The sequence below is a fragment of the Acidobacteriota bacterium genome, assembly GCA_038040445.1.
GTDB classification, from domain to species: domain Bacteria; phylum Acidobacteriota; class Blastocatellia; order UBA7656; family UBA7656; genus Onstottus_A; species Onstottus_A frigus.
This window is the reverse complement of record JBBPIG010000013.1, coordinates 1-115343: the sequence shown is the minus strand read 5'-3', so window position 1 is coordinate 115343 and position 115343 is coordinate 1. Positions and strand designations below refer to the sequence as shown.

Genomic DNA, 115343 nt, shown 5'->3' with positions numbered 1-115343 from the left:
GAGCTGGGACGGAGTTGCGGACTTACCGCTGAGTGCTTCCGAGACTAGGTTGAGATTCGTTCCGCATCTCGTGCAGAACTTTATCTCCGCCTGGTTGTTTGAGCCGCAGTTTGGGCAGTACATATCAAGCTCCGATGTGAACCTCGAACCCGTGCCGCGTGAAGGAGGAGTATCCGCGCAAATCGGCCGAATCAGTTTCCATCCGTGGTCTATGCGGCGCTGGCAATGCAATTCTTAAGAACTCATAGACCACCGATGACAGGTAGTGTCCTAATCTTGTGTTGGTCGACTAGGACACTATCCGGCGAGCGCGTATTTGGACTGCGGTGGCGTCTTTGCGTTGACACCGCTTTCTGTCGTTTCGTGGGCGATAACCAAAAGCGGCGGCAACGCACAAAGGCCGCCGCAGTCCAAATATTCCGTCGCCCGTCATCGGTCGTACGCCAGGGCACCTACAAATATCAACACAAGATTAGGACACTACCCGATGACACAAGTCACTTGTAATCGCGCTCCTCGAGCAGGTGCGTCGTCTTTTCAGTGACGCTGCCCGGAATCTTGATCGGGTCGGTCGTGAACCGCGGCGTGCTTATGCTCGCCTGCTCGGCCGCGAGTCGCAGTTGCTCCGGCGCTGCCGCCAACCTTTTTCCTTTGGGCGGCGAGATCCCAAGCGCTTTGATCTCGCTGCTCGAGTCGTTCCACTTATGTAATCCCCACATCAGCGAGACTATCCCGTAAAGGAACAGGCAGCCTGCCAGTACCGCCAGCAGCATCAATTTCTCGGGGAAGCCAATCAAGAGGATAATCGTCAACTTGAACAGCGCGATCAACGATGCAACACCCCCGATGATCGTCATCCGCCGGCTGCGGTAGTAGTCCTTGAGCAGCTTCACCACCCGCTCGTCTGTTTCAAGCGCGCCCGTCTGGTTCCCGGCAAGCGCATCAGAGACGACGGCAAGGTTCGTACCGCATCGATTGCAGAACTTCACGTCCTCTTGATTGTTTGAGCCGCAGCTTGGACAGTACACGTTTGCCTCCTTATCTCGGTTCTTGCTCGTGTTCGGGCGGGCGCGTATATCTGCCTGCATCGAGTTGCCGAGTGGTCTGTTCGGTGACGCTGCCGGGACCGACAGGCCCGGTCGAGTAACCGCCAGGCGGCAATTCCGCTCGACCGGCCGGCGCACCTTGCTGCAAAGGCGCGCCTTGGAACTGGCTCTGGAAACCATATCCGAGCGATTTCATCTCAGTGCGAGAGGCGATCCATTTCCCCAACCCGCCCGCGAGCGCCGCCGCTCCCCAGAAGAACATCCAGCAAATGATGAAGAACGCTCCGATGGGCTTCATTCCCGCGAACGCCATGATCGCCATGATCAAAAGCCCGGCCGGAATGAGAACGGCGCCGGTGATTGTGTCGCGCCGGCCACGGTAATAGTCCTTCATCAACTTCGCCATACGTTCATCGGTCCCCAAATTCCCTGCAATCTTGCCGGTGAGCGCTTCGGACACGACTCCGAGGTTGGTCCCGCATCGCGTGCAGTACTTCACTTCAGCTTGATTGTTTGAGCCGCAACTCGGGCAATACATCGGGACTCCTTGACGTTCCAGGCGTGATATTACAGGACAGTAGGACTGCGTGCTAGGAGCGAAAAGAGCAGGAAGCGCAGGGTGAGCACGTCTCTGCGCGCGTGCTGTTCACATCGTCGCTTCCTGCGCGCAACGCTGAACGCCGTCATTCATAGGCGAGTGCCGTGACCGGGTCCAGGTTTGCTGCTCTAAGCGCCGGGTAAAGCGCGCCCAACCCTCCCGCCAGCAATCCTAGCGCGAGCGCATAGAACAACCACAGCGGCTCAAGCTCGACACTGAGCGGCGTCAGATGAGTGATGAAGTATTTGCCGGCGACCGCCACCAGCGAGCCTACCAGCACACCCAACGCGCTTATCAGCAGGGCCTCCTTTTCGATGTCGGCCGCGATCCACGCTTTTGAAGCGCCCAGGCTCTTGAGCACCCCGATTTGTCTCGTCCGCTCGGCTACCGTCGTGTACATCGTCAGCAGAATGACCAGCGAGCTAACCATGATGGACAGCGCGATCACTACCGTTAAGAACGTTTGAAGCGCCGGAATGCCTCGCCCAATCAGTATTGGCAGATCGCGAGTCAGCGTCACGCTGTGCTCCGGAAAGACCTCTTTGATCTGCGCAGCCACCTCTTCCTGCCTCGACGGATCGGCGAGCTTCACCAGCAACATCGAACATAGCTGACGATTCAAGAACTGTTGCATCGTCGTCAGCGGTACCTTTATTCGTGCGAGTGATTCGGGCTCAAATATGCCGACTATGCGAAAAGGGCGATTAAAAACGTCCATCTCGTCGCCCACCTTCAAATTTCGCTGCTCCTGCTGAATGCGATCGATGATAGCTTCGTCCCCGGATTGAAGAGGGCGTCCTTCCACTACCCGCAGTTCGGATACACGCGTGAACGAGTCGTAATCGATTCCGTCAATGACGTGGCCGCTTAGATACTGGCCGACCGGAACAACCGCGCTTACGCCGTCGATAGATCGGATCTCGCCTGCCAGGTTCAGGGGCAGCGACAGCGTTGGATTCAGACTCAGACCGAACGTCGAGCCCGGCGGCCCGAAAATGATTTCAGCCGTGACGGCGGCGTTGCGCCTGCCTTGATCGTGCAAGAAGCCGTGAGCAATCCCGACGGTGAGGACGACGAGGACTACGCCTAACGCCACTCCCGCCATCGTTGTCACCGTTCGGGTCTTACGGTAGAAAATGTTTGATAAGACTAAATTGTCCAAAGTGAAACTCCGATTTGAAAGACATCAATGGCCGCACCTGGAATTATAGCAAGCGCGGCGCCCAGGGCGGCACACAATCTGACGCGGCCGGGGCGCGCAAGGCACGGCTGGTTAAGCCTGTCAGGTGGAGCTTATGATAATCGTGGCCGCCGCTTTGAGGCCGTGACAGAGTAGCCGAACGCTCCTTCGGTCAGACCATGCGCAAGAACCTTCTGAGTCTTCTTGATGACTGCGAGAAGCACGGGTCACAAACAGCGCTCGCGCATCGCCGCGGGCTCAGAGTCTCGCGCTGGTCGTACGCCCGTTTGAGAACGACGGCGTTTCAATTCGCGCGTGAGCTTGAAACTCGGAACATATCAAAAGGCGACCGCGTGTTGTTCTGGGCGGAAAACTGCCCTGAGTGGGTGGCCGCTTTCTTCGGTTGTCTGCTGCGCGGTGTGATCGTTGTGCCGCTCGATTTTGAAGCCTCCGCCGAATTCGCAGATCGAGTCCAGGAGCAAGTAGGAGCAAAGCTGATTCTCTCAAGCGGCGTGCGACTGCGCGATTCGAAGATGAATTTGCCGGCCCTTTGGCTTGAAGAGCTGTCCGACGTTCTTGCACTTCATTCGGCTGAGCCTTATCCGCCGGTCGAAATCGTTGAAAGCGACATCGCCGAAATCATTTTTACTTCAGGGACGACCGCCGAGCCAAAGGGCGTCTGTCTCACCCATGGCAACCTGCTCGCTAATATCAACCCTCTGGAACCGGAAATTAAAAAATATCTGAAGTACGAACGTCTTGTTCATCCGGTGCGATTTCTTAACCTGCTTCCATTGAGTCATGTCTTCGGCCAGTTTATGGGTATCATTGTTCCGCAATTGCTCGCGGGCGAGATTGTTTTTCAAGACTCCCTGAATCCCTCTGAGATTATCGAGACCGTTAAGAAGCATCGCATCTCGGTTATCGTCAGCGTGCCGCGGGTGCTCGACACTCTGCGAAACAAGATCGAGCGGGACTACGAGGCGCGAGGCGAAGGCGAAGCGTTCAAGCGGAAACTCATCGCGGCTGAACACCAGCACTTCCTCAAACGATGGTGGACATTTCGCAGAGTTCATCGTCAGTTCGGTTGGAAGTTCTGGTCGTTGCTATCAGGCGGGGCCGCGTTGTCTCCTGAAACCGAAGCGTTCTGGCGAAGGCTGGGGTTCGCTGTTGTGCAGGGCTACGGGATGACCGAGGCCGCTGCGCTGATCACGGTCAATCATCCTTTCAATCTCAGCCGCAGGTCTATCGGCAAGACGCTTCCCGGACACGAAGTGAAGCTCGATGAGCGCGGCGAGATCCTGGTGCGCGGCCAAAACGTGTCGCCGGGCTACTGGGGCGGCGGGCTGCGGCCAATGACAAACGAAGAAGGTTGGCTGCGAACCGGCGACGTAGGGGAATTGGACGAACAAGGGAACCTCTATTTTAAGGGACGCAAGAAAGACGTGATCGTAACGTCGGCGGGCTTGAACATCTACCCCGACGATCTTGAGGCCGCGTTGAATGCGCAACCCGAGGTTCGAGATAGCGCGGTGGTCGAAAGCTACACTCCCCAGGGCCCCGAACCGTTTGCTGTGCTGCTGCTGAGAGACGAGCAAGCCGATGTAGCTTCGATCTTGAAGCGCGCTAACGAGACGCTCAGTCCTTATCAGCAGATGCGCCGTTGGATCATTTGGCCCGAAGAGGATTTTCCGCGAACCCCGACGCAGAAGATCCGCAAGCTTCTAGTGAAGGAGAAGGTAAATCAGAGGTCAGAGGCCAGAGATCAGAGGTCAGTAGACGGCGATGGGCAAGTCGCGCCGACATCGTTCATATTGAGCGCTGTTGCACGCGTCAGTGGCGAATCTCTGGCTACCGTCGATCAATCGGCGAATCTCGAGTCGGATCTGAAGCTCGATTCGCTCGGGCGAGTCGAGTTACTCGGCGCGCTCGAAGACCATTATCAGGTCGACATTGACGAAGCCGCTTTTACTGCTGCGACCACCATAGGCGATCTCGAGAGGATAATTCGCGAGGGCGCGCGCGAGACGGCGGTTCAGTACGAATACCCGGAGTGGACACAGCGCTTTCCCGCCACGTGGATTCGGTTCGCCGTTTTCCATCTCGTTATCCTGCCGCTCACGCGATTGATGAGTCGCGCGACGGTAATCGGAAAAGAGCGATTGAGAGGCGTTCAAGGCCCGGTGTTGTTTATAGCAAATCACATCACGATGGTGGACGCGGCAGTGATTCTTCTAGCGCTGCCGGCGAGGTTTCAAAGGAAGCTCGCCATTGCGATGGAAGGAGAAGTCCTGCGCGGCTGGCGTCATCCTCAGGCAGGCCCGGGCTGGTTCAGTCGGCTGATCTGGTTCGCGGCGTACGTGCTCGTAGTCTCGTTGTTCAACGTGTTTCCACTTCCGCAAAAGAGCGGTTTTCGCAGGAGCTTCGCATTTGCGGGCGAGACAATGGACCGCGGCTACAGCGTGCTGGTGTTTCCCGAAGGCGCGCGCACTCCGGACGGTCAGATGAAACCATTCATGGAAGGCATTGGCTTGCTTGCCAGGAAGCTGAACGTTCAGATCGTACCGGCGCGGATCGATGGCTTGTATGAGGTTAAGAAACGTGGGGAGCACTTCGCGCGCGGCGGCCGGATCAAAGTTACTATAGGCGAGGCGGTGAGCTTCTCTCCCAACGACGATCCTGCGATCATCGCGACTGAGTTGCAGAAACGCGTTGCCTCTTTGTGAACTTGTAGCCCGAGCAGCGCCTCGATCAGCGCCTCGATCAGCGCAAGGTCTCGCTGGAGGGCTGAGTTGGACGCTCGGGTTTTGTGTCGCGCCTTGAGGACGCGAACCGATTCTCGGCGGCTTGAGCCCGGCTCCTCGCCGGCTACTTCGAGCGGTGTTGCCAGCAGTAACCGCCGCTCTTAACTTTGCGCTGACATGGCTTGCCTGATTTCGTTCGTGCTCCGCAGATCGCATCCGCTCCGCTCGATGAGATGACCAGCCTTTCACGTTGCGTGCGAGCTTCGGTTGCGGCTGGTGAATGAGCTGAGGTGTGGTCTGTGGAAGGAGCAGTACGGCTTGCGCTCGACTCGACCGGAGTGCCGATGTAAAAGAAAGGCTCGCGCGCCGAGGCGTAATGACCGATGGCGAATCCGATTGCGGCACACAAGACGGGAGCCGCAATCAACATCAGGCGAGCGCGCCTGAAACGGGGAGAACAGCGAGAGCAGAACGAACGAAAGGGCAGGGAACTGACGCGCTTCACCCTCAGTTGCTCGCCGCATTCAGAGCAGAACCTTGCTGCCGCCATCGCTTGGACTCCTGCGAACAGCCGTCTTAACGCCGGCCTCTGGATTGTACATTCGGCTTCGGCAAAATCGTGCGCAGTATAGATCAAATCGAGCGGTCAGAGAAGCGAAACGAGCAAGAGTCGGGTGAGAGATGCACCCGGAAGCGGGGCCTTTCCCTTTTTCCCTTTGCCTTTTCTTTGTGATACCATAGGTTCGCTCTTGCATCACTTTGGTGGCTTCGCTAGTTGGACGCAATACCCAGATGTTTGGTCTGCACGGTCTGGAGCACCTCAATCATTTTCTTGAACAAAAGGATAATTAATGACGCAAGACAAGCAGCCGGAGAGCCGCGTCCTTCACGTTTTCAATAACATCATTGCCGACCAGCCCGAAGCTGCAACCCTTCCAAGCGAGGTACCATCACGCCGCTGGATGTACTGGCAGATGACCGTTGCCGTTACGAAAAAAGTCGCGCACGCGCCGTTTTCGATTCACACCTGGGGAGCCCTGCGCCGTACGATTTTGTCAAACCTGCTGCCCGACAACATTCTTTATCGCTATAAGGCGTATCAACGCGGCGAGTGCAATCGCTGCGGTCTCTGCTGCAAGATTCAATTCCAATGCCCGTTCTTTGTCGACGAAGGTCCTTTTAACACCCGATGCGCAATCTACACGACTCCGCACGCGCCTCAAGCCTGTTTGAAGTTCCCGCTCGATCCGATGGATTTGCGATTGCTCCAGCGCGAAGTCGGCAACGCTTGTACGTTTTACTACGAGGGCGCGCCTCAGACGCTGTCGATACTGGAGTTCGTGAAGCTCTACACGCAGGGTGTCCGCCAGCAACTCGCCAAGCGCAAATTGAAGGAAGCCCCTGAAGGCGGCGATTGATCCGCGAAGCTCGCTAATCCGCCGGCCAGCCAACAAATCCTTTTTATTTCTGAATCGACTCGCTGCGCATCTTTTGGCCGATAAGACCAAAGGCCCCGGCAGCCGCGATGAGACTGAGCGTTTACCTCAGATTCATTGCGACTACCGGGGCCCTGCGATGCCCTTGATGTCGTGACGACGTCCGGCGGAGTGATTAGTCGCCGCTTGCGCCCTTCTCCTTGCCGGGCTGCGGAACGATGCGCAGGTAAGGCTTCAGCGTCTTCCACCCTCCGGGGAATTTCTGCTTAGCGTCTTCGTCAGATACGGCCGGCACGATGATCACATCGTCGCCATCTTTCCAGTTCACTGGAGTCGCGACGCTATATTTCGCGGTGAGCTGTAGTGAGTCAATCACTCGCAGGATTTCGTCAAAGTTCCGCCCGGTGCTCGCCGGATATGTGATCATCAGCTTTATCTTCTTATCCGGGCCGATCACAAATACCGAACGCACTGTGAATGTCTCACTGGCGTTCGGGTGAATCATCTCGTACAGGTCGGAGACCTTGCGGTCGGCGTCGGCGATCACGGGGAAGTTCAGCTTCTGACCCTGAGTTTCTTCGATGTCGACCGCCCACTTCGTATGCGAGTGTGCGGGGTCGACGCTCAAGCCGATGATCTTACAGTTTCTTCTTTCGAACTCGGGTTTAAGTCGAGCAGCTTCTCCCAGCTCGGTGGTGCACACCGGGGTGAAGTCTTTCGGGTGAGAAAACAGAACCGCCCACTTGTCACCCATCCAGTCGTGGAACCGGATCGAGCCTTCGGTTGTTTCCGCGGTGAAGTCTGGTGCTTCGTCTCCTAATCTAATTGACATGATTTGTGCTCCTCTCTTTTTTGAATCAAATGCAATACCCTCGGCCCGTGCAAAGAGCAAAACCGATAGGTTATTGAATATATGCCGATGAGCACCAAAATTCAACTGATGGACAAGCCCTGGTGCGCGACGGGGTTTTGTGTGGAAGGCCAGGCGGTGACAATTTGTCAGTGAGCCAGGCTTAGTTGTGGAAGGCAATCCCAACGGGATTGAAGCCCGGAGCCCAAGGTTGCCGCACTCGGCTACCTGGCGACAGATGTACATAGCGGCCAACCCCAATCGGGGTTGCGGCCCAGACCGCTAGTTGTGGTTCTTCAGGAGCCAGCCGCTTGACACGTGACGCTAATATGGCGCTACGCAAAAAGACCTGAGGGAACCGATGAAAGTGCGAGCACAGTGTTTAAGACTGGCTCTGAAACATCGTGAATCTTGCCGGTGCGGGACGCAATCCCGTTGGGGTTGCGACTGGACCACCGCTGCTCCACCCAAGGTAGCCGAGTACAGCAACCTTGGGCTCTGGGCTGCAATCCCGTTGGGATTGCCTCAACGCTATCCGACTAGCGCGCGCAAGAACCCAACGCGCCCCCGGTGGGCAGCCTGAGGCATGAATTCGATTGGTTGCGAAACCAGGCCCCTCAACTGCGGGTTACGATCGAGCCTGCGCTCCTTCAATCCGGCAGCGCATCGGCGAGTGCGTCCACCTCTTCACGAGTGTTATAGAAGTGAGGCGATATCCTCAAACGATTCACCCGAGGAGCAGTGAGGATGTTCTTCGACCGCAGCAACCGGTACAGGTCTAAGGGCGCATGGCGTTCGTGTTTGCAGGTGACTATCGCCGAGGTCTCGCCGGGGCGGCGTGAGCTGACCACCTCGTAGCCCTTCGTCGTCAATTGCTCGGCCAGATAATCGCTCAGTCCTACGAGATATGTCTCGATCTCTTCGGGTCCAACTTCGAGGAACAAATCGAGGGCCGCCCCCAGGCCGTAGACTCCGGCAGTGTTTAGCGTTCCACACTCGAAACGCCCAGCGCCGTCGCGGTAGTCCAGTTCGTAATTCAGGTATTGCTCATGGTTCTTGACCGAAGTCCAACCGACCACCGTCGGCTTGATGCGATCGATCACGCGATCCGAAACGTAGAGCAGTGCGATGCCTTCAGGCCCGAGCAAATACTTGTGTGCGTCGGCGGCGAACGCGTCGACGAAGTCGCGTTCGACATCGAGCCTTAGTCCGCCGAGGCCTTGAATCGCGTCAACTACGAAGACGATGCCGCGTTCACGGCAGAACTTGCCGATGCGCGCGAGGTCCGAACGGAAGCCGCTTGCGAATTGGACCCAACTGATCGCCACGACGCGCGTGCGATCGTCTACTTTCGAGAGCAACTCGCCGGTGTCGACCCGGCCGTTGCGCTCTTCGGCGAATTTCATCGCAATGCCCCGCTCCTCGCACAGCCGCATCCAGGGATATACATTCGCGGGGAACTCGACGGCGCAAGTGACGACGTTATCGCCTTCGCGCCAATCGATGCCGTTGGCTACCGCACACAGCGCCTCCGAGGTGTTTCGCATAAACGCTATCTCGTGCATGCGAGCGTTGACCAAACGCGCAGCGGACTCGCGAGTCCGTTCGTAGGTTTCAAGCCAGTCGCTGTAGTTCGCGGAGCCATTGCGAGTCACGTCCTCGACGAGCGCGTTCATTGCATCGCGCACTCGCGTCGACAGCGGCGCGACCGCTGCGTGGTTCAGGTAGACGTATTCCTGAGTGACCGGAAAAAGAGCGCGAATAGCCTGGTTCATAGTTTAAATACTGCACGCACCTCGCCGACGTTCATGCCACGACGATTCTCAACCACCGGGCGATGATACGCCGCTAAGTTGGCCCCCTCATGTTGATCGAGCACACCCAGTTGTCGCAGCGTCTCCACGACCGTCGGGCCGAGGCCACGATATGAGCCGTCCTCCATCTTGAATGCGATGCCGATGCCGCGTGGGAACTGCTCGCTGGGAAGCACTCCGACGGAATACGCGGCTTCAGCGCCGATTTTGCAAATCAGCTTGCCGTGGGCGGCTCGCAGCAGTTCAGTATCGAAGCGCCCTTTTGTTCCGCCCACCATCTCAGGGTGATTGATCATAGCCGCCACGACGCGATGAGCCGCCTGCGCGACAGCACTATCTTGATCCGAAGGATTGGCCAGACGGGCAAACGCTACGGCAAGCGAGCGGAGCGGAACACCAAACGTCGGAGCGCTGCATCCGTCGATTGCAGTCGGAAAGTCTTCGTCGAGGCCGGCGAAGCGCGCGAAGGTGGAGACTATCTCGCGCTGCACGGGATGATCAGCGGAGACGTAGTCGTCGATCGGGAGCCCCTTGAGCACCGCTGTCATCAGCATCCCTGTATGCTTTCCCGAGCAGTTGTTGTGAAGCTGAGTGAAGGGCTGCCCGGCCGCTTCGAGCCTCTTCGCCGTTTCGGCGTCGTAAGGAGGTTGAGCTCCACATCGCAGCGCCGTTTCGTCGAGTCCCGCGCGCGCGAGCATCCCGGCGATTGTTTCGGTGTGAATCTGCTCGCCTTCGTGCGACGCGCACACGACTGCAAGCTCGCGCTCGTCTACGCTGAAGTGATCAGCCGCGCCGCCGGTGACGAACGGGATTGCTTGAATTGGCTTGATGGTCGAGCGCGTGGAGGTGATGAAAGCCTCGTCGCCCAGACGCGCGATGATGTTGCCGCCGGGCTCGGCTACTACGATTGCGCCACGGTGTCGCGATTCGACCAGGTCGCCTCGCCTGACTTCTACCAGTATGGGAAGCTCGACTTGCATTCGATGAGAGAACATCCGACGAAGATGATTTACTTTAGCGCACGATATTGCAAACGACAATCGGACAGGTCTAATATTGGTGTCGTTAAATCCTCGCTGAGCGCCGTGCAAGGAGGTCCAAGTGAACAGTCTTCTAGGTGTTCTGTTGATTGCCGCCATGCCTTGCGCGTCGGCCGCCGCACAACAAGGAAGTGCCGCTGCACAACAAGGAAATAAGGACGTGGCTGCCGTGTCTACAATTCGAGCCAGGTTGCTTGCTCAAGAAGATCAAGCAGTACACCCCACGCCGGGATTTAAGTTGGCGCCGGAATTCTCGCAAATCAGGATTCCGACGGAAGGTCAACGCCGCGTTGAGCTTCTTCTTGGGGCTGTCGACCTTCTCCTCCCTCAGTGGGTCTGGAAAGAAGGAGCGCTCTATCTCGACGTGGGCTTGCTTGGAAACGAAATGCCAATTCCCGTTCCGGGTGGCGGGGCCAGCGGTTGTTTTGGAGCGAACCTACCAGAACGGATTGAGAAGTTGAGGACGAGCATCGAGGCGTTTCCGCCGCGACCGCTGTCAGCCACACCGCCGCGCCAGTGACGACATAGCGAATCACGGCCCCAACCTACTCAACACAAACCAGGGCAGCGATTGCTCGATACTTCCGCTCGCTGAAGCCTTCGATGATGATTATCTCTTCGGGGCGGCGGAACCGCCCGTGCCGCTCGCGGTAAACGACAATCTTGCGAGCCGTGATGTCGCCAACTCCGGGCAGTCTCGTCAACTCTTCGCTTGTGGCGGTGTTAACATTCACGCACGATTCATGTGGATTAGTCCGGTTGGGGGATGTCTCTTCAATTCCGTTCGCTGCGTGCGCAGCGGAGTTGATGTTTGTTACACCTTCGCTTCGCCTACACGACGCTAACGCAAGCGTGGCAAGCAGGAATGAGACAGCGATGAATCTCATTTGAGCAACCCTTTCATACGAAAGCGAAAAAGAGACTTGGACGTTACGTCAGTAGTCGTAAACAACTGTAGTCTGCCGATAGGCCGACGCTAGTTAATCAGTTCCCCTCTAGTCAAACAAGTCTTCAACCAGAAGTCGACGTCTCGCCGTACTAAGGCCTGCACATGGCGATCACCGAGTTGATAGAAGACCTCGGTGACGCCTTCGAAAGATGTAGCCAGCCGCGTTGCTTCAAGGTAGCTCTGTAGCGCCTGCTCTATCTCATCGCTCTTCTCGTACGCTCTTCCCAAGTCCAAGTATGCGAGTTCAACACCGCGCTGCTGAAATTCCTCAGTGCCGAGATAGCGAATAAATAAAAGTCAAAGCGCGCGGAAAAGTCGAAAGGTCGAAGCGAGCAAAGCGAATCCTGTTGTGCTCGCTTCGACCTTTCGACTTTATTGTGGGAGGCCGACGCGCCTGAGCAGGTCTGTAAATCGCGGGTCTGAGCGCAGCGGGTCGAGCTTCGGATCAACTTTCAGCACGCCGAGATCAAAATCGCGCTCTTCATAAGCTTTCTCAAGCCAGGCGAATGTCTGATCTTTTTCTCCCAGCGCCGTGTAGATCAGGATGAACGCGGAAGGCGATACATAACGCTGTCTGGCGAATTCCTGAAATCTACTCAATATGTTCCGTGCCGCCGCTGGTTTTCCTGACCGCGCGTAGGCCACGCCAAGCCCCCATACGCCTTGCTCCCAGGGTTGCTTCTCTTGTTGGAACCCTGCGATGGCGCGCGTGAAATCGCCTTTCTCCAAATATGCCATGCCTGCCCAGGTAGGATTCCAACTGAAGCTTGGGTCTATCTCTGCCATCTTTTGAAACTGCTCAAGCGCCTGGTCGTAGCGGCGTTGATAGTAGAGGAAGCCGCCGATGTTGATGTTGATAACCGGCGACAGCGGATCACATTCCTGCGCGCGTTTCATCTCGGCCAGCGCTTCATCCAGCCGCCCCATCGCTAAGAAGTACCAGCCGTATCTTTGATGCGCGGTCGCATAGTTGGAGTTCAGCTCCAGCGCGCGCTTTAATTCGCGTTCCGCGCCGGGCCAATCCAAATCGTACCAACCTTGAACGAAAGCCAACGCCGAGTGCGCTTCGGCTAACGTGTCGTCCAGTTCGACGGCCCTGACGGCTGCTGCTTTGGCTTTCGGCATATCCTCTTTCGGCGGGAGCGGGTCGAAATAAGCCGACCCTAAAAAGGAGTAGCAGTCGGCCAGCCCGGCATAGGCGAGCGCGTAAGTCGGGTCAAGATCAATCGCCTGCCGAAAGGTAGCGATGGCTTTCCGCAGGCCCTCCTCATCGCGTTTGTTCCAGAAGTGGCGGCCCTTGATGTAGAGCTGGTAAGCCTCTGTGTTGTCGGTGTAGCGTTTGGCCAGTCGCTGCTTCTCCTCCGCGTCCAGTTTGAGCGCGAGCGCCCCGACCAGACGCCTGGAGATGGCATCCTCGACCGCAGCGAGGTCCCTCATCTTTTCATCGAACTGCTCGGCCCATACGGGCGACCCGTCGCGGACGCTGATCAACTGCACGGTGATGCGAATGCGCTCGCCCAGATTGTGCACGTGGCCTTCCAGCACAGCATCGACTCGCTGCTCGCGGCCCACGGCCACAGGGTCAAACTCGCGGTCTCTGTACCTGAGTATGGCGCTCGTCGGGCGCACGCTGATCTGCTTGAGATTGCCAAGCCGCGTAATCAAGACATCGGCCAGCCCGATTCCCAGGTATCCGTTATCATCTGAATTCAGCACCTTGAACGGCAGCACGGCGATTGATTTTATGCGCGGCGCAGTCTCTCCGGGTTTTACGCGATTCCCTATCAACCCGTAGAACGCCGCTCCCAGCACAACCAGCAGCGCCGCGGCAGCCATCGCAATAGTAAACTTGCGCGCGCGTTTTTTCGATTCGCGGCTGGACGGGTCAGTCGCGGCATTTGCGACATTCCAATTGCCGATGTCGGTCTCTTCTTCGATCTTCAGTCGGGCGCTCGTGCGCCGCTGCACAATCAAGTCCATCTGGCCGTTTGGGCGCTGATTGATTTCAGCCACGAAGCGGTATCCGCGCTTGGGGACGGTCTCGATATATTTCGCTTGCGCGCCATCTTCGCCCAGCACTCTTCTGAGCAGAAATATGTTTTGTGTCAGGCCGCGCTCTTCAACGATCGCGTCCGGCCAGACGCGATTCATCAACTCGTCTTTCTCGACTAGCTGGCCGCCGCTTTCGACAAGGGCAAGCAACGTATCAAAAACTTTAGGCGTGAGCGGGACCGCCTCTCCCGCGCGCAGCAGAGTGTGCTCTTTCGGGTCAAGACGAAAAGGACCGAATTCGTAAAGGGGTTTTGTTTGCGCGTTCATGACTGTCTGAAAGGTGAATGCTTGAACCTAAGCATAAGAATAGACACTTCCGCGTCTCCAATAATAGATGGTGCGTTGCGCGCAAATGTTTCATCACGGAAAACGCCTGCCCAGCCTATAGCCTTCGTAGACCTTCATTCGGCGTAGGATAGGTACCGCCGAGGTCTGGAATGAAGATCTAGAACGCATAGTGGGAACCGATCTCTCTCTGTCCCCATTCACACATGCGCTGTATCTGTGCGAAACCCGCCACGCGCGCATGCAGGGGTTTTTCTCCCTCGTCTCGCCTAGCTGCCGGTTTCGGTCGATCATTGTGATACGAATGTGATGAGAATGTGAAGTCTTTGTGAAGACTTCCAACCCGCTTAAAGGTATCGTCAGCGCCGTTCCGAGCCATTGCCGAGAGCTTTTCGGCAGCCGTATGTGGCGCTCGCATCACCAGGCCCTGATCGGAACAATAAAACAACGGATCGAAGTTCGGTCACCAGGGCCGCAAGCCTGCGCGGTGATCGTTGGAGGCGAAGTGAAGGGAAAGAAGCGAACCGAAATCAGGTTAGACATTGAAGAGACCGTCGTGCTCAGAAGATACGCCAGTCCGGCGCTGGCCTGGTGCGCTGGTTGCGCGGCGATGGCTCGAATGGTCAGCGTCGACGAAGCGGCAGCTGTGGCCGGCACAAGCGCGCGCTCGATCTATCGCGCGACGGAGCGCGGCGAGATTCATTTCAGCGAAACGCCCGCAGGACGCTTGTGTGTCTGCCTTGATTCGCTGTCTTTCCTGCGCCTGATTGGCTGGGCTGCCAACTCATGAGAACGTCTCAGGCCCTTGAGGCGACTCGATCAATTAACCACTCGATAACTGGAAAGAAGGAGCGTGTATCATGATGAGAAGAATCAAAATGTTGGAATCTGCGCGGATTTCTCGGCTGCTAGTCTCGCTGGCCTTCGCCGCGACTTTTCTAATGACCGGCATGTTTTTAACAAAAGCCTCGCCTACGTTTCAAGTCAACATTGATCCCGGCGCTTATACGGGACATTACTTCCTGATTTCTGACAGGTTGACCGAGTATCGAGGATCGCAGACGGTGCAGCTTCCGCCAGGGACATACCATCTCGACACAGGTGCGCGCGCCCAGCATCAGGGCTTTTCTTCTGACCTCACCTTCACGGTTGACGGAAGCGGACAGGTGACTAACATCAGCAATCCTGTTGCTGCACAGGCCAGCGGCAACACTCTCACGTTGAATAACGCGAGCATCATTGTCGACCCAAGAAGCTATGCAGGGCAATACCAACTGTCTTCGCATCTCGATGCGGCATATATACCTCGTTCAGAGGAGTCCAGACTGTAGTCCTTGTGCCTAACATGGTCTACGTCCTTGATAATGGAACTCACGTTCCGATCCCGGGCTTCGCCCCTAATTTCACCTTTGCAGTTGACAGCACCGGGCATGTGATAAATGTCAGTAATCCAGTTGCCGCCCAGGCAGATGGCAACACGCTAACCTTGAATAACGCGAGCCTTGTCATAAACCCAGGAGGTTTTACGGGGCACTACCAATTGTCTTCTCATCTCGATGCGGCATACATCTCGCTCAGAGGCCCCCAGACGATAGTGCTTGTGCCTAATATGGACTATTTTCTTGACTCAGGCTCTCACGTTGCAATCCCGGGCTTCTCCTCCAATTTCCTCTTTGCCGTTGACAGCGGCGGGCACGTGGTGAGCGTCGGCAATACCATCGCCGCGCAGTCCAGCGGCAACACCTTGACGCTCAACAACACTAGTATCACCATCGACCCCGCCAGCTATTCGGGTCAGTACTTGTTGTCCTCTTATCTCGATGCGGCTTACACGCCTTTTAGTGGCGTGCAGACGATCGTGCTTGTGCCTAACCTCGTCTGCCTACTGATTGCGGGTGGCCAAAGCGGCGCCTTCGCTCCTGGTCTCTATCAGGTCAGCCCAGCATCTCTCACTCTGACCATCGCCGGGCAGCCGCAGACGTTTCTATTCAACGTCGTTCCTCAAGCGCCGGCTTGCAGTTCGCCGAGTTTCGCCAACGCGGGCAACTTCTTTACGGGTCGAGGTCCAACCTACGTTACCGTCGCCGACTTCAACAACGACAGCAAGCTTGACCTAGCTACCACCAATCAAGGAACGGATTCGGTGGGCGTCCTGTTGGGAGACGGGGCAGGCGGGTTCACTCGTGTCGGAGAATTCCCAACAGCTCACACACCGAATTCTGTTGAGGCCGGAGACTTCAATAACGACGGAAAGCCTGATCTGGCCGTACCGTGTTTCTTCGGCGGGAGCGTGACGGTCCTGCTCGGAGATGGCGCGGGCGGATTCACGACGGTAGCGAACCTTTCAGCTCCGAGGGGCGCCAGATTCGCGGCGCTTCGCGACTTCAACCGTGATGGCAAGCTCGACATAGCCGTAACCGAGCAGGATGAAAATGTCATACGGCTCTTCTTCGGCAACGGAACGGGCGGCTTCAGCGCGCCTTCGAACTTCACGGCTGGTTTGGGTCCATACGGTCTGACGTCGGCCGATTTCAATGGAGATGGGAAAGACGATCTCGCAGTAACGAACTATAGGGACGGCACTGGCTCTATCTTGCTCGGCGATGGCAACGGAGGCTTTGCGCCGCCGACCAGCTTCCTCGCGGGCTACACTCCGTACCGATTTACCATTGCCGATTTGAATGGTGACGGTAAGCTCGATCTAGTCACAGCGAATGAATTGACTTTCCGTCTTTCCGTTCTTCTTGGCGATGGAGCGGGCGGCTTTGGCCCCAAGACTGATGTTATGGTGGGCGACAACCCATCCATCGTCGCGGTCGCAGATTTCAACGGCGACAATAAGCAGGATTTGGTCGTGCAACAAAGAGAAGCAGGTAGAATCTCGGTCCTGCTTGGCGACGGTACAGGGAATTTCGGCGGGCTGAACAACATTACTGTCGGGCCTAGCCCCATCAGTGTTGTCGCCGCTGATTTCAACCGCGATGGCAAACCAGACTTTGGCGTTGGCAATGCTGGCGCCAGTGACGTGCAGATTTTTCTTAACACTTGTGGCGCGGCTGATACAACTCCGCCGACGATTATCTGTCCTTCGAACGTTGCAGCGCCAAATGCTGCGAACCAGTGTTCCGCTAATGTGAATACCGGGACGGCTACTGCTACAGACAACGTTGATGGCGCGATCACTCCGACCGCCGTGCGCAGTGATGCTCAATCGCTCTCTGCTCCGTATCCGGTCGGCGCGACCACGATCACATGGACGGCCACTGACAGCGCTGGCAACTCGGCAACGTGCCAGCAGACCATCACGATCAACGACACGCAGCCGCCGACTCTCATCTGTCCTGGTAACTTCACCAAGTATGTTGATTCTGGCCTGTCCTCATTGGTAGTGAACTACGTGGCGACGGCCAGTGACAATTGTTCAAGTGTAAGCCTCACCTGCAATCCTCCGTCTGGAGCGATCTTCCCGATTGGCGCAACTACGGTCAATTGCGCTGCGACCGATAGTGCGGGCAATGCCACCTCTCGCGCTTTCACTGTCACGGTCAGTGATACCCGGCCACAGTCTGTATGCACTACACCGAGTTTCGGCCCGCCGGCCGAGATCGCTCCATTACAGGGTCCGGTTTTCATTGCAGCAGCCGACTTCAACAACGATGGCAAGGTTGATATGGTGATCAATCAGGGCGCAGACATTGTGTCCATCTTCCTGGGCAACGGTGCAGGCGGGTTCACTCACGGCGGAGATTTCACAACACCGAGCATCCCCAACTCTGTCGAAGTCGGAGACTTCAACAACGACGGCAAGCTCGATCTTGCGATCCCATGTTATTCCGGTGCTAGCTGCGCAGTCATGCTCGGTGACGGTGCAGGAGGATTCACCACCACGGCGATCCTCCCGGTCCCAGGCAACGCAAGGTATGCGGCGCTTGGAGACTTTGATCGTGACGGCAATCTCGATCTGGCAGTAACAGATCAGGGTAAGATTAACGTGCGCCTCTTCTTCGGAGACGGCGCGGGCGGGTTCAGCCCGGCCACGATATTGACTGCTGGGTCGGGCCCCTTCGGAATAACGACAGCCGATTTCAACGGAGATGGTAAGCTCGACCTCGTCACAACGAATCACAATGGTTGCAGTGTCTCTATCCAGCTAGGCGACGGAGCGGGCGGGTTTGCCCCGCCGACTAGCTTCCCGGCTGGATGCACGCCGGTCACGCTTGCGATTGCCGATTTCAACAGCGACGGCAACCTAGATCTTGTTGTTGCCGATGAATTGAGCAACGGCGTATCCGTTCTCTTAGGCAATGGGTCGGGCAGCTTCGGCGCTCCCACTTTCTATGCGACGGGTGATCACGCAACCATAGTAAGAGTTGCTGATTTCAACGGTGACCACAACGCCGACATCGTCGTGCAAGTGAGGTTTGGAAATCCCTCAGTAGCTGTTTTGCTCGGCGATGGGGCAGGCTCCTTCTCAACTCCAACTTATTTCCCCGTCGGACAGGGGCCGTTCGGACTTGTCGCCGCCGATCTCAATGGTGACGGCAAGCCGGACATCGCTGTGGCCGCCCCCGACAGCCAAAAAGTGTTTATTCTGCTTAACACATGTAACGCGGCTGATACAACTCCGCCGATAGTCACCTGCGCGGCCAATGTGGCGACATCAAATTCGCCCGACCAGTGTTCCGCTAGCGTGAACACCGGAGCGGCGACTGCGACAGACAACATTGATGGGAGCGTGACTCCAGCCGGCACGCGAAGCGATGGGCTGGCGCTTACGGCTCCATATCCGGTCGGCATGACAACGATCACCTGGATTGCGACAGACGCGGCAGGAAACTCTGCAATGTGCCAACAGACAGTCACAGTCAACGACACTCAGCCGCCGGCGATCACCTGCCCGGCCAACATCAACAGGAATACCGATGCCGGCTTGTGCTCGGCTGTCGTCACCTATACAGCGACTGCCAGTGACAACTGTTCAGGGGCGAGCGTCGCGTGCAATCCCCAGTCTGGCTCGGCCTTCCAAAAGGGAACGACTACCGTTAACTGCACCGCGACCGATACCGCAGGCAATACGGCTGCCTGCTCGTTCACGGTGACGGTCGTTGACAATCAAGCTCCTCAGATCATCTGTCCGCCGAACATCACGGTTAGCACCGACGCCGGAGTCTGCTCGGCAGTTGTCACTTACTCGGCTCCGATCGCGAGCGACAACTGTTCACTTGCGGCGCCCGTTTGTTCGCCTCCATCGGGTTCGACATTCCCGGTGGGCACGACGACCGTGTCTTGCACGGCGACTGACTCTGCTAACCTGACTTCTTCGTGCAGCTTCACAATAACGGTGAATGTTCCACAACTCACCGCGCTCGGCCCGGCCAAGGTCTGGATAGGACTGAAGAACAGCGATGACGTTGGAACGAAGTTCGATCTGTTGGCTGAAGTGCTGAGGAACGGTAGCGTGATAGGTTCCGGCCAGCTCAACGATGTACCCGGCGGTAGCAGCGGGTTCAACAACGCCATTCTCGACACAATCAACCTCGCGCTGAGCTCGCAGGCGAATCTCTGTGCGGGCGACACGCTGGGACTGCGCCTGTCGGTGCGCATTGCTGCCAGCAGCGGTCATCGTAGCGGAACGGCGAGGCTGTGGTACGACGATGCCGCAGCCACCAGCCGCTTCAATGCGACGATCTCGGGGACGCCGGGCGATCTCTTCCTCGCGAACGCTTTCTCTCTGGGAACATCCGCGGGGCGAGGACCGAAGAAGACCATAGACGTAACCGTAGATCGGGCGGCGGGAGGCAATCCGTTCAAACCGTTCGGCACCTGGACCAAATCATTCTGAGGTTAGTGTTCGGCACCACTAGAAACTCAAACCGGCCGCGTCCTCGGATGCGGCCGGTTGTTCCACAGCGCTTCTGGAGGAGAGACTCACGAAGGCTCACGAAGGTTAGGCGGCGGCGCTGCCGGGAACGTGACGCCTTCGTAGACCGAAGTCAACTCCAGCACGCAATCGACTGACGAGAGGTGAATGCTCGCGGAAAGATCGTTGATTTCGGAGTAGCTCCACGAGCCGTCCTCGTTCTTCGCATAGTGAGTGATGTGCGGACGGTGCTGAGCTATCAACAGATACTCTCTTAAGCTCGGGATAGATTTGTAGTGCGTGAATTTGTCTCCACGGTCGTACGCTTCCGTTGAGTCAGACAACACTTCGATGATCAGCAGCGGGTTCGTCAACGCGTCGACTCCGCCGATCTTCTCGAAGATTGGTTGACCGCAGAGCGCTGACACATCGCCGTAACGATAAGGCGGCAAACTAGGGACCTTGATGCGCATATTGGCCGTGAAGACACGGCATTCGCGCCCACGCAGTGCGAGACGGAGCGTGAGATAGGTATTGCCTTCGATCTGATCGTGTTCCTCACTCCCGCCGCTCATCGAGAATACCTCGCCGTTCCAATACTCGAACCTCTCATTCGTAGAGAGCTCGAGATCGAAGTATTCCTCGAGAGTGTATTTCCGCTTTGGATGTGCTGCCATGATTTGGACTCCCCTTCAACATCAGCACCGCTGTGCGCGCCCCGCGCGAGAATAGTAAACGACCCTCGCCAATCGAATCAAACGCCGTAGAGCTCCAGGCGAAACTCATCGCCAAGCAGCGAGATTCGAGGCTCGCGGCGGGCGACCGCGTGATGCGCGCGCCTTAGAGCTGGTATGCCGCGCTCGGCTCGCTCGATGCCATACTCCTCGCTGGTGAACACGTGGTGCAGCCGTGGGTTGGTGTGTTCAGTCGCGCCGTACTCGATCGACTTGCGCGTTGCTCCATTCGTGCGGCTTGGATTTATGAACTCGAGCCGGTCGTCGAGTATCAACACTCGCGCGCTTGATCCGGCGATCGAATAGTCGCGATGCACCAGCAGATTTGTCAGACTCTCGATCACCGCGGAGCGGGAATAGTTCGCGCGCGCAGGGATGGGCGGGCGCCTCTCGGCGCTCGAATTCAAGGGTGTGCGCGGCGGGCGAGTATCCCAGAGATCGACGTACCGCTTGAGAAAGAACAGCGCGTTATCGAACAGCCGCGTCACATTCCCGACGAACTCAGCGGTTTCGATAACGGGCGAGGTCGTGTCGGCGCCGGAGAACCGCGTTAGCGTGATCTGGCTCTGTGGAACGATCTGCTGAACCGCTGCGCTGCGGCCGAATAGCAGAAAGCCCGCGAGACTGGGCGCTATGCTGCCGCCGTAATCCGCCGCCAGCCTCAAGTCGCGCATTGCCAGCGCGGTTGGAAATCCGTCGGGCTCGCGAAACGTCTCGCCTTCAAGATCGCGGATGTAGCTCCACACCAGCGCTTCGTCCACATCTTCGACCGCGGCGGTAACCAGCGGCATGTCTTCAAGCGACGCGACTCGTGAGCGGGCAAACAACGCGGCTATCTCGCTACCTTCAGCCTCGCGTTTAGTCGATCCTATCCGGATGAAGTACCGATGGTCAGGCGTTTTATGAGGCGCGCGGCGGTCGTCCACTTGAAGCACGACTATGCGGGTTCCGTTGTCGAATGAAACTTTGTCTATTCGGGGGAAAACGGGCGGCTTGATCTGATTCCGGCAGATGTCGATGAGCTGTTCCTCGACCTGTTCGGGATCGTCCAGCCCTTCGACTCGGCGTTGATCGTTGACGCCGAAGATGATCGCGCCGCCTCCGGCATTCGCCAGGGCCACTATTTCGCCTACGACTTTGTCTGTGTTGACGAGCCGGATCTTGAACTCGAGGTGAGTGTCCTCTCCGCCGCGAATCAAGCCGAGCAGATCAGTTCGATCGAGCGTGCGCGAGTAACGCCCGGTCAGTTTCTGCTCGAACAAGGAGCGCTCACTGTCGGGAATCCGCCGCGTCGTCCTGAACTTTCTGCCGCGTGCCATGATGTATCCCTCGCCTTGGTGTAGTGATCTGTTCTATTCGGTGATGAGGAGAAATCACTTCTGCCACGACCGCACTTCTACAGATTCATTTCCTGAGTTGGGTTGCTCGTCTGAGTCATGCGGGGTTACCTCTGTCAAACGCAAGATCTTGCCTGCCGGTAATCATAGCATGCGGGTGAGCGGATTCCGAAACCGGCGATACGTGAACATACACCGCGACTGTTCGGCGGACGCCTCAGTTCCCCGGGGGTGACGCTATCATGCCTGGTCGAGCCTGCGGCCCCTGCGGCGTCGCTTCGCAAGTTCGGCTCTCGAATGACCTTTGCGAAAGGAACGCTGTCGCGAGAGTTAGAAGGCAGCCGGCAGTAGTGGCGTTGAAATTGCACAGATATACTTGAGATATGAGAAGCAATGTCTTTTTGAAGAAGATGCCGCGGGCAATCAGCATAAGCTTGCTAGCCGCTGTGATCGGAATGACGACAGTCACAAGTTCCGCGGCCGCCGCGCAGCCAGCGATGCAAGCGGCAAAGTCAGCTCCGCGCGCCCAGAGGCCGCCCAGAAAGACCAAAGTCACGAGGGAGATGATCAGCGAGGCCCAGCAGCGCCTGGCCGATCTCGGTTATTGGATCGGAGAAGCCGACGGGAAATGGGGCGAAGCTTCACGGCACGGATTGATAGCGTTTCAAAAAGTCGAGGACCGTCTGCGCACCGGCAAGCTGACAATCGGCGAACTGGAAGCTTTGAGAACCGCTACCCCTCCGTCTCCGCGCGAGCCGGGCTTCGCTCATATCGAAGTCGATTTGAAGCGGCAAGTATTGTTTGTAGTAGCGGCCAGCGGAGAGGTGTCGAAGATTCTTCCGGTCTCGACCGGCAATGGGAAGCCTTTCGAGATAGAAGGCGAAACTGAGCCCGCCATCACGCCTGTTGGGCGTTTCAGGATCTACCGCAAAATCCCGGGTTGGCGAAAAAGCAAGCTCGGTTTGCTCTACTATCCGAACTACATCGTCGGCGGCATCGCCATTCACGGCAATCCGGCTGTGCCCACTCAACCCGCGAGCCACGGTTGCATTCGAATCCCGATGTTCGCATCCGAAGAGTTCAGCGAGATGACGCCGATCGGCACTCAGGTGATCATATACGGTGGCTCAACCCCTGAGCCGTAGAGAGTTGCGCGCTGTAACATCACGCACCCACCTCTGACGAGGTGGGTATGTACACCTTAATCAGGACTTCATGCTGTGATCACGTTAGCCTGCTCGCGCTGCGTAGAAAGCAACTACGCTCTTCGCCGCGGTGATGACTTTCTCGCGCAACGAATCCGGCTCCAGAACCTCCATTTTCGCGCCGAAGCTCAACGCGTACTCGCAAGCCATTTCTTCCACATCAAATCGCATCGCTACTCTAATCCATCCATCCGGGTCTGGCGGGTACGCGTGCTCGATGCGTGCGAACCTTCCCGCGAAACTCATTCGAGGGAAAACATCGGGATGGGCTCGGACCGTAGCCTGATAGCGAGGAAGCTGAGCCTTGAAGGTCACGGTTGACTGTTCCCAATACTCGGCTAAGGCGAATCCGTTGGGACGAACGCAAGGTTCGCCGGTTAACTCTGCGCTTAGGACTCTCGAGACGCGATAGCTTCTAATGTCGCCATCAACAACAGCGACCAGATACCACACACTGCCTTTTGCTACGAGTCCGAGCGGGTCCGCCAAACGCTCGACCGCGTCACAGCCGCCGCTTCGTTCGTAGGTGAACTTGAGTTTGCGCTCTTGCCACACCGCTTGTTGAAGCACCGGCAACAGCCGAACGCGCTCGTCGCTGCGGTTCCAACCTGTAATGTCGATGTGGATGCGCTGACGTGCATGCTCGGCGTTGTCACGATAGGAGGAGGGCAGCGCGGCCGAGAGCTTGAGCATCGCCGCGTCGGAAGCTTTGGCCAGCCCGAGGTCTGCAAGAAGCCGCAACGGCTTGGTGAGAAACAGCGCTTGAATTTCGTCTTTGTTGAGGCCGGTCAGATTGGTCTTATAGCCTTCGACCAACATCCAGCCGCCGCCGCTTCCGCGCTCAGCAAAAACCGGAAAGCCGGCCGCGCTTAAGGCTTCCATGTCGCGATGAATGGTCCGCTCCGAAACTTCTAACCGCTTGGCCAGTTCACGGGCCGTCAGTCGGCGATGAACCTGCAGGAGTAGCAGAACTGAAAGCAGACGGTCGGCGCGCATATGACCTCCTCTCGCTCGGTCCGGAGAGAAACTTTAGCAGAGAAATATGACAGATGGTGTCAAGTTCGATCGATATACTTCGACGTGTAGAGTTCGTAGTTCGGCCTTCAGGCGGAAGTTCGTCGTTCAGAGTTCAAGCTTCAGCTTGCTTCCAGGGCTTAACGCGATCGAATCATGCAAGCTGAAGCTTGAACTCTGAACTCCGACAAACTGAAGTGTGTCGGACACTCGTCAAGAGGAGTTTGTATGAAACAACTGCAAGGGAAAATCGCCGTCGTCGCCGGGGCAACACGCGGCGCTGGGCGCGGCATTGCTTGCGCGCTCGGCGAAGCAGGAGCGACAGTCTACTGCACGGGACGCAGCGTTAGAGGCAAACCCGCGACGCGAAATCGTACCGAAACGATCGAAGAGACTGCGGAAATGGTGACCGCGCGCGGAGGAGTTGGTATCCATGCGCAAGTCGATCACACGGTGGAAGCGCAAGTTGATGCCCTGTTCAAACGGGTGAAGAAAGAACAGGGGCGTCTCGACATTCTAGTAAATGATATCTGGGGCGGGGATGAGTTGACGGAATTCGGCAAGACGTTCTGGCAGGTCTCCCTCGAACAAGGCAGGCTGATGATGGAGCGCGCCGTGTTCTCGCACATCATCACCAGTCACTATGCAGCTCCGCTCGTGATCGAAACTGGTCCGGGATTGATCGTCGAGATCACCGATGGAGACTCGTTTACGTATCGCGGGAACATCTTCTATGACCTGGTGAAGACTTCAGTCATTCGTCTTGCATTCGCGATGGCCAGAGAGCTTCGCAAGCGCAAGATCACATCGGTTGCAGTAACACCGGGCTATTTGCGTTCTGAAGCGATGCTCGATCACTTTGGCGTCACCGAAGAGAACTGGCAGGAAGGGGCGAAGAAGGACCCGAACTTTCTCGCGTCCGAAACGCCGTTCTATGTAGGCCGTGCCGTCGCGGCGCTCGCCTCGGATCCGAATGTGTTCAGCAAGTCAGGCCGAGTGTTCAGCTCGTGGGACCTCGCGCAGGAGTACGGCTTCACAGACATTGATGGGCGGCGCCCGCTTTGGTCGAATTATTTCGAGGAGAAGTACGGCAAGCGAGTCAAGAAATGCGATGAAGCATTCTACGATTACTGGTTCGACGCGCCGGACATGATCGATCTTCTGTTTCCCGGCTGGCCCTGAACCTGTTCAGGCCCGCGATGACCACGCCGCGAAAAAGCGGGGAGCTTGACGAGGCAACTCGCTTGCGAGCAACTCTTCGACTTCCGTAGATGAAGTCAGCTTCATCGCTTCCTTCAACAGCGCGCGCACTCGTTCAAGCTCGACTGAGCGAATCGCGTTCTTGACCAGCGGAATCGATCCCGGCACGAGGCTCAGTGTGCGAATTCCGAGCCCGATCAGCGCGATTGCTTGCAGCGGATCGGCGGCCATTTCGCCGCACAGCTCGAGAGGCACTTGCTCCGCTTCGGCAACTCGAACCAGATCCGCGATCGTCCGCAGTATCGCCGGGTGGAGCGGTTGATAAAGATGCGCGACGTTTTCATTGGCCCGATCCACGGCGAGCATGTATTGGATCAAGTCGTTGGTGCCCACACTCAGGAAGTCTGCCTCGCGAGCGAATACGTCGCCCATCATCGCCGCCGCGGGAACTTCTATCATCACGCCTATGGGAAGTTCGGCGTTGTGTTCGACTCGGGCCTCGGCCATTTCTTGCTTCACGTCGGCGATAATACGTTTGGCCTCTCGCAACTCGGTTATGGTGCTGATCAACGGCAGCACGACTCGCAGATGACCGTGAAGATTGGCTCGCAGAATGGCACGAAGCTGGGTGCGGAAGACGTGTTCCACTTTGAGCGAGAGCCTCATCCCACGAAGGCCAAGCGCAGGATTCTGCTCGGCTTCGAAGCCTCCTAGCGCAAGCTTGTCGCCGCCTAAATCAAACACTCGAATATTTGCGCCGGCATCGCCCGTCGCCAGAGCCAGTTTGCGATAGACCTCGTATTGCTCATCTTCACCTGGCAGCTCGGGGAGCCGATTGAGGAAAAGAAACTCCGAACGGTAGAGGCCGATGCCCTCGGCTCCAAACAGCGCGAGCGACTCGATTTCAGTGGGAAGCTCGACGTTCGCTCGCAAGGTTATCCGCACGCCGTCGGTCGTCTCCGCTGCTTGCGCGGCATCCGCGGCAGGCCGCGTGCGGCCACCCGCTTCGCGTTTTCGCTTACCGAGGTACGCCGTCAGAACGGGTTTCGTCGGACGCAGAATGACACAGCCTTCCGCGCCGTCGATCACGATGACATTGCCCGTTTTGGCCAACCGGGTCACCTCGTGAAGACCGACGACCGCCGGTATGCCCAGCGAGCGCGCAATGATCGCCGAGTGCGAGGTCAACCCGCCTGTGTTGGTAGCGAACCCCAATACGTGCTTGAAGTCCAACTCGGCGACGGTCGAAGGCCAGATGTTGTTCGCTACGATGATCACGTCCTGGTCGAGCTTCGATAGATCGAATTTGTCGTGTCCCGAAAGTATCGTGAGAAGCCGAGTGGCGACGTCTTCCAGGTCCGACGTCCGCTCGCGGAGGTAGAGATCGTTTACTTTGTTGTAAGCACTGATGATGCGATCGGCCACGGAGCGAACCGCCCATTCGGCGTTTACTCGCCGCGTAGTTATCTCGTGGTTGAGCTCTTCAATCAACCGCTTGTCTTCGAGCATCAGCAGATGCGCGTCGAGTATGAAGGAGTGTTCGTAGCCCAACTCCTCGGCAAGCCGGACCTTGATTTCCTGGAGTTGAGCGCGCGCTTCTTGAAGCGCCTCGCGCAAGCGGCGGACTTCCATTCGCGCCTGCGCGGCGGAGACGCCGATGTAGTAGAACTGATGTCGGCCGCGCTCATCCAGCCTGAGAACGCGTCCGGCCGCTACGCCGGGTGAAGCGGGAACACCTTGCAGTTTCACGTCGCGCGAACGAATCACGCTAGAAGACGCCATCTGATAGTTCCTCTCCGAATTTCTGTTCCACCAATTCCACGAGCGCATTCACTGCGCGCTCTTCATCGTCGCCTTCGGTCTTGATTATAAGGCTTGTACCGAGGGATGCGGCAAGCAACAGCACGCTGAGGATTGATTTGCCGTCCGCGGTTTCGCCGGTGTCTTTGCGGAGAAGGGTGACGTTGCTGTTGAATTGCGAGGCACGGCGAACCAGCCGCGCGGCCGCGCGAGCGTGAAGGCCGAGCCGGTTGGAGATTGTTACGGTTCGTTCTTGCATTACTCTCGATGTATAGTGAGTCAAATCCGAGCGAACGCAATGGGCTTGGTTGGGGATAACACGTAGTCCTACTCGGTTGGCGTATACATCTCTTTCACTAATGAGATGCATTCCTGGTACGACTCCTCTATTTCGTCAAGGTTGAACCTTTCTTTGATCGCCCGGACAACTTCCATCATAAGATATAGCGCCATAACAAACACTCCTTTTTCATCAGTCTCTTGTGAGTCGCCATACCTGACGTTAAGCCTGTCATAGATCGCACCCATCTTCGGATGCGTTTCTTTGATACCCATGTAGTAACTGAAGACGAGTACTCTCCCCTTGAAACCTCTGGCTTTTGCCATTTGGACAAGACCTAGCTTGGACCAAGACACATTTATGTGTTGTTCAGGACAGTCCTTTCTGCATTCACATCTAACGAGGTAATTCCCTTTTACCTTATCGCGTCTTGCCTTGATTTCGTCAAACTGCTCTTTAGTAAAAAACTCTCCAGGATGTATTTGCTCAAGTTCAACTGCCATTTTATAAAGATCAATGTAATGGTAGTTCTCAAATGCTTCTGCTTCATCTGGGTACTGATCAATGTGGAAAAGGGTTACGGTCCGCTCGAACATTCCGCGCAGTATTTTCATTGCTCCATTAATGAAGCCGTTATAGCAAAGAGTAACTATTTCGCCTAAGTCCTCAGTGATTATTGAACCAAGCTCTATGATAAGGTGATCGGCGGTAGATTGTGGCTCTGGGGTATTAAGGACAAACTGGGTAAGGTTGTTTAGGGAGTTTAAGAGTTGTGGCAGACCTTCATTCCGATCTGCAAACTTGATCTGAAAATCAAGATTGCCAAGACGAAACTTTGGCTCCTTTTCCATAATGGTAGCCACCTAACTACGCTCTTAGACTGCGCTATGCGACACAGGATAAACAGCGATCAACACAGATTCTTCCCAAAGATTTTTCAACAGAAACGATTGGAGATTGGCCGAGTACTTGAGAGCATCAATCCGGTCCCGGCGCTTTGACCAATTCATAGGAAGGTCGCAGTAGATCAGACTGACGCGATCGTCAATAATCTGATTGAAGTTCGAAAGGTAGTATCCTCCTGCGTTTTCGATGACCGTGCAGCCACCGTGCAGTTCAGTGAATTCTCGAATGACCCAGGCTAGGGTCTCCTGATAAGCGGCTTCGTAACGGACGGGCAAATAAACTTCAACGCGAGTTTTTGGAGCGAAGCTCGGCAAGGCGCTCTTTCCTCCACTCATCTATCCTCTTAAGCCGCCGACGGAACTCCGCATCTGATATCTTCTCCCTCGGAGGCTTCTTTGAATCGACAACGCGAACGATGAGTTGTTCCTTATTCTTCATGTTCTTCAAGGCGCTCTTGATTCGGAATTATCTTCCTCGGGAGCATGAATATCAAGAACATTCTCTCCCACCGTGCCTAAGTTTCTTGAGCTCCAAAGCGCGCCTGTGACTCTTGCAGTCTTCGTGTCAGAACGAATCTGCGCCTTGGTCAGTCTCGCATCCATTTGGCTCGGCACTGCTGAAAGCGTGATCATCCTTTTGCACCAACTCATTCAGGGCGTCTTGGTGTCGCGATGGTCTGGTCCAGGGCGACCAATCGCTCCGTGCTTCTGGGCCAATTCGACTAGCATCTTAAAGGACTCCTCAAGGCTGGCGAGCCGCGACTCGTCAGTAAGCGTCCTTTGCAGCAACTCGTTCATCGTGTGGCTTGGCGTCGCCATGGTCTCGCCCATTGTGTCTTGGCGCTCATCCGCGCGTCGGGCCAATTCGACAAGAGTCGTAAAGGACTCTTCGAGTCTGGCGAGCCGCGACTCGTCTCTCTCGAGCCTGGCGGCATACTCCGCCTGCTGCTGTGCCTGCTGTTGAAGGATGAACTCTATAGCTCTTTGGATTTCTTCGTCTGCCATTCCGAAGCCTCCTGGTTTAGAACTCCACCCAGGATGCGTCCAGTCTAGACGAACCGGCTATGTTAGCCAATCCCCGCTAGCTCAATGTTCTCGGATCAGCCGCGTCTCGCAACCCATCTCCCAAAAAGTTCCACGCCATCACCGCGACAAAAATGAACACGCCCGGAATCAGCACCCACGGAAAGTCTATAAGCTGCCGATTGTTTTGAGCGGCTATCAGCATGTTTCCCCAGCTCGCTTCCGGCTCCTGTATCCCAACGCCGAGAAACGAAAGCGCGACCTCGCTGAGTATAAAGAAGGGCACCGAAAGCGTAGCGGTCACGATAACGAATGAAAGCGTGTTTGGCAGTATGTGGCGAATGATGATCCGGGAGTTGCTGAAGCCCATGGCCCGGGCCGCTATCACGTATTCCTGCTCCTTGATCGACATAACCATTCCGCGAATCACCCGCGCTTCGGTGGCCCACGCGATGAACGCCAGGATGAATGCGATGATGAAGTAGATATGTGTTGAACTCATGCCGGTGCCGAATACCTGGCGCAGGATCAGGATGAAGTACAGACCCGGGAGCGCGAGCAGCACTTCGACCACGCGCATAAGCACGAAGTCGGTCACGCCGCCAAAGTATCCCGCTATGCCTCCCACTATCATCCCTATGATCGTCGAGATCAGGATGCCGATGATTCCGATCGATAGCGAGACTTGAGCCCCGAAAAGAATACGCGAGAAGATATCCTGGCCCACCTTATCCGAGCCAAACAAAAAGATGTGTCCAGGTTCGTCCACCCCAAACAGGTGGATATCCGAGCTGATGAGCCACAGTATGCTATAGCTGTCTCCACGGGCGAAGAGTCTGATCGGATGTTTCTTAGAGGTGTCGTCGCGATAGCTCGCAAGCTGAGGATCGACAGGAATGAGTTCATAGACGAAGGGCCGGCTCAGGCGTCCTTCTTCGTCGAAGATGTGGACGCGCGTGAGCATCGGCGGATAAAACGGCAGATCGTGCCTGGCGTTGTCGTACTTGTAAGGCGCGATAAACCCAGCCAGAATCGCAGCCGCGTACATCACTCCGAGAGTGTAGAGGCCAATCATCGCGGTGCGGTTGCGGCGCAGCTTGAGCCAGAGTATTTGTGAGGGCGAACGCCTGCGAACGGACGAAGCAGAGCCAGCTTCTGCGGCTGTATTGCCGGCCGGCTCGGACGCCGTTGCGTCTTCCTGCAAGGTCATCTCCGTTTTTTCATAGTGTTCGTTCATCAGTTCTCGCTCAGGACGCCACTGAAGTAAATGGGAAAAGCCAAAGCGCCGGCGATGACTCGTCCGACAAAGTTCATAGCAGAGGGCGGCGCACTCCAAATCGCTCTCCGAATATCACTCGAGCCGTATTCGCGGATCGATGATAGCGAGCAGCACGTCTGCGATCAGATTTCCGATCACAAGCATCAGCACCAGCATCACCACTGAAGCCATCACGATGGGCTCGTCCTTGTTTACGAGCGCGTCGAAGATAAGCGTTCCCAAGCCCGGCCACCCGAACACGTACTCGGTCAGCAGCGCGCCCGCGAGCAAAGTTGCGAGCGAGAATCCGAAGATGGTCACGAGCGGATTGATCGCGTTTCCAAGCGCGTGTCTTGTCAGCACTCGCCACCGGCTCAGCCCCTTTGCGCGCGCAGTGCGGATGTAGTCCTGCGACAGGGTCTCTATCATCTCGCTGCGCATCTGGCGGACATACTGAGCCAGTCCGATGGTACCCAGCACGATCATCGGCAGCACCAGGTGCCAGAGAGTGTCGACGAACCTCTCCCAGGAAGTCATCACATCCCACATCACTTGATTGTGAATGCCACCCGCCGGGAACAGGCCGGTCTTGGCGGCGAACAGGATCATCAGCAACGAGAAAAAAATGCTGGGAATAGAGAGCCCGAAAAACGAAATGAATCCGATCAGCTTATCGACCCAGCGATTGCGGTACACAGCAGCCAGCATCCCAAGCGGAATTGCAAACACCCACGAGAACGCCAACGCCGAGCCAGTGAGCAAAAGCGTGTTCAGCAGCCGCTCTCCGATGAGCGACGAGACCGGCGCGTTCTTTGTAAACGAGTATCCGAGGTCGCCCTGGAGCGCTGGCCATACCCAATACCAGTAGCGCTCGAACACGTTGTTGCTGTCGAGGTGATACATTCGCTCCATCTGTTCGACGTAGTCGCGGGTGATGGAAGGGTTGAGCCTCAGATCAGCGAGGAAGTTCCCGGGCGAGGCGACCAGCAGCGCCTTCGTGATGAAGGTGACTACGATTATCAGAGGGATGGCCGCCAGCAATCGCCTTATGAGGAAGGTATTCATTAGTCCGTAGTCCGTAGTCCGTGGTCCGTGGTCAAATCGAACTTCCTTCTCCAATCAGCGACTGACTACGGACTACGGACTACGGACATCTTCTTCACTTCTTCACATAAATCTCTTCGCAGTTCCACGTGGCGCGAGGCGGCAGAGCGGAAGGGCGGAGGTTGCCGAATCTGTTCTTGTAGGCTACGGCCTCGCGCGCAGCCACCAGATTGATCTCAGGCAAGTACTCCGACCAGATTCGTTGGACTTGAGCCCACAGCCTATAGCGCTCCGCGTGATCCAGGGACGACTCCACCTGTTGCACGAGCAGGTCAATGCGGGCTTCCCATTCAGTGGAGGGCTTTCCCTGGCTCGGGAAGCACACGTGGTTTAGGCCCGAAGACAAGATGATGTTCTTGGAGCCGTTCGGCCCAGGCGGCGGGTTCACCTGCCAACCGAGCACCATTGCATCGAAGTCAAAAGTCGCCTGCATCTTGTCGACCATGACGCCCATCGCAACTGGAACCGCGTTGGCCTTGACGCCGATATCTTGCAGGCTCTTGGCGACGAAACTCGCGGTTTCGACGCGCTGGCTGTTGCTGGCATTAGTGACGATGTTGATTTCTACGGTGTGACCTGCTGAGTCCTCGAGGAAGCCGTCTCCGTTGGTGTCCTTGAGCCCGGCTTCGCCAAGCATCTGCCGGGCGCGCTGCGGATCGAACGGATACTTCACCACGTCATCGCTAAACCAGAGCTTGTCTCCGGGGGTAACGAATGAATAGATCGGCACGCCTCGCGCCGAGAATACGGTGTTGGCGAGCGCCTCGCGATTGATGGCGTACGAGACAGCCTGCCGGAATTTCTGGTCGCGAAACAGCCGAAGCTTCCACGGCTCGACAAAGGGCTTGTGAGTCTTCGGATCGCTGCCGGTGTTCTGATTTAACGCGATCCAGTTTGTGTCATACGATACGCCAATGTCTTCAACCTTGATGTCCGCGCCTTCCATTCTCTTGACCAGCGCATAGTCTTGCGGACGAACGCGCGGCATCACGTCGATCTCACCCGCCTGGAACTTGGACTGGACCGTATTGAAGTCCTTGACGATAACGAAGACCATGCGGTCGAGGTAAGGGAGCCGTTGGCCGCGGCTATCGACCTTCCAAAAATATGGGTTGCGCTCCAGCACGACTCGCTGGCCGCTGACGTATTCTTTCAAGCGGAACGGCCCCAATCCGACGATGCTGCTCGGGTCATCGCTCAGCTTCATCGTCTCGGCGAACCTCCCGGTGCGCCAGGGCTGCTCCCACTTGTGCCGGGGTATAAGCCAAAGATTGTAGATCGCGTCGAGGAAGCTCCCGTTAGGCTGATGCAGCTTGAAGCGGACGGTGTAGTCGTCGAGCTTCTCAAGCTCAGGATAGATCGGCGCGCCGTTCTCGTCCTTCCCTTCGATGAATACATCGCGGGCCGCGGTGTCGACGTTCTTGTCAAGGATCACGTTGTAGGTGAATACCAGATCGTCCGCATTGAATGGCTCGCCGTCGGACCATCTCACGCCGCGCCGCAAGTAAAAGGTCCATGTTCTCGCGTCTGGAGACGCTTCCCACTTTGTGCAAAGTCCGGGGTCGAAGTCAGGCGGATCGCCGCCGTTACGATAATCAACCGGGCAGCGGAAGATGTTGAACCACAGCACATCCGCAGTCGCACCATCCGTAGCGCGAATGATGTTAAACGTCTTTGGGTCGTCAGGCTCCGATAGCACGAGCGTGCCGCCATAGACGCCTGTCTCACCCGTGTACTTGTACGCGTCTTGTGGCGGGTCGCCTTGAAAAGGTGGATTGGGAGTGCCGCTCGCAACACTCGGAGCGCCTCCATTGCAGCCGGCGCCAACGATCATCGCGGTCATCACGACGGCGGCGACGAAGTTCCTCATTGTTTGTGCTCCTTGGGGGGACGCGCTGAATCGATGCCTGCTCGCAAGAGAAAATATCGTAGAGCTAAGCGCGTGTCAAACTTAATGAACAACAGGGATGCGCTTCAGTTTTGCGCGCGTACACATCTCGTCATCTCACGCGCTGTGCGTGCACAGCTTTACGACTGTGGCGTGGTCAAGGTAGTTTTCTAAAACTCGCCAATCATTAGGGCAGCTCTTCAGCGATTGGCAACGGGAGGCTATGCCAAGTCACAAGACCTTGATAGAGTGCCTGCGATCCGGCGATCTCGCCGAAGTGAAGGCTTTCCTTCGTTCCAACCCCGAAACCGCGCGGTCTGCGCAGGCGATCGGGGAAGCGGCTCAACTGGGTTGGGCCAAGGCGCTCGAGCTTCTCCTAGAGAACGGAGCGGACCTGAACGCGAACTGGCGAAATTACCGGCCGCTACACGCGCTGATTCAAGAAAAGCCTCACGCAGAAGAGGGAACCGCTTTGCCCCAACGACTAGCTCTGTTGAAATGGATGCTCGCCAAGGGAGCTGACCCGGAGCAACTCGGCGGCTGGCCCGCCACTCGCGCGATCATCACCGCGGCGTTCGTGGGCGAAGCGGCTTACGTCGAAGCGCTGCGGCAAGCAGGAGCCGTGATCGACGGATTTGTAGCGGCTGCGCTTGGCGATATTCGCTACGTTGAATCGGCTCTCAGTAAGGAGCCCGGCTTCGCGAAAGCGTGCGATCCGGGCGGCCTGACCGCTCTTCATTGCTCGGCCGGGTCTCGTCTGGGCGCGACAAACAAAAAGATCCAAAGCGATTTGCTTCGAGTCGCCACGCTATTGCTGGATCGGGACGCTGAGATAGCGGCGCGGGTGAGGAGTTGGGGGCACGATGTCGACGCCGTTTATTTTGCCGTCGCGTCGGGGCAGCGTGAAGTGTTTGCGCTGCTTCTCGAGCGAGGAGCCGACCCGACTCAAGCGTTGACCCCGGCCGTCTGGCGTAACAAAACCGAACTGGCCGAACTGGCATTGCGCCGGGGCGCGAAGCTTGATCGAGCGATAGACGAAGGCAAGCCGCTGCTGAACCAGATGATTCGCTGGGGGCAGTTCAAACAAGCGCTGTGGATGCTCGAGCGCGGCGCGAGCCCCAATGTTGCCGACGAGCAAGGCTGGACCGCCGTCCATCAAGCGGTTTCGCGCGGCAATGAAAAGGTTTTGAAAGCCCTTCTTGATGCCGGCGGTGACTCAAGTCGGCAGGACAACGAAGGCAACACGCCTCTGGAACTTGCGCAGGCGAAGCGCCGCCCCAAGATCGTCGCGTTGCTCGGTGGCTGAGCAAAGAGCAAAGGGCAAAGAGCAAAGAGCAACGAACAAAGAGCAAAGGGCGAAGCGCTAAGGGCAAAGGGCAAAGAGCAGAAGGCGAATGCTGAAGGGCGAAGGATCCCATTGCCCTTCGCCCTTTGCCCTTTGCTCTTAGCCCTTTGCCCTTTGCTCTTAGCGCTTCGCCCTTTGCTCTTAGCCCTTCGCACTTTGCTCTTAGCCCTTCGCACTTTGCCCTTGCGGGTTTGAACAGGGATGCTCCGCATGCTAGCCTGAGGACATAGTCATCAAATCCGTTTGGAAGGAGAAACCATGAACTTACAAAGATCGATTCGCGTGGTTGGTGCGTTGGTTCTGCTGTTCAGTTTCACCATTGCTACAGATGCTCAGAGGCGTAACCGCGACGACGACCGTGACCGCGGGGGACGATGGGAATACCTCGGACAATCTCACGTAGACGGCAGGTCGGACCACGACAACATCCGTGTGAACGCGCGCGGGGGGTTCCGGGCGATTCAGCTCCAGGTTCAAGGCGGCGCCATTGAATTCAACCGGGTGGTCGTTCATTTTGAGAACGGCGCCGATCATCAGGTCGACGTCCGGGAGCGAATACGCGCTGGCGGAAGGACACGCGCGATTGACCTGCCGGGTGACCGGCGAGGCATACGAAGCGTGGAGTTCTGGTACGAGAAGGAGAATTGGCGGCGGCGGCCAACTTTGAGACTCTATGGACGGCGCTGAAACCCGGCTGAAACCATGCCGAAACCATGATGATACCGGCGCAACTATCACTTTAGCCTTGGCTGACCGGCGACAGTGATTCAGTTCGGCCGGGGTCACGGGTATTTCTCAATCGCTTCTCCGACTTTGGTTCACTGTTGAATCGCAGAAAGGAGATGAACGATGGCTGACGCGCCTAAGCTGTTCCGAGTGGTGTTGGAGGTTGCCGACCTCGATGCGGCCGTCGACTTCTATACCAAACTGCTTGGGATCAAGGGAAGGAAGCTGCGTGGTTCGCGAGCTTACTTCGATTGTGGCCCGGTGATCCTGGCGATTCTTGACCCGGCACCCGGCGATATCGAGCCGTCGCCCAACGTCGATGACGTTTACTTCTCGGTGAAGGACGTCGAAAGGGTTCACGAACGTGCGAGCGAGCTAGGATGCCTCTCAACGGAGGAGGTCCACGAAGAACGCGCCGGCGACATCGTCAAACGCCCCTGGGGTGAGCGATCGTTCTACGTTAGGGATCCCTGGGGCAACGGGCTTTGCTTTGTGGATGAGAAGACCTTATTCACCGGCCGTTGATAGCGGCCAGACGCAAGCCAAAAGCGTTCCATGAAACAGACTCTCCGGGCTCTAACCTCGTCGGGGGGTAACAATTATTGCTCCCTTCGTTCGAACGGCTTCGCGAGCTCACCGGTGGCCTTATGCCGCCATGCCTTAGGCTCCTCACGCCTTCGGTTTCGATGCGGGCAGCGGGAAGTCCGGCGCTAGGAACTTCGGCACGGGCAAACTCACGCGCGCGGGCACGTTGGCGGTGTTGCCGGTTTTCAGAAACTCCAACAGGACTGACATGACCTCCGGGAGGTGGTCGGCTATTGGATCGAGCACACCATGTCCACCGTGCTCAGCAATCAGCACTCGCCCGTTCAGAAAGTAGTGCGCGACATTCAAGGTATTCTCAACCGGCGTAGAAGTATCCCAATCGCCCTGCGCGAAGACGACCGGGATGCGGCACACGACTTCGTTGCGAAACTCGTCGCCCACGTCGGCGGTCGGCCAGATGTCTGCCGTCGCCAGATAGCTGTCGAAATTCCATTGCCCCAGGAACTCCGTCCCGGCGTCAGTCCTGAGCAGATGCTCGCGCTTCGGCGTCACCCCGAGGCTCGTGTCGATCAACGGACCAATCAGCACAGTTTCAACTTCCCGGCTGCGGCGCGCGATAGTCAGCGGGAGTACCCACGCGACGTACCGTTCGTAATACAATGACAACAGAAAGGCCGGTCCGTTCGCCCCTCGAGGAAAGTCCCTCTGGAAATCTTCGCGCCCGACCGTAACGGTGACCGTGTCCGAGAGTCTCACCTGAACCGCGCCGCGATCGAGCCGCCGGAAGACCTCGCGAGCCGCTGTCATCAATCCACCGCGCGGAAGGTAAGGCTTGAGTCGCGGGTCCTTTTCGGCCTCCCACCACATTCGCTGAACTGCGGCAAAAACGTGCGACGGCATATCGTAGCCGTAATCGAGCGGTTCCACCCCCGAGAGCAACGCGCGTGCAATCACCTCGGGATGGCGGCGCATAACGGCGAAGCTCCATTGCGACCCGAAGCTGGTCCCTACGAGCGTGATTCGATCGTAGCCCAACGCGCGCCGCAGATCATTGACATCGTCCGCGCATTCTTTGACCGTGTATCCGCGCAAGTCGATTCCCTTCTTCTCATATTCAGCGACAGCCGCGCGCGCTCCTTCGACAAAGGCGGCCGTCGCGCGCGCAAGACTAGTTGGTTGATCAAGCGGCTGGTCTGGTGTTCGGTACTTCAACTTCAGGATCTCGCCACGTTCGCTATTGCCTCGCTGGTCTACGAATACCACGTCGCCGACGCGCCTATAGATGTTGATGCTCTTTATCCAGCGCGCGAGTTGCCGGTTGTCCTGTTTCAATCCCCTCAGGTAGGAATCGCCCGGGCCGCCGGGCAGATGAAATTGCGGCGGGGCGGTCGTCGGTTGCAGCGCCCGGAATCGCGCGAACCCGACGCCTATGATTCGGCTTTTCGGGTCGGCGCGGTTTTCTGGCACATACAGCGTGCCTAACTCGAAATTGAGGGCTCCAGTCTCCGGTGTGGACAGCGACGCCGGCTCGAGCACGATTTCGCCGGCCTTTCGAGTGCCGGTCACATCAGGTTTGACCTGTAGCCCGACAGTCTGCGTCGCCGCTGCCAGGCTACAGATAGTGAGTATCGCGCAAGCTTGCAGCTTCATTGGTACCCCCCAATCCAGCAGGCTGCTGAAAAAGTCGGTGACACACGAGTTCAGGTGCAATCCCACCAACGCAGTTGGTGGATCGTTCATATCCAACCCTAGCTTGATCAGCCGGAAAGTGCATCCGAGCGTTGAGTTAGGCTGGGTATGAACGATCCACCAACTGCGTTGGTGGGATTCAAGAGCAAGCTGCGCTCTTACTTGTAGGCCACGTATGAACGATCCACCAACTGCGTTGGTGGGATTCGGGACCCCGGTTTAACTTTTTCAGCACCCGTGTAGATGTTCCCACCGTTAACGACCTCGGCAGCAATGCCGTTAGGAGCGCGATGCGGACAGCTTCGGTCTTTCAGAGTTTCTTGAGCAGGTCCTTCCACCGAACCCACGCCTCGTCGCGAGCCTTCTTGTTTGCCTCTTTGATTGCTTTTGCCTCTGGGGTCGCCTCGTTGGCAGTCGGATCTTCGCCGGCACGCATGAAGCCGTGCCCCGCGCCCGCGTAGGTGACCGGCTCATAGGTTTTGCCCGCTTCCTTCATCAATTCCTGGCTTTTGGGGATCGTCGCATTGATGCGACTATCGCTGCCGCCGTAGAACCCATATACCGGACACTTGATCTTGGCGATCGCCTCTTTGCTCTCCGGCCCGCCGCCATAGAAGACAAACGCCGCCTTGAGGCTTGGCCGGTTAGTCGCAAACCGAAAGGTCTGGGAGCCACCGTAACAGAATCCGCCGACCGCGACTTTGCCGTTTGAGGCGGGGAGCTTGGATACGTAGTCAGCGACGGCATTCAGGTCGGCAGTGATCTGGTCGGCTGGCAGGTCACGGATGGCTTGGCCGATGCCGCTGCGATCAAACTCGCTTGAGCCGCCGCCCTTGGGACCCATCCCTGAAAGCAAGTCGGGAGCAATTGCAATGTAACCGGCTTCCGCAAGTTGATCGGTCAAGCTGCGCACCCAATCGCTCATCCCAAAGATTTCGTGGATGACGATGATGGCCGTCGCTTTGCTCTTGACCTCGGGAAACACGAGAAAAGAATTCACTTCGCGTGTGCCGTTCTTGACCTTCACCCATTCCTGATGGCGCGGCGATTTATCCGCGCGCTGTTTTGCCCAATCCTGCTCAACCGCGTTGAAGGCCATGTGCTCCGCGTGCTGATCGCGAGCGGCAGCAGAACTCTGCGCGAGTGCCGGAATGGAAGCTAACAGCAGCACCAGCACGGTAACAATCATCATCGCTTTTCTCATCTTATCCTCCATCAGAAAGAGTTTTGCAGCTCAAGCGCCATGGGGGTTGTCCGTAGTCCGTGGTCAGTAGTCCGTAGCTAACGGACCACTGACTACGGACTACCTCCATGCTTTTTTTCTACTGAATGTCGTTTCGGCGCTACTTGACTCTCTTCGCCGTGAACTCCCGGCCAGGCTGGTCACTGCCTTCTCTGGTCCGCGTGAACTTGATCTCGTCGCCAGCGACCGTCCCCTTGTAAAGCAGCTTGATTGAGTTGCCCTGGGCCTCGAATGTCATCGTGAAAGAAATCTCATCCCCTTTGATGACTCCGTCGGAAATGGGAGTCTCACCCTGCGGTGTCGACACTGTCCCAGCTAGCTTGGCGCCATCAGACTTGAAGGTGAAGGTTGTCTCGCTCGTTTGACCGCCCCGGCCGGGGACCGTAGCCGTCCATTTGCCATCCACGTGCGCGGCCAACGCCAACGTTAGCGAGGCAAGCACCAGGACGGCTGAAAAAATCACAACTCTGTATTTCATTTGAAATCCTCCGTAACTGAAAATGTCTCCTCCTCGTGGAGGGATCGTTCTGCGGAAGCCATTCTAAAGGATTCCCTTTCGCAACAAGTGTGATCCACTGAAGGGGAATCCCGGCACGCGGCGCGGCATCGAATCCGTGGAAGAGTCTATACCCAGCCACCGTGACAATCCGAGCGACGAAACAAGTACGCCTTGAAGGTAAATGCGATGAACTTCGAACTACCCGGCTTTGCGTTTCAACAACCTCGCTTTGCTCGAGCTTCCGAGGATAATACTACTCAACGGCACGTTCTGGTTTCAAGATAGTGAGTCACTCGCCCTTCAAGTGCTTAATGTCGCCGAGCAGTACCGTCTCGTGCCCTTGCGGATTCACCTTCTCGTAAACCTTTCGCACGATTCCGGTGGGATCTACTACGAACGAAGTCCTGTCCCAGTACATCGTGCCTTTGTACTCGGACTGGCCGACGCCGCACGCCTTGAGCATCTCGGCGTTCGTATCGGCGAGTAGATCGATCGTGAAGCTGAACTTGTCACAGAAACTCTTGTGCGAGTCCACGTCATCCTGGCTGACGCCGACGACGTTGATGCCGGCGGCATCGAAATCGGACTTGGTTGCGGTGAAGGACTTGCCTTGAATCGTGCAGCCGGGGGTATCGTCCTTCGGGTAGAAATAAACCACAAGCCACTTGCCCGCGAAATCGCCGAGGCTCACGGTCTTGCCGTCCTGGTTTGGGAGGGAGAAATTCGGAAACGGGTTTCCTGCTTCAAGCATGTTCAGTTTATCCTTTCGGCTCGGTCGGTGAATCTCGGGGCGGCGGCCGTTCGGGCCGCCGTCTGTAGCACTGAAGCGTCCATCGAGAGTCTAACACGGAGAGCATGCCGACGCCTCCTCAACTGCGCCGACCGGAAACGTGTGCTGATCTCTTGCGTGGGACTCGATCCGGGCTATTGCTTCATCAAGTCGTTATAGCGCTGCGTCACTTCCGCAGCGGACAAGTCTTCCTTGCGCGTTGACACGTACCAAACGTGTCCGAACGGGTCGACCAATTTGCATGACCGGTCGCCGTAGAACTCATCCTTCACCGGGCGAGCCGCGGTAGCACCTTCAGCCACAGCTCGGGAAAACACTTCGTCGACGTCTTCGACATAAAGATGTATCCCCACCGTCGAGCCTCCGCGCGATTGCGGACTGAGCGCGTCAAGGTCAGGGTACTCGTCGGACATCATAATGGGCGAACCACCGATCATAATCTCGGCGTGTCCGATCCTCCCATCAGGTTCCGCAAGGCGCATTGTTTCCTCAGCTCCAAACACCTTCTTGTAATACTCAATCGCGTCGGCCGCGCCCTTGACCGTCAAGTAGGGAGTAACGGCGGGCTGCGGCACGCGTGCCGGTTTGCTTGTCATGATCTTGTCCTCTTTCTTCGATAGCTGAATCAGTGTATCCGTCGCTCACAAAAAAGGCTAAGCACCTTGACGGTTCAATGCTTGCCTTCCGCTGCACGCCTCATGATCTCTTCGGACGAGACGTCTTCGATGTGCGTTGCGATGTACCAAACGTGGCCGAATGGATCGGTCAGTGCGCCACTTCGGTCCCCGTAGAACTGGTCCTGCACCGGAAGCAGTTCCGCCGCCCCACAAGAGATCGCCTGTTTGAACGCGGCATCGACGTCCTCGACGTAGAGATAGATGTGCACGGGCGAGCCCCCGCGAGACAGCGGGCTTTGCCAGGCCGGGTAATCCGGGTGCTCGTCGGTGATCATGAATGGTGAATCGCCGATCTTGAACTCGCCGTGCCTTACCGCTCCGCTCTCGTCGGTAATGCGCTCGAGTTCCGTCGCGCCGAAGGCTTTCTTGTAAAACTCAATGGCAGCCGCCGCGTCCTTCGCTATCAAGTAAGGCGTCGCGGTGTGGTAGCCTGCCGGAATGTGATTGACTTTGGTTGTCATGAATCTCTCCTCTTTCGTTGATATGGTCTCTCAAGTCCGTAGTCCGTAGTCCGTAGTCCGTAGTCCGTGGTTCCGTGGTCAGTCGCCAGTTGGTTCGCTCAAAATGAGAACTGCGTTCCGTTTGACTACGGACTACGGACTACGGACTACGCCGGTGCGTCCCTTATGTGAGTGGCAATATACCAGACGTTGTCGAACGGATCCGATACGCCCGCTACGCGGTCTCCATAAGGCTGATCGGCCGGCTCGCTTTGCGAAACACCGCCCGCCGCAACCGCGCGCTGGTACACGCTGTCTACATCGTCCACGTACATGAAAAACGTCGTGGCCATCGGTTGCCATTCGCCGTGGGCTTCACCCATCTCAATCATTGAGTCGCCGATCCTGACCGTCGCGTGATGAATGACACCGTCCGGCGACTGCGCTCGAGATTCCTCTTCCGCGCCAAAGGCCTCTTTTAGGAAGTCAATCATCCGATCTGCGCCGCGTGGATGCAAAAAGGGCGTCACTGTGCGAAGGCCTTCGGGGATGTGCCCGGCTCCTTTGTGCGTGGCAATGTACCAATGATTGCCCGACAGGTCCTTAACGCCGGCTTCGCGGTCTCCATAGACCTGATCCACTGGTCCGTACATAGATGTACCGCCCGCTTGCAACGCGCGCTCATAAACAGCGTCGGCATCCTCGACGTAGAGGTGAATTCCAGTCGGGCTCGAAGCTCGACCCAAAGCCGGGCCGCCTCCCATCATGACAATCGAGTCTCCGATCTTCACCTCGGCGTGGATCCCGCCGGCTGTTCCCGTACCTCGATAGAGTTCGCCGGCGCCGAATGCCTGCTTCACGAAATCGATCAGTTCAGCCGCCTCCTTGACGATGAGATATGGAGTGATCGTATGGAAACCCTCACGGATCGGTTTGACTGCGGTCGTTCGCATAGATGCTCTCCTTTCGAGATCAGCCTTAAGACGAGCTTTGAAGTCCGCGCGAGGAAGATCGCGCAACTCGGCAGCAACGCGAAGCAGCGCATCGACACTCGCGTTCACAGGCGGAAGCGGCGCACCGGGGTTGGCGAGGATCGCCTCCAGCGCTTCATCGAGTTGTTCTATCAAGGTCGCGTTAGCCATTCGTGTTACCTGTCTGCTTACCTGGCAGGCGGCCGGGACGGCTGCGCTCCCAGGTCCGCAGGTTTTGCAGCGCGCGGAATTGAAGCTGCTTCACGGCGCCTTCCGTGCGCCCAAGCTCTTGGGCGACTTCGCGAATACTCTTTTCTTCGGCGAAGCGCATTCCGATCACGCGTCGCTGATCTGACGGAAGCCGATCGACCAGTTTGAAGAGCCGTGCGCGCTGTTCTACTTCATCTTCAATTTGCTGAGAGCTGACGTCCGCGGGAAGATCGAGGGTCATGGGGACTTCGCTCTCTTTGGCCACGCGTTTCGAGCGATCGATAATCGAATTCGCAGCGATCTTGAAGAGCCACGCGGCGAAAGGCACACCGCGCCATTCAAAGCGCGGAAGATTAGCCAGCGCCTGATGAAAAACTTCGGAGGTCAAGTCCTCGGCTTCATGGCGGTCGCGGACGCGCCGCGCGATGTACGCATACACGCGTTCAAAGTTATTCTCGTAAAGCTCGGCGAACCGGGCAGGGTCCTTCTGGGCGGCCTCGATCGCAAGCCGCTCCGCCGTGTCTGTTCCTTGAACCTTCAATCCATCCTCTCCAGCGCGCGTCGCTTCTTACTGTTTAAACTGCCGAGACACGGAAAGGTTACGGCCCTATGCGATTGCAGGATTTGAAGCTCGTTCAAGAGGCAAGTTCGATGAGTGTACTATGGTTCTTCCGGCCACTGCCGCGCGCCATGCACAACAGCAATGATATCGATCTCGTCTTCGAGGATGTGGTAGATGAGACGATACGGCCCCTCGAGTACCTCGCGGATATTGACATCGTTCGCCTCTGGTACGATGCGTCCTGAGCGTGGGAAGCTGGCGATCTGCTGAGACCGCAGCGTGAGCCGATCAACCATCTTGGTCGCATACTGAGGAGAAGAGCGGGCGACAAACCCTCGGATATCGCGCAATTGAGCGCGTGCCGCGGCGGTCCAGTTCACCTTCATTATGGCAAGCCAAACTCCGCTCGAACGTCCTCGACGGGCGTCTTTCGGCCCTCGTTACTGTCAGCGAGCCCCATCTCAATCGCCTCACGCACATAGATCTCGTACATCAACTGCTCCCACGACGAAAGAGACGGAAGGCTATCGATCAGGCGCTTTGCTTCTTCCTTAAGGTCTCGTTCCATAGGTGCATTCTACACTCTTGGGTTGCGATCAGCGCAAGCTGCCGAACGTCATGCGACTCACCCGCGACGGCCATTCACCGATGCGCTCACACGCATTCGTGGCGTGGTACTCGATCGGCTTCAGCGGCGCATCCCCTCCAACAAGTCTGACTAGGCGCTCGCTCGGCGTTGATCGCGTCCGGCTAACGGCCTCACGTTCAGCCGCGAGCCGCGCGGGGGTTTCTTTGGGACTTGGATTTACGTCGCGCGCGGCTCGGCGGCTGCAACGTGGTGTTATGCGGCCCAGGAATCAGCTCCTTAGCGAATTGCTCGATCGAGGTTGCCGCTTTTTCTTTGGATCTCTTCCTCAGGAACTTCATGAACTTCTCACTGCCACCGAGTTCCGCCACCTCCCGGTCAAACTCGTCTGCCTCTTCAAGTACGAAGGTTGCGCCATCTTTTGAGACGAGGAGCACGGACTTTTCCCGAGCCATTGCCAGTAACTCACCCACCGAGGGAGATTCCGTCTTCAGGTTAACCGTCTTCATAGCTGCACCTTCTTTCCTCGAATAAAGAGGTCATTGTGTTCCTTGTGTCCCACGGCAACAATTTCAAATTGTGGCCTTCTTCAACCGAATAGAAAACTCGGAACCTATCGAGTCTCAGCTCCCAAGGAGCGATTGGATTGGGGCGAATCTGCTTCTTTCTTTCTAGTCTCCGTTTCGGCGTCCGTCTTCAAATGAGAAATGATCCCCGTCACGATGAGGCGCTGCTCGTTCGCTTCGAAGTAAGCAATATCTTTCTTCGCGCTCTCCGTGAGCGAGATCTGATACTCCATTCACGGATGTTATCGGGAAAGCCAGCACCGCTCAAGCCGGCAGTTGGAGGACAACACACATAACGATAGGTTAAACCATCCGCGGATTCACAGCGTACTCTCCCATCTCGCTGGGTGGAACCGCCCAACTTCCGAGTCGGTTAATCGTGGCGGAACACCTTGTCTTCGAACATGATTGTAACGATTCGTTCGAACGCTTCGAAATCACCCTGGCTAATGCCATATCGAATTCTGAGCGTGGTCCATTTATCGGCCAGCAAGTCGATAGATAGGAACTCGTTGCTCAGCGTGGCCGCTCTCACCTTGACGTGGCCGCAAAGCCTGGTGTCGTCGCTCTCCAAATAGTATGAGTCATCATCGGGGAATTCAAACTGACGCTGAATCAGGAGGTATGGTCCGTCGATGCTCTCGGGGTCATCGTCATCGTCAAAAGAGACTTGATAGTAATCACCGGCTTCCGATGCGGACGCATGCTTGAATATCTTCTCAATCATCTCATCCTGATTCACGTCTGCATTCCAACGGCTCTAACGCCGGAATTGAGCCGCCGCGCACGCAACGCTGCGACCATCCAAGTTAACGATGAGAGGCACGCTAACTCGCGGTCGGCTCCAATGACTTGTTGGGCGGCTCTTTATCGTGAGCAGTCCCCAACGCGGTTCGCACCAGTTGAAGAAGCTCTTGCGGACTACTAGTACTGCCGAAAGCGTCATTGATTATAGCAGCATCATGATTTGCCGGGATGCTTGCACCCGATGCATAGATAATAAATGGCGTAGGACTATTCAAACCATTGGACTCTTTGAGCTTGCGCAAAAGCGTATAGCCCGCCTGACGGTCTGGGGGACGCCCCATATCCGAAATAATCGCGGCATACTTTTTCGTCTTTGCTTTTGCTAATGCGTCATCCGTTGATAAGCTCAGATCAAACTCAATACCTAGCAGCTTCTCAAATGACTGTTTGAGGTATGCATTGTTGGACGGATTATCATCTACCCAAAGTCCAAATTGTTGTTTTTCAGCCCTGCCCTTGGCTACCGGAGCTTCGGGACTTGTTTCCGAAAGGCTATGGATGGCATTTTCTTCCGCCTTCTTTCGCTCTTTTTCTCTGATCCTGGCAGCTTCTGACCTTGTGAGCGCTGGTGCTAGAAATAGGCGCGTCCACAGATAACCAATCAGAAACCCACACACTGGAAAGTAGACGAGAATCGCAAGGGCCAGAACATGATTCTGTGGAGGGCTACCAAGGCCTTCTTGTATAGTGTTGGCGGCCCCATTTAACCCTTCCGAAATCCCTGAAATCTTTGCGAGACCGACTCCAACGAGGATTTTGGTTAGCCAGTCCGAGATCTGTTCCAGGTTCGTATTGGCTCGAAAGTCTGTCCCTCTTCCGCCAGCGTCGTTCTCATTTTCAACCTCATCGATAGACTGTGGATGATCAGATGCCAAGCTGCGAGGTATGCCAAAGAGGAAGCCAAGAAGACCGCCGACGATTAAAGAGGCTCCCGCTACCATTGAACCCACGCTGGCTATCAATGAGGCGCTCGCGCCAAACTGTATCGCATAAACAAAGATGCCAACGAACCCTAAGCCGACTAGACCAAGTAAGAAGGGCAGCGAACCGTAGCTATGTATGTCGTCGTCAGTTCCTCGGTGCGTAGGTAGGAACCATGATCTGATTCTGCCCATTAGAGTTGACCCTCCAAGTTTCGTCCGCGGCCAGTTTGCTTGGACACTTGCTACACCGTGCCAAGCCGCCCAACATGAAATTCGACAGAAAACTGTATATCCCTTTTATCCAGAAGATTCCTTCTGCACAAGCCAATGTCAGCTTGGACGATTTTGACCGATTATTGTCTGATCGTTGAATCGGTTGCCCTTCGTGAGCTAATGTCACCTCTCAGAGGCGTTAGCAACACTGTTCCTTCTGTATAATCCGACTGGGATAGTCCGAGCTCCGCGTTCAGAGCTTATCCGCTGGACTGCTCCTAACCCGCCCTTGTTGAACACTGCGTAATAAAATCATGTTGGTGTTGACGCCGCCGTGGCCCGGTAGCTCCTGAACCGTGCGGATGAAGTGTCTAAGGCCAACCCAAAACCGGAGAAGCGGCATATCTGATCGGCGCGTGACACAGGCGTGAATCCGCGCGCCGCGATTCTTAACTGCGCATAATCGAGCGTCAGCCAAACGCGACTACCTCACACGCTGCAGGTGAAACACGGACACCGTTTCCTTTCCAGCTTGTTTCCAGGTCCACTCTTCGGTCACGTGATCTGTGTCTTTGAACTTAATCACCAGCCGGCGCATATGACCGTCCGCGCTACCATTTAGATTGGCCGCATCGACATACTGAAAGACAATACTGTCGCCTCTCGAACCCTGGGCTCGCATCCTGGGTTGATTGCCCGCCGAGCAATAGTGAGTCATCAAAATGGCGTTACCGTCCCGATGATAGATGGTCATCATGTTCTCGTTGACCATCGTTTCCATCAAGGCGGTCCCGTTGGAAATCAACGCGAAAGTAATTCGCGATTTTCCTTCCGGACTTGTGCTCTCCCATTCGCCCACTAGCGCCTTCAGTCGGTCGAAGTCGCTTCCGGCCGCGGCCCCGTTGAGCCCGCACAAGACGAGCGCTAAGACTAGAATCATTCTTTTCATTTGCTTGCTCCAAATGCCAATTGGCTGCTCCCAGGGCGATTAGTGTTGCTTTTTCAGCTCATCACGCAGGCTGGATCCTTTGTTGTTGATGACGTCGTTGATCAACCATGCTTGACCGCTCTTCGTTACTTCGACGACGATCTCTCGCTTGTCGCGGCCGCGGCTCGTTCGCGCACTCCACATAAGCGTTACAGTAACCTTCGCCTGATCTCCGCTGACATCGGTTTTTCCCACGCGAAACGAATCGGGATATTCCTGCGAATCGGTCAACGGATCGCCTTCGAAATAGGGGGCGTCGTCGGGATGGGCTTTGCTCTCTTCAGCCTGGCGCTTTAGTTCGTTGAGTAACAACTTATATAACTCGAGCGTGAGCCATCGCTTCCGCTGCTGAACGTTGCGAACGGTGAAGTCCTTGTTGTGAGCCAGGTGGAATGCGTAGAAGGAACGCACCGCGGCGAATGCCGGGCTTCGTGTGCCAGCGCTTTGCGACCCGGCGGACTTCTGCACCGCCAGCGTTAGAATCAAAGCGAACCCAATCAACAAAGCGCCTCGTCTCGGATGATCCATGCCTCGCCTCATTTTTCTATTAAACACTCGTAGCGCTTTCTTTAGCCCGCCGGAACGGATTGATCTCGAATCCAGGCTCCCTTCATTGAGCCGACGGCGACTCGGTGGCTGCGTCCACTCGCGCGATTGCCGATTCGACTTTGTCGCGAACGGTCTGAACGACGGAGTCGATCGAAACATCCTCCGACTGGCGTGTTGCGCGAGTGAACAACTCTACCTTGCCTTCCTTGATTTTCTTGCCGACCGTGATTCGAAAAGGCACTCCGATCAAGTCTGAATCGTTGAACTTCACACCGGCGCGCTCATCGCGATCGTCGATCAACACCTCGATGCCCGCTTTGTGCAGCCCATCGTAGACGCGTTCGGCCGCGTCCAGAATCGCCTGATCCTTGATGTTGACCGGAGTCACGACTACGTGGAACGGCGCGATCGATGCGGGCCAGCTTATGCCTGCTTCATCGTTGTACAACTCGACGGCCGCAGTCAGTACGCGCTCGACACCTATTCCGTAGCTGCCCATGATGATCGGCACGTCAGTTCCATCCGCAAGCAGAACTCGCGCGCCCATGCTCTCGGAGTATTTTGTTCCGAGCTTGAAGATGTGCCCGACCTCGACCGCTTTGAACACGTCGAGCGTGCCATCGCAGTTCGGACAGGTCTCGCCGGCTTTGACTACGCGAAGGCTTGCCCATTTATCAACTCTGATGTCGCGATCGATCGACACTCCGCGCAAGTGGTGGTCGTCTTTGTTTGCGCCGGTGGTCATGTTTTGTCTGCCCTGCAAAGCGTCGTCGGCGATCACGCGAAAAATCTTCGGATGAGAAGCTGGCGTCACTCCTACCGCGCCCAGCGAACCGGCTGAAGCTCCGAGCGCTTCGCGAATCTCCTCGGGCTGCGCGGGTCTGACGTTTATGGCGCCGCTCGCGTCCATGAGCTTGGTCTCATTGAGCTCGTGATCCCCGCGCATCAAGACGAGCGCGATCTGATCGTCGAGAACGAAGACAAGCGTTTTGATCTGCCGCTCCGCCGAAGCACCCCCGGGAAAAGTCGTAAGATCTTCGATGGTGCGAACCCCTGGCGTCGGAAACTCCTCGGCGGCGGCGGGTCCGCCTTCGTCATCCACGGGCTCGAGCTTTGACGTAGCCTTCTCGACATTCGCGGCGTAGCCGCAGTTTTCACACACCACGATGTTGTCCTCGCCGGCATTGGTTCGAACCATGAACTCGGTGGACTTGCTCCCGCCCATCGCGCCGGAGCTTGCTTCCACCGATGTGTACTTCAGCCCGCAGCGTGTGAAGATTCGGCAGTAGGCGTCGTATTGATCTTGAAAAGACTTGTCCAGTCCAGCCCAATCAACATCGAACGAGTAAGCGTCCTTCATTGTGAACTCGCGCACTCGTAGCAAGCCTGATTTCGGACGCGCCTCGTCGCGGAACTTGGTCTGAATCTGATACCAGACCTGTGGAAGCTGCCGGTATGAGTTCAAGGTGTTGCGCGCGATCGTGGTGAAAACCTCTTCGTGAGTCATGCCCAGCGCCATATCCGCGCCCTTACGGTCTCGCAGCCGGAACATGTTGTCGCCCATAACTTCCCAGCGTCCCGACTCTTTCCAGACTTCCGCGGGATGAATAGCCGGCAGCAGAAACTCCTGCCCGCCTATGCGGTTCATCTCTTCGCGGATGATCTGGATGACCTTCAAGCGCACTCGCTGGGCGAGCGGGAGCAGCGAGTAGACGCCTGCGGTAAGCTGGCGTATGTATCCGGCGCGAACCAGTAGCCTATGGCTGGTGACTTCGGCGTCAGCCGGGTCTTCGCGCAGAGTTGGGATGAACAAGTTGGACCAACGCATCGCTTCACTCCTCGAGCCGTCCACTGTCAAGATTGAACAGCGCAACAGAACGAGACAAACTAGCAACTGCTTCGCGCGGCAGTCAAGCAAATGGCCGAGGCGCGCGTGCAACTTCGTTATGGATTCAGAAGCTGTTAGCGGCTATATTGGTGGGCCTTGGCCAGTACAGGCCGCCGACGATACGAGACGGCACCGATGAACGAATGAATTCGTCGCTACCGAGGGGGAACAGATTGATCAAAGACCTTGTAGATGAATACGTGCGATACCGGAGCATCGGCGAGAAAGCGATACAACAGGTTTCCGACGAGGCCCTCAACGAAGTACTTAGCGCTGACAATAACTCGATCGCGATGATCGTGCGGCACATCAGCGGCAATCTGATCTCCCGATTCACCGATTTTCTGACCAGTGACGGGGAGAAACCGTGGAGGGATAGGGACTCAGAATTCGAAGAGACGAAGTACGACAGAAGAGACGTTGAGCAAATGTGGGCGGGAGGTTGGGAAGTGCTGGAATCTGAGCTCTCAAAATTGACCGATGAGCACCTCCAAAGGCACGTCTACATTAGGGGCCAGACCTGGATGGTCCACGAAGCGCTATGCCGATCACTCGCTCATGTTTCATATCACGTTGGCCAGATTGTCCTGCTGGCGCGCATAGTGAACGGCGGGAGCTGGCAATGGATAAGCATCCCAAAGGGACAGTCGCGCGAGTACAACAGAAATCCATCAAAGGAGAAGAAACCAGAGTGAAAAGTGCTATGAACCTCAGAATACTTGCTGGTCTTTCAATTCTGTCGCTGGTTGCGTCCTGCGTTGGCGTTGGAAGTCAGGCGCAGGAACCGCAGCCGTTTCCACCGCCGAAGAAAGAGCCGCCAGTCGTCGCCCCTGGCAAGACCAACAGCGATCCGCCGTCGGACGCGATCGTGCTATTCGACGGCAAGGACCTGTCGAGGTGGCGCAGCGTGAACGATGGCGGCGAAGCAAAATGGAAGGTGAAGGACGGTTACGTCGAGATAGCTTCGAAGACCGGTGACATTGCCACCAAGGACGAGTTCGGCGACTGTCAGTTGCACATCGAATGGGCCTCGCCATCTGACGTCAAAGGCGAAGGACAGGAGCGCGGCAACAGCGGTGTGTACCTCATGGAACGATATGAGGTGCAGGTGCTTGATTCATTCAACAACAAGACCTATTACCACGGTCAGGCCGGAGCGATATATAAGCAGCACGCGCCGCTGGTTAACGCCTCGCGCAAGCCCGGCGAATGGCAGAGCTACGACATCATCTTCAAGGCGCCGAAGTTCGACGAACAGGGAAAGGTGATCGAGCGCGCTCGCATAACGGTGCTGCACAACGGAGTGCTGATTCAGAATAACGTGGAGATCTACGGCAACACCTGGCACGACCAACCGGCGCTCTACATCGCACACGGTCCGAAGGCTTCAGTAAGGCTGCAGGACCATAGTGATCCGGTGCGCTACCGCAATATTTGGATCAGACCCTTGTAGAAGAACCAGTTCGATGTCAAAACCGATCGCAACCTCCTACATCCGTGACGAAGTCGAGATAATCGGACGCAACGAAATCGAGAGCCTTCAGTTGAAGCGTCTGCGTTCCGGCGTCGAAAGAATCTCGAAGACTGTGCCTTTCTATCGGGACAAGCTGAGTGAAGCTGGAGTTAATTGCGACGGCATCCGTTCTCTCGATGATCTGGCTAGAATGCCGTTCACCACAAAGAGCGATCTGCGTGACCATTACCCGTTCGGACTGCTCGCGGTTCCAATGAAAGAAGTCATTCGCATTCACGCGTCGAGTGGAACAACGGGCAAGCCGACGGTGGTGGCCTATACGCGCAACGACATCGATCTCTGGTCTGACTTAATGGCGCGCAGCTACGCGGCGGCGGGCGTTACCTCGGATGATGTCGTTCACAACGCTTATGGCTACGGGTTGTTCACCGGCGGTCTGGGGTTTCACTATGGAGCTGAAAGAATCGGCGCCGCGGTCATTCCAGTTTCGGGCGGGAACACAAAGCGGCAGCTCATGGTCATGCGCGACTTCGGCAGCACCGTTCTGTGCTGCACGCCATCCTACTCTCTCATGGTGGCCGAGGTGGCGGAAGAAGATGGCATCGATCTCAAATCGCTTCCTCTGAGAGTAGGACTCTTCGGCGCTGAGCCGTGGTCCGAGCGTATGCGAGAGGAGATCGAGTCGCGGCTGGGCATTGTAGCTCTCAACGTCTACGGCCTGTCAGAAGTGATCGGACCCGGTGTTTCCGTCGAGTGCACCGCGAAGCGGGGGATGCACATTTTCGAGGATCACTTCATTGCCGAGATCATCGACCCAGTCACAGACGAACGATTGCCGGACGGTGAGATGGGCGAGCTTGTTTTGACGTGCGTAACGAAAGAAGCGCTTCCTCTCTTACGCTATCGGACGCGAGATCGTACCCGACTCTCGTATGAGAAGTGTGACTGCGGGCGCACGAGCGTCCGGATGGAGCGGGTGGTTGGGCGAACCGACGACATGATCATTGTCCGCGGTGTGAATGTGTTTCCGTCTCAGATCGAGACCGTCATTTTGCAAGTGAGTGAGGTCGAGCCTCACTATCAGATCGTCGTCGATCGAAGCTCAGACTACATGGACGAACTCGATGTGCTGGTGGAGACGCAAGCCGAGGTCTACGGAAATCGAGACCATTTGATGCAGCTTGAAAAACGATTGAGCTTCGAGGTGCAGAGCGCGCTTGGAATCACCTGCAACGTGAAGCTGGTTGGCCCCCGGGAGATCGAAAGAAGCGAGGGTAAGGCGGTGCGTGTGGTTGACAGGCGAAAGCTTTAGCGCGCGCTCCACCAAATGAATCTCGCGTCAAAAGAAAAGAGGTACCGATGAAACTCGAAACCATGTACTTCGAGAAGGACGGACGAATCGGGTACTTGACTCTGAACCGTCCGGAGTTACTCAACGCAATGAACTACCAGGGCTCGCTGGACATGAATCGAGCCGCCGAGTTGATTCGCGACGACCCGGATGTACGTCTCGTGCTCATCAGCGGCGCGGGCCGCGCCTTTTGCACGGGCATAGACCTGAAGGAACTGCAGGCCGGAGAGACCCCTCACCAGTACTACGAGAACTGGGATAGGGCGCTGCGGATATTGGAGCAGGCCGAGAAGGTACTGATTTGTGCGATGCGCGGCTACGCCTTGGGCGGAGGGCTGCAGTTGGCGCTCGCTTGCGACATTCGCATCGGAACTGAGGACTGTCAGTTCGGACTGCCGGCCATTAAGGAAGGTATCATCCCGGGGCTTGGCACTTTCAGGTTGCCCCGGTACATCGGACTCGGGCGAGCGAAGTGGATGGTGTTGTCGGGCGAGAACATAGACGGCCGCCGCGCCTATGAAATTGGAATGATAGATCACGTCGTTAAGACGGATGCGTTCGAGCAGGAGGTGAAGGCTCTCGTCGAGAAGTACTCGCGGGTCTGTTCGGAGGGAACACGTCAGTCAAAGATCTTACTCAACATGCCGTTCGACGTGCCGCACGGTCAATTCTTTGAAGAGTACCTGCGCCGACAACGAATCGCCCTGGCGTCCGCGGATCATCAGGAGGCAATGCAGGCTTATCGTGAACGGCGCGAGCCGGTTTTTTCATCATGAGTCCAGACGCCGTAATTGAGATGTGAATGCGAGAGAGATCTTCTTGTTTTGATCTGAGTAGCTTGTGGACTGAAACATTCGGTGCGGTTCCTTAAGCGATCGGCCATCACGACTGAATCGAGGTTTCACCGTTGACTGTGAATCATCAAAGGCGTATTAGTTCTTGTAAGTCCTGGGTAATTTAGTAGGAGGAATAGCCCATGGCTGATGAAATGACAACCAAACCCACGATCGAGACAGTCCTTGAAAGGATCATCGCTTTCGAAGCGAGATTCGAGAGCCGCTTCGATAACGTCGAGAGCCACTTCGAACAGTTTGAAAAGCAAGTAGTTGCACGCTTTGACAAACTAGACGAACGCTTGGACGGCATCGACAACGAAATCGATCGGGTCGCCAGCGTGGCTCACTCCACCAAGGCCGAAATGCTGAGCCTCCGCGTCGAGTTCAGAGACTTGCGCGCCCAGTTGAAGGAAGTACTTCCAATCCCACAGGCCTCTTAGACGATCGGTCATGACAGCAGGCGAACGAGAGCCGACAGTTGGCGGCAAATGGTGGCGACTGCTTCCGGTGGTGCTTCTCGGCCTCGTCTTGTTCGCGCCACCGCGCGCAACCCAGTCCAATCAGCCTCAGCAGAAGCCGCCTGAGAGCCTATCGGCGGCCGAGTTTTCGCGGTTGATACGTGACGTGTCCGAAGAGGGCGGTTACTTTTTCTCGGACAATCTCATCTCCAACGAGACACCTTATCTTACCGTTGTAGACAAGCTTCGACAGCTCGGCGCAACAGGCGGCGCTTATATCGGCGTTGGGCCGGAGCAGAACTTCACCTACATTGCCAAACTGCGACCGCAGATCGCGTTCATCGTGGACATCCGCCGTCAGGCGATGATTCAGCACCTGATGTACAAGGCGATCTTTCATCTGTCACCAAATCGGCTTCAGTTCCTTTCACGATTGTTAAGCAAGCCTCTGACGAAGGACGCTCCCGCTCCGGACAGTTCGATAAATGAGCTGCTGGCTTATTTCAGCAAGACGCCGAAGGATGATCAGACATACGCGCAGAACCTGGCTGCGATCCGAAAAGCGATACAGGAGGAGTTTCAGGTCCCGCTTGCTCCGCGTGACCAAGCGAGTCTGGATTACGTCTACAAGAGCTTTCGCGACGAGGGACTGGACACAGCGTTTCGGCTCAACGGGTGGTCGGACGGCGAGTTCCCGACGTTGGGCGAGGTCATCCTTCAGCCTGACCAGCACGGCAAGCCGGGCAACTTTCTCGCAAGCCGCGACGACTACGACTTCGTTCGCGGCCTTCACTTGAAGAACCTTATCATCCCGGTCGTCGGTGATTTCGGCGGCAAAAAAGCGCTTCCGGCCATCGGCGATTATCTACGCAAGAGCGGGCTGACTGTGACTGCGTTCTACACTTCGAACGTCGAGCAGTACTTGTTCGACGACGGCTTATTCGTCGCTTTCGCCGGCAACGTGCGAAAGCTTCCGATCACCGAGAAGAGTCTCTTCATCCGCTGGGTCTATCAGAGGTACTATCACCCTGCCCGAATGGCGGGACAGCGCTCTACGTCACTGTTGCAGAGGATGGTTGTTTTTCTGGCAGACTTCGACGCCGGTCGATATCAGAATTACCTCGAGTTGATTTCGACGAACTACATCGCGCCTGATAAGAGCCAGTAGGTCTTTATGGTTCGCGCTTGGATTTGACTTGGTTCTGCAGCAGTCTGCTGGCGGCAGCGCTGGGTGAGACCCACGGCTTGGAGGACCTGCTACTTCTTTTCTTCTTCCTTCTTGCCGAGACCCCAGAACTCCTTTACCGCGTCGGCCCCGGGGACCAGCTTCTCCCAGAGCTCAGGTGCCGTCGAACCCATTTGCAAGAACCCTTTAAAGCGCCGGTCAAACTCATCCTTGGTCTTCAAGTATGCCTCGAAGCTGCTCGACAAGTAGTTCTTCAGGAAGTCCTGAACCGCCGACTCCCGCGAGCGAATCACTTGAAACAAGAACGAAACGGGAAGGACGCTCTGGTTCTTCTCCTCCTCGAGGATGACTTGCATGAGCACGGCCTTGGTCACATCAGCCTTGGTACGGGAGTCGATGACCTGAACATCGTGGCCGTCGCGGATTAGCTTGATCAGCTCCTGATAGTTTAGGTACCCGCTCGTCTCGGTATTGTAGAGACGCCGGTTGCCGTCTTCCGAGGTGCCCAAGGTCTTTCCTCCGCCCGAGCGCCCGCCGCAGCCGCCACGCCCCGACGCCACACGGCGCTTCTTTGACACGCTGCTCGGGAGCATGCAGGAAGGCATGAACCGGTGGACGGAGTTTCAAACCGGCTTGATGAATCTGACGCAAGCTCTCACCGACGAACAGACCCGTCAGTCGATGCGCGAAACGAGCGCGACCATCCCGCGGCTTGCGTCGCCGGTTTCGCTGTTACCGTTCAACCGGCCCTGCTCGGGGCAGCGCAAGCTCGTATGGAGCACCTTTTCCTTCGCCGAAGCTCGCGCGATCCGCGCCGCTCTTGGAGGGACAGTCAACGATGTGGTGCTTACGGCGTTGTCAGGCGCGGTGTCACGTTATGTTGAGCTTCACGGGCAGCAGACGGCAGGCCGTCAGCTCCGAGTCATGGTGCCAGTCAGCTTGCGGCAGCAAGACCAGCGTGGCGCACTCGGCAACCTGGTCTCTATGTTGCCGGTTGAGATTCCTCTCGATATGCCGAATCCGGTCGAGCGCTTCCAATACATCAATCGCAAGACAGTGTCGATGAAGAGCGGCCGCGTAGCCGAAGGCTTGAACCTGTTTTCCGCGTTGATGGGAATCCTGCCCGCGCCGGTGCTTGCCTTTGCGGGAGCGATCGGCACTATGCCGATCCCGGCGTTCAACATGGTTTCGACTAACGTGCCGGGTCCGCAAGTTCCGCTTTACGCGATGGGCAAGCGAATGATCGCTTATTACCCTTATGTTCCGGTCGGCTATGCGATCGGGTGTGGCTGCGCTATTATGAGCTACGACCAGAATCTGTACTTCGGGCTGACGTCGGATACGCAGGCGATGCCTGATGTCGAGAAGCTCAAGGAAGCGCTGGATGAGTCGTTCATCGAACTGCGCGCGGCCGCGGGAGTGGAAGAGATCAAGCCCAAAGTCATGAAGGCGCGACGAGGCAAACGGCAGTAGCCAGCAGGAACGAAATGCACACGGTGCCCTCGATAGGAGCGTGTTAGTGTCCGCATCAACCTCACCCGGCGGTTTTCAAAAGGAACAGCAAATCTCTCAGCGTCCTCTTTGGCGCGAAGCCTTCGTCGGACTCGATTGGCTAGCGTTGCGATCATCACCGGTCTACTACGGCATCGGCGTTCCGCGCGGCGACGGCTCGGCGGTCATTGTCATCCCCGGATTCCTGGGAACCGACATGTACCTGCAGGAGATTTACTATTGGCTGCGGCGCATCGGCTATCGGCCTTATATGTCGCGCATCGGTTGGAATGCCGAGTGTATCAACACGCTCGTCGATCGCCTATCGGAAACAATCACCAAAGCTCAAGCCGAAACGGGCGGCAAGGTCCACTTGATTGGCCACAGTCTTGGCGGAGTGATAGCGCGATCCGCAACTGCGCAGCGGCCTGATCGCGTAGCTTCGGTCATCACGTTAGGCTCACCCTTTCGCGGCATAAGTTCCCATCCATTGGTGCTCGCGGCAGGTGAACGCGTTCGCGAGCGCATACGTCGTCAGAACGGCAACCTCCAACCAGATTGCTACACGGGCTACTGCGAGTGCGACGCGGTGACCGCGGTGAAAAGCGGCTTGCCGGCATCGATCCCTCAATCCCCGCGGTCTTCACTCAGAGTGATGGTGTCGTCGACTGGCGAGTCTGCGTAACCGATGACCCGGCTACAAACTTTGAAGTATCGGGCACGCACGTTGGGCTGGTGTTCAACGCGAGCGTTTACGGTTTGATCGCCAAGCGTCTCCACGCGACAGCAGAATTACCTTCGAACCCTGCTAGTACGGTCGAATCCTGTTAGGCATCACCGTTCGACTGAGACTATGTACTCAGTCAGCACAGAGCGGCGGCTTCTGGCTCGCTTCGCGGGCTCCAAGAGTTCGCGGACAGTGGTTATGATCTCGTCAGTTGTCTCAGGTGTGAACGAGGCCTCGCCGTCTTCTGGGCAGACCCAGGCGTAAACGTTCGGCACGCGAACCGAGATACCTTCTTCTTGATACTCAAAAGTGGTTGGGCGCCACTCTTTCGACGTGTGATGCTCAGCGCATGTAGGACTGGTTTGAGATGTCATAGCTGCGTACCTATTGCTTCCGCCTCTTGAAGGGCGGGCTTTCCCACTGAAGTTCATCTGGGACGTATGCGGTTACCATCTCAGCGAAAACCGGGTCGGCGTATTCAACAACGACGTGCAAATAGATCGACACCTTCTCTGACAGGCTCGTTCTGCCACAGATTAACACCCGCTGCTGGTCTGCGTACTCTTCGATGATCATTCCTCTGAGGATGGCCTCAACCATGTGCTCACGATCGAAACCTTCCTTCAAGGCGTGCTGCACCGCGTGGGGCTTGATCAAGTAGTTCCCGGCGCGTATTCGCTCGCGGATTACTTCGAGATCCACCAGTCGCCGTCCTCGTCCTCGTTCAGCGTATTGGTTGGATATCTATTCGTCCAACTCACGCGTAGCTTATCACAAGCCGCAATCTGAAGTGCAGCACGCCGTGGGTTGACTCAGCCTGTGCCGAGTCATACCCACTTGCTTGCATAGGAGCCTGCTCGTAACATTCGGGCTATTGAGTCGCGCATGGGAAACAAACAATGAAGACTCGTATCAAAGTTGCGTTGTTACAGATGACGGGTTGCGGCGATGACAAGAACGCGAACCTCGCCAAAGGAGACGTCTTCTGTCGGCGGGCTCGCGCCATCGGAGCCGATATCGCGCTCTTCCCGGAACTGTGGAGCGTCGGCATGGCTTTCTACGATCCGAAGAAAGAGGGCGAAGACGAACGCTGGCAAGCGCTGGCCATTGGCCGTGACGATCCATTCATTATCCACTTTCGAAATCTCGCCAGAGAGCTGAACATGGCCATTGCGCTGACGTACCTCGAGAAGTGGAACGGGGCGCCGCGCAATTCCGTGTCTCTGATTGACCGTCACGGCGAGATCGTGCTGACCTACGCAAAGGTACATACCTGCGAATTCGATACAGAGGCTGCGCTAACACCCGGCGATGGTTTTCCGGTGTGTGAGCTCGATACCGAGCAGGGTCCGGTGAAGATCGGGTTCATGATCTGCTTTGACCGGGAGTTTCCTGAAAGCGCGCGGATTCTGATGCTAGAAGGCGCGGAGCTGATCTTGACGCCAAACGCCTGCACTCTGGAGGACCACCGGTTGAGTCAGTTCAAGACCCGCGCCTTTGAGAACATGGTCGGCGTTGCTATGACTAACTATGCTGCTCCGCAGAACAACGGGCATTCCGCGGCCTATGATGGAGTGGCTTACCCCGCGGAAGATGAAGCGCGCGATACGCTGATCATTGAAGCGGGAGAATGCGAAGACGTTTGCCTCGCAGGGTTCGATATCGACAGCATCCGTGCCTATCGTAAGCGAGAAGTGTGGGGCAACGCTTACCGCAGACCGCGTGTCTACGGAAGGCTCACCTCTGATGAAGTAGAGCCGCCTTTCATTCGCCGGGACGCTACTCGGTGATGCCGAATGCCGGCGCTCATCTCGCGCGTGAAGGCAATTAAGGTATTGTTCAGGCTGAGAATCTCAGAAGCACGATTGGCCTTCGAGGAACATTCCGATGGACCAGAGAAGGGAGAAGACAAAGCAACCGTGAACATCAAACCGATTGCCAAATTCTTATACGGGTTCTTCGCCGCGGTATTTCTCATCGTTGGAGCAACCGTCTTGCTGCTACACACCGGCCTCTTACCGGGCGCCGTGAGGAGTATTGTCATGAGGGCGGCCCACGACGACTTGAACGCAGTACATCTTATCCAGGAATTCGGGTCGCTCCTCGTCTTCGCCGGCCTGGTCTCTGTTTGGTTTATCCGGCATTACGAGCAAAGCAAATTCTTTCATTGGGCAATGACCACCTTCTGGGCGCTGTTCGCTCTCGTGCATTGGCTCGATTTCAAAGGACCTTTTCAATCAGCCATTGGCCCAACCATCAACACAATACCGTTCGTCTTATTCGCAATTGTCGGACTGCTTCGCAAGAATTCAGGAGAGAAGAGATGAAAACTCCGATACTCATCAGACGAGGCTCCATCTAACGCGATGCGGACCAATCCGGTTATCGGTATTGTCTACTTTGTTCGTTCTCATGCCGAAATTCACAAAGGGCACCTATGAGGAAGTGGCGATGCTTGGCGTGAATCGCGAGGGAACGGTTGCTTTCTGGTCATTCACTTCGAATGGCACTTCGAATGGCACTTCGAATGGCACTTCGGATGGCAAGAACTCGAATGGAACCGTTGCAGACGTTTCGGACGTACACCGCGAAGCCATCGGATTTGAGGCCCAGATGCCCGCGGGGCTCGCTCGAATGGTCTACTGGCCGGACGATACGGAGGGTTTCCACTAGGCTGTAGAAGCTAAAAACAAGAAGGGGTGGAAACGATTCATTGAGCATCATTACAAGCGCGCCTAACCGGCTTTTAGCTGCTTCGCCGGCCCAGGATAGACTTGGCGGCCGGGAGCCGTTCGCGATATATTGGCGCTCGGAGCGGCACGTCGTAGGCGATCAACGCTTCTCCCCGAGGTGCCCGCGCGTTGACAACTATCGCAAACATGAGGAAAACAAAAAACCCCTTCAGCCTGTCCGCCTCTACTGAACCGGATCGTTTGGCTGAAATCTATCGCGCGGCGGCCAGCATCATTTGCGAAAAAGGCTACGATGCGACGTCGATGAACGACATCGCCGATGCTGTCGGGATCACGAAATCAGGCCTCTACCATCACGTTTCCGGGAAGAGAAATCTGCTCTTCAGTATTATGAGCTTTGGAATGGATTCGCTTGAAGAGCAGGTGATCGTTCCCGCGCGCGCGGTCACCGACGCCGAGCAGCGGTTGCGAACGATCATCACCAGCCACGTGCATCTGATCACCAGCCGCAGCACCCCGCAAGGGAACAACCCGGTCACGATCGTGGTGGACGAGGTCGCCGGGCTTACTCCCGCGCAGCGGCGGAAGATCGATCAGCGTAAGCGCGATTATGTGGAGCTGATTCGCAAGACCCTCGAGCAGCTCAAGGCGAAGGGTCGGTTGAGGGAATTGGATTTGACTGCCGCGTCGTTCAGCTTGCTCGGCATGATTCTATGGCTCTCACGGTGGTATAACCCTACCGGCCGGCTTACACCCGATCAGGTTTCCGAAGAGGTCGCCAAGATAGCGATGGGTGGACTCCTGAAGCCGCAAGCGCAACGAGGGCGCCGATGAAATCGATGTTCTGGCGAGGTTCTTCCCGCCAGGTTGTTGGGCTTACCGGTACTCAGGCATAAACCGCTTATCAGGTTAGGCTTTAGTGAGGTTAGGCTAGTGATTGACAAGAGATACTGGCCGCGATACTATCGGCAACCGACCGCTCGGTCGGTTGCTTTCAGCCGGAGCGGTCATCTCGATTCCACCTGGGCTCGGAGGCGGGCTACCCGCAATCGTTTCATAGAGAGCTGTAGCGTATGCGTGCCCGTTTCATATGCGAGCTGTGGTAGGGGTAGAGTCTCCAGCTATCCGATGGCCCCGATTGGTTCCCTGTAGTAGCCAATCCCACATGGAACAAGCTCAACCCGCATCGCAAGCAGCTAGTACGTGCGGCTTCCAAGTTCAATAGATCGGAGATTCATGAAAAAGGCTGTTACATCGGCATTGATCGCTTCGCTTGTGGTCTGCCTCTCGGTCGTGTCCTCCGCGCAGGATAAGAAGATAAAGTCAGGGCTGACAAAGGAAGACTGGGCATACAAACTGGCTGCGGGCGTGACCTCGAAGGAAGTCACGTACTACAGCGACGGCGCCGGCTGCTACGCGAAGATTTTCTTTCCTAAAGACTTTTCTCCAGCCGGCAAGATCCCTGGCGTAGTGCTTGGACAAGGTTGGGCCGGTACGCATTTCTCGATTGAGAAATACGGAGCTCGATTCGCCGAACGCGGGCTGGTGGCGATGGTGATTGATTATCGCGGGTGGGGTTCGAGCGACGGCTTCATTTCCCAAGCTCAACCAACGGTGACCAGGGCCGACCCTGAACCTACGAGGGACGACAAGCGCGTTACGAATACCAAAGCGGACGTAGTTCTCAAACGTACACGGCTCATTCCCATGAAGCAGGTCGAAGACTATCGGAACGCCATCTCTTACCTACAGGGCGAAGCGGGCGTAGATCCCGAACGCATAGGCATCTGGGGATCGAGCTTTGCCGGGGGCAACGTGATTGTGGTTGCCGCGCTCGATTCGCGCGTCAAAGCGGTCGTCGGTCAAGTGCCGGCTATCGGAGGAAAGAACTCGCCGGGCGGCCCAGTACCACTCACCGGTCGGCTGCGCGAAGACGCGATCAAACGCGCGCGTACCGGGCAAGGGGGCGAATTCGAGACCGGATTCTCGACGCGGCGGATAGTGGATGTTGAGACGCAGCAAATGGTCGCCGAGTATCGTCCATTCCACTATCTAAAGAGTGTCGGGGACAGGCCGGTGCTTCTGATTCCGGCTGAGAAGGACGAACTAATAAACGGCCGTGATAATGCCTACGCCGCGCTGGAGGTGCTCACCGGACCGAAGAAGGTGATCGAGGTGCCTGGCATCACCCATTTCGAAATGTACATCGGCGAAGCTTTCGAGGTGAGCTCCAATGCCGCCGCCAACTGGTTCCGTCAGTACCTGGGACTGGAGGCAAAAGGTGAAGCCGCCCGGCAGCCGGATCGTTGAAGCAGTACCTTTTCTCTCCCATCTCTGCGTGCTCGGCGATTCTGCGGTGCGTGATTTCGGCGTTAGGTTAACCGCAGAGGCGCAGAGGACGCAAAGGTCACGCAGAGAAGACAATCGAAGGAGGACAAGATGAAACGACAGATACTTCTAAGATACGCTCTTTGCCTCGTGATGATGGCCGGGACGGGTTTCGCCAGAGGCGGTGGAAAAGGCAACGACCAGCCGAAGGAGGACTACATGACGGCCTCCGACGGCGTGAAGATTCACTATTACGTCAAAGGCAAGGGCACGGCGGTCATCCTGATCCACGGGTATACAGGCAGCGCCGCGGGGAATTGGCTCGCCAATGGAATTTTCGACGCGCTGGCCAAGAACCACATGGTCGTGGCGCTGGATTGCCGAAATCACGGCAAGAGCGACAAGCCCCAGCTTAACGGGCCAGGCAAAGCGGAGGACGTGGTCGAGCTGATGGATCATCTCAAGATCAAAAAGGCCCACTTCCACGGCTATTCGATGGGCGGCGGAATCGTCGGACGGCTGTTGACGATGATCCCGGATCGAATGATCACCGCCGGCTTCGGCGGTTCGGGCATACCTGAGGTTGATCCAGAATGGAAGGCGAAGGCGCCGGCCGATAAGCAGGGGCGCGATCCGCAAGAAGACGAGGTAAGCAAGCGGCTTCGAATAAGGCATGCCATGGATAACGGAATGAGCCGCGAAGACGCAGAGAAGCTCGCCGAGACTCCTCCGGCAGCACGACCGGCTACCACTGCCGCTCCCGCGCGTCCGGCCGGGCCGCAACTTGATCTCACGAAATTGAACATCCCGATGATTGCGATCAACGGCGAGTTCGATCGGCCCAACGCAAAGACAACGCGCATGGCGCGCGAGGTCAAGAAATTCACCAACGTGGTGTTGCCCGGCAAGTCTCACCTGACAGCCATCGCGTCGGGCTACATTCCAAAGGAATATGCAGAGAGTCTTGTGAAGTTCATCGACGCCAACGACCCGAAACGATGACGGCGACTTGTAATCGATAAGCTGTTCGTAGTCCCGCCTTCAGGCGGAAGTTGTCCGGGTAGCGCCTCACGCAACGTGGCTACAAACTTCCGCCTGAAGGCGGGACGACGAACGCATTATCAAACCTGATACTGGAGGATTCACATGCTGCGCAATCTGACTACGCTTGCTTTCGCGTTTGCCCTGGCCGTTTCGGGCCTGGCCTCTGTTCCCAACGACACTATCAAAGTAGATGGAGGACTGGTTTCCGGAACAGCGGCGGACGGAGTTCGGAGTTTCAAAGGCATTCCTTTCGCCGCCCCTCCGGTGGGCGAGTTGCGCTGGAAAGCTCCTCGGCCGGTTGTGACATGGACTGGAGTCCGCCAGTGCGATGCCTTTGGACCCCAGTGTCCTCAAGCGTCGTACCCCTCGACATCAATGTATTATTCACCGCCTCAGAAGCAGAGTGAAGATTGCCTGTACCTCAATGTGTGGACCGCTGCCAAACCGAGTGATAAACGTCCGGTCATGGTGTGGATCCACGGCGGCGCGCTGACTCGTGGATCGGGAGCGAATCGCGTGTACGACGGGACCGCCCTGGCGAAGAAAGGCGTCGTCCTGGTGACGATCAACTACCGGGTCGGCCCGTTGGGCTATCTTGCTCATCCCGAGCTGACCGCTGAATCGCCGCAGCATTCATCCGGCAACTACGGCGTGCTGGATCAGATCGCCGCGCTGAAGTGGGTGCAGAAAAACATCGCGGCCTTTGGGGGCGATCCAAACCGAGTGACCATCTTCGGCGAATCGGCGGGTTCCTGGAGCGTCAACGTGCTCGTTGCATCGCCGTTAGCCAGAGGTCTGTTTCATCGGGCCATCGGCGAGAGCGGGGGCTCTTTCGGCCCGGGCACTTACTTGAAGGAAGATCGAAACGCGCTGCCCTCAGCGGAAAAGGTCGGCGCCGCCTTCGCCAAAGCGGCCGGAGCCGATTCCATCAAGGCATTGCGCGCGTTGCCGGCTGAGAAGATCATCGAGGTCTTCAACAATGACCCGGAAGGAAAAAAGTTCCGAACTCAGCCTAACGTGGACGGCTGGGTGTTGCCTGATGAGATTCGCAACATCTTTGCGAAAGGCAAGCAGAACGACGTGCCGGTAATCGTGGGTTCAAATGCGAACGAGATGACGACTCTAACCGTGCCCGCCTCGGTGCCAAAGACAATCGAAGACTACCGCAAGCGAGTGGACCCGCAGTATCGCGATATGATCAAGGAGTTCGACGCGCTTTACCCGGCAAAGAGCGAGGAGGATATCGCCGGCGCATATCTGAGCAGCATGCGCGACACCGCCTTTACATTGCCGATGCGCACCTGGGCGCGCATGACTTCGACCGGGCGCTCGAAAGCATATCTCTATTTCTTCACTCACGTTCCGCCGAATCCGAATAGCAAGTATCTTGGCGCATATCACGCGTCAGAGATCGCCTACGTCTTCAACAATCTCAACCGGCAGAACGCAGCGCTTCAAGATATCGATTTCAAATTGGCTGACGTGATGTCGAACTATTGGGTGAACTTCGCCACGACCGGCGATCCCAACGGCAAGGGTCTGCCCAGGTGGGCGCCTTACAGCGAAGACACGGAGCCCTATCTGGACTTCGGCGATGACGTCCAGCTACGCAACCATCTGCTCAAGGACCAGCTAGACTTTCTGGAACGGGTTCAGAAGCGGCGTTCGTCACCCGAATGAAGTTCGGTGCGTTGCGGTTGGCTCACACAGGACTGACACCCTGTTAGGCGCCGGGTAGTGTCCTAACTTCAATTTCTCCGCGCCATCTCTGCGTGCTCGGCGACTCTGCGGTGCGTGATTCGGCGTTAGGTTAACCGCAGAGACGCCGAGGACGCAAAGGTCACGCAGAGAAGACATTCGAATTACAGCGTGTCTGAAACAAACAACGCACCCTCCCCGTCTCCCGCGAATAAACTCCCTGACGAATTGCAGATCAGCACGGGCAGTGAGATATGTTTCAAGGACGCCGTCGAGCTGGCCGCGATGATTCGAAAGCGCGAGTTGTCTGCGACAGAAGTAATGGCCGCCTTCCTTTCGCAGATCAAGCGGGTCAATCCGAAGGTGAACGCCATTTGTACTTTGGTGGGTGAGGAAGCGGCGCTTCGTTCTGCCAAGGAAGCCGACGAGCGATTGGCGAAAGGCCATAGGCTGGGGCCGCTCCACGGTTTGCCGCACGCCGTAAAGGATCTGGCGCCGACTGCGGGCATTCGAACCACGTTTGGCTCTCGCATCTACAAAGACTTTGTCCCCGACAGTGATGGGCTGATTGTGCAGAGGCTCAAGGCCGCAGGCGCGATCGTCATCGGCAAGACCAACGTCCCCGAGTTCGGCGCGGGGTCACAGACATTCAACGAAGTATTCGGCGCCACACTCAACCCGTACGACCTGACCAGGACCTGTGGCGGAAGCAGCGGCGGTGCGGCAGTGGCGTTGGCCTGCGGCATGGTTCCACTGGCTGATGGCAGCGACCTTGGCGGCTCGCTCAGGAATCCAGCCGGCTTCTGTAACGTCGTTGGGTTTCGGACCGCGCCCGGTCGTGTTCCCGTTTATCCATCAGCTCCCGGTTCGAACGCGCTTTCGGTAGAAGGGCCGATGGCTCGCTCGGTGCAGGATGTTGCCTTTCTGCTTTCTGTAATTGCGGGCGCCGACCCGAGAGCGCCAATTTCCATAGATGAACCAGGCTCGGTTTTCTCGAGACCGCTTCAGCGGGATTTCAGAGAGACACGGATTGCCTGGAGCCGTAGTCTGGGGCGATACCCGGTGCAGTCCGCCGTTACTGAAGTTTGCGACGCGGCGCGCTCGACTTTCGCGGCGCTTGGCTGCCAGGTGGAAGACGGTGAGCCGGACTTCCGCGATGCTGATGAAATCTTTCAGGTTCTTCGAGCCTGGTCGTTCGCACAAACGAGAGGAGAAGATCTCAAGCGGCGTCGCGATCTGATCAAGGATACTGTGGTTTGGAATATCGAGCAGGGCTTGAAGCTGAGCAGTCTCGATGTGGAGCGCGCCGAGGCAAAACGCACGCCGCTCATCCAGCGAGTGAGAGAGTTTATGGAACGTTACGAGTTTCTAGTGCTGCCAGTGTCTCAGGTCGCGCCCTTTAAGGTTGAGGTGGACTGGGTCAGGGAGATCAATGGGATCGGAATGGAAACCTACATAGACTGGATGGCGACGTGTTACGCGATAACGGTGACCGAGCTGCCGGCAATCTCAGTACCGTGTGGCTTCACCAAGGACGGTCTTCCCATCGGTTTGCAAATCGTCGGACGTCATCAACGAGAATTCGATGTCTTACAGTTGGCGTTTGCGTTTGAACAGGCGACTCAACATGGAAAGACGCGCCCCTCGAATGCGATTTAGCCGCCCACGCCTACACAGAAAGCAACGCCGTATTCATCGTTGCTCTTACAGATAAGGCTGAGCGATACTTCAACCCGAGCTGAGGTGGCAGCAACTCGGAACTACGAGGTACACATGGCAGGACTGAGCTTTCCAAACGAAACGCCCGAGGGCCGAGGCGACTGGTACCCGCCACTGAACGCGTGATGCCATTGCTAGCAAAGTCGCGTGAGGGAAACTTGAGCAAGTCGCAAACGCAGAAGCGTCCGCGCAAAGGCAAGCCGGTCACTTTCGACACGGTGCGTCAGCTTGCACTCGCGCTGCCCGGCGTTGAGGAAGGGACCTCCTACGGGACACCCGCCTTCAAAGTCGGCGGAAAACTGCTTGCCCGCTTTCACCAGGACGGTGAGTCGCTGGTCCTCAAAACCGAGTACGCCGCGCGCGAGGTCTTGATTGGAGCCAATCCAAAAACTTTCTACATCACGGACCATTATCGCTGCTGGCCGTGGATGCTCGTGAGGATCTCGAACGTCGATCCGGGCGAGCTCGGTGCGCTTCTCGAGGAGGCGTGGCGCGGCCTTGCGTCCAAGCGTGACATAGCGGCCCGCGACGCGAGTGGGGATTAATCTCACCTTCATCCCTGTGCTATGGAGTTCGCCAAGTGCTTTGAACCGCATCTCTCATTACGACGAGTTAATCCCGGCCATTCTTGTTCGGGAAAGTGATTCATCGCCTGCATAACTCTTTGGTGAATCTTTTGTTCATTCGGCTGCTTCAAGCGCACTACTAGAATCCCGCAATGCTGTTCATCGCGGGGCTGGACGAACCCTTTGTCTGTAGTAATCAGCAAACGCCGTTCACCTTGGACTCTAATCCACAGCAAGTCGTCGGGCATCCCCTGATCGACTGTACCGCGAATATCCAGCACGTCGTGTCCCATTCGTCTCAATTCGTGAACGGTGACGATAGGTATGTTTTCGTCTACGCAAATCTTCATGCAGTGGGGGCGAGTTCTTCAATGGGCGTGACCTGTTCTTCGGCAAGCAGCGCTGCATACTCCAGACAGGCGTGGATATCCGCTCGCTCGATCGAGGGAAAAGCCTTGAGCAAGCCGTCAATCGAATCGCCGTTGGCCAACATCCCGAGGATCTGAGATACGGGAATGCGTGTGCCTTTGATGCAAGCCCGCCCGTGGCAGATTTGTGGCTCAATCGAAATTCTGTCGTGCATGCTTAGAGTCTCCGGTCAAAACACTAAGGCCTTTGCGAAACAACGTCAACCACTGGATTCACCGCGACGCTCGTAGACTCTCGGCCCCTGGCAGGAATCGTTGCTTGATCTTCCGAATCAATCTGACGAAAATAACCACTTCGTAGACCAATCAAAAGGAGCCGAACAATGGGAACCAAAGACCCGCGTGTGGATGCTTACATCGCAAAGTCGGCGAGCTTCGCGAAGCCGATACTAACTCACCTCAGAAAGCTGATTCACGACACGTGCCCGTCTGTTGAGGAAACGATGAAGTGGAGCTTTCCGCATTTCATGTGCAAGAGCCCCGGCCAGCGAAATCCCCGCGTGCTCTGCAGCATGGCTTCTTTCACGCAACACTGCGCCCTCACCGTCTGGTACACGAGCGGAGGCACAATGAGCGGCGAGCCCAAACCCGCGGAAGGCATGGGTCAGTACGGCAAGATCACCAGCATCGCCGATTTGCCCAAAGACAAAGAGTTGATCAAACAGATCAAAGAGGCGGTTAAGCTTCACGACTCCGGCGTAAAACCTGCCGCGCGTGCCCGATCGACCGATACGAAAGAGTTGGAGATCCCCGATTACTTCACAGCGGCGCTGAAGAAGAACAAGAAGGCGCTCGCGACGTTCGGGCAGTTCAACTACAGCAACAAGAAGGAGTATGTTGAATGGGTCACCGAGGCTAAGACCGAGGAGACTCGAAAGAAGCGGCTCGCGACGGCAATCGAATGGATGTCCGAAGGAAAGGTGAGAAACTGGAAGTACGTCAGAGGTTGACCGTGGCAGTCGTTGACTAGCAGTCGAGTGAGAGGCGTCCAACAGCCCTGAAAATGGCGCAGCTTGCAATCCACGGGTTGCTTTGATAGCCTCCGAAGCTGGCCGGGTAGTTGGCCAGCATCAATCGTGCGGCGGAGCCAAAGCTCACCTGCACGTGCCCAAACAACCCGCATTTATCGAGGTACCACGATGCTGGCAGGTGATATTACCGAGGCTCTCACCTTTGACGACGTTTCTCTCGTTCCCGCACGCAGCGTTGTCCTTCCCACTGAAGCCGACACTACAACTCGCTTCACGCGAAACATCCCGCTGAACATTCCGATTTCGTCCGCCGCAATGGATACGGTTACTGAATCGCATCTGGCTATTGCCATCGCGCAACAGGGCGGCATCGGTGTCGTGCACAAGAACCTCTCGATCGACGTCCAGCGCGACGAAGTCGACAAAGTGAAGCGCAGTGAGTCGGGCATGATAGTTGATCCGGTTACGATGACGCCCGATCATCCGATATCCGACGCGGTTGAGGTGATGGAGCGCTATCGCATTTCGGGCGTACCTATAGTCGAGGAAAACGGTCACCTCGTCGGGATTCTCACCAATCGCGATCTGCGGTTCGAAACGCGGCTGGACCTGCCGATCAGCGAGGCGATGACCAAGGACAACCTGATCACCGTTCCCGTCGGCACAACGCTCAACGAAGCTAAAGCGATCCTTCAGCGACACCGGATCGAGAAGCTGCTCGTCGTCGATGACAACTACAGGCTCAAGGGCCTGATTACCGTAAAAGACATTCAAAAGGCGATCAGGTATCCGCTCGCGGCTAAGGACGGGCTGGGACGCTTGCGCGTTGCAGCAGCGGTGGGCGCAACCGGAGATTTCCTGGAGCGCGCCGAAGAGTTGGTTCGCGCTCGCGTCGATGCGTTGGTGATCGACACGGCTCACGGGCACACCGAGAGCGTGATCTCCGCGGCGAAGAAGATAAAAGGCCGTTTCCCTGAAGTCGATCTCGTAGCCGGCAACATCGCCACAGGCGAAGCGACCCGCGACTTGATCTCTGCCGGGATCGATGCCGTCAAAGTAGGAATGGGTCCAGGGTCGATATGCACGACACGCGTGGTGAGCGGAGCCGGGGTCCCGCAGATTACTGCCATACTTGAATGCGCCAGCGCCGCCCGCGGATCCGGTGTGCCGGTCATCGCAGACGGCGGCATAAAGTACTCCGGCGACATAAGCAAGGCGATCGCGGCGGGCGCCGACTCGGTGATGATCGGCTCTCTGTTCGCCGGCACCGACGAGAGCCCGGGCGAGATAATCCTGTTTCAGGGCCGATCGTTCAAGGCATATCGCGGGATGGGTTCGATCTCCGCGATGAAGGAGGGCAGCCGCGATCGCTACGGCCAGGCGAGCGAGTTTCAGATGTCCAAGCTTGTGCCGGAAGGCATCGAAGGAAGAGTCCCGCACAAGGGCCCAATTTCGTCGCTCGTCCATCAACTAGTCGGAGGTCTGCGAGCGGGAATGGGCTACTGCGGCTGCGGCACGATCGCCGAGCTTCACGAGAAGTCGCGCTTCATTCGCGTAACGTCGGCCGGCTTGCGCGAAAGTCACGTTCACGACGTGATCATAACGAAGGAAGCACCGAATTACAGGATTGAGTGAACGGCAAAGTGCAAAGAGCAAAGGGCAAAGGAAATCGCGAGTGGCTTGCCCTTTGCTCTTGGCGCTTTGCTCTTTTTCTTATGCCCCTCGACGTGAAGAAAAGTTGGAATGCGTGTGGCGAAGCATTCGACCGATTCACCTCCGCCGAAGATTCGTTCTCAGACAACATCGAGCGTCCCGCCATCAAACAGTTGATCGGAGACATCACCGGTGCGCGACTCCTGGATCTGGGCTGCGGCTCTGGTACGTATTCACTTTGGTTCGCTGAGCTTGGCGCACAGGTAGTCGGGCTCGACATCTCGCAGACGATGATCTCGCTGGCGCAAGCCAAGGCTAGCGAGCGCGGCCTCAAGCCAGACTTTCGAGTAGCTGATATCCGTGAAGCGCTTCCGTTCCCCGAAGCCGAGTTCGACATGGTCTTCACGGGCACCTCGCTTCATTACGTTGGAGACATCGACGCGATGATGAAGCAAGTAGCGCGGGTGATGAAGCCGGGCGCGCTGCTGGTCGCAAGCGTTCTCCACCCTATGTCCACGGCGCTGTTCCCTTCGTCCGAATCGGAAGAGGTGGAAGGCCCGAACCCATGGGAAGGCTGGTATTTCGGTTCGCCGATCAGAACCATAGAAACTCCGTGGCTAGGCTACGCCGGCGTTTCAAGCGAAGGCCGCCGCATCTTCTGCCATCATCATACGGTCTCCGACTACTTCAACGCCCTGACATCAGCCGGTCTAACAGTCACGGCGTTGTTGGAACCTGCACCGTCCCTGGAGCTCGCCGCAAAGAACAACGCCCGCTACTATCAGGCGATGCGCGTGCCCGTATTCTTGATCCTTATGGCTGAGCCGATTACGTAGAGGGCAGACTCCGAACTGCCAAATGAATTACCTTCCGACAATCGTCGGCAAAATCCTGCGTCGCCTGTGCACCTTGCCCCTTAAAGAACCGCCCTTCTAGAATAGTTACGGGCTGGAGATGAGCGGCATTCCAGTTGCCTCTTATCAGCGTCGGCGCGTGATGAACCCCAAATCAGCAACAATAATCTACAATCCGATGTCGGGGCGTCCCGCGCGCCGCGCCGAAGCCGTCCGCCGAATGATCGGACTGCTGGCCGAACGCGGTATCGACGCCGACGCGCGCCCGACGGCGGGGCCTGGGGACGCGACCCGCCTCGCGCGAGAAGCGCTAACCGAAGGGGCGGACATTATCATCAGCTACGGCGGAGACGGAACGTTGAATGAAGTAATCCAGGTAATGACCGGTAGCCGGACCGCGCTTGCCGTGTGGCCCGGCGGCACCTCGAACGTTGTAGCGCGCGATTTGGGAGTTCCATTCGATATCGAAGAACTCGCCGACATGATCGCCGCTGGTAAGACTCGGCGCATCGCTCTCGGTCTTGCGAAGGCGGGTTCCGGGTTCCGGGTTCCGGGTTCCGCGTTCGAGGCCGGTTCAGGGTTCCGGGTTCCGGGTTCCGAGATCGGTGCTCAGCGTGCCGCGATTGAGACCGTCAGCGCAAATGCAGAACCCGGAACCCGGAACCCGGAACCCGGAACCACCGGACGGTATTTTCTCATGATGGCGGGTATCGGGCTCGACGCCTCCGTCGCGCGCGGCGTCAACAAGAAGCTCAAACGGAGAACGGGCGAGTTCGCTTACTGGATTTCGGGCCTCAAGCATTTTTTTTCGTGGCGCGGCGAACCGTTCACAATCGAAGTAGACGGCCGCCGCTACCAAAGCGCTTTTGCGTTGATCGGGAACGGCAAGGGATACGGTGGAGGGATGACGATCACTCCAGGCGCGAAGCTGGAGGAGCCGTGGTTCGAGGTGTTCATATTGCCGCCGCTGGCGAACAACGTCGCTTACCTGCGAGCGCTTGCCGGGTGCATGCGAGGAAAGCCCGAAGTCGCCGGGGCCGCTCTGGTCAGAGGCAAACACGTTGCGGCGAACTCGACCCACGAGCCGTGGGTCGAAGCCGATGGCGAGATCCTCGGTCCGCTGCCGATGACCTTCGATGTGGTGCCCGATGCGCTTTCGGTGATCGTTCCGTAGTAGCATGGACTTCAGTCTGTGCAGGCACCCGTGGTGGTGTAAGGCACCCCGTAGGGGTGCAATGTGTCGGATCAACTCTCGTAAAATGAGCGAGTGACCGACAGTGGCACCCCGCTGGGGTGCGCAACGCCGAACGACCCGCTTCTATAAACATTCAACTCCTAACGGAGTTGGTCAAACGTATTTGAGGAGTTTCAAAATGGCTGCAGTAATGATTTCTTTTTTTCTAGCCGGACTGTTGATCTCGAATTCAATCGCCTCGGCGAGCGTCACTGTGACGTCGCGCGTGAAGACTTCGCAGCAAGAGCGATCAAACGGCGCCGGCGATACCGCGCGCGCAGCAGATCAGGCCGAGTTTGACCGGCTGAGGACCGAAGGCTTCGACGCGGTGTACAACATCGACTACAAAACCGCGCGCGAACGGTTCCTCCAGATGACAAAGATCGCCCCTGACCATCCAGCGGGCTATGTTTATTTGGCGAACAACCTTTGGCTCGAGACCCTGTATCAGAGCCGCCGGCTGTCAACCTCTGTTTATACCGGCGGATCGTTTTACGCACAGGAAAAAACCGAGGACAAAGTCGATCCAAAACGCGACCGCGAGTTCAACGAGCTGATCAAACAAGCGTTGGCTGCTACGCGAGCTCGTTTGGCGAAAGACTCCAAAGACGTCGAAGCGCTTTACTACAACGCTTCGGCGTTGGGGATCAGAGCGGCGTACGGCACTTCGGTTAAGCGCAGCTTCACGCGCTCTATTGGCGACGCGAACGACTCGATCCAGATTCAACGGCAGGTTATCAAGCTCGACCCCGAGTACATCGACGCTTACTTGAGCATTGGGCTCTACGAGTACGTGATCGACAGCTTGCCGTTTGGCTGGCGCTTGCTGGCGCGGTTCGCGGGACTAAAAGGATCAAAGAGCAAAGGCATCGAGCACCTCGAGCTTGTCACCAAGCGGGGCAAATACACGGCTGACGACGCCAGAGTCGTGTTATTGGGGATCTACAGCAAGGAGAATCAACCCGAACGCGCGCTGGACATAATCAGCTACATGGTAAAGCAGTATCCGCGCAATTATCTATTTGGAGTCGAGCGCGCGGCAATGTTGTACCGGATGGGCCGGGCGGATGATGGCGCTCGCGCATTTGGTGATCTGCTGAAAGTCGATCGCGTGGTTGGCCAAGCCGCCGACCTGGTGAACTATCAATGGGGCGAGGCGCTGCAGGCTAAGCAAGACTACGCGGGCGCCGCCGCGCGGTACAAGGAAGCGCAGCGCTGGTCGAAGTCGGATCCCGGGTTGATTTCTCTAGCGCACCTTCACGCGGGCGAGGCATTGGACGCGCTCGGCAAACGCGACGAAGCGATGGCCGAGTATCAGATGGTGCTGAAACGCGAGAACATCTTCGACTCGCACAAGCTTGCGACGCAGTACGTGAAGAAGCCTTATGTGGTGGCGAAGGGGTAAGTCGGGTTTCCTGTAGTTCGTCGCAGATGCGTGACAACGGGAGATGGCTGACGGGGTTCTGCCACTCTTCTGGTTCGCCGCACAAAACCACGATCTGAAGTTCATCAATCGCGGTGCTGATTGGTATTCGGCGCGCCGGTTGACGCCCATCGTTAGTCGCGCGTGAACCATACGCGGGGGCGAGCATGGGCTCGCCCCCGCGACATTCCTCACGTCGTATCCTTGGTCAGACGACGCCGAAGAAGAAGACACCGCGATCAAGGTACTTGCCGACATCGTGAAAGTTGAGTTGTTGGAGTACCGAGTTGCCGAAGTAGCCCGTCTTCTCGACACCGCTCGGGATCCTCAGCGCGAAGCTGAACGATGTGGAAGCGGTCGCCGATCCCGCCGGGCCGAGCGAGAAACCTATCGTCGCCGGCTGTGCCAGCGTCGGAAAGCGTCGGTCGAAGTCGGACAAGAAGAGATCGTTGCTCGTGATCGGATTTCGATTTCCGACTGCCACGGCAACCGCAAGGTTTACCCACGCAAAAGGATCAGGATTCGTCACCCCTACGGTGTAATTGATCGTCCCGCCGATCGGAGCGGTGTTATTCCAGCTCTGCCAGGTGATAACGGGTGATTCCGCGCGCTTCAGCTTGTTCTCGAGTTGCTCGCGTGTCAGTGAAACGAACGTCTCACCGCTTTTCTCTCGCTTTTTCTTCTCTTTCTGAATCTCGGCCTCGATTGCCTCGATCGCCCGCTTGATTTCTGCTGCTGTCTTTTTGCTTGCTGTCTTTCCGGTTGGCATATATTCCTCCTTCCACTAGGCTTCCTCTGAAATGTTTGGCGCTTGGTAGGGACCACGTCCGAAACCTTGGGGACCTGACTTTAGCCTCGCAGTTCCGGTATGTTCGTGCCTACAGATCGGATGTCGATATCTCCTCCACCATACATGACGCGATTTGAGAATAGACCAATGCAAGAATCTTCTTGAGGAGCCGCGGAATACCAGAATCGCCATTCCCTGGCGTTCCTCTTGTCCATCCAATCCAGTGCCTGGGCTTTAGACCCTGGCGAATGCCTCCCTATAATCCTCGCTCAACACTATGCCTTCCGATCACGAAGCGGTTCTCATCCTCGACTTTGGCGGACAGTACACACAACTCATAGCGCGACGAGTCCGCGAACTCGGCGTGTACTCAGAAATAATGGGTGTGCCCGTGCTCGGCATCTGCTGCGGCGTCCAACTCAGTGCCAACGCTTCCATGCTGCGAAGTTTGGTTCTATAATTCTGAATCAGGAGTTGAGGTCATGAAAAAAATACTGCCGCTGGCTCTTGTACTCTTTGGATTAGCACACCTGACGTTTTCCCAAAAGACAAACGAGAGTGAGCAACAACCGCCAGCGGTCAAGCTCGAACCGAGCAGTATTGACTTCGGCGATCAAGTGGCGAAGAAGCCCAGCAAGTCGCAAAGAATCACTGTCACGAACACAGGCGGAAAGAAGCTATACATTAACAGCGTCGTGATCAGTGGTGATGAGCGACAAGATTTTGCGGTGGTTCAGGACACGTGCACAGGGGCGACCATCGATTCAAGCAAGAGCTGTATCGTTGATGTTAGCTTCACGCCGTCAGCAACCGACGGCCGCAACGCTGCGATCGTCCTCACGGACAATGCTGCGGACAGCCCGCAGAAGGTGCCGTTAACCGGGAAAGGCATCAACTCTTCCGCTGTGCGTCCCTCGGGAGACAAGCAGGAAAGGTAACTTGCTGATCTCATTTCTGTCTTGAACGCCAGCTCCAGAGCCTTGCGAGCTGGTATCATCCTGATTCAACATTATGGCCTCCGATCACGAAACCGTTCTCATCCTCGATTTCGGCGGACAGTACACTCAACTGATCGCTCGCAGAGTTCGCGAACTTGGCGTCTACTCCGAGATAGTCCCCTTCAACACGACCACCGAAGAGATCCGTCGCAAGGACCCGCGAGCCATTATCTTATCCGGAGGTCCGTCGTCGGTCTACGAAGAAGGCGCGCCGCATCCTGATCCCGCAGTAATCCAAATGGGCGTGCCCGTGCTTGGCATCTGCTACGGCGTGCAACTGATGGCTCATTTCCTGGGCGGCGAGGTCAAGCCGTCTAACAGACGCGAGTATGGACAGGCCGAGATCGCCGTTCAGGCTGAGAGTCAGTTGCTCGCTGGTCTGAGTTCGCCGCTCAAAGTCTGGATGAGCCACGGCGATTATGTGAGCCGTCCGCCTGAAGGTTTCACGATCACCGCGGCTACTGAAGCTGCAATCGGAGCTGTCGAAGATCACGCGCGTAAGCTCTACGGGGTTCAGTTTCATCCTGAGGTCGCTCACACTCCCCAAGGCAAAGAGATACTCCGCAACTTTCTGGTTAACGTTTGCCAATTGCGCTGCGATTGGACGATGGCCTCGTTCATAGAGACTACCGTCGAAGACATCAAGCGTCGCGTTGGAGACGGCCGGGCCGTTTGCGGTCTGTCGGGTGGAGTCGACTCCTCGGTCGCGGCTGCGCTTGTTGCGCGAGCGATCGGCGACCGTCAGACCTGCATCTTCGTGGACACCGGGCTGCTCCGCAAGAACGAGTTTGAAGAGGTGCTCGAAGCTTACCAAGAAATGGACCTCAACGTGATCGGCGTCGCGGCGGGCGAGCGCTTCTTGACGAAGCTTGCGGGCGTGATCGACCCCGAACGCAAACGCAAGATCATCGGCAACGAGTTCATCGAGATATTTCAAGAAGAAGCGCGAAAGCTCGGCCACGAAGACTTTCTCGTCCAGGGCACACTTTATCCCGACGTGATCGAATCGGTCTCAGTGAAAGGCCCGTCCGCGGTGATCAAGTCTCATCACAATGTGGGCGGCTTGCCTGAGAAAATGAATCTCAAGCTGATCGAGCCTCTGCGCGAGTTGTTCAAGGACGAAGTGCGAAGAGTGGGCCGCGAGCTGGGCTTGCCCGAAGACATAATCGGTAGACAGCCGTTCCCGGGTCCGGGCCTGGCTGTTCGCATACTCGGCGAAGTGACTGCCGATCGCGTGGCCTTGCTCCAAGAGGCTGAAGCGATTGTCATCGAAGAGATTCGCCGAGCCGATCTGTACGACAAGGTTTGGCAATCATTCGCGGTGCTGTTGCCGGTTTCGACGGTCGGAGTGATGGGAGATATGCGGACTTATGACAACGCGATCGCGCTTCGGGTGGTCGAGTCGCTTGATGGGATGACCGCCGATTGGGCGCGGCTTCCTTATGATGTGCTGCAGCGAATCTCGTCTCGAATCGTGAGCGAGGTGCGCGGGGTCAATCGAGTGGTCTACGACATCAGCTCGAAGCCGCCTTCTACCATTGAGTGGGAATAAAGGACAGGTTCAGGGTTCAGAGTTTCGGGTTCTGCGTCATCATTGGAGCTTCCGCACCAGACAGACGGCTTTCACCTGGTGACGATCGAGCACGGTGAAGCGAGTCGCGAAGTCCGGCGGTTCAACGCCGTCTCGAAGATCAACGACCGCCATCTCACCGCCCTGGATCCGCTCCGAAGAGCCAAACACCCGATAGCGCGACGAGCGCGTGGCCATCATCTTGATGTCGATGTCTCGTGATGCTTCGGCTTCGCGTAGGCTGAAAACCTTCATTCGAGTCCCCCGTCGAGCATTCCAACCAGCCTCGGAATGTCAGTCAAGTCATCGGTCACGAAGTCGGCGATAGTCGTCTCGCCTTCTTCCATTGGCGTGACTCCGACAAATCGAATCGCGCGATAGCCCGCTCGCTTGGCGCCGATGATGTCAGTCCGTTCGAGATCGCCCACGTGCACCATCGCTCCAGGCGCCGCTGAAAGCGACCGGGCCGTGCGCTCGAAGACTTCGATGTGAGGCTTCGCGCGACCCGCTTCATCTGAGAAAACCAGCGAGTCGAACACGTCGAGCAGGTCGTTGTCCGCAAGCACCTGCTTCAGCACTCGGCCCGGCGAGAACCCCACATCTGAGATGATCCCCAGCCGATAGCACTGCGCCAAACTGGACAGCGCTTCACGCGCGCCGGCTACAAGCACCGGCGGGTGCTCGAGGATTCCCTCTTCGAAGCGCGCCACAATCGTCGCAAGCACCGGCTCAGACACCGCGACGTCAAGGTGATTCAGAATTGTGCTCACGCGCTCAACAGCCGGCAGAGTTCGGTGCTCCTCTTGCCAGATTCGGTGATGGCTCTCGGCCTCGATCGAACAAGCGCGCGCCAGATCGGCCTTGAGACGAGAGCCGTGTTGAGGGAACATCTCGGCCAGCAAGCTTCGCCTTCGATGTTGATACAGCCGAAACGCTCCCGGCTGTTCAGTGAACAACGTGTGCCAAAAATCAAATGAGACCGCCTTGATACGCAATTGCGAGCTTCCCTTTCCTTCTTGTCGGATTGTGTTAAGACTGCAAAGGTATTCTAATTAAACCGCAGCCAAACGAACAGCATCGAGGGGATCGATGAGCCGCGATCAAACCGCCGCATTCCAATCCGAGCTCGAAACAGCGATCTCGAGTTACGGGATCGAGGCGCTAACGGAAGGGCAAACGACTCAGTTGGTGAGACATTATTCGATGCTCTGCCGGTGGAATCAGCGACTGAACCTGACGCGAATCACCGAACCACGGGAGGCAGCCAGGCTTCACTATGCGGAATCTCTTTTTGGAGCGCGATTCATAGCCGGCGCGCGTACGTTGCTGGACATAGGTAGCGGCGCAGGATTCCCGGCTATCCCGCTGGCAGTCGCGAGGCCCGATTTTCAAGTAACCGCTCTCGAGGCGAATCAAAAAAAGTCGCTCTTCCTGAAAGAGGCGAAAGACGAATTGGGGCTGGCGAATTTGAAAGTTATGACCGCCAGGCTGGAAGAATTCGATTGGGCCGGCTACGACCTTCTCACAAGCCGAGCCCTCGATCGCGCCGAAGCCGTCCTGCCGACAGTCATCGAGCGCCTGAGCCCGAAACAGACGCTGATGCTCTACTGCGGATCAGATCTCGTTGCGAAGCTTGAAGGACAGGTTAATTACAAGATCGAAACTCATCCGATCCCGCACAGTCAAGCGCGTCTCATAGCGATCTTCTCCAGGGAATAGACCGCGGATCGAACGGATCCGGCGGATTCACACTGATTTGATCTGTGCCGATCCGTCGAATCCGTTGCGTCCGTGGTCTATTCCGATCACTTCGACGCGGCGACATAGATCACCGCCCAGTAGATGAACTCGACGAACTTGCCGAGCCCGTCAACTGAGATCCTCTCGTCGTTGCCGTGGATGCTGGCGCGCTCGCGGTCGCCGGCCACGCTTCCCAGACCGTACGCCTGCACGCCCTTCGCTCGAAGCTGCGCCGAATCAGTCGCGCCGGTAAGCATTAGCGGCAACGTCACGACGCCCGGAAAGACTTTCGCCTGCGCGCCTTCAAGCGCGCGAAACATATCGCTCTCGAGCTTCGACGGCGGGGTTGCGGGACGACCTCGCGCCGGCGGCGGAATCACTTCGACGGCGGGGTCGTCGATGAGTTTGCGCAGAACCGCCGCCAGCGCGTCGATGTCTTCATCGGGCACTGCCCGCACGTCGAGTGTAGCTTCGGCGTCGCCCGGGATGACATTGCTGCGGAAGCCGCCCTTGATGATCGTTGGAACAATCGAAGTCCGCAGCATGGAGTTATATGAGCCGTTGTGAGCGCGAATCTTTTCCTGAACCATTTGGCTGTTGGCCGGATCTTCGAGGTGAGTGTACAGAAACGCTTCTTCCGCCGGACTGATCTTCGCGAGCCGGGAGAAGAACGCGCGCGTCGTTTCATTCAATCGCATCGGTGATTGCCAGTTGCCGACTTTTGCGACCGCAGCCGCAAGATGAGTGATCGGGTTGTCGGGTCGCGGGACCGAGCCGTGCCCGCTTGTGCCTCGCGCGACGAGCCGGAAACCTCGCGGAACCTTCTCGGTGGTCGCTATGCCTACGTATTTGACCTTGCCGTCGAGTGCATAGATGGTTCCGCCTTCGTTGAGCGCGTATTCGCATTCAATCTTGTCCCAGTGCTGAGCGACCATGTAATCGATTCCAACTGTTGAGGTGCCTTCTTCGCCAGCTTCGGCAAGGAAAATGACATCGCGATCGAGTGGGACCTTCATCCGGTGAAGCAACAGGAAAACTTCGAGACACGCGCTCGTCATGCCTTTGTCGTCGGACGCGCCTCGACCGTAGATGTATCCGTCCTTGATCACGCCGCCGAAAGGATCGACGGTCCACTTGTCACGCTCGACGCCGACGACATCGATGTGGCCCATCAGCAAGAGAGGTTTCTTCTTGCCGTTGCCTTTGATACGCGCGACGATGTTGCCGCGCCCGGGTTCCATTTCGAATATCTCGGACGCGATGCCTTCGCGGTCGAGAATGGATTTCAAATACTCGGCTCCTTTGGTTTCGTTGCCCGGCGGGTTGCTGGTATCGATGCGGACGAAACCTGTGAGAATTTTTACTACCTCATCGCGCGCGGCAGCGAAGTCGGGCGCTGCGGATTTGTCGGGACCACCCGCGGCTAGCGAGCCCGATGTTAGCAGTGCGAGCGCCGCGGCCAGAGCAAGTGGTCTCCGCTGTAGGTGTCGGCCCATCCCATTTCCTCCCGGTTGCGTATTGACGTAACTCAACGCCTGTGGCGGTTACCGCCGAAAGCGAGCGGTAGCTTATCAACGCGTGGCGGAAGCAGCAAGCTACAAGAGAATTCAGCTTCGTGCGCAATCGGTCAAAAAGAAATCGATGCAGTCAATGGGAAAGTCAAACTGATAATGGTATCGCCGCACCGTGCGTTTCAATGGCGGGCAAGTGGTTTATCTCAAACAGGTGTGACTAGACTAAGGTGATGGCACGATCCGTGCAGATCGATACAGCGGAAGCTTGAGACGCCTGAAGGTGTTCTCTTGGGGCCACCGTACGCAGCGCTGGATGAATTGGCGCGCGCGAAGTTGAAGCCATCTTCCATTCACCGCTCCGGGCCTCACCGCCGGAACGGCCGATGGTTTCGATGGCTCGCACGCGCGACTTTTAGACCGAGTCAGAACCCTCTCTACGGCTTCTGGCGCTGACGTATGGTGGCTCGCTTTCCTAATTGCGGATTGCGGATTTCAGCGTCGCCACTTGTCGCGTACTTCACTTGATAACTTTCAAGTCGTCCATGTAAGGCTGCAGTGCTTCCGGGATTACTACCGAGCCATCTGGTTGTTGATAATTCTCGAGCAACGCCAGCCACAGCCGTCCAATCGCCATACCCGAACCGTTCAGAGTGTGCGCGAACTCCGGCTTCGACTTCGATTCGCGGCGGAATCGAATTCCTGCGCGCCGCGCCTGGAACGCTTCGCAGTTCGAACACGAAGAGATCTCGCGATAGGTGTTTTGGCTGGGCAGCCACACTTCGATGTCATAGGTCTTCGCCGACGAGAATCCCAGATCGCCGGTCGATAGCGCGACTCTGCGATACGCGAGCCCGAGTCTTTCAAGCACCGCTTCGGCGTCTCGGGTCAGCGATTCCAGTTCCTCGTAGGAATCTTCCGGACGGGTGATTTTGACCAGTTCCACTTTGTCGAATTGATGCTGCCGAATCAGCCCACGAGTGTCTTTGCCGTAGCTTCCCGCCTCGGATCGAAAGCAGGGGGTGTAGGCCGTCATCTTGATTGGCAAGCGCGCGCCGTCAAGGATTTCGTCCGCGTAGATGTTCGTCAGCGGCACTTCGGCAGTTGGGATCAGATACAAGCCGCGCTCGTCGGTGAGCTTGAACAGATCGGCTTCGAACTTCGGAAGCTGCCCGGTGCCATACAGAGTCTTGGCGGTCACGATCAACGGCGGCGCCACTTCTTCGTAGCCGTGCCGCTGCGTCTGCATCTCCAGACAGAAATTGATCAGAGCTCGTTCGAGCCGTGCTCCCTTGCCGGTGAGAATCGAAAAGCGCGCACCCGAAATCTTCGCCGCGCGCTCGAGATCCAATATCCCAAGCGAGGTCCCCAGATCGACGTGATCGAGCGGTTCGAAGTCAAAAGCCGGAGGCGTGCCCCAACGCTTTATTTCTTGATTGGCGGCTTCGTCCGCGCCGGCCGGCACGCTTTCGTGCGGCAAATTCGGCAGCGTCACCATCAGATTGGTCAGATCAGTCTCGACCGCGCTTAACTCAGCTTCGGTCGCACTGATGCGGTCGCCCAGTTCTCGCACGGCCGCGCGGCGCGATTCAGCCTCATCTTTGCGGCCTGCCTTCACCAGCGTTCCGATCTCCTGGCTTTCACGATTGCGCGTCGCGTTCAACTCGTCGCGCTCGCGAATTAGCGCGCGGCGACGCTCGTCGAGCTCGCTGAACTGGTCGAGCGCATTCGGCGGAACCCCGCGCAGTTCGAGTTTCTTTCTGGCAATGTCGAGATTAGTGCGCACGAAATTAATATCGAGCATAGTAACTGTCACCTTTCATGGCTGAACGATAAACCGAGAGCGTAAGCGCGCTCAGCGGCAGTGTCAACAGAGCGTGCCGGGAACAATAATGTTCGAGACTCAGGTGGCTGCCCAGTTCAGCTTCGCTTGCGCAGGCGGCGCAGCATTGCGCTGCAACTGTAGTGTGATGAGAATACAGCCGGTGATGAGATGGATGCGAAGAAGACGACGTAGAGGATGAACTTGAGCCAGCGCGTGCCTCCCGGATCAACTCCCATGATCAGGATCGCTCCGACTATTGAGAATGCCAGGATGCCGCCGATGTTTATGAGGAGCCTTTTCTTGTTATCCATAGCGAACCTCCGATAAACCTGAAGGATTCTAGCACAGAATGGGACGCTTTCAAGTTGGTTATAGAGCAGCAACACAACTGTGATCCGCTGTGCTACAATCGCGCTATGAAAACGGCAGACAACGTGACCATTGAAGATGGCGGCAAAATCACCCTGCCCGCTGCCGTGCGATCGCGATACGGTCTAGCAGAACACACCCCCGTCCGCGTGATCGAAACGCGCACCGGCATCCTGCTTGTTCCAATCACGCAGGAGCCAATGAGCGAGGCGTTAGCCGATGAGCTGCAAGCGTGGCTGTCAATCGGCGCTGAAAGCTTTGAGACGTTCCCCTACGACGAGGATTCGCAATCGTGACCGTCGGTGATCTCTATTGGGTCGAGCTTCCAGTGCGAGGAAGCCGCGCCCAAGCGGGACGCCGCCCGGCGATCATTCTTCAGACGGTCTCGACATTACCAACCACGCTGCTTGTCCCTCTTACTTCCCAGCCAGACGCTCTGCGCTTTCCCGGCACCATTCTGGTGGAACCCGACCGAGAGAACGGACTGCGCCGCCCTTCGGTTGCTCTTGTCTTTCAACTCACTGCGGTGGATAGCCGGTTCGTCACGGACAGACTGGGCAACGTATCAGACCGGGTTCTGGAAGAAATCTTTTCTGCGCTTGACTCGCTGATTGGTCGAACATAAAGGTTGACTCGATTATGCAAGAGCTGGTTGAAGAAGGCGCCGCCGCAGGCCCGTTCGTTATGCGCGAGCGCGAGATCGACAATGCCGATGTGAAGGCTCGCGTCGCGTATCTCGTATGCGAACCGCTCGAGCAAGCAGGCTTCATCAACGCCTTCAGCACGCGGCTCGGCGGCGTGAGCCCGCTGCCGTCGAACTCACTGAACCTCGGTCATTTCAAAGGCGACCAAAGGGAGAATGTCGACGAGAATCGCCGCCGCTTTCTCGGTGCAATTGGAGCCGAGCAAGCGCAGATCGTCACTGCCCGCCAGACCCATTCGACCGAACGTTGTGAAATCGAATCGCCGGAGCAGGCACGAGGCCCTCAGCCTGATTGCGACGCGATGATCACGCGGCTTGCCGGTGTGCTGCTTGCAGTGCAGACTGCCGACTGCTTGCCGGTGTTGATCGCAGACACGAAGACGGGTGTGATGGCTGGGATTCATGCGGGATGGCGAGGAACGGCTGGACGGATCACCGAACGCACGATCGCGGATCTGGTGCTGCTTAACGGCGTCAACACCTTCGATTGCATCGCCGCGCTCGGGCCGGCCGCGTGCGCCCAGTGCTACGAAGTCGGAGAAGACGTGATCGAACGATACAAAAAAGAGTTCGGCTACTGGCGGAAGCTGCTGGTGAACTTCAAAGAAAACGGCAAGGCTCATCTGGACATTCGCGCGGCTAACATTCAACAACTCAGTTTCTGCGGCTTCAGCGAAGATCGCATACACGTAGCCGAATACTGCACGATGCACCAGAACGAATTCTTCTTCTCGTATCGAAGAGAAGGGAAGGGACGCCCGTCCGGCGTTGGGCGGTCGTTGTCAGTGATAGGCAGAGCAAAAACGCAGTTTAGTCCCCAGTGAGTTTCGCGTTGCCCTGCTCTTTCAGGTGCTGCTATAGTCAGACATCACAAACGGAGATCGCCTGCATGCTAGAAGCGTGCAGGCGAATTTTTTTGGCCGGTTCGCGCTCGATCGACCCGGCGCCGCCGGCGAGTTTGATTTTCCTGGGAGGAAGGAGAATTTCCATGAGCGAAACGATACTAGTGGGACGAGGGCCGCAGATTACTTCGATTCCTCGCGCCGAATGGGAAGGGCACTTGAGCAAGGTCCCGGAGGCGATGAAGACCAGGCTTTGTTTCATGTCGAGGGAGCATCAACTGGTGCGCTACTTCGTTGTGAGGGAGCTCCCGCGCATAGGGAAACCCATCGCGCCAAAGATCATCGCGGCGAGACTGATGCTCGCGCTGCCTCGGGTAAATGAGATTCTCGCCGAGCTGGAGGAAAGACTGTTTTTTCTGGTTCGGGACAGCCACGGCCACGTGAGCTGGGCCTATCCGGTTACCGCTGATAAGACGCCGCATCGCCTAGTCTTCAACACCGGTGAGCGGCTGTATGCGGCTTGAGCGGAGGACGCGATTGCGGCGCCCTTCGTCGAAGGGCGTTTACGAAAAAAGCGGCTGTCGGTGCAAATAGAAACAGAGTGCGCGCATTGCGACCGGTCTATGCGGCTTACCATCGGCAGCGACCTGAGGCATCAAGCCGCCGATGAAAACGCGACACCGTTGGTGTTTGAACCCGAGATAGACTGGGCAAGATTCATCGAGCCTAACATCATTCACGCTTACTGACGAAACTCGTTGTTCTTCTGGTCAGAAGAACATGCCCGGGAGTTTCGCGAGAGCGGGGAACACGTGGACGGTTTGTTCTTGACGCTCGATCAGAGCGCCTACTCGACGCGGATCGTTCAGGGAGCGCTGTTCGGTTTCAGGTAATCGTCGCTTGTAGCGTTGTCGGAACAGGCTTGGCTGGCAGTTTTGCGGCTGCTGTTTCAATGTGCTGTCGAGGGTAAGTGAGTCGTGCTGTTATTCAAATCAGTCTGCTTCGCGGGTTCGACTAACTCGGCGCAAAGTACCCTCGCCGATGCCGCACCGTTAGGTCGCCGTGATTCTTTATCTTGACCTGGATCGTGCGAAACGAACCGTCTTTTGCAGGGTTCGCAGGCGTATAAGCAAGGATGTACTGCGAACGCAGGTCTTCGTCTATCTGGGCGTACGCAGTATCGAGATCGGCTGAGTTCTTCGGAAAGAAGGCTCGCCCTCCTGTCTCTGCCGCAATTTTCTTGAGCGTTCCCGAATCGACGCCCATCGGTCCGCCGATGCCGATCGAATAGACAATGATCTCGCTGCGCCACGTTCGCTCGATGGCCTCGCGCATCTTCACGCTGCTCGAAGTGTCTGCACCGTCGGTGACCAGGATGATCACCCGGCGGCCGGCCTCTCGCCTCAGCAGCTCCGACGACACCGAATAAATCGAATCGAACATGGCGGTCGAGCCAACTCCTGAGTTGTTGATTGGAGGCGTGCTGCCCGGCCGCTGCATGACCTGCGATTGCGCGGGAATTCTCACATCGTCGAGCGCACGATAGAGCTTCTCAACGTCCGATGTCAGGTCCTGCACAAGCACTGATTCGTGTTCGAAAGTGACCACCGCTGCCAGATCTTTCTTGGGTCGAAGCACCCGGCGAAAGAATGTTTTTCCTGCCGATACCTCGTCGGACAGCGTCCACTCCTGGCTACCGGATATGTCTATCAACATGGCAATCGTGATCGGCAGGTCAGTCTGCCGCTCGAACGAAAACACCTGCTGCGGCTTGTTGTCTTCCATGACATCAATCTGATCCTTTGAGAGATCGTTTATGTAGCGATTCTTCTTATCGGTGACGTTGAACGGCACGGTCACAAGCTGAGTCCCCAGCTTGAGCACCTGTTCTTCCTGGTTGGGTTCCGCCTCCGCGGGCTTCTTGTTCTTGTCCTGCTTTTCTTGACCGGTCTTTGGTGGTGCTCCAGACTGCTGCGTATTGGCGACGCTCAGGGAAACAGAGAGAAGGACCAACGCCGACACTATTGCTGCTAAAAAATGTGTTCTTACTGACTTCATTTCTTTACTTCTTCCGTAGCCGCGTAATAACCGCGGCGATGAATTACGCGGGCTTCAGGCCGCGCGTTGACTCGCACTTCGACGCGTCTGAAACGCCCGTCGTGCATCGAGTTCGAAGGTGAATAAGCCAGCAGGTACTGGCTGCGTAGCTCGGTTTCTATCTGACGAAAATTGTCGAGTAGATCATCGGCCCCGCGTGGGAAGTACGCCCGTCCACCGGTCTCATCGCCCAGTCGCCTCAACACATCCTCGCGCACTCCTTCGAATCTGAAGCGGTCGCCGATGCCTATTGAGTAAATGATGACGCCCGCGCGCCACGCGCGATCGATTGCTTCTTCGAGCTTCCGGCTGCTCGCGTTATCGACTCCATCGGTAAGCAGGATGATGGCCCGCCGGGTAATCTGATCGTCAGCCGAAACCCTGCGAATCTCATCGTGAGCCAGCACCTCGTCGGCAGTGATGTAGATGGCGTCGTATAGCGCGGTGGCTTGATGCCGCGAGCTCGCCGTGCCTAAGCGACGAGAGTACTGAATCTCGTCAAACGCCCGGTTCAGAGTTTCCGTGCGGGAGGAGAGCCCCTGTACCAGCTCGACATCCTCCTGGAACGTGAGTATCGCGGCGGAGTCTTTGGCCGGCCGGATGATCGAACGAAGGAACTCTCCAGCGGCGATCTTTGCTTGCGGGAACGTGTACTCCTGGCTGCCCGAAAGATCCATCAGAATGGCAATGTTGATCGGAAGAGTGGTTTCGCGCTTGAAGGTGAAGATCTGCTGAGGGCGGCCGTCCTCCAGGATGGTGATCTCGTCCTGTCGAATGTCGCTGATGACGCGGTTGTTGCGATCGAGGGCGGTGAACAAGACGTTGACCAGATCCGTGCCAAGGCGCACTGCTTCGTCGCTCGAGGCTATGTCATCGTCTTTGTTTTTGTCTTGTGGCTTCTGGTCTTGTCGAGTTGTCTGCCCGCTTTGAGAGTTCCGCGCGGGAGGTTGAGGCGCAGGTTTCGGTCTTTGCGCAAAGCTCGTGCAGTCGAGAACCGACAGGGCGATCACAGCGGTGACGACTTTCATGGATGACATATATCTATCCTCAATCCGCGATTCTCAGTAGACGTATCCCTGCTTGTGATACAGACGCGCGTCGGCGCCAATCAGTTTGACCTTGATCTCGCGTTTCTTGCCTGCCTTGGCCTGATTGGTCGGGGTGTAAAAGAGGACGTACTCTTGTCTCAGATCTTTCGCGACCTGGGTGAACGCGCGGAACAGCTCAGCCTTCTGCGACGGGAGGACTACCTGCCCTCCAGTCTCCTCGCACAGTCTGCGCAGCTCTTTGTCGTCAGCGTTTTCGACCATTCCTGAAGAGATGCCTTTGAAGTTTTTTGTGCTGATGCCGAAGATGGTCACATCGTAGCGTTGGGCCATCTCGATCGCGTCCCTCAACGTGTGCTCGCTGGCGGTGTCTTCGCCGTCCGACAGTATTACGATGATTCGGCGAGCCTCGGCGTCTGGAAGGTTAGCCATCTTCTCTTCGATGATGCGATAGACGCCGTCGAAGAGCTTTGTATAGCCGCCCGCTTTGAGTTTCCTCAGAGCGCGAATGAGCAGCTCCTGATTGTCGGTGAAATCCTGATGCAGCTCGACTGCCGAATCAAACGACGCCATCAAGACCTTATCCCTCCTGCGATATGTGGTCACCGTCGCAACGAAGTCCTCGCCCGCCTCCTTCTCGAACGGCAGCTTGAGCTTGACGCTGTTGCTTGTGTCGATAAGGAGGGCGATGCTGAGCGGCAGTTGGCTGGGTGAGACGAATTTCTCGATCTTCTGGCGCTTTCCGTCTTCATAGACTTCGAAGTTGTTCACAGTCAAACCGGGCAGAAACTTCTTGTCTTGCTTAGCCGAGATTGGGAGCCGCACTTCCAGCACGCCGATCTTGTCGTCGCGCTGCTGCGGCGCTGTCGGGTTAGTCGTGGGCTTTTGTGCGAATGCGGCGCCTACCGCAAGCAAAAAGATAGCCATGATTGGGAGCGCAAGCGATGATGATCGTGTCATCTGCTACCGGAAACCTCCGACGGGTCTGATGCACGGGATATCGATTAGCGATGCTATTCGAAGAAAAATTATAGAGGAACAAGCTGCGGCCTCACAACTTCATTCCAACTGCTTCAATAAGCCGGTGAGCTCCGCGGGCAGCGGTGAAGTGAACGCGAGCCGCTCGCCGGTGCGCGGATGAATGAAAGCCAGCTCGGCCGAGTGCAGGAAGTGTCGCCCCAGCGATTCCACGGCGCGCTTGGTTGGCGAGTTGCGAATAGAGTTCTCGCGGCCGCCTCCATAAGCCGAGTCTCCGACCACCGGATGGCCAATATGCGCCATGTGAACTCGAATCTGGTGAGTGCGGCCCGTTTTGATCTGGACCTTTAACAACGAGAAGTCTTGATAGCGTTGGGTGACCTCGAAGGTGCTATGAGCCGTTCGGCCCGCGCCCCCTCGAAGCACGGCCATCCGCGTGCGGTTGCGCGTCCCGCGTCCAATGCGCGCTTCTATTTCGCCTCGCTCCTTTGCAACCCGGCCATAGACCAGCGCGATGTATTTCTTGAATACCTTCCGATCGCGAAACTGGTCGGACAATCGCTCGTGGGTTAAGTCATTCTTGGCGACGACCAGCAAGCCCGATGTTTCCTTGTCCAGACGATGAACGATGCCGGGCCGAATGCGTCCTGCCGTGCCTGAAAGCGAGTTGAAGTGATAGACCAGCGCGTGAGCCAGCGTGCCCGAGTCGACTCCCGCGCCGGGATGAACGACCATCCCCGCCGGTTTGCTTACGACGATCAAATCATCGTCTTCATAGACTACATCGAGAGGAATTGGCTCGGGGACCAGCTCGACGGGAGGCGGATCGGGGAGGTCGATTTCGATTTGATCACCCGCGCGCAAGCGATAGCCGGGCTTGGCGACGCGTTGGTTGACAAGAATGTCTCCGGCTTCGATGGTCCGTTGGATTCGGGTGCGACTGATTTCCGTGAGATGCGAGGCAAGAAATGAATCGAGGCGCAAACCTGCCGCTTCGACGCCGACGCTTAGCAGTTGGGTTTCAACACTCACAAGAAAGCATGTAAGGCCGGCCCTCCGTGGCCGCCCCTCGTTGGTTTAGTCTCGCGCGGTAAGCGGCCCACAGAGGGCCGCCATTGAAAGTAACTTACGAAGCCTGAGCTGCGACATCCTGGCCGTGAGCAACGCTCTGACTCGAACGGCGCCGCCAATAATAAAGTGTCATAGCAACGCCGAGCGCGAACATGATAATCGAGATGACCTGAGAGGTCGACAGCCCGAGGACCTGACCGCGTGGATCGTCGCGCCAGAACTCGATAGTAAATCGCGCGACCCCATAGATGATCATATACGAATAGATTATTTGACCGTCGAACGCGCGCCGCTTTCGCAGCCACATCAAAAAGCCAAAGATCGCAAAGTTCACCGCCGCTTCAATCAACTGAGTCGGCACGAGCGCGGAATCAGTCGGCACGCCTGTCAGTTCGCTCGCTTTTTCGCTGAACCGCATACCTATCCAGGAGGTGGTGGGCTTGCCCCAGCAACAGCCGGCTGAAAAGCAGCCTAGCCTGCCGATCGCATGCCCGAGCGCAACCCCGGGAGCAAACGCGTCAGAGGTCTTACGCCAGGGCAATCGCCATCGCCGCATCAGGATTACGCTCACAAGCAGCGCGACCAAGAATCCACCGTAGTACACGCCACCCGAACGCCACAGATCGAACGAGAGCATTCGCCGCCACTCGCCGCGATACTCGTTCCACTCGATGATCACCATCAGCACTTTCGACCCGATAAGCGAGCAAGCGAGAATGTAAAGCCCAAGATCGTAGATCCGATCTTTAGGCAAACCGTCGCGCGCCGCGAGCTGGGCCGTCAGCCACAGCGCTGCGATGAAGGCTATTGCCAGCAGAACGCCGTATGTCGCAATGGGAATGCCGAGCCCCGGTATCCTGAATAGTTCTGGGAACATTAATTAGTCCGTAGTCCGTAGTCCGTGGTCCGTAGTCAGTAGCCCGTAGTCCGTAGTACGTAGTACGTAGTAGTCAATGGCTCTCTCGCCATCAACTCGCATCGAAGAGCTACTGACTACTGACTACGGACTACGGACTACGGACTACGGACTACTCTCAACATTCGGAGCTTCGGCCGGCTCCACTATCGTTGGCCGTTCCGCCTGCGGCGCCAGGAACAGCTCGATTGCCATCAACGCTGCGCCTATCGTTATCGCCGTATCCGCGACGTTGAACACCGGCCACTGATAGTCCTTGTAATAAAGCAGGATGAAGTCAATAACCCGGCCCAATCGAACGCGATCGATCAGATTGCCGCATATTCCCGCGGCAAGCAGCGCCAGCGACGACAGCAGCAAGCGGTTTGAAGCCGGAGTGCGCATCATGTAATAAACCACTACCAATATCGCGGCTACCGAGACGCTGACCAGCAACCATTTCACGTTGCCATTGTTGAGCATCCCAAACGCGATGCCCGGATTCTCGGTATAGCTGAGCTTGAAGAAGCCTGGAATGACGTCGATCTCATCGCCTTCGCGAAGCTTGACTGAGACCCAGTACTTGGTGAATTGATCGAGGAACATCACCAGCGCGGCGATGATCAAATACCAGAGCTTCATCGTGCTGGCTTTGGTGGCTACTGCGTCTGAACTCATCAAGGTTTTGCTCCTGCGTCTAAGGATGAGTGTTCGGGTCGTCTACCGCAAGCCCTTCAGCGATCGCGGCAGTGTTCAGAGGACCATCGGCAGAGGCCAGAGTAATCGGAGACGCTCCTGCTGCCTTCATCTCGGCATCGATTTGCAACGCGGCCGACAACTGAACTGCATCATAAGCGCGCAATGCATGCGTTTCAGCCAATTCCGCTGCCCATTCAATGAGGCTTGGGGTCAGTTCGATTACCGAATACTCATTTGCGAAATCATCCCGAAAGTCAGAAATCGCTTTGCCCGCCCCGCCCGCCGAAAGCCCCGAACTGCGAGTCTTGCGCGTTATGGCCGAGATCACTTCTACCAACGTAACACGGGCGAGATAAATCTCGTTGCCGGCAGCAAGGTCGGCAATGCTGGTGACCCAGCCGCTTCCGGCTTCAATCAAGTAGCGTTTTACAATTGCGCTACTGTCAAAGAAGTACGCAGCCACCTACCGCCGCTCCTCGATGATGATCTCGGATACAGGTTTGCCTTCTACCTCTATCAGCTTTCGGTTCGCGTAGAAGCTCGCATCCCGTATGCGAGGAGGAATTCGGCTGATGACGCCTTTCTTCAGGAGATGCTGCTCGAATTCCTCTTCAGTCATCGTTGGCGCACTTTTCACGAGCAACTCATCGACCATGTCGCGCAGACTTCGCTGCTCATCCGGCGTTAGCGTCTTCACTTCTTCGATTAGTCGATTAAGACTTGAGGTTGTCATAATCCCCATCCCTCCTCCAACTGACGAATGCAACGGGCATCGACCGCTGGAACGCGTGCATCTTTGCCGACTGTTTCGGACCAGTTCCAGCAACGCTCGCACTTCTGGCCTTCTGCGTGCTCGACCCTAACTCCAATTGCAGGCGCCTCATCTTCTTTTAGCGAGACAGCAGATACGATAAAGATCGAGGGCAAGTCTTTCTCGTATTTCTTCAGCAGCCTATGCTGATCAGCTTGAGTCTCAATTGTTACTTTAGCATCGAGCGAGGCGCCTATAACCTTAAGACCACGCATTCTCTCAAGTTCTTGCTGCACCAACCATCGAACGTACAACAATCCGCCTCCTCCTAGCTCCCATTCTCTTAGTAATTCCTCGTCGCCTTCGTGCGCCGATCCATCCGGAAACTCCGCCAAGTGTACGGACGCTTCGCGCGCGCCAGGCAGTGCCTCCCAAATCTCGTCCGCTGTGAAGCACAGAATCGGAGCGAGCAGACGCGTCAACGAATCTACGATCCGGTACAGCGCCGTCTGCGCGCTTCGGCGGCCAACCGACTTGGGCGCGAACGTGTACAAGCGATCTTTCAAGATGTCGATGTACACATTTGAAAGCGTCACCGTCGCGAAGTTGTAAAGCGCATGATACACAGTCGTGTAGTCGAAGCGCTTGTACGAATCGACCACCTTCCGCGTGACTTCGCGCGTGACCGCGAGTGCCCAGCGGTCGACATCCCACATATCGCTCTCGGCTATCTGGTCGCCCTCCGGATCGAAGTCCGAGATATTTCCAAGCGCATATCGGGCGGTGTTTCGAAGCTTGCGATAAGCGTCAACCATCCGATTCAGGATCTCAGGCGAGACGCGCACATCCTCTTGATAGTCCGACGACGCAACCCACAGCCGCAGAATTTCGGCGCCTTGCTGGGTGACGACTTCGTCCGCCGGGATCGCGTTGCCTGCGGATTTGTGCATGGCTTTGCCTTCGCCGTCTACCGTCCAGCCATGAGTGATCACCGTCTTGTACGGAGCCTGGTCGTGAGCGGCGAGCCCAACCATTAGCGATGAATTGAACCAGCCGCGGTACTGATCGGGCCCTTCAATGTAGACGTCCGCGGGCCACGGTAGATGCCGTTCTGCTTCGAGCACCGCTATCGAAGACGAGCCCGAGTCGAACCACACGTCAAGGATGTCCGTCTCCTTGGTGAAGGCCGAGCCTCCGCAGTTCGGACAGGCAAAGCCATCCGGCAACAGGTATTCCGCTTCGCGCGCGTACCACGCATCGGCCGTCTCTTTCTCGAAGATCGACGAGACGTGATCGATGACTCTTTCATCTGCGATCGTATGTCCGCAGCCCCCGCAGTAGAACGCCGGAATCGGTACGCCCCACACGCGCTGGCGGGAAACGCACCAATCGGGCCGGTTCTTGAACATGTTGCGCATCCGATCTCGGCCCCACGCCGGAATCCAGTTAACGCGTTCGACTTCGCGTAGCGCGCCCGCTCGCAAGCCGTGACCGTCTTCGGCCGAGCGCTCCATCGATATGAACCACTGCGGGGTCGCGCGAAAAATAACCGGATTGTGGCAGCGCCAGCAGTGCGGATAGCGATGCGGGTATTCTTCGGTGAACAGCAACGCGCCGCTCGAACGCAAGTAATCCACGATCTGGCTGTTGGCTTCGAACACCGATTGGCCTGCAAAACCTTCAACCTCAACAGTGAAGCGCCCGGCGTTGTCGACCGGGCAATAAACCTCGGCGCCCTCCATCTGCCCGGGCAGCACTCCGGCCTCGCGAAGCTGATCGTACACGGGAGCGAGTTGCTCGCGGTACTTCTGACCCATAACGAAGTCGTCGTGGCCGTGACCTGGAGCTGTGTGGACGCATCCTGTCCCCGCTTTGCCGCTGCCTTTCTTTTGGGAGTGCTCGACGTCGATTTCGGATTCGGCGTCGGATTCGCCGCCGAGCGTCACGTGCTCGCCGAGCATCAACAGCGACGGCCTATCGATCCATGCGTGACCGGCACGCAGTCCTTCGAGCGCCGAACCGGGGAAGCTTGCGACGATTCTCGCCGGCGCGAGTCCGCATTTTTCGGCGACAGCTTCGACCAGATCTTTTGCGACGATGTAGATCTCATCGCCCACGTCGACCGCCGCGTAATCGAAGTTCGGATTCACCGCGATGCCAAGGTTGGCCGGAAGCGTCCACGGTGTTGTCGTCCAGATCAGAACAAAAACAGGCTTTCGGACAACATTTTGGAGAACGCTCGCATGTGAGGCTAGGTCTTTGACCTTAAAGGCAAGCTCACGCACCTGATTTTCTGGCAGCGGAAACTTGACGTAGATCGATGGGCTGGTGTGTTCCTTGTACTCAACCTCAGCTTCGGCCAGCGCGGTCTGATCGTAGATGCACCAGTGGACGGGACGCGCTCCCTTGTAAACGTAGCCTCGCCCGACGAATCGCCCGAACAACCGAGCGGTCTGCGCTTCATACGCATTGGACATCGTGAGGTAAGGATCGTCCCACTCGCCGAACACGCCCAGGCGTTGGAAATCGCGCGTCTGCCGCTTCAGGGCCTGGGCGGCGTGCTCGCGGCATGCTTTTCGAATCGACACCGGACTCATCTGAGATTTCTTCGCGCCGAGCTTCTTATCGACGTACAGCTCAATCGGCAAGCCGTGACAATCGTAGCCGGGCACGTAGGGCGCGTCGTAGCCCATCATCGAGTGCGACTTGACGATGAAGTCCTTTAAGATTTTGTTCATCGCCGTGCCAATGTGAATATCGGCGTTGGCGTAGGGCGGACCATCGTGCAGCAGAAACACGGGACGGCCGGCGCGAGCGCGGCAAATCTCATGATAGAGGTCCATTTGCTGCCAGCGCTTGAGTCGTTCAGGCTCGCGCTGGGTGAGATTCGCCTTCTGCGCGAAGCCGGTCTTCGGCAGGTTCACTGTTGCTTTTAGATCGAAAGGCGCCTCGGTTGCCATGCTCTCCTCATTTTCCATTTTCCATTTTCTATTTTCGATTTGTGACTCGATCGTCCGTCGGCGATCCACAAATCACAAATCACAAATCGCAAATTGCAAATTGCAAAGCACCTGGCTCCTAATGAAAGGAAACCAGGTGCTGTTAGTAGTTAGTTGTTAGCTCCTGTGAAACTGGCGCCTGGAGCCGTTTCCAGGAGCCCTTAAATGAACATCTCCTCGTCTTGATACGCCTGGTCGATCGGCTTTCGGTGGCGGCCAAACAGCGTTTCGAGAATTCGCCGCAGACCAACAAGCATCGCCGAGAGTTCGCGCATCGGCTGTAGCACGGTTACCTGCACCTCTTTTGTTGTATCCTCAAAGCGATCTTGAGTCCGCAAAAGCAAATGGTCCAATTCGGAGACCTGGCGCTGCAGCGTGGCGTTGGTGTAATCGATCGTCTGGGAGATTTGTTCCGCCTGGTGCAACGCGAGCTTGGTGATCTCTTGCGAAGAAGCCGACACCGCAGCGGCTACGGCGCGTGTTTCGACCGTCACCTTTTCAAAGGCATCTTTCGCTTGAGTGCTGATCTGCTCCACAGAAGTTTTAACCGTGCTGATCGTCCCCTGGACCTGATCGATCACCGGCCCGGCTTTGGCGATTAGGGGCTCGGCCTTAGCCTGGACCGATGCAGCGATGCCGGTCAACTTCTTGATCGCACCATAGATAAACATGAACATCGCCGCCTGCACGATGAAGCTCAATACGATGACCGCTGCCGCCACCGTCATGACGATGTAAAACTTTTGCTGGTCCACGAGCCCTCCCTGTTGAACACTGCTGAACACAAGGGGACAAGCCCCTGAAGGTCTGGTTAGACGACAGATAAACGGCGTTGACGATCCAGGCCGGGCCTGAAAAAACCACTCGCCAGCTCTCGCGGGGAGAGCACCCGAACATCTCGGGAGCTGGGCACTCGTGTTACTTCGAACTCGCCGCTTCTTTCAAGTGCGATTCGCTTAGGCTTCCTCGCCCTCGCCGGCAACACCAGCCTTGCGTTTCTCTTCGCGGTAAGCCTGCTTGCCCGCTTCAATCGCCGCTGCGATCTGTTCTTTCTGGCGTCCGGCAACTTCCGAAACCGTTTCTGCGCCGGCAACCACCTTCTCTCGCGCGGTCCCGTAGGCCTCGGAGACTTTCCCGGCGGCGGAGCCATAGGCTTCGGAGACTTTCCCGGCGGCGGTCCCGTAGGCTTCGGAGGCCCTGCCGGCTGCGGTACCGTAAAGTTCGGTCGCTCGATCACCGATCACGCGTGCTTGTTCGCCTGCGGCATCTACGCCGCGCTTGGTGTAGTCGGCGATGTCGCCGCGCAATTCGCGTCCGGTTTTCGGCGCGAACAACAACGCCAACGTCGCTCCTATGCCCCCGCCGATCAGTAAGAACGTTAGTTTTTCTGCTGCTGACGATCCTTCATGCTCTGCCATCGCTTCCTCCAATCGAAAAGTATTCACTCTTGCTGTAGCCAACTCAATATATCACTTCGATTTGACCCGAACAAGACGGGGCGTCGAGATCAGACGTTAAACGGCAAGCTCATCTCACAAATGGTGGAAGTCAGTTGCGCTCGTTTCAGGTCCGCGCTCTGGACGGTTGACTCGGTCGTGCAATAGAGCCGATTCGGCGTCGCCTGCGCGATATGAACCTGATGTATGCCCGGGGCAAGATCTGCCTTGACCAGTGCTACGTGATTGCCGCGTGTGTGTCCCTGAACAAAACCTTCTTCCGCGGCCGGACCCTTGACCAGAACCTCGACCTGGCGCCCGATCCATTTGTGGTTTTGCTCGAGGGAGATTTCCTTTGAAAGCTCGATCAGCCGCGTGAGGCGCTCCACCTTCGCATTGCGCGGCATATCGTCGAAGTGGATCGCCGCCGGGGTGCCTTCGCGCTCCGAGTAGATAAACATGTAAGACATGTCATAACGCACTTCGCGGTAGAGCGAGAGGGTCTGCTCGAAGTCCTCTTCGGTCTCGCCGGGGAAGCCTACGATGAAGTCGGTCGATATCGTCGCATCAGGCAGAAGCTCACGCACCTTGCGCACCCGGTCGAGGTAGAACTCGCGCGTATACTCGCGAGCCATCAGCTTGAGTACGCGGTTTGAGCCTGACTGAACGGGCAGGTGGATGAACCGGCTTACCGCCGGCGTGTCGGCAATGGCTTCGATTATGGCGTCGTCAAAGTTAATCGGATGCGACGTGATGAATCTAACGCGGGGAATCCCAACCTGGCCTACCATTCGCAGCAACTCGGCAAAGGATGGGTATCCGGGAATCAATGCTCGTCTGGCCCCGGTTCCCGCGACCATTCCATAGGAGTTCACGTTCTGTCCCAATAAGCTCACTTCGACCACGCCTGCTTCCTTAAGTGCGCGAGCTTCGTTGACGATGTCTTCCGCCGGCCGCGAAACTTCCGGGCCTCGAGTTGCCGGCACTATGCAATAGGTGCATCGATGATTGCAGCCGCGCATGATCGTGAGGTGCGCGCTAAGCTCGCCCGTTGGCGGGGGCGGTGAGTAGAACTGCAGCTCGCGTTTGAACTCGAATGATTGAAACTTGCCGCGCTCGATTGCCGGAACGATCTCGGTTATCGCTCCCGGGCCGAGCATTATGTCGACGCCGAACCTGCGGCCCATTCGCTGGCCCTCGGGAAGCTGAGCGAGACAGCCCATCAAACCTATGGTCAGTTGCTTGCGCCGGCGCTTTTCCTTTCGCAGCTCGCCCAGAAGAGACTGAACCTTCTCGACCGGCTTGCCTCTAACGGCGCACGTATTGACGAGCACGAGATCGGCTTCCTGGAAGTTGTCAACGAAAGAATACCCGATACCGGCAAGCTCCGACTGGATGGCGTGCGTGTCGTACTCGTTCATTTGGCAGCCGAATGTGACTATGTGGGCTCGCATGAGTTTGTGCTGGTCGCCGAACCTTTGCGTGAAGAATCCAGGTTTTGACACCGAATCTTAGCATCCGTGAGAACCCGCGTGCCAGCAGTGTGACAGCGAAGTGACAGGGCGCAAAGTTAATTGTTCCGTGCTTTCAGTTGTGATATACAGGGGCCGCATTTTTCCTCAGTTATCTTCTGGCAGATTTTACGGTTTTGATGGGTTCGCTGACAGCCTCGGCAGTTGCAACCATCGGCGGACGAGAGGCCGCGGGCGTGTTGAGCGAGCGCATCGGCTCGTGAGTGCAGTATCAAAGAAAGTGGCCTGAGGTCAGGCCGCGAAAACTCGGGTGGAGGAGAAGGCACCAATGGCAAAAATGAGTTCTTCCAGACGCACGAGCACTGTCCATCTCATCGCAATCCCGGCAGTCATAACTCTGGCAATCACGGTCGTGCGATTGATTGGCGAAATGCAGGGCTGGTCTAGGGTATGGTTCAACCCGTCGGCCGGCGGTGGAGGTGCGTTGATAGGAATCGTGTGGCTGGTGCCGATTTTCGGCGTCTATTTCGCGGTGAAGCTCTCGAACTCCGGCGAGGGTCCGGTGAACGCAGGCCGCGCGGCGTTGATTGCATTGCTGGGCATCGTCGTAATTGTCGCCGGTTTTGTAGTCGCGTTCAAAGTCTCGCAGCCGGGATTACTCGGCGCGCAAATGGCCGTAGGCATAGCTGCCATCATCGCTACAGCCCTCCAGTATCGCGCGTGGCCCGCGCTGTTCAAAACGCTGCTTGCATACGGTTTCGCGGCGCGCATTCCTGTGACGATCATCATGTTTTTTGCGATTCGTGGTAGCTGGGGAACACACTACGACGGGCCGCCGCCCGGCTTTCCTGAGGACATAAGCTGGTTTCCAAAGTTCATCTTGATCGGCGTGCTGCCGCAGTTGATCTTCTGGATCGCGTTCACCGTGATAATCGGCACGCTTTTCGGCGCAGCGGGTGTGGCGATTGCCAGTCGCGGCAAGCAAGCTAACGCAGCCGCGGAGGCGTAGCGAAACGAAGCTAACTAACTTCCTGGCAAAGGAGAGAAGACATGGCAGACACCTCAAACTCTCGAATAAGTATTGCGCAGCTTATTTTCATTCCAAGCGTGATAACCCTGGCGGTCACTCTGCTGCGGCTTGTCGGTGAGCTTCAGCACTGGCCCAACGTTCTGTTCAATCGGGACGCCGGCGGCCCAGGCTCGATCATAGGCATCACGTGGCTCGCGCTGGTGTTCGGCGCCTACTTCGCGGTGAAGCTTGCGCGAGCGGGTGAAACTCCGCCGAACGCAGGGCGGGTGATTGGTTACGCGCTGTTAGGCTTGGCCGTAAGCTTCGGTGGCGGCTTTCTCGGCTTCGGTATGAAAGCAGAATTCCCGGGCAAGATACTTGTCGGATTGGTGCTGATTGCAGTCGGCGGTTTGATTCCATTCCTCGGCTGGAAAGCTCTCGCGAAGGTGCTGCTGGCCTATGGATACGCCGCGAGAATACCGGTGGTGATCTTGATGTACTTCGCGATGCGAGGCAGTTGGGGCACGCACTACGATGCGATTCCGCCCGAATTTCCGCAGGACATGGATTTTTGGACGAAGTACATCCAGCTTGCGGTCGTGCCGCAGATGATCATGTGGATCGGGTTTACCACGGTGATGGGGTCGCTCTTTGGAGGCATCGCCCTTGCCGTGACCCATCGCAAGCCGGCCGCCCAGCCCGCGTAGCGCATTCGGACTGTGCCGGCCGCCGGGCAATTGTTGCACGGCGGCCGCTGGCCTCTGTCTTAGGGCTCGGGGCTAGTCGTAGTACTCGAGCCCGAGGTGGGTGATCAGCTCTTCACCTCTCATATGTCGAAGCGTGTTCTTGAGCTTCATCAACTGAATGAACAGGTCGTGCTCGGGATATAAACCGGGCGCGGTCATCGGGCTCTTGAAGTAGAAAGACAACCACTCCTGAACGCCGCGCATACCCGCGCGCTTCGCCAGATCCATGAACAGCGCCAGGTCTAACACAATCGGCGCGGCCAATATCGAGTCGCGGCACAAAAAGTCGATCTTGATCTGCATCGGGTAGCCAAGCCACCCGAAGATGTCGATGTTGTCCCATCCTTCCTTGTTGTCGCCGCGCGGCGGATAGTAGTTGATCCGCACGATGTGGCTGAAGTCTTTGTACAACGTCGGGTACACGTCCGGCTGGAGGATGTATTCGAGCACCGACAACTTGGATTCCTCTTTTGTCTTGAACGACTCTGGATCGTCGAGCACTTCGCCGTCGCGGTTGCCGAGAATGTTTGTCGAGAACCAGCCGTGAAGCCCGAGCAGTCGCGACTTCAAACCCGGCGCGATTATTGTCTTCATCAGAGTCTGCCCTGTCTTGAAGTCTTTGCCGCACACCGGGAGCCCCTCATCGACGGCGAGCCTGGTCAAAGCCGGAACATCGACCGTAAGGTTGGGCGCGCCGTTGGCGAAAGGCACTCCTGATTTCAGCGCGGCGTACGCGTAGAGCATCGAAGGCGCTATGGCGTCGCTGTTCTCACGCATCGCGCGCTCGAAGGATTTGAGGTCGTCGTGCTCACTACTCGGCTGCTTGAAGATCTCGGTCGAAGCGCACCAGACCATCACCAGTCGATCGCATTCATTGACGCGTTTGAAGACCTGGATGTCCTCAATCAACTGTTCAGCGAGTTCCATCTTGTTAGCGCCTTGTTTGACATGACTGCCGTTGAGCCGCTTGACGTAGTGCTGGTCAAAGACCGCTTTCATCGGTTTCACCGCCTGAAGCTCGGTCTTGAGTTGGTTGACAAGATCGCGTTCGAGCACTCCCGCATGTAGCGCTGCTTCGTAGGCGTCCTCTTCGAAGATATCCCACGCCCCAAAAGCCAGATCGTGGATCGAAGCGAGCGGCAGGAAATCACGGATCAAGGGCACGCGATTGTCGGTGCGTTTACCCAATCTAATAGTGCCCATCTGCGTCAGCGAGCCGATGGGTTCGGCTAAGCCGCGCTTGATTGCTTCGACGCCGGCGATGAAGGTTGTGCTGACCGCACCCAGCCCTACTAACAACACGCCGAGCTTACCTTTCGCGTCCTCGAGTGCAATGGTTGTCTTTTGATTGTGAGTTGGCATTGAAATGTGGTCCTTTCAGAAAGTTCGGTCACCGCGCCGCGCCAGCATTCTGAATTGAATCAAACTCTCTGGACAAAGTCTTGCGGTTTGTTGCTGAGTTTTAGCGCTCGATTGCCGAAGTAGCGCAGACCTTAAAGTCTGCGACACGGGCATCGCGGTAGCTCGCACAGAGCACTAACGATTTGGCGGCGAGTCGTCAAACTAATCTGCAAGCCGCAGCCGTTGAATTCATTCTACGATTGGAGCCGAGAGTCAGGCCCTGTTGCCACCAAGCAAATTGAACGATGACCGACGTTAGATCGTACGAGTCTGTGAGTTTTTGGGCGTGAAGTCTTGACACCGGTGAGAGCGCCAAGCGACAATAGAACAAGCCGTCTCAACCAAGCGCTTTTGAAGACGGCACGCAGGAACAGGATGTGTAGAGGGATCAATCCCTCTTATAGCCTCTGAGCCGGTTGCGGCCAATATGGTGGACCGGATCAGGCTTGTGGAGAGAGCACATGTTATTCGAAGATGCTTTCGTGGATCCGCCGTCAATACTCAGGCGGCTCATTGAGGCCTTTGTAGAGACCATTCGTGAGTTTCGCAAGAACCCTAAAGATTATATTGTTAGCGCCTTCAAAGGCGACGGCATTGGTGGTCACCGCCGCAAGATGCTAATGCGATTCGGCCTTGCCATCGGCATCGTTGTCTACGCTTTGTTCTTCGGCGCCATTCTGGTCTTGTGGTCGATTCACGCGAAAGCGAAGGACGTTCCGCAGGAGGAGTTGGCGGTCCACTGGGTCAACCCTGACGACTTCAAGGCCGTGGAGATCGAGAAGCCCAAGGCCAAGGAGAAGGCGGGAGGAGGAGGCGGCGGCGGTAGAAATACGCCGACTCCGGCTTCGAAGGGTCAGTTGCCCAAGTTCTCTCTGACGCCTCCGCTCATCGCGCCGCGACCCGAGCCGACTCCGAGGCCTCCATCATTGGTTGTACCTGAGACGATTCAGGTTGACCCACGCCTTGAGCCCAAGCGCGATGATCTCGCGGTAACCGGCTTACCGAACGGTGTACCCGGACCGCCCTCGGCTGGTCCCGGGTCGGGTGGTGGAATGGGTGATGGTAAGGGCGGCGGCATGGGTCCCGGCAACGGTCGAGGCGTAGGCCCGGGCGAAGGGTATAACATGGGCGGCGGCGGCCCGAGGATCGGCGGCGGATCTGGCGCTCCGGCGACCAGCGTCGACCAGGGACCGGTACTGCTGAACAACCCGCAGCCTCGCTACACTGAAGAGGCGCGCAAGAACAAAATTCAGGGAACGGTGCTTGTGCGGGTGCTGATTGGTACCGATGGTCAGGTCAAGCGGGTGACGGTGCAGCGCGGGCTCCCGGACGGACTGGATGAACAGGCTATTCAGGCTGCTTACCAGTTGAGATTCAAGCCGGCGATGAAGAGCGGTCAGCCGGTGTCATTCTGGAAACCCGTCGCTATAGAATTCAATCTCCGGTAACGCCGATTTGTCGTGAGGGGCCGCGAACGATCGCGGCCCTCACTTGTATCAGCTATGTCCTTCCGTGCAAGCCGCTCACCTCAAGATGCCTTCAGTAGTGACAACCGAGTTTGTTAGGGACCTCGACGCTGACCCGCCATTCTCACTAATCGAACAAGAAAGTTTAGGCTCGCGGCTTATTCGAGAAATCCAAGCCGCGGTTGGTGAACTAACTCGCGATCCTGGCGGCTTCATTCGAGAGCTGTTTTCTGCCGACACGAAAGATGCGAAGCGCCGGCAGCGAATCTACGTCGGACTTACATGTGCAGTTGTCGTCCACGTAGCTCTTGTCGTGCTTATCGCAGTACTCGGCTGGCGCACGATGTTCGTTAAGCATGTCGATGAAGCGGGCGACGGCATTCACGTCTACTTTCCGATTGGACCCCCGAAGGCAGAGCGGACGCAACGACCCGGACCCCGCGGCGCGAAGGATGACGGAGGCGGAGGCGACCACAATCCGCTGCCGCCAACCATAGGACCGCGGCCGACAACGTCGATGAGCCCTCAGATCATCAAGCCGAACACCGCGAGCGTGAAGCTACCAAGCATTCCGGTAACGCCGACAATCGTTGGTCCCGATGGCTCTCCACCGCCTCCGGGCATTGCGCTCGGCGTTCCAACCGGCGTCATAGCAGCCGCCCCATCCCCTGGCTCGGGAGAAGGCGGAGGCCTTGGCGGGAATCGTGGCCCGGGCGCAGGCTCAGGCAGCGGGCCGGGCTCTGGGAAAGGCAACCGGGGCGGCGCCGGAGATAAGAATCGAATCGGATCGCCGAATGGCGCTGATGACCCCAAAGGTCCGTTCTCATATAACTTGTTTGACAGGATTCCCGATCGGACCCCCATCGTATGGCTTCATCGGCCGACACCTATCATCACCCCCGAAGCGCAGGCCAACAAAGTGAAGGGCGAGGTATGGTTGCGCGCAACATTCGGAGAAGACGGCAAAATATCCGACATCGAGGTCATCCGGGATGTTCCGTTCATGACCGAATCGGCCGTCGAGGCGCTGCAGCGATCCAGGTTCCGCCCCGCTACCATCAAGGGCAGGCCGGTTACTTTGATCAACGTGCCTGTGAGAATAAATGTGGATATCGTACAGCGATAACGCCGCCTTCAATTCAACCCATCGCCCAGTCCATCTAAGTCCATCGCCTCCGACAACCGATCGACTATGAGCGCGAGCTTTACCGCACGATCTCACCGCGAAGCTCATTGACCGCGCGATCGAGCCGAAACAAGGCTTGGCCGATATTGGCGGAAGGACCCAGTTCAACTAACGCGAAATAGTCGCCGTCTATCTCCTGCACCACCAGCGTCGCGCAGTCATATTCCATGACCAGAGACTTCAAACCTCGGAGCTTTGCGGGAATGGCAGCCGCCCGGCAGGACCTCAGCACGACGGCAGCGTAAGCGGCCCGCAGCCGCAAACGATCGCTGTTGGCGACCGGATACCACAGCACAGCCTCTCCATCCGCCGCCAAAAGGATCGCGCCGGTAGCTCCCTCTACCTGCGATACCAATTTCTCGAGACGCGAGTCTATCGACACAAGTGGCCTTTCGACTTCCGTTTGCGCTTCGCTCTGATCATAAGCGATCTGCCTGCCCGATTCGAGGATCAAAGGCGCCCTCGACTGCCTGAGGCCAAGTCCTGACATTGATGATTTTCCGACTTTTTCCCGAGCATACCAGTCTATACTATTGAAGCGGATGGGGGGTCTATCATCGGATAGTTTGCGGATAGTTGGCGTGAGAGCGATTTGGAACTGAGCGATACTCAAATAATCGAACGCACACTAGGCGGCGAACCTGACGCTTTCAATGTACTGGTGCGCCGCTGGGAGCGCCAGATTTACGGCCTCACGCTCAGAATGCTGGGCCGTGACGAGGAGGCCAAGGACGCGACACAAGAAACGTTCTTATCGGCTTATCGTAATCTGTCGAAGTTTCGTGGTGAGGCAAAGTTCTCATCCTGGATTTACAGGATCGCACTCAACATCTGCAACACAAAGTTGAGGAGCCGATCGAAGTTCACGATCTCGCTTGATGAACAACGAGAGCTGAGCGGGTTCGAGCTTGCGGCAGAGGCCGAGGACCTCGGCGGCGGCATTCAGCAGGAGCAGGTCACCCGGCACGTCCGGCGAGCGCTGCAAGGCCTACCGTCGGAGATGCGGCTGGTTATCATAATGAAGGAATACGAAGGGCTAAAGTTCTCAGAGATCGCCGAGGTACTCGGCATACCGATCTCAACCGTGAAGACCAGGATGTACACCGGGCTGTCAGAGTTGAGAAAACGGCTCGAGCACCTCCGCGAGGCGGTGTGACGGAAGCCAGTGGAAGAAGTCAAAAATTAGTGGTGAAGAAAATGAGCAACAAACAAGAAACCCCAAACTGTAATATGCACGAGGCGCTGGTCTCGTATCTTTACGATGAGGTGACGCCGGAAGAAAGCCGTTTTGTCCAAGCACACCTCACCGAATGCGCGGATTGCAAACAGGAGCTGCATTCGTTCGAGCGCGTGCGAGGCATGCTTCAGCAGTGGCAACTCGATGACCTGCCGGTCGTGCGCGTGGTTGCGGAACGGCCTTCAGGCGAGCGGTCGATGCTTGGGCTGCTAAAGGAATTGTTCTCGCTGACACCGGTGTGGGCCAAGGCGCTTGGCGCGGTGGCTATGGCGATGCTGGTACTCGCGGTTGTTGGCACTGACGTGAGCGTCGGCCGCGACGGCTTTTCGTTTCACGCCGACCTGTTGCGTCGCGATGGGCCCGCGCGACCAGGTAACGTAGTCGACGGCAAGAACGACGCAAACATCGAACAAGTAAGAGCTGAAGTGAAGACTCTGGTCAACCAGTTGATGGCCGAGAGCGAACGTCAGCAAAGAGAGGAAATCAAAACGCAGCTAGTCAGTCTCGAGTCGCAGCTTCAAAACATGCACTCGGCTGATCTGCTGAAGATCGCCACGCGAATTCAAGAGCACCAGACCAGGCTCAAGACGCTGGAGCGAGACATCGATCGCCGCGAAGGTCTCGATCTGACCGACATACTCTTCAGCGAGGTGAGCAAGCCCAGCGAGCGAGCAACCACTGGCGGGGGCGACTAAGTTCAAGAGTTGCGCGGAATACCACGGCGCCTCTTGGCGAGTTGGTGGGCGAGTCGCGCGCGAGTCGGGGAGACTTCGCGCGAGGCTGCGCGGGAAAAGGGGAGATTTGACGCGCGTAGTTAGCTCCTGTCAACGACGAGGCGCTGTGGTTGCTTACAAAGGCTGAGGATTGAGCCAACGAGCCCATCCTCAGCCTTTTCAGTTCCTGCCTTCCTCGCCGCCTTCCACAAAATCCGCTAGAATCTTGCTCTCGTATTCAGTGCTCGGAGTTCAAGCTTTCGTTTGCGTCGTTAGCTAAAGCTTTGAACCCCGAATCAAGAGCCGGGAGGCCGTTTCGGCGATGCAAGTCCTAGAACGAATTCGCGCGCGCGCAGCATCCGCTCCAAAACACATCGTGTTGCCCGAAGGCGAGGATGAGCGAACCATCCGAGCGGCGGCGCTCTGCATGCAAGACCGCATCGCTCAACTCACCCTGATCGGCGGCGAAGATGTGATTCGAGAAAAGGCTTCGAAGCTCGGCGCCGCTCTCACTGGTGTCTCGATACTCGACCATCGACGCTCTTCCGAGCGCGAGCACTATGCTGCCCGTTACCACGAAGCGCGTCGAGCCAAGGGCGTTACTCTGGACGAGGCGTTGCGCCAGATGGACGACCCGCTCTATTTCGCGAATATGATGGTGAGAGAAGGGCGAGCCGATGGCAGCGTGTCGGGCGCTACCCACACAACCGGGCACACGGTCAGCGCGGCGCTCAGGTGCATTGGCCCAAAGCCCGGCTTTAAGATTGTATCGAGCTTTTTTCTGATGGTCGTTCCCGGAAGCCAGTTGGGAGAGGGGGGCGCATTCATTTTTGCCGACTGCGGCGTTGTCGTTGATCCTACTGCTTCTCAGCTCTCGGAGATCGCAATGGCGTCAGCCGATTCCGCGCGAGCGCTGCTTCAAGTTGAGCCGCGCGTCGCGATGCTTTCTTTCTCTACCAAAGGCAGCGCAAATCATCCGCTGGTGGACAAAGTCATCGAGGCGACCCGCACTATCCGGGCGCGCGCGCCGGAGTTGCTAGTCGACGGCGAGCTGCAAGCCGATGCCGCGCTTGTGCACGCTATTGGTCAAAGCAAAGCGCCTGGCAGCCAGGTCGCGGGCCGCGCTAATACCCTGATCTTCCCCAATCTCGAAGCCGGCAACATCGCCTACAAATTGGTCGAGCGTCTGGCAGGAGCGGCAGCCATCGGCCCGATATTGCAGGGGCTGGCCCACCCGGCAAACGACCTCTCGCGCGGCTGCAAGGCGGAAGACATTCGCGACGCGGTGGCAATAACCGCAGTTCAAGCTCAAGCTCTTTGAGAGAGTTGGTCATCTATGTCTGATCCTGCCCGGTATGAGCTTCCCGACCTCAACGAAGCTGAGATTGATCCAAATCCTTTCAAGCAATTTGAGGCATGGTTCAAGCAAGCCGAAGCCGCCATACCGATTTTGCCAAACGCGATGACGCTGGCGACTGCGACCAGGGATGGCGTGCCTTCTGCGCGAGTGGTTTTGTTGAAAGAGTTCGATGAGCGAGGCTTTGTGTTCTACACGAACTACGATAGCCAAAAAGGGCTAGAGCTGGAGGAGAATCCGGTTGCCGCGCTGAGCTTCTACTGGGCAGAGCCTGGTCGGCAGGTGCGCATCGCTGGGACGGCCGCCAGGACGTCGCAATCGGAGTCCGAAGCGTACTTCCACACTCGCCCAATCGACAGCCAGTTAGGCGCCTGGGCCTCTAATCAGAGCCAAGTGATTGGCAACCGTGAAGTGCTCGAACGCGAGATGGAAGAGTTGTCTAGAAAATATGCCGGCGGGATGATCCCGCTGCCGCCCTTCTGGGGGGGCTACCGTTTAGCGCCGTTCATGTTCGAGTTCTGGCAGAGCCGCCCAAGCCGTCTCCATGACAGGATTCGTTACCGGCTCGATGGTGAAGGCAAGTGGGTGATTGAGAGACTCGCGCCCTAGAATCAGACTGAAGCGAGCGGCGTGCCGAAATCGGGTCGCGGGCCGTCGAACTTTACCGCAGCGGTAACAGACCCGATGCCGGGGTCAATGCGCACGACGCGAGCCGGGTACTTCATCCACTTCCGTCCGTGTAGCGGGAGCCTGATGAATATATCCAGCCTCGTGCCCGGTGACAGACGTTTTGCCAGGGTCAAGAGTGCGCCACTCGAGCTTAAGTTGCGAAGCACACCGGCCTCGACGAAGCTGTTCCTGCCATTGGCGCCTTCGACTCGTATTTGCCAATCCACCTGAAACCGCTTAGCTCTTCTGCGTTCGATCAAAAGGCCTCCAGTGTACGTCAGACAGATTGTTTGATTGACGGTTTGCTGCACTGCTGTTCTATCGCATCCTTCGACAAAAGGAAATTGAAAATTGACGTGTTTGTCCTTGATGAAAGAATAAATTGGGCCACACGGCTAATTGGCGGCCTGTTGCCTCACGCAAAAGCTAGACGAAGTGGGATTCGTTGCCTCACGTAATAAGCTAGACGAAATGTTTTTGTCTCCCGGTTGAATTGAAGACGTAAAGTTAGTAGACTCCGCCCATCATCCTGAACTAATACGAGGTCGAATGTCATCACCTGGGAGCGCAGGCATCCCTGCCTTGCCTCTTCTCGCGCCACGCCCAGGCAGGCAGGGATGCCTGCGCTCCCAGGGCCCGAAAAACATCTGCTTGCTCTGCCGGTCGCCGCGTGTGCGACTGTGCGAAACGGAGGATTGAGGAATGAAACAGGTTGAGAAGAAGGAACTGTCTATCTGCGTAGCACGAGCCATCGAGCCGCTGGGTCAACGCGCCCCTGAGTCGCCGCGACTCTCGGTGGCTGTCCGGCAACCATTAGCGATCTTTCTTTCGCTTGTTCTCGTCCTCCTGTTGGGTTCGTTAATAGCTGCCGCCTCCCAGCAAGCTTCGCCTGCTACATCGCCGCCTGCAGTTCAAGCGGCGAAGCCACTCGAGCAGATGGTCCCGATGCGTGACGGCGTCAAGCTCGCGACTAGCATCTTTCTTCCTCAAGGCAAAGGACCGTGGCCGGTGGTATTGGTGCGAACGCCTTACGGCAAAGACCTCCAGGCAACCGGAAACTCTCTTTGGACCAACCGCCAATTCGCTCTCGTAGTTCAAGATTGCCGCGGAAGATTCAAGAGCGAGGGCGAGTACCGGCCTTTCATGAATGATCACCTCGATGGTTACGACACCATCGAATGGATCGCCAAACAAGGGTGGTCGAGCGGCAAGGTTGGGATGTACGGCGCCTCGGCGATGGGCATTGCGGCGAACCTCGCTTCGATGATGAACCCGCCGCATCTGGTTGCGACGTTCGTCATGGTCGCGCGCGCGAGCCTCTACAATCAGTCGGCTTTTATGGGTGGAGTTTATCGAAAAGAGCTGAACGACCCCTGGCTGAAGCGGCAAAGCGCGGAGTGGGTAATAGCGGAGACGATAAAGCACAACGTCTACGACGGCTTCTTCGACCTGGCCGAGATGCCCAGGCACTGGCACGAGATTCACGTGCCGGTTTACAACTACGGCGGCTGGTACGATATCTTCGGACAAGGCAACATCGACAACTTCGTAGGGCTGCAATCGACAGGCGCCGGGCTCGCAGCGGGGAATCAGAAGCTGATAATGGGACCCTGGGGCCACGGCAAGTTGGAAGAAGTAAAGTACCCCACCGATTCAGCTATCAGTGCCACGGAAGAGGCAATGCGCTGGTTTGACTACTGGCTGAAGGGGAAAGACAACGGCATCATGGACGAGCCTCCTGTTCGCTACTATGTGATGGGAGACGTAACGAACGCGCAAGCTCCCGGCAATGAGTGGCGCACCGCGTTAGCGTGGCCAGTGCCCGCGAAGCCGACCTCTTATTTTCTTAAGCCAGCCGGAGCGCTCGGCGAGAAGATGCCGGTCGAACAGGAGAGCGCCGACACCTACAGCTACGATCCCAAGAATCCCGTTCCGACCATCGGTGGTGCGAATCTGAGCGTCAAGAAGGGTCCGATGGACCAGCGCGCCACCGGCGAGCGAAAAGACATTTTGAAATTCGTCTCACCTGTTTTGACAGCGCCGCTCGAAGTGACCGGACGCGTCAAGGTCGAGCTGTGGGCTGAGAGCGACGCGCCGGACACGGACTGGATGGCGAAGCTGGTCGACGTTTATCCGGACGGCACCGAGCGGCTGGTGCTCGACTCGGCGGCGCGCGCCCGGTTTCGAGATGGATTCGATCGCGAGGTCTTCATGAAGAAGGGCGAGGTTTACAAGTTCTCGCTTGACCTTTGGTCCACGAGCATAGTGTTCAACAAGGGGCATCGCATCGCGATTCACGTGACGAGTTCGAATGATCCGCGCTTCGATCCGAATCCCAACACCGGAAAACCGTTGCGAGCGGATGACGAGACTCGCATAGCTAAGAACACGATTCATCACGATCGAGCGCACCCGTCTCGTGTTTTGCTGCCGATCGTGCCGTCCTACAACGGCAAGAGGCCATAACCGTTTCACGAGCGCTTTGCTGTGGGTTCCAGAATACTCGCGGCAATAACCTTGGTTCATTTGCCGGCGTGAACTCTCAGCATATCGCTCAGGAGCGCGTAGGCGGTTTGCTCGATCTCCGCATCGTTTTCGACTATTGCAATCTCGCCCATCAAGTCCGTTTCGAGCACCAGCACATTTGATGTGCCGCGAACTGAGCCGAGCGCCGAACCCAACGGCACCCTTTCAGGAGCGACGGTAATCGCCACGCCGTCTGTCGTTCGCTTGCCACGCGCGATCAGGCGCACCGCCAGCCCCGAAGCAGCCGCCGAATGAACATCCTCAATTGTGATGTTGCGAATGCCCTCGCGTTCGACATCTGCCGGCCGTGAGTCGGCGTTCATCAGGACGTTTGCCAAAGCAACCGCTTTCACCGCCGCGTCCCAACCGTCGATGTCGTAGTCGGCGTTGGCTTCGGCGATGCCGCGCTGTTTTGCCGATACCAGCGATTCTTCAAACGAGCGCCCGGACTCCATACCGGTCAAGATGAGATTGGTCGTGCTGTTGAGCACGCCGCTGAAGCCGAGCACTTGCACGCCGGGCAAGCAATACTCTACGAGATTGAACACCGGCGTTCCGTCCATCACCGTGCCTTCAAATCGAAAGCTGACGCCGCGCTCAGCAGCGAGCGACTTCAGCTCACGATAAGCGAAGGCGATAGGTCCTTTGTTGGCGGTGACTACGTGAATGCCGCGAGCCAGGGCGGTTCGAATGTGGCCGACCGCCGGTTCGCCGTCGTCGATATTCAGCGGGGTCGTCTCGAACAGGATGTCGGCGTTGCAGTTTTCAATTACCGCGAGAGGATCAGGAGCGCTGATCGAGCCATGCAGCTCTGAGAGGTTGCCGCCTCGCTGAACAAGCTCGGCGGCTGCCAGTAGATCGATGCCGCCGGTCGATGTTACACAGCCGTGATTGGCGGTCGCTATCGCTGTGGTGTTCCATCGAAGCCCGTAGTCGGCGGTAATTTGCGACTGTCGATCGGTGAGGATCCGGGCAAAAGCTCGCGCTACGTTGCCGAAGCCGATGAACGCGAGGTTCAGTTTCATAGGAGAGTGATGCGGAGACGTGATACGTGATGCGTGAAACGTGATGCGTGATCGGCCAAGTGACCGTAATGCGTCAGCACCTCATCCGATCACGCATCACGAATCACGAAACACGTATCACGTATCACTCCTCAAGCTCCGAAATGAAGTTGCCGATCAACTCGAGTCCTTCGCGGAGGTGGACCGCGTTCCCACCGAAGCCGATTCGCAAATATTTGCCCATCAGGAAATGCTCGCCAGGCACGATCAGCACGTTCTTCTCTCGTCTCAGCCGCTCGACAAACTCCAGCGAGCCGATGTCCAGATGGTATCGCAAATAAGCAATTGCTCCCGCCTGCGGCGGGACAAACGAGAGATCGTTCGCCTCGGCCCACTCGCGAATGATCGGGTAGTTGGCGTTGAGAATAGTTCTGGTTCGGTCAAGCAGCCTGGCTCTACTCTCGGGCCTGAGCGCTACTCGCGCTAGGAAGTCGCTGGCGGGACCCGGACCGATGGTCGTGTAGTCATGATACGACCACGCGCGCGTCACTAACTCGGGCGTCGATGCTATCCAACCGATCCTCAAGCCTGGTAAGCCATAAGCCTTCGAGAGCCCGCTGGTGATGATTGCTTTTTCATACTTGCCCCAGAAGCTTGGCGTCACGTCTCGCTGAAGTTCCGCGCCGCGGTAGACCTCGTCGGCGACCAGCCACGCGCCAACGCGTCGCGCGGCCTCGACGATTCGCTCCATTTCCTGCTCGGTCAGAATCGCGCCCGTCGGATTGTTGGGATTACAAACAGCAATCAGCTTTGTTCTTGGCGAAACGGCTCGTTCGAGCGCGTCCAGATCGGGAGCCCATTGAAGTTCCTCGATCAGAGGCAGCGGTTTGATCTCCGCTCCGAAAGCTCGCACCAGCCCCCAAAGCTGCATGTAATTCGGCATCATCATCACGACTTCATCGCCGGGTTCGGTGAGCATCCACGCCAGCAGGAAATTCGCTTCCGCCGTGCCGACGGTGGCGATGATGTTTTCTTCTTCTGCGCCGGGGTATATCGCGGCAATCGCCCGTCTAAGCTCGGGCGTGCCGTTCGATTGGCTGTAGCCGAGCTCGGTGCTGAGCAACTCTTCGCGTTCGGCGGGATCGGGGATCAGGTCGCCGATCGCCGCCGGATTAACGCCGCTCTCCGAGAGGTTGTAGCGGACGAGGTTTTCCCAGGTCGACTGCATCCGCTCCATCTGGAATTCTTCGAGCTTCATCGATCTCTCTCCTCAAAAGAGGTTGGTAGTCCCGCCTTCAGGCGGAAGTTCGTACTCACCCGGTCTTCGCTTACCCTCCGACAAACTTCCGCATGAATGCGGTACTACGAACTCTACGATGCGTGTCCTCGCAGGTCGTTTTCGGGGTAGTCGCAGATCAGCCGGTCAGGGTCTTGCTCGTTGAACGCGTCCTGGTTCAACCATATCTTGAGGCGGCCGCCGCCCGATTCGCAGACAATCTGATCGTAATGAACGAAGTGGCCGGTGAGCTGCCCAAACTCGTTGAATATGTACGCAGGTATCAAGCTGCGAATCTCGCTGAACGGAACTATCACGCCTACCTCCGCCGAATTTTAGGAAGACAGCATAGAGTAAGAGATGGGGCTCGGCAAGCGAGTCAATGCCGGGCAGTGCTCTAATTCCTGATATGATCGCCGCTGATCAAACGCTCGGAGGAAACAATGAAGCTCTTGTCGATGATTGTCGAAGGCCAGAATCGCGCTGGCATACTGCTGGGCGAAGAAGTCCTCGACGTGACCGCCTTCTGCGGGATCATTGAATTGAAAGGTGACTGGATCGAACCGGACACTGATCCGGCGACGTTCGCCATCGAAGGCGCGTACCGAGACGCGGTAGACGTCTATCGGCGGGGGTCGAAATGGGCGAGCAATCTAACCGCAAAGATCAATTCTTCTCCGGCGCTCGCAGTCGAGTTGAGGGCGGCGGGCGCGCTGAGCCCACTTTCGGCGATCAAGCTGGGTCCGCCGGTAGTCGCTCCGGGAAAGATACTCGCCGTTGGTTTGAACTACGCTGCGCACGCTGCTGAAGGGAACGCGAAGCCGCCTGAGTTCCCGCTGATGTTTTCGAAGTGTGTTACTGCACTGATCGGGCCAGGCGATCACATCAAGCTGCCTCGCATCAGCGAGATGATCGACTACGAAGCGGAGCTTGCGGTCGTCATCGGCAAAGAAGCCCGCTCGGTCAGGGCCGATGACGCGATGGACTATGTTGCCGGCTACACGATCATGAACGATGTGACCGCGCGCGATATTCAGAAGCGCGAGCGCCAGTGGGTCCGCGCGAAGGGGCTGGACACCTTCGCTCCTTGCGGACCGTGGCTGGTGACGACCGATGAGATCAGCGATCCTCACACGCTCGAGATCGAACTGACTGTTAACGGGGAAGTGAGGCAGCGATCAAACACCAACGATCTGATCTTCAAGGTTCCCCAGTTGATCGAGTTCATATCGCAAGGTCTGACTTTGAGGCCCGGCGATATCATTTCGACCGGCACGCCGTCGGGTGTGGGAGTTTATATGAACCCGCCGGTGTTCTTGAAGGATGGCGACCGGATAGAAATCAGAATAGAAAAGATCGGCGCGCTTCGAAACGCCGTCGTTTCGCAACCAAAATAAAGGCTGAGGTCCAGCTGGCGACCGGACCTCAGCCTGGTAAGAATTGCCGATTGCCGATTTCAGATTGATGGAGCGCGCAGTAGAATCTGCAGTCCATAATCGACAATCGGCCATCGGCAATTCCTTACGTTGCGTGGGAGGAATTCCTACGAATCTGGGAAGGTGAACTCCTGCGAGAGTGTGCCGTTGGGATTTCGCACCTGTAGCGTGTCGCCGGCCATGAGCTTCTTTCCCGCCCTCTTACCGATCAATGCGGTCTGCGGATTCTGTGGATCGTTCTTGGTCGTCTGCTCTACTCCGTTACGCAGTATCACCGCGCCGGGGTCAAAGTTCTCGCCAACGACAAAGAGCCTCTTGCCCTCGACCGAAGCGCTGACGATCCTTGGGATCGCGATTGTGGCCGCCGGATCATAAAGCTCCGCGCTGTTGAGGATGCTGCCGCTTGGGCCCCCTGCGACCAACAGGCCCCCTGCGACCAACACTTTGCCGTTGGTCAATAGCGTCGCTGTGTGACTTTCGCGAGGCGTGTTGAGGTTAGTGGTGCTGCCCATATCCCGATGGCCGAGTGATATACTGGAGACTCTTCCTATTCCCTCGAAACCCCTATGATGAGCATCACATTCTACAAGCCAAGACTGCTCTACCGGGCGATCCCTCTCGCCTCACCACGCTATTGAACGATAACCGTGAGCGTCACAGCAATAGTGTGGCCCGAATCATCACGGGCTGTGAATGTTTCCTGATGCGGGCCGAGTGGCGCGCCTCCCTTGATTTTTAACTTGAATGTTACGCTAGTGTCTGTCGTCGCGATCGGAGCAGGCGGCTTTGGTTTGATGCGCATTAATGGATCAGGTGGAGTGACCGTCACATTGCCGGTGAATCCACCTATGCGGTTTATGTTTACTGTTACACGAATCGTTGTCCCTTGCTGCGCTGTCACTGTCGGCGAATCAAAACCAAGCGAAAAGCCAATTGGTCCGGTGTTCTGCAGAATCGAGACGGTGTTGCTCCTAAGGTTCGCCACCACCAGATCGAGCTTGCCATCGCCATTGAAATCGCCCACCGCGACTGAGGCTGGACCGCTGCCAGTGACGAAGTCGGTCCTCGCCCCAAAACTGCCCGTGCCCGTGCCCAGCAGAATCGAGACGGTGGCGCCGTTGAAACCATAGTTCGCTACCGCCAGATCGAGCTTGCCATCGCTATTGAAATCGCCCACCGCCACTGAGATTGGCTGAATGCCAGTGCCGAAGTCGGTCTTCGCCCCAAAGCTGCCCGCGCCCGCGCCCAGCAGAATCGAGACGGTGTTATTATTGTTCGCCACCGCCAGATCGAGATTGCCATCGCCATTGAAATCGCCCACCGCCACTTCGAATGGAGAGCCAGTGCCGAAGTCGGTCTTCGCCCCAAAGCTGCCCGTGCCCGTACCCAGCAGAATCGAGACGGTCTCGGGATCGGTACCGCTCTCAAAATCCCCACGGTCCGCCACCGCCAGATCGAGATTGCCATCGCCATTGAAATCGCCCACCGCGACTGAGGCTGGAGCGAAGCCAGTGCTGAAGTCGGTCTTCGCCCCAAAGCTGCCCGTGCCCGTGCCCAGCAGAATCGAGACG

At 57.0% G+C, this 115343-nt stretch carries 116 protein-coding genes (1 of these 116 running past the window's edge); 50 read left to right on the top strand and 66 right to left on the bottom strand.

Annotation, left to right across the window (positions count from 1 at the left end; genetic code table 11):
* The 4 genes from AABO57_15520 to AABO57_15505 form a co-directional block, all read right to left on the bottom strand.
* Positions 1-123, bottom strand: partial view of a zinc ribbon domain-containing protein gene (locus AABO57_15520; GenBank protein MEK6287149.1) — the 5' portion only. It extends 432 nt beyond the left edge of the window; only the first 123 of its 555 coding nucleotides appear in the window; its start codon is at positions 121-123; its stop codon lies beyond the left edge, outside the window.
* Positions 124-497: 374 nt separating this feature from the next.
* Positions 498-1028 carry a zinc-ribbon domain-containing protein gene (locus AABO57_15515; GenBank protein MEK6287148.1) on the bottom strand — a complete coding sequence of 177 codons (531 nt, stop codon included), beginning with the start codon at positions 1026-1028 and terminating at the stop codon, positions 498-500.
* 10 nt (positions 1029-1038) lie between these two features.
* Positions 1039-1584, bottom strand: coding sequence for a zinc ribbon domain-containing protein (locus AABO57_15510; protein MEK6287147.1), 546 nt, complete (start codon positions 1582-1584; stop codon positions 1039-1041).
* Positions 1585-1729: 145 nt separating this feature from the next.
* Entirely contained in the window at positions 1730-2806 is a 1077-nt protein-coding gene (locus tag AABO57_15505) for an ABC transporter permease (GenBank protein MEK6287146.1), read from the bottom strand.
* A 197-nt stretch (positions 2807-3003) separates the two neighbouring features.
* Here AABO57_15505 and AABO57_15500 point away from each other — a divergent pair, with 197 nt between their 5' ends.
* Both AABO57_15500 and AABO57_15495 read left to right on the top strand, forming a co-directional pair.
* Complete coding sequence (locus AABO57_15500; protein ID MEK6287145.1) at positions 3004-5550, top strand: AMP-binding protein; 2547 nt, start codon at positions 3004-3006, stop codon at positions 5548-5550.
* 869 nt (positions 5551-6419) lie between these two features.
* A complete protein-coding gene (locus AABO57_15495; GenBank protein ID MEK6287144.1) occupies positions 6420-6986 on the top strand; it encodes a hypothetical protein in 567 nt (188 codons plus the stop codon).
* A 193-nt stretch (positions 6987-7179) separates the two neighbouring features.
* Here AABO57_15495 and AABO57_15490 read toward each other — a convergent pair whose 3' ends face one another.
* The 5 genes from AABO57_15490 to AABO57_15470 form a co-directional block, all read right to left on the bottom strand.
* Positions 7180-7836, bottom strand: coding sequence for a peroxiredoxin (locus tag AABO57_15490; GenBank protein MEK6287143.1), 657 nt, complete (start codon positions 7834-7836; stop codon positions 7180-7182).
* Positions 7837-8504: 668 nt separating this feature from the next.
* Entirely contained in the window at positions 8505-9629 is a 1125-nt protein-coding gene (locus AABO57_15485) for an aminotransferase class V-fold PLP-dependent enzyme (GenBank protein ID MEK6287142.1), read from the bottom strand.
* Positions 9626-10648 carry an asparaginase gene (locus tag AABO57_15480; protein MEK6287141.1) on the bottom strand — a complete coding sequence of 341 codons (1023 nt, stop codon included), beginning with the start codon at positions 10646-10648 and terminating at the stop codon, positions 9626-9628. The genes AABO57_15485 and AABO57_15480 overlap by 4 nt, the downstream gene beginning before the upstream one ends.
* Positions 10649-11253: 605 nt before the next feature.
* Positions 11254-11595: a helix-hairpin-helix domain-containing protein gene (locus tag AABO57_15475; GenBank protein ID MEK6287140.1), complete on the bottom strand. Its 342-nt coding sequence runs from the start codon at positions 11593-11595 to the stop codon at positions 11254-11256.
* Between the two features lie 434 nt (positions 11596-12029).
* A complete protein-coding gene (locus AABO57_15470) occupies positions 12030-13976 on the bottom strand; it encodes a winged helix-turn-helix domain-containing protein (GenBank protein ID MEK6287139.1) in 1947 nt (648 codons plus the stop codon).
* A gap of 523 nt (positions 13977-14499) precedes the next feature.
* On the opposite strand from AABO57_15470, the gene AABO57_15465 reads away from it, so the two are divergent.
* The 3 genes from AABO57_15465 (at position 14500) to AABO57_15455 (ending at position 19836) form a co-directional block, all read left to right on the top strand.
* Complete coding sequence (locus tag AABO57_15465) at positions 14500-14784, top strand: hypothetical protein (GenBank protein MEK6287138.1); 285 nt, start codon at positions 14500-14502, stop codon at positions 14782-14784.
* A 70-nt stretch (positions 14785-14854) separates the two neighbouring features.
* Entirely contained in the window at positions 14855-15325 is a 471-nt protein-coding gene (locus AABO57_15460) for a hypothetical protein (GenBank protein MEK6287137.1), read from the top strand.
* A gap of 14 nt (positions 15326-15339) precedes the next feature.
* The gene (locus AABO57_15455; GenBank protein ID MEK6287136.1) at positions 15340-19836 is read left to right on the top strand and encodes an FG-GAP-like repeat-containing protein; all 4497 of its coding nucleotides are present in this window, start codon (positions 15340-15342) and stop codon (positions 19834-19836) included.
* A gap of 86 nt (positions 19837-19922) precedes the next feature.
* On the opposite strand, the gene AABO57_15450 is transcribed toward AABO57_15455, so the two are convergent.
* Both AABO57_15450 and AABO57_15445 read right to left on the bottom strand, forming a co-directional pair.
* The gene (locus AABO57_15450; GenBank protein ID MEK6287135.1) at positions 19923-20531 is read right to left on the bottom strand and encodes a Uma2 family endonuclease; all 609 of its coding nucleotides are present in this window, start codon (positions 20529-20531) and stop codon (positions 19923-19925) included.
* Positions 20532-20608: 77 nt separating this feature from the next.
* A complete protein-coding gene (locus AABO57_15445; protein ID MEK6287134.1) occupies positions 20609-21907 on the bottom strand; it encodes an RNA-binding domain-containing protein in 1299 nt (432 codons plus the stop codon).
* Between the two features lie 401 nt (positions 21908-22308).
* Between AABO57_15445 and AABO57_15440 the strand changes: the two genes are divergently transcribed.
* Positions 22309-23070, top strand: a complete 762-nt coding sequence (locus AABO57_15440) for a L,D-transpeptidase family protein (GenBank protein MEK6287133.1) — start codon at positions 22309-22311, stop codon at positions 23068-23070.
* Between the two features lie 84 nt (positions 23071-23154).
* On the opposite strand, the gene AABO57_15435 is transcribed toward AABO57_15440, so the two are convergent.
* Positions 23155-24126 carry a YafY family protein gene (locus AABO57_15435; GenBank protein ID MEK6287132.1) on the bottom strand — a complete coding sequence of 324 codons (972 nt, stop codon included), beginning with the start codon at positions 24124-24126 and terminating at the stop codon, positions 23155-23157.
* A gap of 246 nt (positions 24127-24372) precedes the next feature.
* Here AABO57_15435 and AABO57_15430 point away from each other — a divergent pair, with 246 nt between their 5' ends.
* On the top strand, positions 24373-25326 hold the full coding sequence (locus tag AABO57_15430; GenBank protein MEK6287131.1) for an SDR family oxidoreductase: 954 nt from the start codon (positions 24373-24375) through the stop codon (positions 25324-25326).
* 6 nt (positions 25327-25332) lie between these two features.
* On the opposite strand, the gene ptsP is transcribed toward AABO57_15430, so the two are convergent.
* The 8 genes from ptsP to AABO57_15390 form a co-directional block, all read right to left on the bottom strand.
* Positions 25333-27126 (bottom strand): phosphoenolpyruvate--protein phosphotransferase, encoded by a 1794-nt coding sequence (gene ptsP, locus AABO57_15425; GenBank protein MEK6287130.1) that lies wholly within the window; start codon positions 27124-27126, stop codon positions 25333-25335.
* Complete coding sequence (locus AABO57_15420) at positions 27113-27403, bottom strand: HPr family phosphocarrier protein (protein ID MEK6287129.1); 291 nt, start codon at positions 27401-27403, stop codon at positions 27113-27115. Before AABO57_15420 ends, ptsP begins: the two co-directional genes overlap by 14 nt.
* Before the next feature lie 68 nt (positions 27404-27471).
* Complete coding sequence (locus tag AABO57_15415) at positions 27472-28275, bottom strand: DUF5677 domain-containing protein (GenBank protein ID MEK6287128.1); 804 nt, start codon at positions 28273-28275, stop codon at positions 27472-27474.
* A 24-nt stretch (positions 28276-28299) separates the two neighbouring features.
* A complete protein-coding gene (locus AABO57_15410) occupies positions 28300-28665 on the bottom strand; it encodes a hypothetical protein (protein MEK6287127.1) in 366 nt (121 codons plus the stop codon).
* A 315-nt stretch (positions 28666-28980) separates the two neighbouring features.
* Entirely contained in the window at positions 28981-29334 is a 354-nt protein-coding gene (locus tag AABO57_15405) for a hypothetical protein (protein ID MEK6287126.1), read from the bottom strand.
* A 76-nt stretch (positions 29335-29410) separates the two neighbouring features.
* Positions 29411-30589, bottom strand: coding sequence for an ABC transporter permease (locus AABO57_15400; GenBank protein ID MEK6287125.1), 1179 nt, complete (start codon positions 30587-30589; stop codon positions 29411-29413).
* Between the two features lie 114 nt (positions 30590-30703).
* Positions 30704-31675 carry an ABC transporter permease gene (locus tag AABO57_15395; protein MEK6287124.1) on the bottom strand — a complete coding sequence of 324 codons (972 nt, stop codon included), beginning with the start codon at positions 31673-31675 and terminating at the stop codon, positions 30704-30706.
* A gap of 94 nt (positions 31676-31769) precedes the next feature.
* Positions 31770-33584 carry an ABC transporter substrate-binding protein gene (locus AABO57_15390; GenBank protein MEK6287123.1) on the bottom strand — a complete coding sequence of 605 codons (1815 nt, stop codon included), beginning with the start codon at positions 33582-33584 and terminating at the stop codon, positions 31770-31772.
* Between the two features lie 241 nt (positions 33585-33825).
* Between AABO57_15390 and AABO57_15385 the strand changes: the two genes are divergently transcribed.
* From AABO57_15385 to AABO57_15375, 3 genes are all read left to right on the top strand, one after another.
* A complete protein-coding gene (locus AABO57_15385; protein ID MEK6287122.1) occupies positions 33826-34908 on the top strand; it encodes an ankyrin repeat domain-containing protein in 1083 nt (360 codons plus the stop codon).
* 297 nt (positions 34909-35205) lie between these two features.
* Positions 35206-35634 (top strand): hypothetical protein, encoded by a 429-nt coding sequence (locus AABO57_15380; GenBank protein ID MEK6287121.1) that lies wholly within the window; start codon positions 35206-35208, stop codon positions 35632-35634.
* A gap of 162 nt (positions 35635-35796) precedes the next feature.
* Positions 35797-36198, top strand: coding sequence for a VOC family protein (locus AABO57_15375; protein MEK6287120.1), 402 nt, complete (start codon positions 35797-35799; stop codon positions 36196-36198).
* A gap of 144 nt (positions 36199-36342) precedes the next feature.
* Here AABO57_15375 and AABO57_15370 read toward each other — a convergent pair whose 3' ends face one another.
* The 16 genes from AABO57_15370 to AABO57_15295 all read right to left on the bottom strand — a co-directional run bounded on the left by AABO57_15370 (position 36343) and on the right by AABO57_15295 (position 49760).
* Positions 36343-37869, bottom strand: coding sequence for an alpha/beta hydrolase (locus AABO57_15370; protein MEK6287119.1), 1527 nt, complete (start codon positions 37867-37869; stop codon positions 36343-36345).
* Between the two features lie 349 nt (positions 37870-38218).
* On the bottom strand, positions 38219-39112 hold the full coding sequence (locus AABO57_15365) for a dienelactone hydrolase family protein (GenBank protein MEK6287118.1): 894 nt from the start codon (positions 39110-39112) through the stop codon (positions 38219-38221).
* Between the two features lie 139 nt (positions 39113-39251).
* Entirely contained in the window at positions 39252-39629 is a 378-nt protein-coding gene (locus tag AABO57_15360; GenBank protein MEK6287117.1) for a hypothetical protein, read from the bottom strand.
* A 310-nt stretch (positions 39630-39939) separates the two neighbouring features.
* Positions 39940-40401 carry a peroxiredoxin gene (locus AABO57_15355; GenBank protein ID MEK6287116.1) on the bottom strand — a complete coding sequence of 154 codons (462 nt, stop codon included), beginning with the start codon at positions 40399-40401 and terminating at the stop codon, positions 39940-39942.
* Between the two features lie 173 nt (positions 40402-40574).
* Positions 40575-41036 carry a VOC family protein gene (locus AABO57_15350; GenBank protein MEK6287115.1) on the bottom strand — a complete coding sequence of 154 codons (462 nt, stop codon included), beginning with the start codon at positions 41034-41036 and terminating at the stop codon, positions 40575-40577.
* A gap of 74 nt (positions 41037-41110) precedes the next feature.
* Positions 41111-41578, bottom strand: a complete 468-nt coding sequence (locus AABO57_15345) for a VOC family protein (GenBank protein ID MEK6287114.1) — start codon at positions 41576-41578, stop codon at positions 41111-41113.
* Between the two features lie 146 nt (positions 41579-41724).
* Positions 41725-42699 (bottom strand): VOC family protein, encoded by a 975-nt coding sequence (locus AABO57_15340; protein MEK6287113.1) that lies wholly within the window; start codon positions 42697-42699, stop codon positions 41725-41727.
* The gene (locus AABO57_15335; GenBank protein MEK6287112.1) at positions 42692-43279 is read right to left on the bottom strand and encodes a sigma-70 family RNA polymerase sigma factor; all 588 of its coding nucleotides are present in this window, start codon (positions 43277-43279) and stop codon (positions 42692-42694) included. Before AABO57_15335 ends, AABO57_15340 begins: the two co-directional genes overlap by 8 nt.
* Before the next feature lie 119 nt (positions 43280-43398).
* Positions 43399-43686, bottom strand: a complete 288-nt coding sequence (locus AABO57_15330) for a type II toxin-antitoxin system RelE/ParE family toxin (protein ID MEK6287111.1) — start codon at positions 43684-43686, stop codon at positions 43399-43401.
* The gene (locus AABO57_15325; GenBank protein ID MEK6287110.1) at positions 43686-43868 is read right to left on the bottom strand and encodes a hypothetical protein; all 183 of its coding nucleotides are present in this window, start codon (positions 43866-43868) and stop codon (positions 43686-43688) included. The genes AABO57_15330 and AABO57_15325 overlap by 1 nt, the downstream gene beginning before the upstream one ends.
* A gap of 197 nt (positions 43869-44065) precedes the next feature.
* Positions 44066-44395, bottom strand: a complete 330-nt coding sequence (locus tag AABO57_15320; protein MEK6287109.1) for a hypothetical protein — start codon at positions 44393-44395, stop codon at positions 44066-44068.
* A 430-nt stretch (positions 44396-44825) separates the two neighbouring features.
* The gene (locus tag AABO57_15315; GenBank protein MEK6287108.1) at positions 44826-45179 is read right to left on the bottom strand and encodes a hypothetical protein; all 354 of its coding nucleotides are present in this window, start codon (positions 45177-45179) and stop codon (positions 44826-44828) included.
* A 100-nt stretch (positions 45180-45279) separates the two neighbouring features.
* A complete protein-coding gene (locus AABO57_15310; protein ID MEK6287107.1) occupies positions 45280-46374 on the bottom strand; it encodes a hypothetical protein in 1095 nt (364 codons plus the stop codon).
* 505 nt (positions 46375-46879) lie between these two features.
* The gene (locus tag AABO57_15305; GenBank protein ID MEK6287106.1) at positions 46880-47344 is read right to left on the bottom strand and encodes a hypothetical protein; all 465 of its coding nucleotides are present in this window, start codon (positions 47342-47344) and stop codon (positions 46880-46882) included.
* Positions 47345-47383: 39 nt separating this feature from the next.
* On the bottom strand, positions 47384-47911 hold the full coding sequence (locus AABO57_15300; GenBank protein MEK6287105.1) for a DUF3828 domain-containing protein: 528 nt from the start codon (positions 47909-47911) through the stop codon (positions 47384-47386).
* Between the two features lie 82 nt (positions 47912-47993).
* A complete protein-coding gene (locus tag AABO57_15295) occupies positions 47994-49760 on the bottom strand; it encodes a proline--tRNA ligase (GenBank protein ID MEK6287104.1) in 1767 nt (588 codons plus the stop codon).
* Between the two features lie 233 nt (positions 49761-49993).
* Here AABO57_15295 and AABO57_15290 point away from each other — a divergent pair, with 233 nt between their 5' ends.
* From AABO57_15290 to AABO57_15265, 6 genes are all read left to right on the top strand, one after another.
* Positions 49994-50515, top strand: coding sequence for a DUF1572 family protein (locus AABO57_15290; GenBank protein MEK6287103.1), 522 nt, complete (start codon positions 49994-49996; stop codon positions 50513-50515).
* 8 nt (positions 50516-50523) lie between these two features.
* Positions 50524-51273, top strand: coding sequence for a DUF1080 domain-containing protein (locus tag AABO57_15285; protein MEK6287102.1), 750 nt, complete (start codon positions 50524-50526; stop codon positions 51271-51273).
* A gap of 13 nt (positions 51274-51286) precedes the next feature.
* Complete coding sequence (locus tag AABO57_15280; protein MEK6287101.1) at positions 51287-52606, top strand: phenylacetate--CoA ligase; 1320 nt, start codon at positions 51287-51289, stop codon at positions 52604-52606.
* A 47-nt stretch (positions 52607-52653) separates the two neighbouring features.
* Positions 52654-53421 (top strand): enoyl-CoA hydratase/isomerase family protein, encoded by a 768-nt coding sequence (locus AABO57_15275; protein ID MEK6287100.1) that lies wholly within the window; start codon positions 52654-52656, stop codon positions 53419-53421.
* 200 nt (positions 53422-53621) lie between these two features.
* Positions 53622-53921, top strand: a complete 300-nt coding sequence (locus AABO57_15270; protein ID MEK6287099.1) for a hypothetical protein — start codon at positions 53622-53624, stop codon at positions 53919-53921.
* A 10-nt stretch (positions 53922-53931) separates the two neighbouring features.
* The gene (locus AABO57_15265; GenBank protein MEK6287098.1) at positions 53932-55107 is read left to right on the top strand and encodes a hypothetical protein; all 1176 of its coding nucleotides are present in this window, start codon (positions 53932-53934) and stop codon (positions 55105-55107) included.
* Positions 55108-55196: 89 nt separating this feature from the next.
* Here AABO57_15265 and AABO57_15260 read toward each other — a convergent pair whose 3' ends face one another.
* Complete coding sequence (locus AABO57_15260; protein ID MEK6287097.1) at positions 55197-55703, bottom strand: polyhydroxyalkanoate synthesis regulator DNA-binding domain-containing protein; 507 nt, start codon at positions 55701-55703, stop codon at positions 55197-55199.
* Here AABO57_15260 and AABO57_15255 point away from each other — a divergent pair.
* Both AABO57_15255 and AABO57_15250 read left to right on the top strand, forming a co-directional pair.
* A complete protein-coding gene (locus AABO57_15255) occupies positions 55627-56598 on the top strand; it encodes a WS/DGAT domain-containing protein (GenBank protein MEK6287096.1) in 972 nt (323 codons plus the stop codon). The genes AABO57_15260 and AABO57_15255 overlap by 77 nt on opposite strands.
* 46 nt (positions 56599-56644) lie before the next feature.
* Positions 56645-57301 carry an alpha/beta fold hydrolase gene (locus AABO57_15250; protein ID MEK6287095.1) on the top strand — a complete coding sequence of 219 codons (657 nt, stop codon included), beginning with the start codon at positions 56645-56647 and terminating at the stop codon, positions 57299-57301.
* Positions 57302-57727: 426 nt separating this feature from the next.
* Here AABO57_15250 and AABO57_15245 read toward each other — a convergent pair whose 3' ends face one another.
* Positions 57728-58045 (bottom strand): DUF4258 domain-containing protein, encoded by a 318-nt coding sequence (locus AABO57_15245; protein ID MEK6287094.1) that lies wholly within the window; start codon positions 58043-58045, stop codon positions 57728-57730.
* A 197-nt stretch (positions 58046-58242) separates the two neighbouring features.
* On the opposite strand from AABO57_15245, the gene AABO57_15240 reads away from it, so the two are divergent.
* The 9 genes from AABO57_15240 (at position 58243) to AABO57_15200 (ending at position 67370) form a co-directional block, all read left to right on the top strand.
* A complete protein-coding gene (locus tag AABO57_15240) occupies positions 58243-59133 on the top strand; it encodes a carbon-nitrogen hydrolase family protein (GenBank protein ID MEK6287093.1) in 891 nt (296 codons plus the stop codon).
* A 6-nt stretch (positions 59134-59139) separates the two neighbouring features.
* Positions 59140-59670 (top strand): hypothetical protein, encoded by a 531-nt coding sequence (locus tag AABO57_15235; protein MEK6287092.1) that lies wholly within the window; start codon positions 59140-59142, stop codon positions 59668-59670.
* An 85-nt stretch (positions 59671-59755) separates the two neighbouring features.
* Entirely contained in the window at positions 59756-60016 is a 261-nt protein-coding gene (locus AABO57_15230) for a hypothetical protein (protein ID MEK6287091.1), read from the top strand.
* A gap of 206 nt (positions 60017-60222) precedes the next feature.
* Positions 60223-60870, top strand: a complete 648-nt coding sequence (locus AABO57_15225) for a TetR/AcrR family transcriptional regulator (GenBank protein MEK6287090.1) — start codon at positions 60223-60225, stop codon at positions 60868-60870.
* A 402-nt stretch (positions 60871-61272) separates the two neighbouring features.
* Entirely contained in the window at positions 61273-62346 is a 1074-nt protein-coding gene (locus AABO57_15220) for an alpha/beta hydrolase (GenBank protein ID MEK6287089.1), read from the top strand.
* 129 nt (positions 62347-62475) lie between these two features.
* Positions 62476-63366, top strand: coding sequence for an alpha/beta hydrolase (locus tag AABO57_15215; GenBank protein ID MEK6287088.1), 891 nt, complete (start codon positions 62476-62478; stop codon positions 63364-63366).
* A gap of 144 nt (positions 63367-63510) precedes the next feature.
* Positions 63511-65088 (top strand): carboxylesterase/lipase family protein, encoded by a 1578-nt coding sequence (locus AABO57_15210; GenBank protein MEK6287087.1) that lies wholly within the window; start codon positions 63511-63513, stop codon positions 65086-65088.
* Positions 65089-65340: 252 nt separating this feature from the next.
* Positions 65341-66765, top strand: a complete 1425-nt coding sequence (locus AABO57_15205; protein MEK6287086.1) for an amidase — start codon at positions 65341-65343, stop codon at positions 66763-66765.
* A 218-nt stretch (positions 66766-66983) separates the two neighbouring features.
* Positions 66984-67370 carry an MmcQ/YjbR family DNA-binding protein gene (locus AABO57_15200; GenBank protein MEK6287085.1) on the top strand — a complete coding sequence of 129 codons (387 nt, stop codon included), beginning with the start codon at positions 66984-66986 and terminating at the stop codon, positions 67368-67370.
* An 8-nt stretch (positions 67371-67378) separates the two neighbouring features.
* Here the strand turns inward: AABO57_15200 and AABO57_15195 are convergent, their stop codons facing one another.
* Both AABO57_15195 and AABO57_15190 read right to left on the bottom strand, forming a co-directional pair.
* Positions 67379-67684, bottom strand: coding sequence for a DUF5615 family PIN-like protein (locus tag AABO57_15195; GenBank protein ID MEK6287084.1), 306 nt, complete (start codon positions 67682-67684; stop codon positions 67379-67381).
* 53 nt (positions 67685-67737) lie between these two features.
* Entirely contained in the window at positions 67738-67974 is a 237-nt protein-coding gene (locus tag AABO57_15190) for a DUF433 domain-containing protein (protein MEK6287083.1), read from the bottom strand.
* Between the two features lie 168 nt (positions 67975-68142).
* Between AABO57_15190 and AABO57_15185 the strand changes: the two genes are divergently transcribed.
* The 5 genes from AABO57_15185 (at position 68143) to AABO57_15165 (ending at position 73936) form a co-directional block, all read left to right on the top strand.
* The gene (locus AABO57_15185) at positions 68143-68769 is read left to right on the top strand and encodes a YdeI/OmpD-associated family protein (GenBank protein MEK6287082.1); all 627 of its coding nucleotides are present in this window, start codon (positions 68143-68145) and stop codon (positions 68767-68769) included.
* Positions 68770-68958: 189 nt separating this feature from the next.
* Positions 68959-70425: an IMP dehydrogenase gene (gene guaB / locus AABO57_15180; GenBank protein MEK6287081.1), complete on the top strand. Its 1467-nt coding sequence runs from the start codon at positions 68959-68961 to the stop codon at positions 70423-70425.
* Between the two features lie 8 nt (positions 70426-70433).
* A complete protein-coding gene (locus AABO57_15175) occupies positions 70434-71279 on the top strand; it encodes a methyltransferase domain-containing protein (GenBank protein ID MEK6287080.1) in 846 nt (281 codons plus the stop codon).
* 118 nt (positions 71280-71397) lie between these two features.
* Positions 71398-72471, top strand: a complete 1074-nt coding sequence (locus AABO57_15170) for a diacylglycerol kinase family protein (GenBank protein MEK6287079.1) — start codon at positions 71398-71400, stop codon at positions 72469-72471.
* Positions 72472-72670: 199 nt separating this feature from the next.
* A complete protein-coding gene (locus AABO57_15165) occupies positions 72671-73936 on the top strand; it encodes a hypothetical protein (GenBank protein MEK6287078.1) in 1266 nt (421 codons plus the stop codon).
* 226 nt (positions 73937-74162) lie between these two features.
* Here AABO57_15165 and AABO57_15160 read toward each other — a convergent pair whose 3' ends face one another.
* Positions 74163-74723 (bottom strand): OmpH family outer membrane protein, encoded by a 561-nt coding sequence (locus AABO57_15160; GenBank protein MEK6287077.1) that lies wholly within the window; start codon positions 74721-74723, stop codon positions 74163-74165.
* A 503-nt stretch (positions 74724-75226) separates the two neighbouring features.
* Here AABO57_15160 and AABO57_15155 point away from each other — a divergent pair.
* Both AABO57_15155 and guaA read left to right on the top strand, forming a co-directional pair.
* On the top strand, positions 75227-75682 hold the full coding sequence (locus AABO57_15155) for a choice-of-anchor D domain-containing protein (GenBank protein ID MEK6287076.1): 456 nt from the start codon (positions 75227-75229) through the stop codon (positions 75680-75682).
* 73 nt (positions 75683-75755) lie between these two features.
* Entirely contained in the window at positions 75756-77294 is a 1539-nt protein-coding gene (gene guaA, locus AABO57_15150) for a glutamine-hydrolyzing GMP synthase (protein ID MEK6287075.1), read from the top strand.
* A gap of 39 nt (positions 77295-77333) precedes the next feature.
* On the opposite strand, the gene AABO57_15145 is transcribed toward guaA, so the two are convergent.
* On the bottom strand, positions 77334-77567 hold the full coding sequence (locus tag AABO57_15145) for a hypothetical protein (GenBank protein ID MEK6287074.1): 234 nt from the start codon (positions 77565-77567) through the stop codon (positions 77334-77336).
* Complete coding sequence (locus tag AABO57_15140; GenBank protein MEK6287073.1) at positions 77564-78307, bottom strand: HAD family hydrolase; 744 nt, start codon at positions 78305-78307, stop codon at positions 77564-77566. Before AABO57_15140 ends, AABO57_15145 begins: the two co-directional genes overlap by 4 nt.
* Positions 78308-78401: 94 nt before the next feature.
* Here AABO57_15140 and rsmG point away from each other — a divergent pair, with 94 nt between their 5' ends.
* On the top strand, positions 78402-79031 hold the full coding sequence (gene rsmG, locus AABO57_15135) for a 16S rRNA (guanine(527)-N(7))-methyltransferase RsmG (protein ID MEK6287072.1): 630 nt from the start codon (positions 78402-78404) through the stop codon (positions 79029-79031).
* 86 nt (positions 79032-79117) lie between these two features.
* Here the strand turns inward: rsmG and AABO57_15130 are convergent, their stop codons facing one another.
* The 3 genes from AABO57_15130 to AABO57_15120 form a co-directional block, all read right to left on the bottom strand.
* Positions 79118-80548, bottom strand: coding sequence for a M20/M25/M40 family metallo-hydrolase (locus tag AABO57_15130; GenBank protein ID MEK6287071.1), 1431 nt, complete (start codon positions 80546-80548; stop codon positions 79118-79120).
* A gap of 535 nt (positions 80549-81083) precedes the next feature.
* Positions 81084-82367: a serine--tRNA ligase gene (serS, locus tag AABO57_15125; GenBank protein MEK6287070.1), complete on the bottom strand. Its 1284-nt coding sequence runs from the start codon at positions 82365-82367 to the stop codon at positions 81084-81086.
* A 116-nt stretch (positions 82368-82483) separates the two neighbouring features.
* Positions 82484-82699 carry a hypothetical protein gene (locus tag AABO57_15120; GenBank protein MEK6287069.1) on the bottom strand — a complete coding sequence of 72 codons (216 nt, stop codon included), beginning with the start codon at positions 82697-82699 and terminating at the stop codon, positions 82484-82486.
* Positions 82700-82804: 105 nt separating this feature from the next.
* Between AABO57_15120 and AABO57_15115 the strand changes: the two genes are divergently transcribed.
* The 5 genes from AABO57_15115 to AABO57_15095 all read left to right on the top strand — a co-directional run bounded on the left by AABO57_15115 (position 82805) and on the right by AABO57_15095 (position 85051).
* Positions 82805-83053, top strand: coding sequence for an AbrB/MazE/SpoVT family DNA-binding domain-containing protein (locus AABO57_15115; protein MEK6287068.1), 249 nt, complete (start codon positions 82805-82807; stop codon positions 83051-83053).
* Positions 83050-83382 carry a type II toxin-antitoxin system PemK/MazF family toxin gene (locus tag AABO57_15110; GenBank protein MEK6287067.1) on the top strand — a complete coding sequence of 111 codons (333 nt, stop codon included), beginning with the start codon at positions 83050-83052 and terminating at the stop codon, positions 83380-83382. Before AABO57_15115 ends, AABO57_15110 begins: the two co-directional genes overlap by 4 nt.
* 14 nt (positions 83383-83396) lie before the next feature.
* A complete protein-coding gene (gene pgeF / locus AABO57_15105) occupies positions 83397-84284 on the top strand; it encodes a peptidoglycan editing factor PgeF (protein MEK6287066.1) in 888 nt (295 codons plus the stop codon).
* A gap of 164 nt (positions 84285-84448) precedes the next feature.
* Positions 84449-84826 carry a hypothetical protein gene (locus AABO57_15100; GenBank protein ID MEK6287065.1) on the top strand — a complete coding sequence of 126 codons (378 nt, stop codon included), beginning with the start codon at positions 84449-84451 and terminating at the stop codon, positions 84824-84826.
* Positions 84827-84886: 60 nt separating this feature from the next.
* Positions 84887-85051, top strand: coding sequence for a hypothetical protein (locus tag AABO57_15095; GenBank protein ID MEK6287064.1), 165 nt, complete (start codon positions 84887-84889; stop codon positions 85049-85051).
* 265 nt (positions 85052-85316) lie between these two features.
* On the opposite strand, the gene AABO57_15090 is transcribed toward AABO57_15095, so the two are convergent.
* The 12 genes from AABO57_15090 to miaB all read right to left on the bottom strand — a co-directional run bounded on the left by AABO57_15090 (position 85317) and on the right by miaB (position 97728).
* On the bottom strand, positions 85317-86360 hold the full coding sequence (locus tag AABO57_15090) for a VWA domain-containing protein (protein ID MEK6287063.1): 1044 nt from the start codon (positions 86358-86360) through the stop codon (positions 85317-85319).
* Positions 86357-87436 (bottom strand): VWA domain-containing protein, encoded by a 1080-nt coding sequence (locus AABO57_15085; protein ID MEK6287062.1) that lies wholly within the window; start codon positions 87434-87436, stop codon positions 86357-86359. Before AABO57_15085 ends, AABO57_15090 begins: the two co-directional genes overlap by 4 nt.
* 24 nt (positions 87437-87460) lie before the next feature.
* On the bottom strand, positions 87461-88405 hold the full coding sequence (locus AABO57_15080) for a VWA domain-containing protein (GenBank protein MEK6287061.1): 945 nt from the start codon (positions 88403-88405) through the stop codon (positions 87461-87463).
* A gap of 99 nt (positions 88406-88504) precedes the next feature.
* Positions 88505-89455 carry an RluA family pseudouridine synthase gene (locus AABO57_15075; protein MEK6287060.1) on the bottom strand — a complete coding sequence of 317 codons (951 nt, stop codon included), beginning with the start codon at positions 89453-89455 and terminating at the stop codon, positions 88505-88507.
* A 94-nt stretch (positions 89456-89549) separates the two neighbouring features.
* Positions 89550-90371, bottom strand: coding sequence for a prolipoprotein diacylglyceryl transferase (gene lgt / locus AABO57_15070; GenBank protein MEK6287059.1), 822 nt, complete (start codon positions 90369-90371; stop codon positions 89550-89552).
* Positions 90372-90515: 144 nt separating this feature from the next.
* Positions 90516-91067, bottom strand: a complete 552-nt coding sequence (lspA, locus tag AABO57_15065; GenBank protein ID MEK6287058.1) for a signal peptidase II — start codon at positions 91065-91067, stop codon at positions 90516-90518.
* A gap of 19 nt (positions 91068-91086) precedes the next feature.
* A complete protein-coding gene (locus AABO57_15060) occupies positions 91087-91551 on the bottom strand; it encodes a type II toxin-antitoxin system VapC family toxin (protein MEK6287057.1) in 465 nt (154 codons plus the stop codon).
* Positions 91552-91821, bottom strand: a complete 270-nt coding sequence (locus AABO57_15055; protein MEK6287056.1) for a hypothetical protein — start codon at positions 91819-91821, stop codon at positions 91552-91554. It lies immediately after the preceding gene.
* On the bottom strand, positions 91818-94799 hold the full coding sequence (ileS, locus tag AABO57_15050) for an isoleucine--tRNA ligase (protein MEK6287055.1): 2982 nt from the start codon (positions 94797-94799) through the stop codon (positions 91818-91820). Before ileS ends, AABO57_15055 begins: the two co-directional genes overlap by 4 nt.
* Before the next feature lie 200 nt (positions 94800-94999).
* Positions 95000-95593: a hypothetical protein gene (locus AABO57_15045; protein ID MEK6287054.1), complete on the bottom strand. Its 594-nt coding sequence runs from the start codon at positions 95591-95593 to the stop codon at positions 95000-95002.
* Positions 95594-95794: 201 nt separating this feature from the next.
* Entirely contained in the window at positions 95795-96256 is a 462-nt protein-coding gene (locus AABO57_15040; protein ID MEK6287053.1) for a YtxH domain-containing protein, read from the bottom strand.
* Positions 96257-96345: 89 nt separating this feature from the next.
* Positions 96346-97728: a tRNA (N6-isopentenyl adenosine(37)-C2)-methylthiotransferase MiaB gene (miaB, locus tag AABO57_15035; GenBank protein MEK6287052.1), complete on the bottom strand. Its 1383-nt coding sequence runs from the start codon at positions 97726-97728 to the stop codon at positions 96346-96348.
* 346 nt (positions 97729-98074) lie between these two features.
* Here miaB and AABO57_15030 point away from each other — a divergent pair, with 346 nt between their 5' ends.
* Positions 98075-98755 carry a hypothetical protein gene (locus AABO57_15030; GenBank protein MEK6287051.1) on the top strand — a complete coding sequence of 227 codons (681 nt, stop codon included), beginning with the start codon at positions 98075-98077 and terminating at the stop codon, positions 98753-98755.
* Positions 98756-98796: 41 nt separating this feature from the next.
* Complete coding sequence (locus AABO57_15025; GenBank protein MEK6287050.1) at positions 98797-99462, top strand: hypothetical protein; 666 nt, start codon at positions 98797-98799, stop codon at positions 99460-99462.
* Between the two features lie 72 nt (positions 99463-99534).
* On the opposite strand, the gene AABO57_15020 is transcribed toward AABO57_15025, so the two are convergent.
* Entirely contained in the window at positions 99535-100863 is a 1329-nt protein-coding gene (locus AABO57_15020) for an inositol-3-phosphate synthase (GenBank protein MEK6287049.1), read from the bottom strand.
* 500 nt (positions 100864-101363) lie between these two features.
* On the opposite strand from AABO57_15020, the gene AABO57_15015 reads away from it, so the two are divergent.
* Both AABO57_15015 and AABO57_15010 read left to right on the top strand, forming a co-directional pair.
* Complete coding sequence (locus tag AABO57_15015) at positions 101364-102350, top strand: energy transducer TonB (GenBank protein MEK6287048.1); 987 nt, start codon at positions 101364-101366, stop codon at positions 102348-102350.
* 85 nt (positions 102351-102435) lie between these two features.
* Complete coding sequence (locus AABO57_15010) at positions 102436-103494, top strand: energy transducer TonB (protein MEK6287047.1); 1059 nt, start codon at positions 102436-102438, stop codon at positions 103492-103494.
* Between the two features lie 79 nt (positions 103495-103573).
* Here AABO57_15010 and AABO57_15005 read toward each other — a convergent pair whose 3' ends face one another.
* The gene (locus AABO57_15005; GenBank protein MEK6287046.1) at positions 103574-104044 is read right to left on the bottom strand and encodes a hypothetical protein; all 471 of its coding nucleotides are present in this window, start codon (positions 104042-104044) and stop codon (positions 103574-103576) included.
* Positions 104045-104146: 102 nt separating this feature from the next.
* Between AABO57_15005 and AABO57_15000 the strand changes: the two genes are divergently transcribed.
* From AABO57_15000 to pdxH, 4 genes are all read left to right on the top strand, one after another.
* Positions 104147-104710: a sigma-70 family RNA polymerase sigma factor gene (locus AABO57_15000; GenBank protein ID MEK6287045.1), complete on the top strand. Its 564-nt coding sequence runs from the start codon at positions 104147-104149 to the stop codon at positions 104708-104710.
* 41 nt (positions 104711-104751) lie between these two features.
* On the top strand, positions 104752-105486 hold the full coding sequence (locus AABO57_14995) for a zf-HC2 domain-containing protein (protein ID MEK6287044.1): 735 nt from the start codon (positions 104752-104754) through the stop codon (positions 105484-105486).
* Positions 105487-105826: 340 nt separating this feature from the next.
* The gene (pta, locus tag AABO57_14990) at positions 105827-106825 is read left to right on the top strand and encodes a phosphate acetyltransferase (protein ID MEK6287043.1); all 999 of its coding nucleotides are present in this window, start codon (positions 105827-105829) and stop codon (positions 106823-106825) included.
* 15 nt (positions 106826-106840) lie between these two features.
* Entirely contained in the window at positions 106841-107470 is a 630-nt protein-coding gene (pdxH, locus tag AABO57_14985) for a pyridoxamine 5'-phosphate oxidase (protein MEK6287042.1), read from the top strand.
* Positions 107471-107472: 2 nt separating this feature from the next.
* Here the strand turns inward: pdxH and AABO57_14980 are convergent, their stop codons facing one another.
* Positions 107473-107790: a PilZ domain-containing protein gene (locus AABO57_14980; GenBank protein ID MEK6287041.1), complete on the bottom strand. Its 318-nt coding sequence runs from the start codon at positions 107788-107790 to the stop codon at positions 107473-107475.
* A gap of 442 nt (positions 107791-108232) precedes the next feature.
* Here AABO57_14980 and AABO57_14975 point away from each other — a divergent pair, with 442 nt between their 5' ends.
* A complete protein-coding gene (locus AABO57_14975) occupies positions 108233-109996 on the top strand; it encodes a CocE/NonD family hydrolase (GenBank protein MEK6287040.1) in 1764 nt (587 codons plus the stop codon).
* A gap of 56 nt (positions 109997-110052) precedes the next feature.
* Here the strand turns inward: AABO57_14975 and AABO57_14970 are convergent, their stop codons facing one another.
* From AABO57_14970 to AABO57_14960, 3 genes are all read right to left on the bottom strand, one after another.
* Positions 110053-111081 (bottom strand): homoserine dehydrogenase, encoded by a 1029-nt coding sequence (locus tag AABO57_14970; protein ID MEK6287039.1) that lies wholly within the window; start codon positions 111079-111081, stop codon positions 110053-110055.
* Between the two features lie 124 nt (positions 111082-111205).
* The gene (locus AABO57_14965; protein MEK6287038.1) at positions 111206-112318 is read right to left on the bottom strand and encodes an aminotransferase class I/II-fold pyridoxal phosphate-dependent enzyme; all 1113 of its coding nucleotides are present in this window, start codon (positions 112316-112318) and stop codon (positions 111206-111208) included.
* A 113-nt stretch (positions 112319-112431) separates the two neighbouring features.
* Positions 112432-112653: a hypothetical protein gene (locus AABO57_14960; protein ID MEK6287037.1), complete on the bottom strand. Its 222-nt coding sequence runs from the start codon at positions 112651-112653 to the stop codon at positions 112432-112434.
* Positions 112654-112779: 126 nt separating this feature from the next.
* Between AABO57_14960 and AABO57_14955 the strand changes: the two genes are divergently transcribed.
* Entirely contained in the window at positions 112780-113733 is a 954-nt protein-coding gene (locus tag AABO57_14955) for a fumarylacetoacetate hydrolase family protein (protein ID MEK6287036.1), read from the top strand.
* Positions 113734-113879: 146 nt separating this feature from the next.
* Here the strand turns inward: AABO57_14955 and AABO57_14950 are convergent, their stop codons facing one another.
* Positions 113880-114284 carry a kelch repeat-containing protein gene (locus AABO57_14950; GenBank protein MEK6287035.1) on the bottom strand — a complete coding sequence of 135 codons (405 nt, stop codon included), beginning with the start codon at positions 114282-114284 and terminating at the stop codon, positions 113880-113882.
* 119 nt (positions 114285-114403) lie between these two features.
* On the bottom strand, positions 114404-115343 hold a 940-nt coding region (locus tag AABO57_14945; GenBank protein ID MEK6287034.1), incomplete at its 5' end, for a VCBS repeat-containing protein.

Coding starts and splice junctions, on each gene's coding strand:
- AABO57_15510 (MEK6287147.1), bottom strand. CDS start 1,584: ATGTATTGCCCGAGTTGCGGCTCAAACAATCAAGCTGAAGTGAAGTAC.
- AABO57_15500 (MEK6287145.1), top strand. CDS start 3,004: ATGCGCAAGAACCTTCTGAGTCTTCTTGATGACTGCGAGAAGCACGGG.
- AABO57_15495 (MEK6287144.1), top strand. CDS start 6,420: ATGACGCAAGACAAGCAGCCGGAGAGCCGCGTCCTTCACGTTTTCAAT.
- AABO57_15490 (MEK6287143.1), bottom strand. CDS start 7,836: ATGTCAATTAGATTAGGAGACGAAGCACCAGACTTCACCGCGGAAACA.
- AABO57_15485 (MEK6287142.1), bottom strand. CDS start 9,629: ATGAACCAGGCTATTCGCGCTCTTTTTCCGGTCACTCAGGAATACGTC.
- AABO57_15480 (MEK6287141.1), bottom strand. CDS start 10,648: ATGCAAGTCGAGCTTCCCATACTGGTAGAAGTCAGGCGAGGCGACCTG.
- AABO57_15475 (MEK6287140.1), bottom strand. CDS start 11,595: ATGAGATTCATCGCTGTCTCATTCCTGCTTGCCACGCTTGCGTTAGCG.
- AABO57_15470 (MEK6287139.1), bottom strand. CDS start 13,976: ATGAACGCGCAAACAAAACCCCTTTACGAATTCGGTCCTTTTCGTCTT.
- AABO57_15460 (MEK6287137.1), top strand. CDS start 14,855: ATGATGAGAAGAATCAAAATGTTGGAATCTGCGCGGATTTCTCGGCTG.
- AABO57_15455 (MEK6287136.1), top strand. CDS start 15,340: ATGGTCTACGTCCTTGATAATGGAACTCACGTTCCGATCCCGGGCTTC.
- AABO57_15450 (MEK6287135.1), bottom strand. CDS start 20,531: ATGGCAGCACATCCAAAGCGGAAATACACTCTCGAGGAATACTTCGAT.
- AABO57_15445 (MEK6287134.1), bottom strand. CDS start 21,907: ATGGCACGCGGCAGAAAGTTCAGGACGACGCGGCGGATTCCCGACAGT.
- AABO57_15440 (MEK6287133.1), top strand. CDS start 22,309: ATGAGAAGCAATGTCTTTTTGAAGAAGATGCCGCGGGCAATCAGCATA.
- AABO57_15435 (MEK6287132.1), bottom strand. CDS start 24,126: ATGCGCGCCGACCGTCTGCTTTCAGTTCTGCTACTCCTGCAGGTTCAT.
- AABO57_15430 (MEK6287131.1), top strand. CDS start 24,373: ATGAAACAACTGCAAGGGAAAATCGCCGTCGTCGCCGGGGCAACACGC.
- ptsP (MEK6287130.1), bottom strand. CDS start 27,126: ATGGCGTCTTCTAGCGTGATTCGTTCGCGCGACGTGAAACTGCAAGGT.
- AABO57_15420 (MEK6287129.1), bottom strand. CDS start 27,403: ATGCAAGAACGAACCGTAACAATCTCCAACCGGCTCGGCCTTCACGCT.
- AABO57_15415 (MEK6287128.1), bottom strand. CDS start 28,275: ATGGAAAAGGAGCCAAAGTTTCGTCTTGGCAATCTTGATTTTCAGATC.
- AABO57_15410 (MEK6287127.1), bottom strand. CDS start 28,665: ATGAGTGGAGGAAAGAGCGCCTTGCCGAGCTTCGCTCCAAAAACTCGC.
- AABO57_15405 (MEK6287126.1), bottom strand. CDS start 29,334: ATGGCAGACGAAGAAATCCAAAGAGCTATAGAGTTCATCCTTCAACAG.
- AABO57_15400 (MEK6287125.1), bottom strand. CDS start 30,589: ATGAACGAACACTATGAAAAAACGGAGATGACCTTGCAGGAAGACGCA.
- AABO57_15395 (MEK6287124.1), bottom strand. CDS start 31,675: ATGAATACCTTCCTCATAAGGCGATTGCTGGCGGCCATCCCTCTGATA.
- AABO57_15390 (MEK6287123.1), bottom strand. CDS start 33,584: ATGAGGAACTTCGTCGCCGCCGTCGTGATGACCGCGATGATCGTTGGC.
- AABO57_15385 (MEK6287122.1), top strand. CDS start 33,826: ATGCCAAGTCACAAGACCTTGATAGAGTGCCTGCGATCCGGCGATCTC.
- AABO57_15380 (MEK6287121.1), top strand. CDS start 35,206: ATGAACTTACAAAGATCGATTCGCGTGGTTGGTGCGTTGGTTCTGCTG.
- AABO57_15375 (MEK6287120.1), top strand. CDS start 35,797: ATGGCTGACGCGCCTAAGCTGTTCCGAGTGGTGTTGGAGGTTGCCGAC.
- AABO57_15370 (MEK6287119.1), bottom strand. CDS start 37,869: ATGAAGCTGCAAGCTTGCGCGATACTCACTATCTGTAGCCTGGCAGCG.
- AABO57_15365 (MEK6287118.1), bottom strand. CDS start 39,112: ATGAGAAAAGCGATGATGATTGTTACCGTGCTGGTGCTGCTGTTAGCT.
- AABO57_15360 (MEK6287117.1), bottom strand. CDS start 39,629: ATGAAATACAGAGTTGTGATTTTTTCAGCCGTCCTGGTGCTTGCCTCG.
- AABO57_15355 (MEK6287116.1), bottom strand. CDS start 40,401: ATGCTTGAAGCAGGAAACCCGTTTCCGAATTTCTCCCTCCCAAACCAG.
- AABO57_15350 (MEK6287115.1), bottom strand. CDS start 41,036: ATGACAAGCAAACCGGCACGCGTGCCGCAGCCCGCCGTTACTCCCTAC.
- AABO57_15345 (MEK6287114.1), bottom strand. CDS start 41,578: ATGACAACCAAAGTCAATCACATTCCGGCAGGCTACCACACCGCGACG.
- AABO57_15340 (MEK6287113.1), bottom strand. CDS start 42,699: ATGGCTAACGCGACCTTGATAGAACAACTCGATGAAGCGCTGGAGGCG.
- AABO57_15330 (MEK6287111.1), bottom strand. CDS start 43,686: ATGAAGGTGAACTGGACCGCCGCGGCACGCGCTCAATTGCGCGATATC.
- AABO57_15325 (MEK6287110.1), bottom strand. CDS start 43,868: ATGGAACGAGACCTTAAGGAAGAAGCAAAGCGCCTGATCGATAGCCTT.
- AABO57_15320 (MEK6287109.1), bottom strand. CDS start 44,395: ATGAAGACGGTTAACCTGAAGACGGAATCTCCCTCGGTGGGTGAGTTA.
- AABO57_15315 (MEK6287108.1), bottom strand. CDS start 45,179: ATGATTGAGAAGATATTCAAGCATGCGTCCGCATCGGAAGCCGGTGAT.
- AABO57_15310 (MEK6287107.1), bottom strand. CDS start 46,374: ATGGGCAGAATCAGATCATGGTTCCTACCTACGCACCGAGGAACTGAC.
- AABO57_15305 (MEK6287106.1), bottom strand. CDS start 47,344: ATGAAAAGAATGATTCTAGTCTTAGCGCTCGTCTTGTGCGGGCTCAAC.
- AABO57_15300 (MEK6287105.1), bottom strand. CDS start 47,911: ATGGATCATCCGAGACGAGGCGCTTTGTTGATTGGGTTCGCTTTGATT.
- AABO57_15295 (MEK6287104.1), bottom strand. CDS start 49,760: ATGCGTTGGTCCAACTTGTTCATCCCAACTCTGCGCGAAGACCCGGCT.
- AABO57_15285 (MEK6287102.1), top strand. CDS start 50,524: ATGAACCTCAGAATACTTGCTGGTCTTTCAATTCTGTCGCTGGTTGCG.
- AABO57_15280 (MEK6287101.1), top strand. CDS start 51,287: ATGTCAAAACCGATCGCAACCTCCTACATCCGTGACGAAGTCGAGATA.
- AABO57_15275 (MEK6287100.1), top strand. CDS start 52,654: ATGAAACTCGAAACCATGTACTTCGAGAAGGACGGACGAATCGGGTAC.
- AABO57_15270 (MEK6287099.1), top strand. CDS start 53,622: ATGGCTGATGAAATGACAACCAAACCCACGATCGAGACAGTCCTTGAA.
- AABO57_15265 (MEK6287098.1), top strand. CDS start 53,932: ATGACAGCAGGCGAACGAGAGCCGACAGTTGGCGGCAAATGGTGGCGA.
- AABO57_15240 (MEK6287093.1), top strand. CDS start 58,243: ATGAAGACTCGTATCAAAGTTGCGTTGTTACAGATGACGGGTTGCGGC.
- AABO57_15235 (MEK6287092.1), top strand. CDS start 59,140: ATGCCGGCGCTCATCTCGCGCGTGAAGGCAATTAAGGTATTGTTCAGG.
- AABO57_15230 (MEK6287091.1), top strand. CDS start 59,756: ATGCCGAAATTCACAAAGGGCACCTATGAGGAAGTGGCGATGCTTGGC.
- AABO57_15225 (MEK6287090.1), top strand. CDS start 60,223: ATGAGGAAAACAAAAAACCCCTTCAGCCTGTCCGCCTCTACTGAACCG.
- AABO57_15220 (MEK6287089.1), top strand. CDS start 61,273: ATGAAAAAGGCTGTTACATCGGCATTGATCGCTTCGCTTGTGGTCTGC.
- AABO57_15215 (MEK6287088.1), top strand. CDS start 62,476: ATGAAACGACAGATACTTCTAAGATACGCTCTTTGCCTCGTGATGATG.
- AABO57_15210 (MEK6287087.1), top strand. CDS start 63,511: ATGCTGCGCAATCTGACTACGCTTGCTTTCGCGTTTGCCCTGGCCGTT.
- AABO57_15195 (MEK6287084.1), bottom strand. CDS start 67,684: ATGGGACACGACGTGCTGGATATTCGCGGTACAGTCGATCAGGGGATG.
- AABO57_15190 (MEK6287083.1), bottom strand. CDS start 67,974: ATGCACGACAGAATTTCGATTGAGCCACAAATCTGCCACGGGCGGGCT.
- AABO57_15185 (MEK6287082.1), top strand. CDS start 68,143: ATGGGAACCAAAGACCCGCGTGTGGATGCTTACATCGCAAAGTCGGCG.
- guaB (MEK6287081.1), top strand. CDS start 68,959: ATGCTGGCAGGTGATATTACCGAGGCTCTCACCTTTGACGACGTTTCT.
- AABO57_15170 (MEK6287079.1), top strand. CDS start 71,398: ATGAGCGGCATTCCAGTTGCCTCTTATCAGCGTCGGCGCGTGATGAAC.
- AABO57_15165 (MEK6287078.1), top strand. CDS start 72,671: ATGGCTGCAGTAATGATTTCTTTTTTTCTAGCCGGACTGTTGATCTCG.
- AABO57_15160 (MEK6287077.1), bottom strand. CDS start 74,723: ATGCCAACCGGAAAGACAGCAAGCAAAAAGACAGCAGCAGAAATCAAG.
- AABO57_15155 (MEK6287076.1), top strand. CDS start 75,227: ATGAAAAAAATACTGCCGCTGGCTCTTGTACTCTTTGGATTAGCACAC.
- guaA (MEK6287075.1), top strand. CDS start 75,756: ATGGCCTCCGATCACGAAACCGTTCTCATCCTCGATTTCGGCGGACAG.
- AABO57_15145 (MEK6287074.1), bottom strand. CDS start 77,567: ATGAAGGTTTTCAGCCTACGCGAAGCCGAAGCATCACGAGACATCGAC.
- rsmG (MEK6287072.1), top strand. CDS start 78,402: ATGAGCCGCGATCAAACCGCCGCATTCCAATCCGAGCTCGAAACAGCG.
- AABO57_15130 (MEK6287071.1), bottom strand. CDS start 80,548: ATGGGCCGACACCTACAGCGGAGACCACTTGCTCTGGCCGCGGCGCTC.
- serS (MEK6287070.1), bottom strand. CDS start 82,367: ATGCTCGATATTAATTTCGTGCGCACTAATCTCGACATTGCCAGAAAG.
- AABO57_15120 (MEK6287069.1), bottom strand. CDS start 82,699: ATGGATAACAAGAAAAGGCTCCTCATAAACATCGGCGGCATCCTGGCA.
- AABO57_15115 (MEK6287068.1), top strand. CDS start 82,805: ATGAAAACGGCAGACAACGTGACCATTGAAGATGGCGGCAAAATCACC.
- pgeF (MEK6287066.1), top strand. CDS start 83,397: ATGCAAGAGCTGGTTGAAGAAGGCGCCGCCGCAGGCCCGTTCGTTATG.
- AABO57_15100 (MEK6287065.1), top strand. CDS start 84,449: ATGAGCGAAACGATACTAGTGGGACGAGGGCCGCAGATTACTTCGATT.
- AABO57_15090 (MEK6287063.1), bottom strand. CDS start 86,360: ATGAAGTCAGTAAGAACACATTTTTTAGCAGCAATAGTGTCGGCGTTG.
- AABO57_15085 (MEK6287062.1), bottom strand. CDS start 87,436: ATGTCATCCATGAAAGTCGTCACCGCTGTGATCGCCCTGTCGGTTCTC.
- AABO57_15080 (MEK6287061.1), bottom strand. CDS start 88,405: ATGACACGATCATCATCGCTTGCGCTCCCAATCATGGCTATCTTTTTG.
- lgt (MEK6287059.1), bottom strand. CDS start 90,371: ATGTTCCCAGAACTATTCAGGATACCGGGGCTCGGCATTCCCATTGCG.
- lspA (MEK6287058.1), bottom strand. CDS start 91,067: ATGAGTTCAGACGCAGTAGCCACCAAAGCCAGCACGATGAAGCTCTGG.
- AABO57_15055 (MEK6287056.1), bottom strand. CDS start 91,821: ATGACAACCTCAAGTCTTAATCGACTAATCGAAGAAGTGAAGACGCTA.
- ileS (MEK6287055.1), bottom strand. CDS start 94,799: ATGGCAACCGAGGCGCCTTTCGATCTAAAAGCAACAGTGAACCTGCCG.
- AABO57_15040 (MEK6287053.1), bottom strand. CDS start 96,256: ATGGCAGAGCATGAAGGATCGTCAGCAGCAGAAAAACTAACGTTCTTA.
- miaB (MEK6287052.1), bottom strand. CDS start 97,728: ATGCGAGCCCACATAGTCACATTCGGCTGCCAAATGAACGAGTACGAC.
- AABO57_15030 (MEK6287051.1), top strand. CDS start 98,075: ATGGCAAAAATGAGTTCTTCCAGACGCACGAGCACTGTCCATCTCATC.
- AABO57_15025 (MEK6287050.1), top strand. CDS start 98,797: ATGGCAGACACCTCAAACTCTCGAATAAGTATTGCGCAGCTTATTTTC.
- AABO57_15020 (MEK6287049.1), bottom strand. CDS start 100,863: ATGCCAACTCACAATCAAAAGACAACCATTGCACTCGAGGACGCGAAA.
- AABO57_15015 (MEK6287048.1), top strand. CDS start 101,364: ATGTTATTCGAAGATGCTTTCGTGGATCCGCCGTCAATACTCAGGCGG.
- AABO57_15010 (MEK6287047.1), top strand. CDS start 102,436: ATGCCTTCAGTAGTGACAACCGAGTTTGTTAGGGACCTCGACGCTGAC.
- AABO57_15005 (MEK6287046.1), bottom strand. CDS start 104,044: ATGTCAGGACTTGGCCTCAGGCAGTCGAGGGCGCCTTTGATCCTCGAA.
- AABO57_14995 (MEK6287044.1), top strand. CDS start 104,752: ATGAGCAACAAACAAGAAACCCCAAACTGTAATATGCACGAGGCGCTG.
- pta (MEK6287043.1), top strand. CDS start 105,827: ATGCAAGTCCTAGAACGAATTCGCGCGCGCGCAGCATCCGCTCCAAAA.
- pdxH (MEK6287042.1), top strand. CDS start 106,841: ATGTCTGATCCTGCCCGGTATGAGCTTCCCGACCTCAACGAAGCTGAG.
- AABO57_14975 (MEK6287040.1), top strand. CDS start 108,233: ATGAAACAGGTTGAGAAGAAGGAACTGTCTATCTGCGTAGCACGAGCC.
- AABO57_14970 (MEK6287039.1), bottom strand. CDS start 111,081: ATGAAACTGAACCTCGCGTTCATCGGCTTCGGCAACGTAGCGCGAGCT.
- AABO57_14965 (MEK6287038.1), bottom strand. CDS start 112,318: ATGAAGCTCGAAGAATTCCAGATGGAGCGGATGCAGTCGACCTGGGAA.
- AABO57_14955 (MEK6287036.1), top strand. CDS start 112,780: ATGAAGCTCTTGTCGATGATTGTCGAAGGCCAGAATCGCGCTGGCATA.
- AABO57_14950 (MEK6287035.1), bottom strand. CDS start 114,284: ATGGGCAGCACCACTAACCTCAACACGCCTCGCGAAAGTCACACAGCG.